The sequence below is a fragment of the Bacillus sp. R86525 genome, assembly GCF_042466195.1.
Taxonomy (GTDB): Bacteria; Bacillota; Bacilli; order Bacillales; family Bacillaceae_G; genus Bacillus_A; species Bacillus_A nitratireducens.
On record NZ_JAXHPX010000006.1, the window covers coordinates 57,672 to 173,014 of the forward strand.

Sequence of the window (115,343 nt, forward strand, 5' to 3'; positions counted from 1 at the left end):
GAGATAAGACTATAAAACTAAATGTTAGAGTACTAGCAGCGACTAATGGAAATCTACAAAAGATGGTTCATGATAGGGAATTTAGAGAAGATCTGTATTATAGACTCAATGTAATCCCCATTCATATTCCGCCACTTAGAGAAAGAAATACAGATATTCAATCATTAATTGAATATTTCAGGGCACACTTCAATACTTTGTTAAATAAAAAAATAAATTCATATACCGATGATTTTTTACATGCCCTGATGAAATATAATTGGCCTGGAAATATTAGAGAATTGCAAAATGTGATTGAACGGGCCATGAACCTAAGTGAGAATGATGCACTTGAAATTGGAGATTTACCAGACAATATTAATTTGAATTCTCAACAAAATGGTATTATAAATAATCAGATTGAGAACACAGAAACAATTTTACCTATTGATAGGCTAAAAGTTCAAAATATCATTGTAATTTCAAGGGGATAAAAATTGGCACAATAATTGCTTAAAAAGTAATGTAAGAAATTTTTAGAGAAAGGAATAGAAGCTTATGAAGAAATTTATTAATAATCCAGAAACAGTAGTTAGGGACATGATTGATGGAATGTTGTTTGCGCATCCGGATAAACTACAAAATTTGCCGGATACAAATATAATCATTCGAGCTACTAGTCCATTTCAAGGTAAAGTAGCCATTGTAAGTGGAGGCGGGAGTGGCCATGAACCAGCGCATATTGGATTTGTTGGTAAAGGGATGCTTGATGCAGCAGTAGTAGGCGAAGTTTTTACTTCTCCAACACCGGACAAAATTTTTGAAGCAATTCAAAAAGTAGATACTGGAAGCGGTGTCTTATTAATTGTAAAAAACTACTCAGGAGACATAATGAATTTTGAAATGGCTGCTGAAATGGCTGAAGCAAAGGGAATACCAATTGCTTCAGTAATTGTTAATGATGATGTTGCTGTTGAGAATAGCTCCCATACTACCGGAAGAAGAGGAATTGCTGGGACAGTATTTGTACACAAAATTGCTGGAGCGCTGGCTGAAAAAGGAGCTTCGCTTAAAGAAGTTGAAGATGTTGCAAATAAAGTGATTGCTAATTTACGTAGTATGGGTATGGCATTAACTACTTGTACTGTACCGTCAGTTGGTACATCCGGTTTTGAAATTGGTGAAAATGAAGTAGAGGTCGGCATGGGCATCCATGGTGAACCTGGAACTCACCGTATTAGTATGACATCAGCTAATGAAATGGCTGAACTTCTTTTAGAACGTATTTTAAGTGATATACAATTAAAAATTGGTGACAAAGTCGCAGTTATGATAAATGGTTTAGGTGGGACGCCGTTAATGGAATTGTATATTTTAAATAAAATGATTAACACAATTTTAAATGAAGCTGGTATCGATATCTGTAAAACATACGTTGGAGAATATATGACAGCAATTGATATGGCCGGATTTTCTATTACTATATTAAAACTAGATGAGCAACTGATTAATTTACTTAATGAGCCGGCAAATACGACTAATTGGCGTGTACAATAGGAGGAACCAACATGAATATTACACCAAGACATATTATCAATTGGATGCAACTCACAGCCAAACAAATAGAGTATCAAAAAGAAAACCTAACGCAACTTGATCAATTAATAGGTGATGGAGACCATGGTATTAATATGGATAGAGGTTTTAAAGAAGTTGAAAAAAAGATATTATATACCGCTTATGATGATATTGGAGATTTATTTCATGATATTGGAATGGTACTCATTTCAAAAGTTGGGGGTGCATCAGGCCCATTATATGGAACGGCATTTTTAAGGGCTGGTAAAGTGTTAAAAGGAAAAAATAAAATTACAATAGATGAACTGGGTCATGCTTTGCAAGAATCTGTAAATGGTATTTGTCTAAGAGGAAAAACTCGGATAGGTGATAAAACAATGCTTGATGTTTGGGATCCTGTTTTGAAATATATACAACGACATGGAGAAAAAATAAAACCTTTTGGTCTTATCATATTTGCAAGAGAACAAATGGAAAAAACTAAGCCATTATTAGCTAAAAAGGGACGCGCTTCCTTTTTAGGAGAACGGTCTATTGGTCATTTGGATCCTGGAGCAGTCTCATCTTTTATTATCTTTGAAACACTATGCTTATCTCTTATAGGTGAAAAGGATATTATTAATGAACTTAGGGAGCAATTATGATGAGTAATGTGGGAATAGTTTTAGTTTCTCATAGTCATCAATTAGTAGCAGGATTAAAGGTTTTACTAGCGGAATTAAGTTCCAATGTTTCCATTGTTTCTGCAGGAGGAACAGATGAAGATGGAATAGGGACAAGTGTTAGTAAAATTAAAGATGCTATTAAGTCTATTTATAACGACCGAGGTGTAATTGTATTTCTGGATTTGGGAAGCGCTCTAATTAATACTGAATTAGCTATAGAGTGGTTAGCAGAAGAAGGACTAAATCAAATAAAAATAGCAGATTCACCATTAGTAGAGGGCTCTTACGTAGCAGTTGTTGAATCAGGATGTGGAAAAACACTAGAAGAAATATATAAAGCTGCATTTGAGGCGAAAAACAGTATAAAAATATAAAGGGAGCTTGTCTTATGAGAATCGAAAAAAATTTAATTGTAACTCGTAAGGGCGGAATTCATGCAAGACCAGCAAGTGAAATAGTAAATGGATTAAAAGATTATAACTGTTCGGTTGAATTTATGTTTAATGGTAAAAAAATAAACGCAAAGAGTATTATTCAATTAATGGGGTTAGCAATAAAAAAGGGAACAGGATTACATGTAATTCTTGATGGGGAAGATGCTGAGGATGCCCTTGTGTTTATACAATGGTTTTTAAAATAACAAAGGAGGTCGTAAAATATGTCTCCTTTTATGGGGGAATTAATTGGAACCTTAATTCTTATTCTATTAGGGAACGGGGTTGTAGCAGGTACTTTGCTGAAAAAATCCAAAGCACAAAATTCCGGATGGGTTGCAATTACTCTTGGCTGGGGATTAGCAGTTACTTTTGCTATATATATAGTAGATAACATAAGTGGTGCACATTTGAATCCTGCAGTTACAATTGCTTTTGCTTGTATAGGGGTATTCCCTTGGAGTGAAGTTCCTTCCTATATTGGTGCTCAGTTGATTGGAGCTTTTTTAGGTTCAATATTTGTCTGGCTCCAGTATTTTCCGCATTGGAGAGAAACTGAAAATCAAGAAATTATATTGTCGGTGTTTTCTACAAGCCCTGCAATAAAAAGCTGGTCGTCCAATTTGTTAAGTGAAATTATTGGCACCGCGGTATTTGTATTTTCAATTTTAGCTATGGGTCATAATAAAGTTACAGATGGGCTCCTTCCAATATTAATAGGAGCGTTAATAGTATCTATAGGTTTATCTCTTGGCGGAACAACTGGATTCGCTTTAAATCCAGCTCGAGATTTTGGGCCAAGACTAGCACATCAAATCTTACCAATATGTAATAAAGGCTCCTCTGATTGGGGTTACGCATGGATCCCCATAATTGGTAGTACCATAGGAGGAATTATAGGAGCTATATGTTTTCAATGGCTTTATTAAGCAATTAATATATTAAACTTCTATTAGAAAGTAATTAGTTAACCATATTTACTATTGATCATATAATGCAAAGGTATATAATAATTTTTCTACTCTATTCGATGGGCAAACAAAAATAAAAACATCTCTTTTAGTTTCAATAATTGATGATCCATACAGTAATAAAAAAATCGCTGTCATTAAAACCGATGGAAATAATATTAGTGCAAATAAATCGATAGAAGGATTAACAGATGAATATGGACATGAGGCTTGATATATGTCATCTGTTATAAAATGGGCTTCATCTTATAACATTGGAATGGAGTTAACAAATGAAAACTCTCAATTTTATAAAATTTCGCCAATAAATACGATAGACACAAAAACTATGACTTCCTCTATTGGTTATAATATAGGGGGAGAAATAAAAGTAAGTGATAAAGCGGATGGTGGGGGTGTGTCTTTAAAATAAAGTTTGATCAAATTGATACTAATAACCTTGATAAAGGATTATTGAAAAGAGCGTGTTTTGAAAAAAAGTTTGATCAAAACACGCTATTAATATTTTCAGTTTGATTATTTCTTATCTATGTTGCTCCACAATCGCACCCTTTAATTGAATAAACCACTAATTATTTTAGCTGTGATTATGGAAAGGAAAATGAAACTAAAGCATCTGATAGTTTAAGTATAATGCTTTACAATATAAAAAAATATGCCTTTTGAGGTGTCATTGTTAATTGATTAATAATACAAATTGTTACAACTTCATTTAAACATTATCGTTTTTAACCTCTTGCATAACTTTATTGGAACTTTTTCTGTGATCGAAATATTTAGAAATGCGAATTTTATATTCGAGGTTATTTTTATAGTCTTCGGAAAAAACACAAGCATAGAGAAGATCTAAAAGAAAACAGATGGATTCATTCGAACTAAAACTTCCTATTTTTGAATACAATTTCTCCCTAGTGGTAATTCGCAAAATACAATCAGCGTATTTTGTTAGGGTATTTTCTCCAATACTTGTTAAAGCAATGACAGGTACTTTCTTTCTCTTGAGAAATGGCAACAAACCGACAATATCCTCACTTTCCCCACTATAAGATATTACAATTGCACAAGTTTCAGTATTAGAATTTACTGCTTCAAAATGAGGATCAACTGTGCATAGACTGACATGTTTTCCAATTCGGTTCATTTTCGATTTAAAATCATGACAAATCAATAAATTATGATACATAGAAAATACTTTAATATGAGCTGCTTGATCCAACATATTAGTTGCCCTTTGCAAATCATCATGATTTAAGAGAGACAAAGTATCGCTAATAGTTGTCTGATTCAATAAAGCCATCTTATTTGCAACGGTCATGATACTATCCCGATCGTCAAAAGGATAATTAGCATCAATAGAAGAGAAATGACTATTTAGATATTCAATTTCGCTAAGAAAACTATTTTTTAATTCCACCCATCCACTATATCCTAGTTTTTTAGCAATTCTAATTAAGGTGGATGGGTGAGTATAAGTTTCTTTAGAAATTTGTTTAGTTGTTTTGTCTTTAATATTTTCTCTCTGTTTAAATAAATATACGATTATTTCACTTTCAGATGAAGAAAAAATATCTTCTTTCATTTTCTCTATCAGTAACATATCTAATCACCTCTATTAATATTTCCGTTTGTAAATTTCATTTACAAAATTGATTTGATTTTGTAAATGAAAATGTAAATGAAGAATGATTTCATCTTTATTATATTGATTATATTTCTCCTTATTTTATACTACAGGTAAGAAAGGAGGAAGTAACAATCTATTTAATATTACTATCCCCATTCTTAAATTTAATTTACAAATTTTTTGTTTTTATGTAAATACAGCAACTAAAGAGAAATTCTCACTTTCTTAATTGGGATTAAAAGATAACAAAAATGAAAAGAGAAAAAGGGGGAAAAATAAAATGACAAAAGGTATAAAAATTGTAACGATTGGTGGGGGCAGCAGCTACACTCCTGAATTAATGGAAGGGTTTATTAAAAGATATGAAGAATTGCCAATTAGAGAAATGTGGCTTGTTGATATTGAAGATGGGAAGGAAAAACTTGAAATTGTTGGTAAGATGGCTCAAAGAATGTGGGACGCTTCTCCATATGATGTCAAAGTCCATTTAACTTTAGATCGTCGTGAAGCATTAAAAGATGCTGACTTTGTTACTACCCAATTTAGAGTTGGCTTACTAAATGCTAGGATTAAAGATGAAAGAATTCCTTTATCATATGGGATGGCAGGTCAAGAAACAAACGGGGCAGGTGGAATTTTCAAAGCCTTCAGAACGATTCCTATTATTTTAAGCATTGTGGAAGATATGAAAGAATTATGTCCGAATGCTTGGTTAATCAACTTCACAAACCCAAGTGGAATGGTTACGGATGCAATTATTCGTTATGGTAAATGGGAAAAGGTTATTGGTTTGTGCAATGTTCCAGTTAATGCCATGATTGCTGAACCAGAATTAATAGGAAAAAACTTGGATGAGCTAATATATACTTTTGCTGGCTTAAATCATTTTCACTGGCATCGAGTTAAAGATTTGACGGGAAATGATGTAACTTCCGAAATCATCGAAAAATTGTATGATGGAGATTCCGGTATACCGTCAAATATTTTTGATGTTCCGTTTTTTAAAGAACAATTGAAACAGATGAACATGATCCCTTGCGGCTATCACCGTTATTATTACCGTTATGACGAGATGTTAGAACATTTGCTTGAAGAATACAATGATTCAAACGTTGGAACAAGAGCCCAACAAGTTAAACAGACAGAAGCAGAACTATTTGAATTGTATAAGGATCCTAACTTAAATTATAAACCTGAACAGTTGGCTAAACGTGGAGGCGCCCACTATTCAGATGCTGCATGTGAAACCATTGCTTCCATCTATGCAAATAAAAATACACACATTGTAGTTTCAACAAAAAATAACGGTGCTGTTCCAGACTTGGCTCCGGACGATGTTGTGGAAGTTTCTGCATATATTGGTGCTGCAGGAGCAAGACCAATTGCTTTCGGTACGCTTCAACCGGCTGAAAGAGGATGGCTGCAAGTAATGAAAAATATGGAACTATGTGTAGAAGAAGCAGCAGTAACCGGTGATTACGGATTAGCATTACAAGCGTTTATAATAAACCCGTTAATCCCTAGCGGCGAAACAGCAAAACGTGTACTAGATGAACTATTAATTGCACATAAAAGATATCTGCCACAATTTGCTGAAAAAATTGCGGAGTTAGAAGCTGTAGGGATCACAGTAAAAGATGAAATAGCTAGAAATTTATACTAATAGTGTCCAAAATCAAAAAGTGGTGGCTTAAAAAGCATTAGATTCGCTCTTATGATGCTTGTACGCATTGCTGATGGCAAATTTATTGAGAAAAATTCTTATGTTGGTATACATGACATTCTCCCCAGCTTGGCGTTAACGCCTTACTCTCTAATAGATAAATGTGTATCAGTTTCAATATAGCTAATTATGAGATCCTTTAAGGGTCTCTTTTTTTGTTCTAAGGCTAATAATCCAACATTTAATATGACTAACATGATATGTGTATAAGTATCCATAACTTTTAGAAAAAGACAATCTCTACTATAGTTGACGTTACATGAGTTAAATTTGATATCGATGTGACGCTATATAAAAATGAAAATATTATTCATAAAATGTTCAATTTATATCTATTGTGAAAATTTTCACAATAGATATAATGTATATATATAAACATAACTGTTTTAGGAATTATTGTGTTTATTCTTTTTAAGAACTGATAAATGAGCTGCTTTCATATTATTATATTTATGCGCCAGAATTCTATAAATATAATCGTGATTTTTTAGATACATACTCTCTCTAAATTTGATAAAATATTCAGTTTAACCAAAATTAAAAATGCTAATGACAAATGTTCCTTTACGACGGGCCAGCTCTTCTATCAACACATATAAGATGTTTTCCAGAAAGCAGCTTCTAGGAAACGCATGATTCGTAAGAGAGTTTTATTGTTTTTTATTTGCTATTTAGCCAAAATGTATAAGGTAAAGGTGATGAGGAGAAGTACATTTCCATTTGTATTAACAACTTCAAGAAGGAGAAAACCATTCTTTTTGCAACTTTGTGTGCAGGCGATATAAACCATCTTATCAGATAGAGCGTCAATGTTTTTAGTGAATGGAATCGATTTCATTTCGCGAATAACAGTGCTTTTCTTTAGTTGGAAAAAGGGGAAATATGTATAGTCTGTCATTTAATCAAATTTTCCGTAAGTAACATATGCGCAATTAAACACATACATGGCATCTTTATCATTCACAGAATTTCAAATTGATTTCTTTCATATTCGATTGCATTTATACTCATGTTTTTTCGAGATAAATACTTCCCTTATCGATGAGGAAAGTCGCAAGTGGAGTTTCACTCTTATTTTGGTTTGTTGGAACTCAGTCTATTTTTAGTTGATTAAGTTTAGAGTAAGCGTATATAAATCAAAAATTTTCAATAGCATGTTCTTTCTATGATTTGAAAGCGTTTTCTTTTAGTGGATTATTTTATAAGATTACGAACCTTTTCCGCAAGAAATTATGTGTTTTAAGTAATGATTTGAAAGATGGTGAATTGAAGACTCGCAAACTCATTATCAGTAGTAAAGAAATTTTATGAAAAAAATGAGCTTTAAATAGCCTAGGGGGTGGTTTTCTCAGGGATAGAAAAAGTTGTTTTTTAATAGTTAAAGATTGATGAAACGAAGAAGAAAAGTTGTGTTGGTTGCGTCTATACGGAAAAAAATTAGGATGAAATATTTAGGAGGTATAGAGATGGTAGGGATTATCCTAGCAAGCCATGGCCAATTTGCTGAAGGCATTTTACAATCTGGCGCAATGATTTTTGGAGAACAAGAAAATGTTAAAGCTGTTACCTTAATGCCTAGCGAAGGTCCAGGCGATTTGAGGGCGAAAATGGAAGCTGCAGTTGCATCTTTTGATAATCAAGATGAAGTATTATTTTTAGTCGATCTATGGGGCGGTACTCCATTCAATCAAGCTAATGGCTTGTATGAAGAACACAAAGACAATTGGGCGATCGTTGCTGGTATGAGCTTACCAATGGTGATTGAAGCTTATGCATCTCGTTTATCAATAACGTCTGCTCAAGAAATCGCAGCACAAATCGTTAAAACAGCAAAAGAAGGGATCAGGATTAAACCTGAAGAGCTGGAACCCAAAGAAAATACTGATACTGCAGTTGCTAAAGATGGAAAAGCAAAAGGCAGACTTGCTCCCGGTACAGTAGTTGGTGATGGGAAAATCAAGTTCGTTTTAGTCCGTGTGGATTCTCGTTTATTGCATGGTCAGGTAGCGACCGCATGGACAAAGTCTACACAACCAAATCGTATTATCGTAGTTTCAGATGCAGTGTCTAAAGACGATCTTCGTAAGAAATTAATCGAACAGGCGGCACCACCAGGGGTTAAGGCCAATGTTATTCCAATCAGCAAAATGATTGAAGTTGAAAAAGATCCCCGTTTTGGTAATACTAATGCACTAGTATTATTTGAAAACCCACTAGATGTCCTAAGAGTTATAGAGGGTGGTGTGGATATTAAAGAAGTTAACGTTGGTTCTATGGCCCATTCAACTGGAAAGGTTGTTGTAAATAAGGTACTTTCTATGGGAAGAGAAGATGTTGAAGCTTTCGAGAAAATGAAAGCAAAAGGCATTCATTTTGATGTACGTAAAGTACCTAATGATTCCCGTGCCAACATGGATGACATTCTAAAAAAAGCGAAGGTTGAATTAGCATAGTGACATAGCAAATTTAAATGAAATGGGGGATCATAGTGTCTACTATAGAAATAATTTTAGTAATACTAATTGCATTTCTAGCCGGTATGGAAGGAATATTAGATGAATTTCAATTCCATCAACCACTTGTGGCATGTACATTAATTGGTTTAGTAACTGGTAACCTGGAGGCAGGTATTGTTCTTGGCGGTACACTTCAAATGATTGCACTTGGATGGGCAAATATTGGGGCAGCCGTAGCGCCAGATGCCGCATTGGCATCTGTTGCATCGGCAATCATTTTAGTATTAGGTGGACAAGGTGTTAGTGGTGTTGCATCAGCAATCGCAGTAGCGGTACCACTAGCAGTAGCAGGACTTTTCTTAACAATGATTGTTCGTACACTTGCTGTTCCTATCGTACACATGATGGATACGGCAGCTGAAGAAGGAAATATTAAAAAAATTGAAGCGTTACACATCGCTGCGGTGTGTTTACAAGGGATCCGAATTGCGATTCCTGCCGGAGCACTTTTATTTATCCCTGCACAAAGCGTTCAAGGATTCTTGGAATCAATGCCTGCATGGTTAACTGATGGAATGGCTATTGGTGGTGGAATGGTTGTTGCTGTTGGTTATGCATTAGTTATTAATATGATGGCAACAAAAGAAGTATGGCCATTCTTCATTATTGGTTTCGTAATAGCCGCAATTTCTCAATTAACACTTATTGCACTTGGTGCATTGGGTGTAGCTTTAGCTCTTATTTATTTGAGTCTTTCTAAAATGGGTGGTTCTTCAAATGGTGGTGGACGTAACTCTGGTGATCCACTTGACGATATCTTAAACGATTATTAATTCAGGAGGAGGAGAAGACAAATGGCAGAAAAAATTCAATTAACAAAAAGAGATCGCTTAGCCGTTGCATGGCGATCTACATTTATTCAGGGTTCTTGGAACTATGAACGTATGCAAAATGGTGGTTGGGCCTTTCTCGATGATTCCAGCAATTAAAAAATTATATAAATCAAAAGAAGATCGAAAAGCGGCGTTAAAACGTCATTTAGAATTCTTCAATACACATCCCTATATTGCTTCACCAATTTTAGGAGTTACATTAGCACTTGAAGAAGAACGCGCTAATGGTGCAGAAGTTGATGATGTGGCAATTCAAGGGGTTAAAGTTGGGATGATGGGTCCTTTAGCCGGTGTTGGTGATCCAGTGTTTTGGTTTACTTTACGTCCGATGTTAGGTGCTTTAGGAGCATCATTAGCAATGGGTGGGAATATCCTTGGGCCAATCCTTTTCTTCTTAGCTTGGAATCTGATTCGTTGGGGATTTATGTGGTATACACAAGAATTTGGTTATAAAGCTGGTTCTAAAATCACTGATGATCTTTCAGGTGGATTATTACAAGATATTACAAAAGGTGCATCAATCCTTGGTATGTTTGTACTTGCAGCCTTAGTGGAACGGTGGGTATCAATTAAATTCAAGCCAGTCGTATCTGAAGTTCAGTTAGATAAAGGAGCGTATATTGAGTGGGACAAACTTCCCGGAAATGGTGAAGGGATTCGTCAATCTTTTGAACAAGTAAACTCAGGAATGGCACTGTCACCTACGAAAGTGACTACCTTGCAAGATAACTTAGATCAATTAATTCCTGGTTTGGCTGCATTGCTTCTGACATTCTTCTGTATGTGGTTGCTTAAGAAAAAAGTCAGCCCAATTGTTATTATTCTTTCATTATTCGTAGTTGGGGTAGTTGGTCACGTAATCGGACTTTTATAATTTAAGTTGCTGAAGTTGTCAATTCTTAAGATTTATTATTTAGGAATTGTTGAGATTGAAGTGTAGTTTAGTAATCTGTGAAACGATAATAGTTCGCATACAAAAAGTGGCTGGATATTATTGTTTCAGCCACTTTTTGTATTGATTTAATAGTTTGAAGTAGCGAATTTTAAATAGGATAAATGAAATGGAGTGGATATGATGGTTCAATCAATTAATACAAAGGTAGATTTAGTAATAGATGCCACCGCGTTCACGGGACTTACAGACTATGGGAAAATTATGATTGGTGATAAAGGATTTGAATTTTATAATTCTCGTGATACGCGTAAATTTATTCAAATCCCGTGGGAGGAAGTAGATTACGTTATAGCCTCCGTGATGTTTAAGGGGAAATGGATTCCACGTTATGCGATTGAAACGAAGAGAAATGGGCTCTTCACCTTTTCCTCTAAGGAACCTAAGAGAGTTCTTCGGGCTATACGAGAATATGTAGATCCAGATCATATGGCACAGTCTCTAAGTTTCTATGATGTTATTAAACGTGGTCTTAAATCGATAGGTAAAAAGAAATAATAAAATGAAAAGAAGGGGTGTATTTTTTATAAAGGAGCTAACATGATTTTAGTGTAAAAATAGTATAAAAGGTAATAAGGCGTATAGATTCCTATCAGGGGTGTATCTTATGCTGCAAGTCCAAACAACAAAAATCTATTTAGAGAAACATAAACAGATATGTTTGTTTGGATTTAAAAATACCATTTAAATATGTAAAAACAACATGATTAAATGGTATTTTATTCACGATAAAAGTGGAGTGATAAAAAGGAAATTTGAATTTAACCTGTAATTAAATGTAATTGAGTAAAAAGTTTTAGTGATAGCTAGTAAATTAGGAGGCACTTGGTTTAGAGGTGCCAGTACGTAATTATATTTGTGTAGGTGAAGAAATTATTAAACACCTAGTTCGAATGGAGGAAGAATAATTATCAGAACAGTATAGTTTATACTAAGTTGAACTACTCCCATTTAGCACTCTAAGGAAGATTTCTGTGAACACAGATGTATCCACTAGTGCTCTGTCCATAGTTCCTATAGAGAGAACTGGAGTATTTTGTATGTTGGCGAACTCCGTTATCTACTTTATCTTGGTTTTCGCAACTTCGACAAGTGTGGAACGATAGAACGTTGAAGATTTTACAATTTTAACGATTATCCTCTGCAATCAGCCTCATATCTTCAACTTTCAACGAGTAATCCGTACAAGTACATGGTAGCAAATATGTTGGTCTAAGCCAGCTGAAATTTACCTTTCAATTATTCGCTGGTACTCTCGTACCCTCCCGCAAATTGAGAGGGCGTCTTCTGTCGGAGAAAGATAAATTGAGTTGAATTATAAATGGTATATAAGGACTGCTAATTAATTAAAAAAGACTTTTATGCAAACACAGGAGTTACTTTTTTTATTTATTTTCTACTGTTAAATTATTGACTAGTGTATAGTATTCTCCAAATTACAGCGTAAAACAGCTTTTGTCACAAATGAAATTCGTAATGATATAAGCCGTTTCCATTGTCTGTAATTGACAAGCATTTGCATGTTATAAATTTAAAACTAGAATCATCATAATAAACCTCTAAAAAAAAATCGTATTGACTATACAGACCATCATAAAATTCTTTCATTTTTGATGTGCTTATAATTTTAATGGCTTTGATTTCTTTTGAATTAAATCCGGAAATTTCAATTTTTTGATGCTCGATCTCTTTTCCTTCATTAGTAATTTTCTTTATAGTAAAATTATTCATCGTATTCATCCACCTTTAATTAACAAGGTTTTGTTTTGAACTACCTCGACTTTTCCTTCATTTAGAAGAGGGGATTCCTAAGTACTGAGTTCTATCAAACTCTAATCTATTAGGATAGCTCCACAGTCCTTGCGGTTAGAAGTCTTATCGTTTCCTTCTGTAGATTAATATTTTGGTTAATATCCCTATCATAGTGTGTACAACAAGAAGGGCAGTCCCATTTACGAAGTTTTTATGTTCTGATTATTAAGGGATTTAATAAGCATGCTGTAATCCTAATTGAATTAAATGGTAGTTAATTCAACATTTAATCGGTTCAGTATAACTTTCATTAACTTGGTTAGTAGCGGAAATTATAAGTTTATACCCCCTGCCTCTATGGTTGACCAAAATATGTGGATTCTTAGGGTTTTTTTCAATTTTCTCCCTTAATTTTTGAATGTAAACATATAATGTGGAAATTCCTGTGATTTCAATATAATCAATTAGTTCATTTACAGTAAAGGTTTCTCCTATATTATTGGCTAATAGATATAATAATTTAAACTCTGTAGTAGATAGCATAATACTTTCATTTCTCTTTTTTATGCAATGCCCTGCGACGTCAAATATTATATCAGGAGATAATAATATAAGATTCTCAAAGGAATTTTTACCTTTTTTATTTCTTTCCGCAGATAATTTTTCCCAAAAAGTTGTTATTGGATCTGTTAGATTAATTAATGCTTTTTGTCTTAAAAGTACTTGTTTAACATCGCTTGCATTAGAGTGTGTGACTAGAATTGGAATAGAAGTCAATTGAAATAATTCACTCCAATAGTAAATGTCTTCAGGTGTTGGATTTGATAGATCTAATACAATTGAAAGAAAGTCCCCGCTTTGCGCAATTTCTATTATAGTTTCACGATCATTGGTACTTAAAATATCTATATTCTTTTGCTTAAGGATGAAGCTCACCAATTCAATGAAATCTTCATTATGGGACAATACTATTATTTTCACCTTTTTACCTCCAACTTTAACTATAATTAAAGAACTTTATTTTCCGAGTGCTCAAGTCATTTAAAATATTGTTAGCGATTTTAATGTTATATTAAATCACCATATACTACATAAATTAATGTAATGCTTAAGTGACTCTAAGTTCGTTTATCTTATTGAATGAGAATTTAAATTCTGCTATGGAAGTTTCGTTTTTGTTAAATTATTGAATTTAAATAAAATATTAACATGAATACCTAAATTTATTTTTTGATAATTTTTTTTCAGAAAATTCAGAAATAAAAAAGAGCTGTTTTATTCTCGGTAAATGCAGTTGAATGAATTGTTTGTATATAATATTTAAATGGTATTCGGATGAAGTTATAGAGCTTATAACCCTGATTTAATTAATTTGGATTTTTAATTAGATAAACTCATATAAAAATGCCATAGTTCTGCAAGAAATATCTAAAAATCTATTACGAATGATATTAAATAGGGTATTTATTGTACTTTGATGAAGTGAATTTTTTCCTTGGATACTTGAACTCGGAAATAGATTATTTAACGGTAAATTCATTATAGAACTTAAAAAAATTTTTATCTAAATAAATTTTTAGTTTAATCTAATGTTTTATATAAAGACAAAACCCCTTAACTATTGTAATTTTAAATACAATGATGTTGAAGTTAACAATACGATTGTTCCACTTATAATCTATTAAACATTGTGAAATATTATTTGTCCGTATACTAAAATATCAATATTTATAGAAATAGCTAGTTAATATCACAAGGTAAAAGTTAGAAAATAAACTTATATTAACAGCGTAGTAATCGCTAGTAAGTAATTACATTCAATTATTTTTAATGGAGTTCAGTTATAACTAATATTTATAAAGAACATTTAGAAAACGTAATTTAAATAGACTATATTTTAGTATAGGTGTAGGAAGTATTGTAATGTGAAGAAATAAAATTTGTAACAAAGCGATACTGATAGTTTTTTATTTTATTATTGAAAGGGGTTTTCTCATGTTGAATGAAAGTCAATATACTGATCTTAATGTTTTTGAAGACTTAGAATCTAGTGTTCGAAGTTACTCAAGATGTTTTCCGACAGTTTTTGATCGTTCTAAAGGTTTTAAAATATGGGGGGAAAACGGAAAGGAATATATAGATTTTTTTGCTGGAGCCGGTGCTCTAAATTATGGACACAATGATCCATATATGAAAAAGCAATTACTTGATTATATTCAAAAAGATGGAATAGCACATAGCTTAGACATGGGGACAATGGCTAAAGCTAACTTTTTAATAAAATTCCAAGATGTAATTTTATCAAAAAGAGGATTGAATTACAAGATTATGTTCCCAGGACCGACTGGAACAAACGCAGTAGAAAGTGCATTGAAAATCGCAAGGAAAATCACTGGAAGAACAGGTGTATTTAGCTTTACAAACTCATTTCATGGAATGTCCATCGGATCACTTTCGGTAAGTAGTAATCGTAAGAAAAGAAAAGGGGCAGGAGTACCTTTGAACAATGGTGTGTCTCTTCCATATGAAAACTATATTAATGGGTTCGATTCGCTAGAATATTTAAGAAAAATTTTAAATGATAATGGAAGTGGTATTGAAATTCCTGCAGCAATTATAGTTGAGACTGTACAAGGTGAGGGTGGCCTACACAAAATGAGTTTTGAGTGGCTTAGGGAATTAAGAAAGATATGTGATGAATTTGATATTTTATTAATTATAGATGACATTCAAACTGGTTGTGGACGTACAGGTACATTTTTTAGCTTCGAGCCAGCAAATATTAGCCCAGATGTAATATGTTTATCTAAATCGATAAGCGGATATGGTCTTCCTATGTCTTTAACACTGATAAAACCGGAATTTGATAATTGGTTTCCAGGAGAGCATAATGGCACTTTTAGGGGAAATAATTTAGCTTTTGTTACTGGAACTGCAGCATTAAAATATTGGGAAAATACAAAATTTGAGGAGTCTATTCAAAAAAAAGCAGATAAATTATCAAAAGATTTACATGGTTTAATTGAAAAATATCCAGAGATAGAGGGAGAGCATCGTGGAAGAGGGCTAATACAGGGGATTTATTGCAAAAAAAATGGACTCGCAGAAAGAGTTTGTGCAACTGCATTTGAAAATGGATTAATTTGTGAAACATCTGGTTCGGATAGCCAGGTAATCAAAATTATTCCACCATTAATAATTGATAGTGACGGGTTGCAGAGAGGATTGGATATTATTGAGTACTCCATTCAACAAAATTTGTCACACAGCTATAAATAGAATTTAAATATAGAGGGGGATGTAAAGAATGAACGATTCGAAATTTTATATGAATAAAAAAAGAGATAAAGATGTAGGGGATGAAAGAAAAGAAAAAATATATGAATTATCATTGAATCAATATGGTCTATGGTTTTTGGATCGATTAATACCTAACAGTCCCCTATATAGTGTTCCATGGATGTGTAAGATTGAAGGGGATATTAATATAATGGCGCTCCAGACTTCACTTCAAAGGGTATGGGAAAGACATGATGTGTTAAGAAGCCGAGTCATAATGGCCAATAATAAGCCATTTATAGTTTGTTCTGGTGTAACTCAAGTCCCTTTTCATATCGTAGATTTAACAGATTTTAATTATGAAAGGCGTCAGAATGAACTAAATAGACTAATTTCTTTAGAATCAACAAAACCTTTTAATATAGAGAATGAAGAACTTATGAGATCTTATTTGTTTAGTTATTCTAAAGACAACCATGTTCTGGTTTTCAATATGCACCATATTATTTTTGATGGCTGGTCTATGGAAATTTTACTTAGAGAAATAGCAATAACTTATAATGCAATAATTGAAGGAAAAGAGCCAAAACTACCGGAATTACATTGTGATTATTTCGAATTTTCAAAAATAAACAAAGAGCGTATTAATAACGAAGATAAAGAAGTATATCTTGCGTACTGGAGAAATAAGTTAAATGCCGTATCTAAAGGAAATTATTTCCCAAGTGACTTTCCGAAGTTACCAGAACAAAAATATAAAGGCAAAATTTTGACAAGGAAGTTGCCAGAGCATCTAACGGAAAAATTATCTTATTTGGCAAGAAATGAGAAATCAACACTTTACATGGTATTATTGTCGGCATTTAAAGTATTGCTACACAAATATACTGGAAGTTTTGATTTATTAATTGGTTCACCTATGGCTGGGCGTTCTAAAACTGAATACGAGTCATTAATTGGTTACTTTGTTAATTTAGTAGCTTTACGCACAACATTTAATGCAGAAACGACTTTTAAAGAACTATTAAAAGAAGTCAAGAGAACAACACTTGAAGCGTACACTTATCAAGACATTCCACTCGATATTCTTGCTAAAGAGTTAATGCCTAAGCAAAATAATACCACTCAAGCATTAATTCAAACTGTCTTTGCGTATGAAGATGACGCTACATTAGGAATTAATATGGAAGGTTTAAAATTATTACCTATTGAGGGATTACCAACTTTTACATCTAAGTTTGATTCAACTTGGACAGTAACAAATAAAGGGGAATTTTTAGAAATAAATGTTGAATTTAATACTGATTTATTTGATGAAAAAACAATACAAAGATATATAGATCATTATGAAGCACTGTTGCAAAATATTTTGGATCATCCTAATTCAAAAATATCTACTTTAGAAATTCTAAGTGAAAATGAAATAGACAGATTTACCTCTGATAAAGTATTAATTTTGGATGAAAATTTGAAGCCGGTTCCTGTAGGAGTATCCGGTCAAATTTTTATTAATAACGTAAACATTGATATGGAATATGCATTACAATATCCTAACTTGAAGGATAAATTAGTAGAAAACCCATTTGAAAAAGGGAAGTATTTATTGAAAATTGGTAGAGGTAAGAAGGATAGGGAATATAGCGTTCATATTCAAGAAGTATTTGAATTAAATTTAGAAACAGTGCCATTAGTTGAGAGTAAATCTAATGTTTATTTAGACAATCTTCAAAGTATAACTGGTAAAGCAATGGCGGTTATTTGGAAAGAAGTACTTGGAGTGCAAAATATAGAATTAAGTGATAATTTTTTTGAATTGGGTGGACATTCCTTATTAGCAATCCAAATCATGGTACGTGTAAGAGAAGCATTTGGAGTTGATGTACCATTAAGAAGTTTATTTGAGACCCAGAACATTGGAGAATTTATCAACGCTGTAGAAGAGGCGGTTACTGCAGACGTAAATGTATCTAGCGGGGTGGAATAGATATGAAATTTGATTCTTTAGAGGGAAAAACAATTCATGAAATCATTGAAAAGCGATTAAATCAAGCCTCTTTACAAAAAAATAATGTTGATAAATTAGAAATTACATCTAGAATTGATCCAATTAGAGCTTCTTTTGCACAGGAACGACTCTGGTATCTTCAGCAGTTACAACCTAATGATACTTCTTATAATACATACTTTGCATTTACTTTAAGTGGGGATTTGGAAGAATTAGCGTTAAAAGAAGCATTAAATATAATTGTTCAACGCCATGAGTCCCTTCGAACAACATTTAGGGAAATAGACGGTAAAGCGTTTCAAATAATTGCGGACTCAGAGGAGATTAAAATTAACTTTGTAGATTTAAGTAATACTAGATTTGAGAGACAATTCTTGTTAAATATAGTAAATACTCCATTTTCATTACAGGAAGGCCCATTATTCCAGGTTCATTTAATTAAATTGGAAGCCAATAAGCATATACTCCTTTTTAACATGCATCACATTATATTTGATGGATGGTCAGCTGGGATATTTATGGATGAATTGACTACTCTTTATGAGGCCAATGTGAAAGGAGATAAATGTGATTTAGTACCAATTAAATACCAGTATGCTGATTTTTCAAACTGGCAACGTAAACATTTAACTGTAGAAAGAATGGGAAGATATTTAAAATATTGGACTGATAAGCTAAAGGGCGCTCCACCATATATTGAACTCCCATACGATAAAATGAGGTCATCAATATTAAATTCTGAAGGAGATTTGTATAAAATTATAATTCCGGAAAATATAGCTAATGAAATTCGGAATTTGAGTAAAAAAGAAGGCGTAACATTATTTATGACTTTGCTATCAGTTTTTTACATTCTTATTTATAAATATACAAAACAAAACGATATTGTAATAGGTTCTCCAATTGCGGCTAGAACTAGTAAAGAAATTGAATCAATAATTGGATTTTTTGTGAATATGGTCTGTTTGAGAGGGGAAATATGTGAGAATCAGGAGTTTAAGAGCTTTCTTAGAGAGGTCATGGATACATGTATAGAAGCGTATTCTAATCAAGATCTCCCTTTCGAGAAACTAATAGAGGAGCTTCAACCAGAAAGAGATTTAAGCAGGACACCAATTTTCCAAGTAATGTTTGAATTGCAACATGGTAGTCACACATTCTCTATCGAAGGCTTGGAAGTCCATAGTATAGAAGATAGCGTAATAACTTCTAAATATGATTTATCTATTATTATTGAAGATTTAGAAGATGGTTCTTTGGTTGTGAATTTTGAGTATTCAACAAATTTATTTAATCGAGATACAATTGTCCGAATGGCTAATAATTTTCAAAATATCATAAAAAATGTAATAGCTAAGCCTGATGCAATGATATCAGAGATTGAAGTTATGACAAAAAGTGAAAAAGATACATTATTGCTGGAATGGACAGATACTAAAAGAAGTTTTGTTAAAGATAAAAGTTTCTTTGAATTGTTCATAGAGCAAGTCACTAAGACACCAAACAATATCGCTGTTATGGATGAGGAAGGGACGTTAACATACAAAGAAATATATTTATTATCAAATGAAATTTCAAAACGACTTATGTTGTCCGGTGCAAGTAATGAGACAGTAGTTGGATTATTAGGCAATCGTGATAGATATTATTTAGCTAGTATACTAGCAATATTCCAAGTTGGAGGGGTTTATCTTCCGCTAGATCCAAATTATCCTATCCAACGAATTAAGCATATTCTTCAACAAAGTAAGTGTAAAACAATTTTACTTTCTTCTACTTCTGGAGAGGAAGTACAAAATCTTGATTTACACGATTTGCTTAATTATTCCGTTCAAACTTTATATTTGGATGAAATAATTAAGAATAAAATTCAAATGGATTTATGCTCTATACCTAAAGTGTTTCCAGAAAATTTGGCTTATATCATTTTCACATCTGGTTCTACCGGACTACCAAAAGGGACAATGATAGAGCATCGTAACATGATGAATCACCTTTTTTCTAAAATTGTTGACTTGAAACTGACTAGTAGAGACACAGTTGCACAAACTGCTTCACAATGCTTTGATATATCAATTTGGCAGTTCTTAACGACTATATTAGTCGGAGGAAGAATTCGAGTTTATAGTGACCAGACTGTGATGGATCCTACCTTACTATTAGAAAAAGTAAAGAATGACAGAGTTACAGTTATGGAAACCACGCCATCTTATTTAAAATTATTTATTGAAGAAGCTACAAAAAGTAATTATTGTAATCAACTGTTGAGATTCATGCTAGTTACAGGTGAGCAATCAGATTCAAGATTACTAAAAAATTGGATAAGGGCATTTAATGAAACAGAAATAATTAATGCTTATGGACCAGCAGAATGTGCAGATGATGTAACCATGTATAGGGTTAATAATATAAATCATCTGCAGCCTGGTATAGCCCCGATAGGTAAAGCGATTAACAATATAAAAATTTATATTCTAGATAATGAATTAAATCTTCTTCCAATAGGATCTAAGGGTGAGATTTTTGTTGGAGGAGCAGGTGTAGGTAGAGGATATATTAATAATCCTAAGGCTACAGCTAATAAGTTTTTACCAGATCCTTATAGTAATAGGCTTGGCGAAAGATTATATCGAACGGGTGACCTTGGAAGGTATAGGATGGATGGGACTATTGAATTTTTAGGAAGAATTGATAATCAAATTAAAATTAGAGGATTTAGGATTGAGATTGAGGAAGTGGAGGTGAATTTATTACAACATGATTCAATCTCTGATGTGGTTGTCACTATTCATATTGATAAAAATATGGAAAAGTATTTAATAGCTTATGTGGTTCTTGAACAGGGGAACAATAACATTACAGATTGGGATTTAAGAGATGAATTAGAGAAAAAAATACCTAAATATATGATTCCATCTCAATATATTTTTATGGATAAACTACCATTATCGCCAAATGGGAAAATTGATAGGAAATTGCTTCCTATTCCAAATGTGAATAACTCTATTAATGAATTTATTCCGATTTCAACTGATACAGAAAAAGCACTTGCATTGATCTGGACAGAAGTTCTAGGTGAAAAAAATATTGGGAAGAGGGACAACTTCTTTAATATTGGTGGCCATTCCTTATTAGCTATACAGGTAATTTCTCGATCAAGAGTTAAATTCAATGTGCCATTACCTGTATCAAGTATATTTGAAGTACCTACTTTGGGGAAGTTGGCTGACTATATTGATACTTTATGCTGGGTAATGAATGTGTCCCAAGCTGAACATTGATAAAATACCGAAATGAGGCTTTTAGATGAAAATGATTGAGCTCTTAAATAAACTTCGAAAAAAAAATATAAAAATTTGGATAGAAGATGATAGTTTACGTTTTAACGGACCAAAAGAAGGGTTAAATCAAGAACTTCTTAAGGGACTTCATCAACATGAGTATGAAATTTTATCTTTATTAAAAGACGCAAAAAAAACTGATTATCCAAAAAAATTACAGGTTGTTACTAAAGCCAAAAAAGAACATATTCCGCTTTCGTTTGCTCAAAATCGTCTGTGGTTTATGGAGCAATTAAAACCTGGAAATTCTTTTTACAATATTCAAGATGTAAGAAAAATCACTGGACCGCTTAATCTAAAAGCATTGGAAAAAAGCATTCAAGAAATTGTCAATAGGCATGCGGGGTTACGTACAACATTCGCCGAGGAGAATGAGCAGCCAGTACAGATTATTACTGATCAAATGAAATTACCGTTTCGTGTCATTAATTTATGTAGTTCTACAAAAGATGAAAGTGAAAAAGAAGCGGAAAAAATTATTTATGACGATGCATCAACCCCATTTGACCTTTCTAAGTGTTTAATACGTGCAACAGTTATCCACCATAGTTCGGAAGAATATATTTTAATTTTATCTATGCATCATATTATATCAGATGGATGGTCAATGGGAATTTTATTTAAGGAGATGGAGGTATTATATGAAGCTTTTTGTAATGATCAACCATCACCACTGCCGGATTTAAATTGTCAATATTCCGATTATTCAATTTGGCAACATGATCAATTTCAAGAAGAAAAATTACAAAACGATCTTTTATATTGGAAAAATCAATTGAAAAATGCTCCAAATTTAATTGAACTTCCTACTGATTTTTCTAGACCAGCAATTCAAAATTATAAAGGAAGCTTATATTCATTTTGGTTATCGGGTGCAGACATCGAAGAACTTGAAATGATTTGTCAAGAAAATGGTTCAACTTTATTTATGGGACTTCTTACTATATATAACATTTTACTTCATCGTTATACAGGTCAAGAAGATATAATTGTCGGAACTGTTACAGCGAATCGTAACTCTATTGAATTAGAGGAAATTATCGGTTTTTTTGTAAATACGCTACCTATTAGAAATGATTTAAGTAATGATCCGACGTTTGAAGAATTACTTATGAAAGTAAGAAACTCATGTCTAGGTGCTTATGCGCATCAAGAAGTACCATTTGAAATGTTAGTTGACCAATTAAAGCCGGAAAGAAACCTAAGTTATACCCCAATAGTACAAACCCTATGTATTTTACAAAGTGCTTCGGATACGTTACAACTTCCTGGCCTTAAAGTATCAAGAGTTGAAGTTGATTATGATACGGCTAAATTTGATTTGACCTTTGCATTTGAAAAAGATGCGGATGGCATGCAGTGTCATATTGAATTTAACAATGAAATTTTTACGGAAAATACAATTGTTAAATTGACGAAGAGTTTCCAAAATATCTTAAAGAGTTCAGTTGCAACTCCAAATAAGAGGATATCAGAATTACAAATAATTTCAAAAAGGGACAGAAAAAAAGTAGTAGAAACATGGAATGAAAAAAATGATATTAATTATAGTAATCTTTGCATTCATGAATGGTTTGAAAAACAGGTTGAGAATAGACCAGATTCAATAGCTATTGTTTCTACAAAAGAATCAATCTCTTATCAACAGCTGAATGAAAGGGCTAATCAACTAGCTCATTTTTTAAGAGAAAATGGTGTTACTACTGAAGTAAAAGTTGGTATTTGCGTTGAAAGAACGATTGAGATGCTAGTTGGGATTATTGGAATATTGAAGGCTGGAGGTACATACGTTCCAATTGATTCAAACTATCCAGAAGAACGAAAACAATATATTTTACAAGATAGTAATGCTCAATTGTTGCTTACAAATGAGCATTTAGTAGACAGTTTTCATGAAGATTTAGAAATTGAAATTTTAACGTTTGAAAAAGATAGAAAAATCATTAAACAAAAAAGTACAAGTAATATTAAAAATATATCGAATCCATCTAATTTAGCTTATATTATCTATACCTCTGGTTCTACTGGTAAACCAAAAGGAGTGATGGTTTCGCACTCTAATGTAACTAGGTTATTTCTTAATACAGAAAAATGTTACCAATTTAATTCTGATGATAAATGGACTCTTTTTCACTCTTTTGCATTTGATTTTTCAGTTTGGGAAATTTGGGGTGCCTTGTTGTATGGTGGACAGTTGGTTATTGTTCCGTATTGGACTGCTCGTTCTATAGATGAATTTTATGAATTAGTCGCCAAACAAAAGATTACAGTTTTAAATCAAACACCTTCTGCTTTCTACCAGTTTATCGAAGCTGATAAAGAGTTGAACATGGAACTAAGTTTACGTACAGTAATTTTTGGTGGAGAATCGCTTGAAACAAATAAATTAAATAATTGGTTTAACAAACATGGAGATTGTAAGCCAGCTTTAGTTAATATGTACGGCATAACAGAAACAACAGTTCATGTTACTCATCAACCAATCAATCATTCACAAACCAATGAGAAGAATATGATTGGTAAAAGAATTTCTGATTTAGAACTCTATATTTTAGATGAAAACATGGAGCCAGTCCCTATTGGAGTAGTTGGAGAGATTCATGTAGGTGGTGCGGGAGTAGCCAGGGGATATAATAATCGTCCTAGATTAACTGCTGAGAAGTTTGTACCAAATATTTTTAGTAAAGAAAAAGGCTCAAGATTATATAAAACTGGGGATTTAGCAAGATTTCTAGATAGTGGAGGTTTAGAGTATTTAGGAAGAATTGATCATCAAGTAAAGATTAGGGGATTTCGTATTGAATTAGAGGAAATCCAAAGAGTAATGGAGGAATATCCTTTAATCCAACAAACAGTAGTGGTTGTTCATACAAATGAGGATAATGATATTAGAATTGTTGCATACTTCACATTAGAAAATGGACAGTCTTTAGATTTAGGGGCCTTGAAGGATTATCTGAAAAATATCATACCAAATTATATGATACCATCTTGGTTTATCGAAATGAAAAAATTTCCGCTTAGTCAAAATGGGAAAATTGATAAAAAAAGGCTACCTAATCCTTCAAATGAAACAAGAATATCAAAACACGAAATGGTTTTACCTCGTACAGAGATAGAGATGATGCTCTCAGATATTTGGAAAGAAACATTAAAAATTAGCAAAGTCAGTGTTAAGGATAATTTCTTCGAGCTTGGAGGGAATTCATTTTCCGCTATTCAATTTATAAGAAAAGTGGAAGCACTTTTAGGGAAAACAGTTTCAACAGCAGCGATTTTTCAATACCCAACTATTGAAGGGATTGCAAAAATGCTGGAGAAAGAATCGAATAATAATGAAAACGATGTAATCGTAGAATTGCATCCAAGTGAAAATAAACAAACGTTGTCTTTAGTTCATCCGGTTGGAGGGAATATTTTTTGCTATACTGGATTGCTTAAACTTTTAGAACCTAATTATCAAGTTTATGGCTTTAAAGCACCAGGTATAGATGGGAATGAAAAGCCGATTACATCGATTAGAGAATTAGCAAAGCGATATGTATCTGAACTGTTACTAACAAATAGAACAGAACACACTATTTTAGGTTGGTCTATGGGCGGAATCGTTGCTTTTGAGATGGGAATACAAATTTATGATCAATTAGGATATGCACCAAAAATTATTATGATAGATAGTTGGAGTAAAGATATATCTTCAATGGAATATTCCGGCGAAATAATCTTTAAAATGTTTATTGAAGATTTACAAAAAAGTAGCGGGGCCGAGATTTATCTGAATCAAATGGATCAAGGAATGAATGAATTAGAAAGACTAAACTATGTACTTACAGTTATAAGGAAAGCAGGAATATTTTCAACAGAATTTAAAGTTGAGCATTTAAAATATATGCTTGATGTGTATTCAGCAAATTTAAATGCACTAAATGGATATGTACCCACTAAAAGGTATCCTGGAGAAATTGTGGTGCTCCGTGCGGAGAATGGTGATAACCAAGATAAAACACTAGGTTGGAAGGATTGGTCTCAACAAGAAGTTTCAGTTAAAACGATTCCGGGTGATCATTACACAATATTTAATAAACCTGGAATTAATATTCTAGCGGATGAAATCAGAAAATCTTTGGGAGATTCTAAGATAATTCAAGTTAAATAAAAAATGGGGGTTATTATGATGGAAAAAGTAACAATTTATACAGTGGTAGTAAATCATGAGATGCAATATTCAATTTGGAGGAAAGAAAAAGAACTACCGTTAGGATGGGAAGAAGTTGGATTTTCGGGGGAAAAGGAAGAATGTTTAGATTTCATTGAAAAAGAATGGACTGACATGCGCCCACTCAGTCTAAGAGACAGAAGTAGGGTAAATAACTAATGCAAGAAACAGATTACTAGTAATAAGTAGCATAAAGGAGGAGAAAGATGATATATAGTCCAGCATTACTAGAAGAATGGATGAGGAAATATTACTATGATGCAAAAATTGATATCGGAAGTAGTGGTGTTTATCCATGGTCATTTGGTGAACTCAGAGAAAAATTACAGATTCACACGGATGAATTGGATGAAATAAAGCTAATGGATAGCACATCATATGGTCACCAACTATTAAGATATGAAATTAGTGAAAGATGGAGTAACGGTAATCCAAACTCTGTAATGGTGACACATGGATCTAGTGAAGGTTTATACTTAGCTTTAAATTCTTTACTTAATGCTGGTGATCATGTAATTATTTTAGATCCTTGTTATCATTCCGTAGAATCTATTTCAACGCAAATTGGATGTCAGCTAACAAGATGGTATCTTCGGGAGGAGAACGGATTTAAAGCAGACATAGATGAATTAAAAAAGCTAATGAAACAAAATACTAAAATGTTGATTCTGAATTTTCCGCATAATCCAACTGGTACTACTATCACAAATAAAGAATTAATGAAAATTATAGAACTTGCTTCTGAGTTTGATGTGTTTCTACTATGGGATGGAGCATTCACTGATCTTGTATATGATACAGAGCCATTAGAAGATCCAACAAAGTACTATAAAAAAGCGATTTCAACCGGAACATTTTCTAAATGCTATGGACTCCCGGGTTTGAGATTTGGTTGGTGTATAGCTGCTCCAGAAATACTGGAAAAATTTATTCCATTACGGGATAGAATGACTTTACATTTATCGCCATTAGTGGAATATGTATCGCTTAAGACAGTTAGAAATATTGATACTTTACTTCATAGTAGATTAAATGAAGTAAAACAAAATTTAGCATATTTATCCAACTGGATGAATGAAAACGAGAAATATATTGAATTTAATCCGCCGGGTGGAGGAGTAACTGTATTTCCGAAAATTAAATCATACATTGATGTAGAACAATTGTGCCATGAATTAGGAAAAAAATATAATGTTTTATTAGTACCAGGAACTTGTTTTGGGAATCCACAAAGGGTAAGGCTTGGATTTGGTTGTACCGCTAGGGAATTACATCTGGGGCTTTCCAGCTTAGAACAATGTCTTAAAAATAATATATAGAGGTGAAATTGTATGCATAGTATAGAGTTAACTAGTGAAGAAATTAAATCAATAATGAAGATTGTGGACGATCTTTCTTCAAAATATCAATCTGTTGAAGATGAAGATTTTTTATTGGAAGCTAGTATTTATGCACAAGAACTTCCTAGAAGATTACGGAGTGAGGTGAATAGATTTAGATTATTAGAGACTGGTAAAGGAATCTTTCTTATAAAAGGATTCCCAATAAACGATATAGAGCTTGGAAAAACACCATCTCATTGGGAGAATAAACCAGATAAATCACCTACAATCCAACAGGATATCTATTTTTATTTATGCTCATGCCTGTTAGCGGATCCTATCGCATGGGCTACTCAACAAGAAGGCTATGTAATGCATGATATCTTGCCTGTAAAAGGATATGAATTAGAGCAACTTGGTGCTGGTAGTGAAGTACTATTAACTTGGCATACAGAGGATGCTTTCCATCCATATCGGACTGATTACCTAGGTTTAATGTGTTTACGAAATCCAGATAATGTTGAAACAACTTATGCATCAATTGACAATTTAGAATTGGATGAAGTAACAAAAGAAAAATTATTTGAGAGAAAATATGTTATTCGACCAGATGAATCTCATCTCGAAAAAAATAGGGGAGAAATACGTAAAGAAATACCTGTATCTGAAGAGGTATTAAGACGTAGTTACGATAGAATAAACAAACTGAATACATCACCGGAAAAGGTTTCAATTCTCTTTGGTGATCCTAAAAATCCATATTTAAGGCTGGATCCATATTTTATGGATGATGTATTGGATGACATAGATGCGAATAATGCTTTTAACGAAATAGTGAAGCAAGTTGATGAAAAAATCGCTGGCTATTCTATTCAACCCGGAGAAATTATATTTTTAGATAATTATAAAGTTGTACATGGTAGAAACCCATTTAAGGCTAAATTTGATGGAACTGATCGCTGGCTTAAAAGATTAAACATTACAAGAGATATTCGAAAATCTAGAGATTTTCGAATAAGTCCAGAGAATAGAGTGATTTTTTAAAAAACTTTTTAAACGTAGGGGGAAGATGATGTTATATAAAAAAAGATTAATGGTCCCAGGTCCGACTCCAATCCCGAATGAAGTCATTCATGCTGGTATGCAACCAATGATTGATGAGCGCACCCCGGAATTTGGTATTTTATTTTCTCGATTGTTAAATAATTTAAAAGAAATTCTTAACACAAATAACGACATCTTAATTTTTTCTTCAAGTATTACCGGAGCTTGTGAAAGTACAATACAAAATTTGTTTTCTTCCGGGGACAGAGTTCTTATTATTAACAATGGTTTTTTTGCAGAAAGATGGATAGAAATATGTAAAGCTTATGGGGTTATAGTGGAAGAAATTAAATGTGGCTTTGGACAAGAAATAGATTTTACAGCGGTGGCGAATAAGTTATCTCTTAATCAAGATATAATTGCTACTATTTGTGTCTTTTGTGAAACTTCGACAGGAATGATGAATGATATTGAGAGGTTATCAGAAATAGCTAAAGGAACCTTAACTATTGTAGATGCTGCATCTGGTGTAGGCGTAAGTGAGATAAAAACAGATCAATGGAACATAGATGTTGTGGTGTCTGGAAGCCAAAAAGCTTTAATGACTCCACCTGGGATCTCATTTGTTAGTGTAAGTGAAAGGGCATGGCAAGCACACCGGTCTGCAACTTTACCAAGGTTTTATTTTGATTGGGGAAAATCAAAAAAATTTAGCCAAGAAAAATATCCGCATACCCCATTTACGCCAGCTATTAGTTTAATATTTCAGTTGGATATGGCCACAACAATGATCCTTAATGAGGGACTTGAAAATGTCTACAATAGACATGCAGTATTGAGTAAAGCTACTAGAGAAGGTATGAAGGCTTTGGGCTTAAAGTTACTTATTGAAACAGAGGAAGTTTGTTCGGCAGTTACAGCTGCATTTTTACCAGGAGGCTTAAGTGCAGAGGATTTTGTTGAAGATTTATCCAGACGTTTTGGTATTCAGATAACAGATGGTGCAGGTGTATACAAGGATAAAATCATAAGAATTGGTCATTGTGGTTATATGGACCCGTTTGAAATTATTGCTACAATTTCGGCGATTGAAGCATTATTGGTAGAATACGATTCTAGTGTAATTCTTGGAGAAGCAATAAAGAAAGTTCAACAAGTATTTGCTAATATATCCACAATTACTATGATGTCAAAAGGGTGAAAAGATGAATAAATATAAAAATGGTATTTCTTTACCAAATCAGACTCACAGAACTATCCATACCCTATTCGATCACATTGCTATGAAATACAGTAATAAAATAGCAATTGTTGATAGTGGTGGTGAAATAAATTATGAAGAATTATATAGTTTAGCAAATCAAATGGCTAAGATTCTTAAAGACAATGGAGTAGTTACCGGATCTCGAGTGTTAATTTATTTGCCACAATCTAGAAATTATGTAATATCAATTATTGGTGTCTTAAAGGCTGGAGGCGTATATATTCCAGTGGATCATCATTATCCACTGGAAAGGGTATCCTATATGCTTAAGGACTCTGGATCAGAAATAATTATTACTACTTCTGACCTTGCCTCACGTTTCCATGGGGGAAAAGTAAAAATTATTGAGATAGACTCAAGTTTGTTTGAAACTAAAGAAAAAGTGAATGTAATTCAAGAAAACTTAAATCAAAATGAGGGTGCTTGTATTATATACACTTCTGGATCTACAGGACAACCAAAAGGAATACTATTATCTCATCAAAGTATATTAAATTTAGCTGAAACAGCATCAAATCATTTCCAGTTATTACCGAGCGATCGCTTTTTACAAGTAGCATCTGTTAGTTTTTCTGCGGCACTAGAGGAATTATATCCAGCTTTATTAACTGGGAGTACCATCATTTTTCAAATCACAAACAGCTCACCCCCTTCCATAAGTGAATTATTAAAAAGTTTAAATAATCAAAAGGTATCTGTTTGTGAATTAGTCACACCTTTATGGCATGAACTCGTTGAATATATAGATGATAACAGTATCTGTTTACCATCCTCACTTAGGTTGTTAATAACTGGAGGAGAACGTCTTTTATACAAAAAGTATCAAAAATGGTGTCAACAAAACATTAAATTGATACATGTATATGGCCCAACAGAATCAGCAGCTACAGCTACGTATTATCATTGTGAGCCTAAGGATGATAGCCTGCTTTCCCTAAATAGTAATAGTGAATGGAGATTGCCAATAGGAAAGCCGATTGCAAACACTAATGTTTATATATTAGACGAACATCTTGAAACAGTTTCTACAGGAGAGATTGGAAATATATATATTAGTGGAGATTCACTAGCATCCTATTATGTGAATAAACCTAGCTTAACAGCTGAAAAGTTCATACCTAATCCTTATTCTGGGGTATATGGAGATAGAATGTATGAAACTGGTGATTTAGGTAGATATCTTCCGGATGGGGATGTTGATTTTATTGGACGTATAGATAATCAATTAAAAATCCGAGGCTATCGCGTTGAACCAGCTGAGATTGAAAAAGTACTAGAAAGTCACACGAGTATTAAAAAATCAGTTGTAATTGGGCTGAACAATAAGCAAGGGGATACAGTATTAACAGCTTATATGGTTTCAAGTAGTAATGAATTTTTATCAATAAGTGAATGGAGAGACTATCTTCTTACTCAAATACCTCCATATATGATTCCATCCTCTTTAATATATATAGAGGAAATACCATTAACATTACATGGAAAAATTGATCGAGCGGTATTAAAAAGAATGAGTGATACAGAAGAAAAACATCTTTCTCAATATGTTGCTCCCAAAAATTTTGATGAAGGAGAGTTACTTTCAATTTGGCAATCAGTATTTGGCATTAAAAATATAGGTTGCACAGATGATTTTTTCGATTTAGGAGGCCACTCTCTTCTTGCACTCCGAATCGTAGCAAGAATAAGGGATAGGTTTAAGATAGATATCCATCCTGATCAAATCCTAAAAAGTAGAACCATTAGTAATTTAGCCGACATCCTTACAAATAGTAAGAGAAGAATGGGAGAAAATAATTTAAATATAGAAGAAATTAAGGAGAGAAGAAAATTAAACCAAACACTATTGGAAAGTCAAACGGGGGGAACAGAAGCGTTCTTAACTTCGATTTCTCAAAATGGAATATGGTTTATGCATCAATTCTTATCTGGTAAAGCATTATATAATGTACCATGGAAGTTTAAAGTTTCAGGGAATTTAAATGTGGGAGTTTTAAAAAAAGCTCTCAATAAAGTGGTAAACAGGCATCCTCCTCTTAGAAGTACATTTGATTTGATTAATGAACAAGTAGTAATGATTGTGAACAAAAGTATGTCCATCCCACTAAACATTATAGATTTGACGAATTTACAGGGACCTGATTTACAAATTGAACTAGAAAAGTATATGGAACTTGAAGCTGGAAGAACATTTGATTTGAAATCTGGACCATTACTGAGGACATATGTAATAAAAACAGCTGAATTTGAACATATTATCATGTTTAATGTCCATCACATTATATTTGATGGCTGGTCACTTGACATATTTATGAAAGAACTGGGTATCTATTATACAGCTATTCTCGAACAACAAAATGTAGTTTTACCAGATTTAGAGTATAACTATTTTGACTATGCCTTATGGCAAAAGGAAAGTTTACAAAACAAAAAGATGAAATCTGGAATTGCATATTGGGATTCTAAACTTCGTGGTTCGGACCACTACTTAAATTTGGGTGATCGAAAAGAGAATAGTAATCAATTAAGTTATACTGGGAAAACTATTAGATATAATTTAGGGTATGACTTGCAGAATGAAATTAAAAAATACTCAAAGGAATCCAAAACAACCATGTATATAATTTTGTTATCTGCCTTTAAAATTTTGTTGTATGGCTACACAAAACAATCAGATTTGTCGGTGGGTGTTCCAACTGCCGGGGGTAGAATTGTGAAACAGTTTGATCAATTAATTGGATATTTTGTTAACACAATAATTCTAAGAAGTGAAATTAAAGAAGAAATGAAGTTTAGTGAATTTCTTAAACAAGTGAATCAAACTGCACTAGATGGATATAAATATCAGGAAGTACCGTTGGATATTATTATTCAAAAAGTGAAGCCGAAGCGTAAAAAAGGGAAAAATCCACTATTTCAAGTTGACTTATTGCTGGAAGAAGACCCACTCGAAAATGTTTCCTTTAAAGGTTTGAATATTTATGAATTTGATGATGTGGATACAGGATTTTCTAAATTCGATTTAACTTGGATGCTAAAACAGAGAAAAGATGGTCTTTATTTAAACGTAAATTATAACTCGGATTTAATATCTAAAGAACGAGTATATCTGATGATAAATCGATTTTCACATATTCTTGAAGTCATTATAAAGAATCCCGAAAGTTATATTAATGAGTTGTTATTGAATTGAAATAATAAAGGGGGAATTAGTTTGGATTATCGGAATATTGAAGATATTGTCAAAGACATGTGGTTAGAGGCGTTTAAAAAAAATGAAATATCAACACAAGAGGATTTTTTTGATCTGGGTGGTCATTCACTAATGGCAGCTCAACTTGTAACTAAGATGAGAGAAACATTTAAAGTAAATATTTCATTACTTACTTTTTTTGACAATTCTAGTATTGAAAGTTTAGCCGAAAGAATTTATCAATTGCGAGCGGAAATAGAGAATGTAGATAGTAATGAAATAAAAAAATGAAAAAAGAATGAGTTAACGGTAAATAAATGTGATAGACAAGTAAGCCTAATAAAAATGCACAATATAATAAAAAGGAGGGTCAATGATGAATAGGACAAATAGAATTTCTGATGAGTCTAACTATAATTTGTTTCTAGATCAAGCGTGGAACGGATTAGTAAATTCCCGTACTCCACAAAAATGTGTACATGAGCTATTTAAGGAACAGGTATTAAAAGCACCAAAGTCAATAGCGTTAACTTGTAATGGAAAAAGCCTTACTTATTATGAATTAGACATAATTACAGATAGTTTTGCACAAGACCTAATTGATAGAGGGAGTGGACCAGAAACGGTAATTGCTGTGCTTACCCACAGATCAATTGAAACAATTGTTTCAATTCTCTCAATTTTAAAAGCTGGAGGATGTTACTTAGCGATAGAACCGGATATTCCAACGATAAGGTTAGATTATATTATTAAAGATGCGAATCCGAGTATTATTATTACTACCGGAAACCACTTGAATAAGTTAGATGGTATAAGAGAAGACATTTCGACTATAAATATTGATGTCGATTTGGAAAGGATTCGTTCGAAAAAGCTAATATCTACAAAACGTTCTATAACTCCGAGCAATCTTGCTTATATTAGTTATACTTCTGGTACTACTGGTAAACCAAAAGGTGTATGTATAACGCATCAATCAATTACAAGACTAGTTAAAGGTGAAGAATCTTTATTACTAGGATCAGATACAGTATTTTTACAATTGGCACCAATTGCTTTTGATGCATCTACTTTAGAAATATGGGGAACGTTGACTAATGGTGGAAAGTTGGTTATTTACTCACATCAAGAAGTCACTTCTGAGGAAATTCAAACAATAATTGAACGTGACTCAATTAATACATTATGGTTAACATCCGGGTTATTTCATTTAATGATAGATACTAATATTAGTATTTTTAAAGATATTAAACATGTTTTAGCAGGTGGGGATGTGATTTCTGCTAGACATGTGAATCAATTACTTGATACCAATTCGGATATTATATTTACGAATGGTTACGGTCCTACGGAGAATACAACCTTTACTACTACTTGGTCAGTAAATAATAAGAAAAGCATTCAGGGTAATATACCAATTGGAAAGCCTATTAATGGTACTACAGTCTATATTCTTAATTCTAATTTATCACCAGTTACAATTGGGGAAATTGGAGACCTATATACTGGAGGAGAAGGACTAGCGAGATGTTATTTGGGAAGATCGAGAGAGACTGCGGGTAAATTTATACCGAATCCTTTCTCTGAAAATTACGGAGAGAGAATGTATTATACCGGCGACCAAGCGAGATGGAATAATGATGGTACTATTGATTTTATAGGCAGAAAAGATCAACAAGTTAAAATAAACGGCTATCGAGTAGAGACTAATGAAATTGAAATGACATTAAAAGAACATGATGAAGTAATGGATGCCGTAGTTGTTGTTCAGAATATTGAAAATGATAAGCGGTTAATAGCATATGTTATTCCAAAAACTAAAAATTGCGATTATATATCTTTAACACGTAACCTTCAGGTATACTTGAAGAAGAAATTACCATTTTATATGGTACCTTGGGTAATCTCAATTATTCAAAATTTACCTCTCACAATGAATGGGAAGGTTGATCGAAATGCACTACCTACAACTTTAAGAAAGCCTAGAAATTTGGAGAATGAATATATTCCCCCAACCAATTCAATTGAGTTATACTTAACAAATTTATGGGGTGAAATGTTAAAAGTTGAGCCAGTTGGAGTAAAAGATGATTTTTTTGAACTTGGTGGACACTCTTTAATTGTTGCTCAATTAATCTCACAAATTAGAGAAGATAAAAAAGTTCCTATTCATTCTAGAAATATATATTTAAATCCAACAATTGAAGGTTTGGCAAAAACCATTGAGTTTGAAAATTTCGTTAAATAAGAGGGGGAATTTTTATGAGATTAACCAGACCTACCGATTCTGTAGGAGTAGTTATTGAGGATTTTAATTTATCGGATCCATATTTACATAGTCATGGTGATGTGCACTTAATATGGCATGCTATGCGTGAGCGTGCTCCGGTACATTGGCAAAATGTTAATGATGGGTTAGGATTTTGGTCTGTTACAAAACATGCAGATGTCGCTATGGTATTAAGTGATCACACATTATTTACATCCGAGAGGGGGACATTATTAAATCTACTGGGTACTGATGATCCAGCAGGAAAGAGACAGATGACTGCTACAGATCCTCCAAGACATACACAAATGAGAAGACCAATCCAGCAGGGTTTTAAACCGCGTACACTAAAAAAATATTCAGATGTTATCCGTAATGAAATCCGTAAATTACTAGAACCTGCTGCTAATGGGGAAGTGATCGACTTTGCTTCAGCTATGATGTCTCTTTCAACTGCAGTTGCCGGTACCATTTTAGGATTACCTGCTAGTGATTGGCCTAAATTAACACATTTGACAGCTATGGCAATAGCCCCCGATGACCCAAAATATCAGCTTCCTGAAGGAACAAAAGCCTCTTTACAAAAAGCACATAGAGAGATATTTGCCTACTTCGAAGATATTATTCATGAAAAGAAGGAATGGGAAGATGATGAAGTACTTGGTATTCTTCTTAAACTAAAAATTGATGGACAGCCAATGGATTTAGGTGCCGTTTTAGCCAACTGCTATAGTCTGTTATTAGGTGCAAATGTTACTACACCTCATGTTCCATCTGGTGCCTTATATACATTAATTGAAACAAACAGTTATGAAGATTGGGCAAATAATCCAGATTTAATTGCAACTGGTGTGGAAGAAGCATTACGGTGGTCATCTCCAGCTAGTCATTTTATGAGATATGCTTTAAAAGATGTTTATATCCGCGGTACAAAGATTAAAAAAGGTGATGCAGTAGTTGCGTGGATAGGGTCAGCAAATCGGGATGAAGCCGTTTTTACAGATCCATTTAAATTTGACATTAGACGAAAATATAATCCACATATAGCGTTTGGAAAAGGTGCTCACTATTGTGTTGGACATCCTGCAGCACGTCAAACGATTAAAATTTTATTTGAAGAATTATTTAACCAATTTGAAGCCTTTGAATTTGCTGGTAGGGAAGAACACTTGGCATCAAATTTTATTGCAGGATTCAAAACTTTACCTATTAAAGGACATTTAAAGACTAGAAATAATATAACTTCAAAACTAGATCTTAAATATATATAATGCTTAATTAAAATGAGGGGTGACCGTAATGAACGGAGTTGACAGATTAAAGAGAATGAACAAGTGGTTTCTTAGGGAGCCATCAGCTACTAGTAAAGCAAGGTTATTTTGTCTTCCTTATTCAGGCTGTGGGGCTAGTATGTATCGCCAATGGCCATATTTTATTGGAGATATAGAAGTATGCCCAGTGCAATTACCTGGTAGAGAGAATCGTTATATAGAGGAATCATACTCTTCATATGAAGAATTAGCGGAACAAGTAATTCCTAATTTATTGCCTTATCTTGATCGACCATTTGCGTTTTTTGGACATTGTGGCTCTGCATTACCTTGTTATGAAATAGCATTGCAATTGATTCGTAATGGGCAGCCAATGCCCTCTCATCTATTTATCTCATCACAAGTGGCCCCGCATGATGGTCCACAGGGGAGATTTTTAACAATGTCAGATGTAGAATTGTACGAGGAGTTAAAGCATCTCATTATTCAAATGGGGGGTGCACCAATTCCTGATTTAATTGAACTTAATCTTGGGGTTTTACGGAAGGATGTTGACGCAAATAAAAAGTACAAGCCAATAGATATAACAAAATTAAATTGCCAAATCACAGCTGTTGGTTGGAATGATGATGCTGAGATAAATCCAAACGATATGAAAGGCTGGAGTGAATGTGGCGATACGGATTTTGTTACTCTTTTAGGAAATCATTATAGTTTTTTAGAGGGACCAGAAGAATTATTTAATTTAATTAAATCAAAATTAGTAATTTGAACCAACTTTCTTAATACCTTGACGAGATTTTTTAAGTGGTGATTCCAGTAAACAATGATGTATCTACTAGTGATTTGAGCAGGATTGCTCCGTAGTTCCTACGCTGAGAACTTAAGTGTCTTGTACATTGACTCATCACGCTTCCTACTTCAACTTGACTTTCACAACTTCGGCAAGCGTGGGATGAGAATGTTGAAGATTATATGATAGTAACGATTTTTATGCAACCAACTTCAAATCTTAAGTTTGCAAAGAGCAATCTGTCTAAGGATATGGTAGCAAACATTTTGACATTCATCTCGAGCCGCACTCCTGGTGCTAGCATACCTTCACACAAATTGTGGAAGGAGTCTTCTGTGGGAAACAGGTAAAAAATAAGTGGAACCCGTAATCTTAAAATTGGGATTCCACTTATCCTTTTATAAATGAAGTTCATTTAATAAAGACTTAGGGTGTGTTTTTTCTATTATGAGATGATTAGCGTTATGGAAATTCTTGAAAATTCGCAATCCGTCTTCAAGAGATCTAAGGAGCATTTTATTAATTTTTATATGATCTTCTAGTTGAAGTAAGCGAATAGATAATGTTTTTTCGTCACGTATATATTTAGGATCAATTCTACCAATTATAGAGTCTCCATATAGAATAGGCATAGCATAATATCCAAATTTACGCTTCGATGCTGGAAAGTAAATTTCCCATTTGTAGCTAAAATCAAAAATATCTTCTAGGCGTGTCCTTCTCCAAAGTAGGTTATCTAATGGGGGTAAAAATTTTATTGAATTTGAACTAGAGATAGCATTTTTTTTGCAATCTAAACTTGTTAAACACTCTTGATCCTGACTTAATATGTAATATTGTCTATTGACTCCTTCTATTTGTAAGGGAAGGATCTCTCTCTTTTTCAGTAGAACGTTACAAATATTTTTACGTTCTTTTGCGGTTGTTTTATACCAACCAAAACGTGGGTCTTCAAAATCAAATACTCTATAGGCCCGCATATATTTCTGAATCAAAGCTTCTTTTGCTTCATCATTGTCAATTTTTTGAGATTTGAAAAGTTGGTTTTGGGGGATGTTTATTTCAGACAAAGCAAAAAATTTTTCGTTTCCAATTCTATTTGCCACTGTTATTTTACCAAGATCAAACAAAATGTTTAACGCTAATGTTGTTTCCTTTGTACTTGCTTTAGTAGTGTCCCAATATCCTTTTACACGTGTAATTGATTGAAATGAACGGGAAGGAAGAGGACCTTCTTTTAGTAATCTGGTCATAATCTTTTCCATTACAGGTTCAAGGTTTTGAGTGGAATTATGTATATGAGAACCATAATACTCTCTTATAGGCTCAAATATCGCAAAATCATCCATAGGTATAATGCATGCTGCATTAGCAACATATTCAAAGACTTCTCTTGTAGAAAGTAGATTTTCTAAATGTTGGTTTTGATAGTGGGTATTTCTTGCATGAAGGACTAAATGATGATTTCTTTCAACTGCTGCAACTGGGTCTAATTGTATACACTCTAGTTTACGAATAATTGATAGTGTGGTGTCTGAATCTGCAGAAGGCTGAATTTCTAATTGATTCCAAAGACCTTGTTTTTGGAGTAAGAATCTTTTAATAGTAGTTTTATCAACAGCTAATTTGTATGTATTCATATTTCCCCCTATTTTCTTGAAAAATAAATAATAAATTCTAACACATACAGTCTATGATGGATAATATTAGAAGTCAACATCGAAATCGAGATTAAAATTTTTATATTTACGAAAGAGGAGTGGAAGTAATGACAACTGCAACAACCCCAAAAAATGATAACGATTTTTCAAAGAGGGGACTAATTCGGAATAAAAAATATATTCAATGGTCCCTTGCAATACAACTCATGAGAGCACCATCTCTTATGACATCACTTGCTTTTGTAATTATTGGATACTATGTGACGGGAGGACACACCATTGGTGGTTTAATGGTTACTGCGTATACTATTTGCTTAACCTTCTTTGCAGTTCCAGGCGGGCGTCTTGTTGATAAAATGGGAGTAACAAAGGGATTGCTTTTTTTGTTAATAGGTAGTAGTGTAACGTTCATTTGTCTAACTATTGCAACTTCTTTGAAGTTGCCATCAGTATATTTAATAGTATTAGCGGGGATTTCTGGTGCTTTTTTAGCTGGGGCACCAGGGGGGTTTCGTACACTTCTAAGTCGAATTATTCATAAAAAATTAATTCCATCAGCGATAGCTATTGATGCAACAGTTATTGAGGTTGTTGTTGTTACAGCACCACTTGTTGTTGCATTTGTAGCGACATTGTGGGAGCCAGGTGCAGCCTTAACCATGGTGGTTGCATCTTTACTATCAGCTATTCTAGCCTATAGTCTTGCTAGTGATTCGGAAGAAAATAAGCTGGAAAACGAATCTAATGTAACAGAATCATTTGCTGCTCCTAAGCGTCTTTGGTTAAATCCACGCTATATATTTTGGGTTTTAGTTAGTATTGCTTTCGGTCATGCTTTAGGAACTGCGGAAACAGGTGCGTTTCCGATCGCTCAATCTTTTGGTTGGAGCGCTAATACTGCTGCTCTTCTTATAGGAATTGTTGCTGTTTTTAGTATTATTAGTGGGCTTATTTATGCAGCGTTTGAAAATAAGTTAAGATTTTCTAAATTTTCGCAAGCATGTATAATGCTCGCAGCACTTGTGTTAGGGTGTGCAGGTTTATATATAAGTGAATCATGGGTAGTGTTAATTCCATCATTAATTGTAATTGGAACTTTTACAGCACCATTAATGATTGTTCGTTCTCAGGCAGTAGAAGATGAGATACCAATTGATAGAAAATCAGAAGGGTTTAGCCTAATCACTGCTGCCCATTCTATTGGATTTGGATTAAGTGGCGTCTTTTTAGCATCTTTTACGTTAAAAGGCATGCTAATTGCGGGGGCTGTAAGTGGAATTGTTGTTCTTGTACTTACTCCTGTTCTACTAAGTAAACGGTTATATGAGAAAGCGAAATTATCAAAAATAAAAGAAGATGGTGTTTTATCTAAAACTGTAGAGTAAAGGTGGTATATATGAATAAAATAGTTTTCGGCACAATGTTAGATGAAAGAAGTCGAAACTTAATTGAATGTACTTTTAAAAATATTAATTTTAAATTTTTTTCAGATATAGAACATGCTTCTATGTCTGAAAAGGAAGCGGAGGTAATTATAGGCTTTGGACATGAGATGACTGAACAAGTATTGAATAATTTTAAAAATATAAAATGGATCCACACCTTAAGTGCTGGTGTTGATTCACTTCCTTTTGATAAATTAAAGCAAAAAAATGTAATAGTTACAAATTCACGTGGGGTACATGCAATACCAATGGCTGAATACGCAATTGGTGTAATGTTACAATTAACAAAACATTTTTATGATTACTATAATTTTAAAAAAGAGAGGAGATGGGATAATTCACTCTTAGCAGAAGAGTTAGAAGGGAAGGTAATTGGCATTGTTGGTACAGGAGCAATTGGATCTACTATTGCTAAAAAGCTGCAACCATTTAATACAATAATTAATGGAATAAATACTACAGGTAAACCTATTCCTTATTTTGATTGGACGGGCTCAATGGATAAATTGGATCAATTGTTGTCAACATCAGATTTTGTAATCGTCACTATTCCATTGACTAAAAAAACTGAAAATTTAATAACTAAAGACCAGTTAGATTTGATGAAATCAACTTCATATCTTATAAATTTATCTAGAGGGGAAATTGTTAATGAAGAGGCGTTGATATTTATACTTAAAGAAAGAAAAATTAGAGGTGCGGTTCTTGATGTATTTATAAATGAACCTTTACCTAAAAACCATCCTTTGTGGGAGTTGGATAATGTAATGATTACACCGCATATATCAGATTCATCTCCATTTTTCTTTAATCGGGTAACTAAAATTCTAGTTCATAATCTACACTGTTTTTCGAGAAATAAAAATAATATGATGATAAATCAAGTTGATTTAGAAAAACATTATTAAATAGCAGGTGTATAGCAATGATAATTGAAAGCTTTGCTGTTAAAATTCCTCAAAAAATGTCTTACGAGGAATCGAGTTTGATATTAAATAATATAACTCCTAAACAAAGAATAAAAATTGAAAAATATAGACTAGGAAATGATAAGTACCGTGGTTTAGTTAGTCAAGCTTTGATTAGGGTTATATTATGTCAAATGTTGAAATGTAATAATTCAGATTTGGTTTTTGGATATAATACTTTTGGAAAGCCGTATGTTTATTCTAATATTCAACTGGAATATAATATTTCTCACTCTGGTAAATGGGTGGTAGGTTCATTTGGTAGAAAGCCAGTGGGAATCGATATTGAATTAATAAAAGAGGAATTGGATTATGAGATGTACACTAAAGACTTTTTTTCATCAAACGAGCATTTATATATAAATAATCTTAAAAAAGCTGAAATCCCGAATTATTTTTTTGAGTTATGGACATTAAAGGAAAGTTATATCAAGTGTATTGGGATGGGATTATCCATTCCACTACATTCATTCTCGATTCTGAAGAATACAGAGTCTATAAGTGTAATTGATTTAAAGGGTCATATACTACCATATAACTTTACTCAATATAACATTGACCAGGATTATAAACTAGCTGTTTGCAGTACAAGTTCTATTTTTGCAAAACAAATTAAATTGATTGAATACCAAAATGTTATGAGACTATTCAAACAAATATGCAATGCTAAAGGGAGCTTTATTTAAAATTATTTTGATAGATAAATGATAATAATGTACCAATAGAAATCTAACGATTATATATCAAATTTATAGAAAAATAATTAGGTTTAATAATACCGTTCGTTAAAAATTGAAAGTTACTGTTGTTTTTATAATATATGTAACTGAAAAATTAATAAGGAAATAAAATCTCTATACAAACTGGAGGATAATATTATGAATATTCTTGGAATCGGTGGATCTGAGCATGATTTTTCTGCGACTGTAATAAAAGATGGTAAACTAATTTGCTCTATTGAAGATGAGAGACTTACACGAGTAAAGTATTCTTTAGAAAGTGATTTGACAGTTACTCCAATGATTAAGGAGAGAAGGGCTATTAACTATTGTCTAACAGAGGCATCGTTAACACCTGAAGATTTAGACCTTATTATAAGTAATGATTTAATAAATTCAGATTATTTACCTGATTTTCGAAAAGAAATTTTAATGGTTAATCACCATTTAACTCACGCAGCAAGCACCTTTTTTACATCACCATTCAATGAAGCGGCTATACTAGTTGTAGATGGAATTGGTACGTTAGTAGATGAGTCGAAAAATATTCATGAAACAATAACTTTATATTATGGAAAGGGAACTGAAATTCAAGAAATCGGAAAAGTTAATGGTAAAGGGATCGAGAATCCAGTGTCAGGTTGGTCACTTTTTGAGAACTCAATCGGTAGGTTTTATTACAGAGTTACAGCAGAGATAGGTTTCGGCTTTTTAGAAGAAGGAAAAACAATGGGGTTAGCCCCGTATGGTAGAGATATTTATGTTACTGAGTTTAATAGATTTTATAGTATAGCTGGTTTTAACTTTAAACAGTCTCATGAGCAAAAATTAGAAATGGTTACATTTATTAGAGGGATAATCCAATCTGCAAATGATAAATTCCAAGCAACCGCAGATATTGCTTTTGCTGCTCAGTTTCATTTGGAAAAAATCATGATAACAATCTGTAATTCTCTTTATGAAATGACAGGATGTAATAATATATGCTTAGCGGGTGGTGTAGCCTTGAACAGTGTAGCAAATAAAAAGATACTAGAGAATACACCTTTCAAGGCTATATATGTTCAGCCTGCAAGTGGAGATGCTGGAACAGCCATTGGTGCAGCTCTTTATGGTCAGCATGTATTAGCTAAAAAACCGCGTGAAACATCATTGCACCCATTTTCTCCATATCTCGGTAAAGAATATTCTGAAAATGAGGTCATAAGAGCTTTAGAAGCGTATGGTAGTCATATTAACATTATAAAGCCTAAAGAGTATATTGAAACAGTAGCGAGTTTAATAACTGAAGGACATATAATAGCATGGTTTAACGGACGGTCTGAAATAGGACCTCGTGCATTAGGAAATAGGAGTATTTTAGTTGATCCAAGAAGAAAGAATATGAAAGACACTTTAAATTCTAGAGTAAAACATCGAGAAGCATTTCGGCCTTTTGCTCCTATAGTATTAGAAGAGAAACAAGGTGAATATTTTGAATTAGCTCATCCTTCTTACTATATGTTACTCGTACCTCAAATATTATCAGAAAAACAAAAAGAAATCCCTGCAGTTACTCATGCAGATGGGACTGGACGAGTTCAAACAGTATCCAAAATATTAAACCCTGAACTACATGGGTTATTGTCGCAATATTATAAATTAACTGGGGTCCCAGTACTTTTAAACACATCCTTTAATGATAATGGTGAACCTATTGTTGAGAGCCCACATGACGCTTTAAAATGTTTTTTAGGTACTGATATAGATTATTTAGCTATTAATGGATATCTGATAAGTAAAAAATAAAAATTTATTTTTTGGCTTTCTAGAAATGTTTTTTTCACAAGTGTCTTCTAATAATTCATGTGATTCATGATTTGTTAGAAGACACTTTCTTTAGTCGGAAGAATCGTATGTTATTTTTGAATTTATGGAATTTTAATTAGTTGTTTATTACTTGATATTGTGGGGTTAGTCGTAGGGGGTGCTACCTTTTTCATTATAATCAAGGATGCGCCGAAGCTTGAGGAAGCCATTGATAATATAAAGTTTTATCCTCTTTTATAACATATATTTTATGGATAAATGTCTCTTACAGTATAATTTTTTTTTGATATGGTGAGACGAAGTATGCAAAATAAAAGCTCTTCATTTGTAAAAGCAAACAAAGAGCAAAGTCATGAGTGACCGTCTGAGAAAGAAATCGGCAGATTTCTTTCCTCAATATTTTAACATATAAAAGTTGTAGAGAAAAGGGGGCATGTAGAATGGGAGAATGTCGTATTTCCTTTCAGCAAAGGTTTAAAGAATTTCTTATTATGATCGTCAGTTTTTGGTTCATTATATTTCTAATGTATGGCGAAAGCCTGTTAAAATAGAGTGGGGTCGAAAGTCTAAATCCCCTTAGGTAGCTCTAATAGGTGTAAGATCTATGGGGGAATTTTAACAAGTTAATATAAAATTTCACGTACCGTATTGATTAATATAAAATCAAAAACTCCAATCATTAGTCTACATTTAATTCTTATACGAAGTCCCGTCACTTCCCTAAAATCCCTTTATTATTAAAAAAAGCAAAATAACATAACAACAGCTATAATATACTGTTGTTATGTCTTCAAACCTATATTAAGACTTACCTGCCTTTTTCTTATCAATAATTACTGAGAGTACAAGTACAATTAGTAACAAGATGATGTTTTGATTTCGGCTGTTTGGGCACATTCACCAGAGACGGGATGTGCATTCTCAAAAATATCTGGTATTTGAAATGGATACTAATTAATTAGGAATAAGAGGAAATGAGCTAAAGATATTTGTTTATTCACAGACTTTTTATTGTAACAGTAACGAAAAGATATGTTGTAAAAATAAAACTACTTTTGTTTTTAAGCATTTATTTAATCAATCAGGGATGAGTAAGGTCCCTGTCGCAACATGAAGAATACTATATAAGCGAACCAATGGACCACTTACAACCTATTGACTCACCCAAATAAAAATAGCAGCCAGAAACCCTTGTTTTTTTCTTCAAATACATAGATGCCTCCAGCTTTGTCCTCATAATTCTTTGTCCATATTTTCCTATGGAACCCTTTTTCTTCATTAAAAATTTTTGCTAAATCTTAAAATTCTTTTTCCATCTCTTCACTAAACGGAAATCAACTTGTAATAAATATGCCCTTTTTACTCATTCCTACTTTTAATGTAAAGTTTAACAAGAATTTCTTAAATGGTATCTACCAGATAAAAAGTTCCTTAGTACAGAAGATTTCACTGTATTTTTTGTACCAAAACCTCATATATTTAAACATAATCTATTGGGAGGTTGGTTATGAGTATATATTTAAAAATACAAGAAAGAGCAAAGCGTATAAATGAATTGACTAAGCATCAAAAAAAACTAGAGCGCGAAAAAAATATATTAAAAAGTGAGTTTTATAGGTTGTTGAAAGAAAAAATAGAATACAAAGATACTCCTAAGACATAAGAGCATTGGATAATTAGTTTCAATTTAAATTCTCATTTGAACTTTTAGTTAAGTTAAGAAATATGGGAATGGTTTAATTTCAGTCCATGGTTAGCTAGAAGTATTTTTAATACTATATTTATTCGTAAATCTGACACATCTTTTGATAATATATACATGTTATACTTAATTGCATAGTAAATAAATTGTATCCCAGTACATTACTTACTATTACTAGTACCCAAATAATTTAATATGATACGGTAAAAAGCCTCTTTTCAACGAGAAAAGAGGCTTTTTTTCATTAATATTAAGTTAAGTATATGCTATAAATTAAAAAGAAATCTTTATATTAATTTTGTGAATTTTAATGTCATAACTGTATTAAATACCTCTAATAATCATAATATTTACGAGAAAGTTAGCACCGGTTTAAAAAAATATATTAATTTATATTTCTTTCATAGGGTTAAGATAAGGATCATATATTATAACAACATGTTACATTGAAAGGGTGAATATATGATTTCATTGTATTCGATAAATTATATTTTAGTCACAGGTAATACTGCTATAAAAAAGGTAGCTAGAGTTCATGCATCCTCAGAAGTTTTTGCTGTTAATAAGATTAAAAGAGAATTAGAACGTAGGTTTTCACATCCAACAAAAATTGAAGTTTTTCCGGTTTAATAAAAGCGGAATCATTCTTTGTTTCCTTATTAATTAATGTGTAATTAGTATATGTTAAAACTAATCTTCTTTAATTAAATTTCCGCTTTAATATCAGACATTGTACAATCGTAAACGACACCTAATATATCAAAGACTTTTTTCTTCTCATATCGATGAGATTTTCGCCCGTTTTGCTGTAGGAGATTAAAAAAGGCGAATTAGAACCTTTGATAACCTTTGGGTGTCTTTCTGTATTGAGTAACTCTTTATACATATATGAGGCTGTTAATTCAGCTAATGAAGGTATGCAACAAATGATTGAAGCGCTTAATGGAACGAACTCAGCTATGAAAGGCATGAATGAAGCAATCAAGTCAGCTAACGAAGGCATGCAACAAATGATTCAAGGGGCTAACCAAGCGAATTCAGCTGTAAATGGTATGAACGATGCAATTGATCAGTCCAATGCTGCAATCCAGCAAATGAATACTGGAATACAGAAAATGTTAAATGCAACAAATAAAATACAACCAGGGTTAGAAAAGGAAATTAGTGGTGTGGATGTATCTGTTAATGAAATTAATAGTATAATTGATGCACCGACAAAAGCACCACAAAGATAGATTTATCTTGGCTAGATAAGTTTGGTGATAAATATGCAGCACATGAAGTAACAGGAACTGTTAAAGTAGCAGGACAAACGAAAGATATTAGTAGACGGGTTTACCGCATGAAAAATATTGACTAGGATTATGTTGCTCCTCCATCCGTAAATAAAAGCGGAAAGTCGAACCTTCAACTTGCTTTAGATGGTGGTGTTCCTTTTACAAAGGATTATCATAAAATAGAGTTACATCATTTAACGCAAAAAGAACCTGGAGCAATGGTTGAAATACCAGCTAATAAACATGATGAATTTACCAAAGCACTGCATGGTTTAGTGGAATTAGGGGAAAGTTTTAGAAACGACAAAGAGCTATATAAACAGTATATTAATTTTAGAAACAACTATTGGAAAACGAGAGCGAAAGAACATTGAGAAGGGAAATAAAAAGATGAATGACAAGATTATTTCAATCATTTCTACATATGAAAAAGATGGAGATTTTATGGGCGGTGTAAATGAAGATACAATCCAAGAAGCAGCGCAAATGCTAAATATTACATTCCCAAGCAGTTATCTTTGGTTTTTAAAACAGTATGGCAGCGGTGGACTGGATGGTATAGATATCCATGGTTTTGAGACAACAGCTGCGGATTCTTCCGTTGTTTACCACACTAAGTTATATAGAGAAACATATAACCTACCTGAACAATACATTGTTTTAAATGATATCGATGGTACTGTGACATGTTTAGATACGAATCAAATGAAAGATGGTGAGTGCCCTGTTGTCTTTTGGAGTCGTTTTTCAAAGGAACTGTATGCCATTACTTATGAAAACTTCAGCGACTATCTATTAGATTCTTTACAAGAATCTGTAGATAATTTGTATGATGAGGATTAATTGATTATAGAATACTAAGAATCATGTTTTTAGTAATAATATATAATTATAAGTTTCATATGATTTTACTGCTTTGATTTACAAAGAAAAAGCCGATTATCTCTAAACGTAGAGGTGAAGTGACCCCATAAAGTTAGACAGATTATTTCATTAGGCAACCTTTTGGGCATGGGTCCGGTATTGTACCGGGCTCATGCCTTTTAGTTTTGCCTTAATTCTTTTATGATTATAGTACTTTATATATTTTGCTAGTTCTTTCTTAAAATGTTCTATACTCCTACATTCTTTTCGATACAGAAATTCTGACTTCATGATGCCAAAGAAGTTTTCAATCACTGCGTTATCGTAACAGTTTCCTTTACGAGACATGCTTTGTGTAATGCCACGTTTAGTAAGGGAATGACGGTATTGTTTCATTTGATAGTGCCAACGAATGGATTAAGAGTGTATCTTTGACGGTTAAGTGTTCAAACGCTTGGTCTAACATCGTTGAAACAAGTGAATAAGTTGGCCTTGAACCAATTGTGTATGTGATAATTTCACCATTAAATAAGTCCAACATTGGTGATAGATATAGCTTTTCTCCAAATAATTTAAACTCCGTAATATCTGTAACCCACTTTTCATTTGGTTTTTCAGCTTGGAAGTTGCGATTTAAAATGTTAGGTGCAATTTTTCCAACTGTTCCTTTATAAGAGCGATATTTTTTCATACGAACGAGACATTTTAATCCCAATTCTTTCATGATACGATACACTTTTTTATGATTTACTTTATGTCCGCGATTCGTAAGTTCATCACGAATACGACGGTAACCATAAAGCCCCTCATGTTCGTCATAAATGGTTCGAATCAAACCTTTTAGTTCTACATCTGAATCAGGACGATCGAATCTTTTAACCCAATAATAATACGTACTACGCGGAATACCTGCGGTCTGAAGTAGCACCTTCACTGAAAATTCATGTCTTAATTCATAGATTACTTGGGCTTTGTCTTGTTTCGTGATTTCTCCTTGTTTTGAACTAAGGCATTCAACTTTTTTAAATACGCATTTTCCATACGTAAACGCTCATTTTCCGCTTGTAGTGCCTCTATCGAGTCTTCAACTATTCCTTGATCTTTAGTTGTATTTGTTTTTTTCTTTTCCATGGATGGATGCCCCTTTTTCTTTGATTGTAGGGCATCCAATCCTCCTGTTTCATAAGCTACTTTCCATTTTCGAAGTGTTTCGTAAGAAGGAATATTGAAAAGCGCCGCTGTTTCCCTGATAGATGTCCCTTGTTCGTTCATATAATTAAGTACATCTAGTTTATACTGGGTAGAGTAGGCTGTATAGCGTTTTTTAAAAGCATTTTCACCTAAGGATTCATATTGTTTAATCCACTGATAGAGCATACTGGGGTGCACTTCACCAGTACGCTAAGGGATAATCGGCTTTTTACTGTTAATTTGTTTGTAGTGGTCGAAGAAATTCCAAAGGTGCAATTTCTTTCTTATTAAATCGGTATTCTCCTAGGAAATTAATATGTTCCCATCCTAATGAAAATTATTTTAAATAAAAAATGCCTATGTATTCAAAATAAGGTCAGCACATTCCATTGGATTTATTTTATCTATATAATATTCTTCTGCTTTCCAATAGCGTCTTTCAAATTTTTCTTTATTTTGTTGAGTTTCTTTGGTTTCGCGCAGTAATCTTCTTTCCCTAGAACAATTTAAAAATATTACTTTATCATAGAAATCTCTCCATTCCTTTCTTTGTAGGAAGACCCCTTCGATAATTATTATGCCTGAACTAGGTAATTTTACTGTCTTTAACTGACTAGAATCAGTATCCTCATCATAATAGGGGAGTGTAATTTCTTGTGATTTAAGAAGGTTTTCAAATAAATGCTTTCTTAACCATTCTACATCCCACTGTATCTCATAATATTCATACCACTCTTCAAACCCAGTATTGTATCTTTTTTTTCTTTCAACTATATGATCATCTAAATGAAAAACCATATAATGAATTCCTCTATTTCCAAACTCCAATTTAAGTTTCTCCACAAAAGTAGTTTTGCCAGAACGACTTAAACCATCAATACCTAAAATAAACCTATTATTACTTTTTATGAATGATTTTATTTCAAAATAATTTATCTCCAACACTTTCACCCTTTACATTTAGATTCTGTTGTAGAGAGAAAATACATAAAGTTGCAATTGTAGAGTATTGCAACTTTATATAAAGATTCTATCAACATACTCATTTAGAGAAAAAATCAGTAGCTATAGGAACTATCTATGCCGAGAAGGCTAGCATGACAACCACTCCATGTCAAGTTGTATCATAAATCTATCTTTGCAAGACTAGCATACTTAATTTGCAAAAGACTTTTAATCCGATTCTTTAAATTTAGAGATTAGAGAACTTATATTTTTTATTACGTTGTACATATCGATTTAATATGTTCATTCAACTCTAAAAAATATGTTTAAATGATAATTTTTTGTAATTTTTTTGTTAAAATTATTAATTTTTTGTAAATTTTTAGTTAAAATTCAGTTGACTTTTCCAATTTTTAGAATTATCATAATTTCATATTCAAAGAATTGGAGATGGAAATATTGAAATCTATTGACATTAATGGAAATGTTACAACAAAAAATAATGATGCAAATGCCGTATATTATCCAGTATCTGACATTAAAATGATTAAAGGTGAGGGTGTTTATCTGTATGATTCTGAAGGGAATTCTTATATAGATTGTGCTTCAGCAACCTTTAACTTAAGTCTAGGATATGGACACCCAGCTATAATTAAAGCTATAAAAGATCAAGCAGAGGATTTAATTCATGTTACTTCCTCTTTTCAAACCGAACCTATAAATAAACTTGCACAAAAATTGGTAGATCTTTCACCCAACAGAATAACTAAAGCACATCTAAAAGTATGTGGGGGTTCAGTAGCGAATGAAGGCGCAATAAAAATGGCACAAAGAGCTACTGGTAAAAGAGATACAATGTCACTTTTTAGAAGTCATTTAGGTCAAACGATGTTCACTGCAAACTTATCTGGAAACGCATTTAGAAAAGAGAATTTTCCTTTAGCGATTCCAGGGGGAATGCAAGTACCAGACCCATACTGTTATAGATGCTTCTATGGACAGGACCCTTCTTCATGTAACTTTATGTGTGTTGATAGATTAGACGATTTCTTAGAATTTGGAAGTAGTGGTAGCGTAGCAGCATTTCTTGTAGAGCCTATATCAGGGAATGGGGGTAACATCATTCCTCCAAAAGGTTATTTTAAACGTTTACGAGATTTCTGTGATAGAAATAATATCAAACTTATTTTTGATGAAATACAAACAGGTATCGGAAGAACAGGATATATGTTTGCAGCTGAGTATTATGATGTTGAACCAGATGCAATTACTGTTGCAAAAGGATTGGGAGGTTCTGGAGCACAAGTTGCAGGTATTTTAGCTAGCGATGAGTTAAGTGGGCTAACAACAAATGAACATTCGTTTACTTATGGTTCAAATGTTCTTGCCGCAGCCGCAGCAGTTACAACACTTGATATTATTTCTCAGCCTCATTTCTTACAAAATGTAAGGAATACCGGAGCATACATTTTAGCTAGATTAAAAGAAATCGAAAAGAAGCATGCGTTTGTAGGTGATATTCGGGGTTTAGGATTAATGATAGGTATTGAAATCAATGATATGAATGGAAAACCTGATTCAATATTAACAAACTGGTTAGCTGAGAAAGCAATGGAATTCGGTCTAATTCTTAGAACATCCCGTTATGGTTTTGGAAATGTACTTAAAATCAGACCACCATTAACACTTACATTAGAAGAAGCTGAAATAATATGCGATAGATTTGAATTACTTTTAAAGGAAGTAACTGTATGAGTAATCCATTAACAGTAGCTAAAAGTAAACAAGACCCTGTGAATACTAAACTTTATGACCTAGTAATAGTTGGTGGTGGTTTCAGAACAACTACATTTTTATCCTCTGCCCCTGAACTGCTTGAAAGAGATATCCTTATAATTGAAAAAGGTAATTCTATAGGTCCTGGCTCTTTTGAAGACTATGATATTACAACCTCTTCAAACGGTGCTAGTATGTTAAAAAACACCAGTTATAAAGGGGCTTTCAATCAAATTAGAAACAATGAAAAAATTAATAGAATAATAAATAGCAATCACCCTGTAGAAGCAAGAGATCTATCTAGTGCACTAATTGAAATTGGCAACATGATAGTCAACAAGTTAAGTAAAGAATCGATTTTATATAACACGAATGTAGTAAAAGTTGAAATTAATTCTTCAACAGGCCCCAATAATATCATCACTTCCGAAGGCAATGTTATTAGAGCGAATCATATACTTTTAGCAACCGGAAGAACTGAGAGATTACACCCGTCTTTGAATAAGTGGAAAGAAAAAGTGATGTTTTCTGGAAACGCAATTAGTCTGAATAAACAAGAATACTTAAAAAACAAACTAATTGAATTAAATGGAAAATCTATAGTTATTCCTGGATGTTCACATAGCACAATGTCTGTACTAAAGGTAATATTGAAGTTAATCAAACAACTTCAACTTAAATCAGATAGTTTTATAGTACCCAAGATATATGTATTACAAAGAAGCTTAGCAAAGTTAATGTATACATCTGAGGAAGAAGCAACTAAAAATCAAGTAGAGGGACGTGAACAACTCTATAATCCGAAATCTGACATTTGCCCTGATACAGGAATCATTTTTAGAGATTCAGGATTACGACATATTTCTAAGGAAATCTATTGTGATTTGTGGAGTAACAAAATTTCTAATGCTGAAATTATTAGAATCCAAGAGATACTTGATGCTTCAAATTTATTTGATGAAGCTGGGCTAATTATTCAAGCATTAGGATACTACGGAAATCCACCTGAAGTGTCAATATATGGTGAGACAATTCACAGTAAAGAATCTGAAAATAGGATTTATTCTGAAGATGATGGAACGATAGAATTTAATGGAATGACTCTCCAAAACCTTTCCGCGCTTAGATTGGAACCAACTCCATTAAATCGAAAAGACAATACAGTTTATGGAAAGAATTTATATAAAGCTCTATATCAAAGAATTGAACATCATATCAGTTCAATTCAAAAAATTAATAAAAGTGAGGATTGAAAGAAATAATGGAGATTTCACAAAATAGAAAGCAAATGATAGATGAATTAACATCAACCATTCTTAATAGTAGAAATAATACCCAACCATATATCGTTGGAATTTCAGGAGTTGATACATCCGGGAAAAGTCGCCTGACTGATGAACTTGAATCTAAATTATTAGAATTAAATTATGACGTACAAGTAATACATATTGATGACTTTCACAATCCAAAAAGAATAAGATATAATACGGCATTTCCTGAACCTGAGCAGTATTATAATTTGAGTATCAACTTCCAAGAATTAATAGATGAAATTTTAATTCCTATTAAAAATAATAATGAACTTTCAATAGTGTTAAGCCATCTTGATTTATCTAAGGACGAATTTACTAAAAGTAAAGAATATAAAGTATGTAAGGATACTATCGTATTATTGGAAGGCGTTTTTTTATATAGAAAAGAACTTAGTCAATTTCTGGACTTCTTTATCTATCTAGAAATTGATGAATCAACAATGTTAGATAGAGCAAAAATGAGGGATGTACCCACTCAAGGAGAAGAAGTCATTAGAAAGTACGATGAAAAATATATCCCTGCTCAAAAGAAATATATACACACTTATCAACCCAAACAAAATGCAAATATTGTAATTGATAATAATTGCATTTCTAACCCAATCATTAAATACAAACCTATTAGCAAAAAGGAGTATTAACATGGAGATAAGTGGAATTAAAGCGATTGTATTTGATTTATGGGAAACTTTAATACCTTTTCCAAAATCATTGAAAACAAAAGCGTTTCTGGAGACAGCAAAAACATTAAACTACGAGCCCAGTCAACTTAAGCCTCATTGGGAAGCTACGAGAAGAATTAGGGAAACAATTCATTTAGAAGATTATTTCTATTACTTAAAAAATGAAATAAATGCTAATTGGTCAGATCACACAATTAAGCAAGCAATGGAAGTTAGAAAAAGTATTCATGGTAGTGCCTTTAAAAATCCAGATGTTTACGCATTATATGTTTTTTATGCTCTTCAGAAAAAAGGTATAAAAACAGCAGTTATATCTAATTGCAGTAGTGATGTAAGAGAGATGTTAATGTCCTCGCAAATAGGCCCTCTTATTGATGAAGTTATTTTGTCTTCTGAAGTAGGAATTATGAAGCCGGATGTCTCTATTTACAAAATCGCATCAGATAGACTGAACGTTCCAGTTAACCAATGTATTTTCCTGGGAGATGGAAATGATAATGAACTTGATGGAGCTAAAAAGGCTGGCATGAATTCAATATTGATGAACAGAGGCTATGATCGAGGGTGGAATGGAAGTGGGATTAATCAATTATCTGACATTTTAACGGAGGTAGAAATCAATTGAATTATATAGTAGATCCAAAAGAAGATATCTCGTTTGAAATAGATTTTGTGTACTCAATAGAAGATATTGATGAAATTCAATTGCTCCAACTCTCAAAAAATAGAACTTATTATGTAAGTAAACCTTGGCTTCTTGCAATAGAGAGATTAAGAAATGGTAGCACAGGTTACATAATAGCTCATAGACATGATGGAAAACTAGCAGGTGTACTACCTATATATTGGGGGAAACCAAGCCAAAGGGGATATTATGAGCCATATAATAGATTTTTATTAAGATCTGGAGGGAATTTTGGAACTTCTGACTGGTCGCCAAGTTTAATTGTAGGTTCTAGAGCAGCATACTCATGTGAATTTTTAATTGATGAAAATTTACAAATAGATGAACAGAATTACCTACTATACCGTCTATTTAGTGAAGCTTATTGCTACTTAGAAAAATTAAATGCTGTCTCAATCTCGGCTCTCTACATAAATCCAACTGGAGTTGATCAACTAGAAAAAATTGTTGGAAAGGACTCCTTCTTTGTTGCAGGTGCTAATACAGTTATAGATATTAAGTGGGAATCATTTGAAGAATACATGAGTAGTGTGAATACAAAAATTAGACGAGAGCGAAAAGTATTCAATTCTAAAGGATATAGCGTTGTAAAAAGCGATTTATTAGAGTCAAAAGAAATTCTTTCCGAATTATTCTCAAGTCATGAAAGAAAATATGGGCATGTGGCCTCTGCTGAGAGCGAATTGAAAGAGTTAACTGTAATGACTAATACATCAAATGAGAATAGTCTAGTGTTATTGCTTAAAACTGAAAATGAAACTGTAGGTGGAGCATTGTTTTATTTATGGGGAGACACTATATTCGCTAGAAGTGTGGGTATACATAAAGATTACTCAGCAAAATCATTTGAATATTTTAACTTAGTATATTATGAAGCTATAAAGTTTGCGATTAAAAATGGCTATAAACATATAGATTATGGAATGGCTACATACCGAGCAAAATTAATAAGAGGGGCTCGAATTGAACCTTTAATGGGATTTATAACATCAAGGAATCAAATGAATCCTCTAAATGAAAGTACATTTTACCAATGGACTAAGGAAAGGGAAGCAGCTATAGAATCAGGAGATGCTTCTCAAATAGAAAGGAGTCAAATACCATGAAATCTGTTTTAGTAGTAAATACAGGAGATAGAGTACATTCAGCTGCTCTCGCTGCACGGCTGGATTTAAAAGTTACTTTTGTTATTGAGGAACGTTTTATTGATATGTATCCAAAAGGATCTGATCTAATTATTGTAAAAAACTTAAACAATCCTTCAGAATCTACTCAAACTGTGGTTGAGTCTAGAAATTGTAATGAGTATTCTGCAGTAATTTCCCTATCTGAAAGAGCCGCACTAACTGCTGCATATATAAGAAGTTTCTTAGGATTAGAGGGGGCTTCAGTTTATACAGTTTTAAACACAACTAATAAATTTGCAATGAAACGTAAATTAGAAACGGCTGGAGTTAAAGTTGCTCAATATAAGATTGCTACTACCCAAGAAGAAGCAATCGAATTAAGTAAAGAGGTAGGCTTTCCTGTAATAATTAAACCAATCATGGGTGCAGGATCAGACGCTACAGAAATTTTTTACTCAGAGGAAGATATAAAAAGTGAAGCTGCAGTTAAATTTTTCAATCAATTAAAAAATCCAATAACCACTTCTGAAAAGGAGTTTCCGGTTATCATAGAACAATTTTTAGATGTTCAGCAAGAATTACATTGTGATGCTTTAGTAATAAATGGAGAAGTAAAATTTATTAAAGTCTCAAAATATATTAAACCTGTCATAGAATATAATAGTGGTATTTTTGGTTCCATAACCTTACCGAACTCTAACGAAATTAGTAAAGAAGTAATAAAAATTCATGAAAAAGCAATCGAAGCTGTCGGTATCAATAATGGAGTAACTCATTTAGAAGTTTTCGTAACATCAAAAGGACTAATAGCAGGTGAAATTGCTTCAAGACCTGGTGGGGGCGGAATTAGAAAAATGTTAAATTATCAGTATGGATTTGATTCATGGGAAGCACATATTGCATTATCATTACAAGAAAAATATATTTATGAACAGTCCACGGATTGGAACATAAATGACGAAATAGGGCAATTTATGCTTCCTGTAAAAAGAGGAAAAATAAAATTGATGAGTACTGAAGAAGATTTCATAGACATACCTGGATACATTAGTTCAGATATAAAAGTTAAATCTGGAGACGTTATAGATGGACTATTAGATTCCTCAGCAGTAAGCGGTATAATTTATGTGAAAATTCCTAATTCGGTATGTTTGGATGAATTAATTTCACTTATAGAAGAAAGGTTCAAATTAGAAATAGAAGAGAGAGTATATAATTAATAATGGGATGTGAAAGTATGAAGAAAAAATATCTTATAGTACCAATGCAGCCAACACCTAATGGAAGAATGCATATAGGACATGGAACGGGTACATATCTGAGGGCTGATATACTTAGTCGTTCTTTACGTCTATTAGGTAACGATGTAAGCGTAATAACTGGAAGTGATGCATATGAGAACTGGATCTTAGCTGCATCAATTTCAACTGGAATGACTCCAGAGGAAACATGCCAACATTTCCATAATGGGATCATAGAAGATTTATCTAACTTAGACATCTGCATCGATGAGTGGATAAGTCCACTCTCTGTGGAACATAAAGATTCATATTCTAAGATTCATGAAACTATTCTTAAAAAGTTAGTAGATAACAACGGAGCAAATCTAGAAGAAGAAAATGTTCCATATTCAAAAGAAACAAAGAACCCTTTAATGGGGACATGGATTTCAGGTTTATGTCCATATTGTCAAACACCTTCTGGTGGAAGTTCTTGTGTGAATTGTGGTGCACACTTTCAACCCGAAGAACTTTTAGAACCTAAATCAAGACTAGATAATAGTACTCTAGAATGGAGAAGAGTTAAAAGCTGGTTTACTAGACCATTAGATAAAAATAATATCGTAACATCTTTAAAAGAATCTGGTGTTAATGAGAAGTGGATGGGAGCGGTAAATAAGTATTTTGACCAAAGTGGAGGTCGTATTCGTTTGAGTGGACCTGGAACTTGGGGGATAAATAGTGAATTAGTGGAAGATGGATTTGTCCTATCCAATCCTTATTACATATACAGCGTATATTGTGGAGAAGTTTATAAAGAGAAGAAAAAAGAAGAATTAAATCCATTTGATCCTAAAAGCTCTGTTATTACAGTTGGGGTCTTCGGAAACGATAATTCTACTCCAGGACTCATTGCACCTCATGTCATAGCACAACAATCTAATGACTATGTGAGTCCATTTGACAACACTATCGTCAATGGGATGTTATTTTTAGAAGGACAAAAATGTTCTACTAGTAAAAAACATGGAATATGGCTAAAGGATATTACAGAAGAAAACACTGGTTTAAGTTCTGATGAACTAAGATATTTTCTATCACAAATTGAGCTGGATGATGGGGTAGCAGATATTACTTTAAGTAAAATGGTAAATGAGATTAACCAATTGAGATCTTGGATTAAAACTAAACTAGAACCAGCGATAGAGAATAATATAAATTCCATAAAAGTAGATATTACTAAAAACATTTCTAAAGCTGTTTCAGAACAATCTAAGTTTCTTCAGCCAAATAATTTTAATTCTCCCTCAGCAGTAAATATACTTAAGGAATGGATGGATAACATTACATTAGATAATGAAGAGTGGCTAATAGGACTTGCTATTTTAGCCTCTCCAATAATGACTAAATTATCAAAAGACATCTGGAATCATTTAGGTTTAGAGGGAGAACCGTCTTTTTCTTATAATGAAACATTTATAAATATTAAAACTAATTCCCGAACTGTAAAGTTTAATTGGAATAAGTCTGATATTACCGTTAACGATTTGAATAAATTTGTCCACTTAGCTGAGTCACTAGTATGAGTAAGATGTCACTAAAAAACAAACTTAATCCTTTGAAATCTAGGCAAATTCGTCACCTCTTTATTGCAAGAAGTATTTCAACTTTAGGGGATATGGTAACTCCAATAGCTTTAGTATTTGCCATTTTAGATTTCTCTGATTCTGCTTCTGCTTTAGGGATTATACTGGCAGCTAGAGCAATACCAAGTGTTGTATTACTGTTATTCGGTGGTGTAATAGGAGACAAATATAACAGAAAAATAATATTAGTTATATCCAGTTTAGTTGGTTTTATATCACAAGGATTAATAGGAATTCTTTTACTGACCGGAGAGGCCACAGTACTAAACATTGCTATGTTGACTGCAGTTAGAGGGGGCATTAGTAGCTTTTTTAATCCCGCCTTTACAGGAGCAGTTTCAGCAGTTGCTCCTAACGAAAAAAAACAAGAAGTATTTTCATTGTTTGCTATAACTAATAATATATCAGAAATTGCTGGACCTGCTTTAGCCGGAGTTTCATTACTGTATATAAATCCAAGCTGGTTGTTGATTGGTGACTCTCTTACTTTTTTAATTAGTGCGATTCTAATATTTACATGTGGTAAAATCGGTACTCCTAAGAATTCAGGCTTCAAAACAAATTTACTATTTAAGGAAATGAATGAAGGACTGAAATATGTGTTAACACAAAAATGGTTAACAGCATTAATAATAAGTGCTAGTGTATTCCAATTATTCCTATTGTCTAGTATGCAAGTTCTCGGACCTGTTGTAGCGGAAAGACATTTGGGAGGTGCACCGGACTGGGCATTAATATCAATTTCACTTGGAATAGGGAGTTTGGTTGGAAGTCTTTTAGCGATGTATTATAAACCAAATAAACCATTATTAGTAGCTTATTCCTTGTTAATACTAGGAGCTGGTCCAACATTACTACTGTTAGCAATACCAGCACCTCTTTATCTATTAGTAATTTCAGAGTTTGTAGCTGGGATAGTAATTTCTTTCTTTTCAACCTTGGAAGCAACTACAATTACTAAAATTGTTCCAAACCACCTTTTATCCCGAGTAGATTCTATTAATAGGTTTGGCTCAATTTCCCTTAAGCCTGTTGGATTAGCATTAATAGGACCGCTATCGTTGATGATTGGAATTAAATTCACACTTATAATTGCAACAATAATAACTTTACTCGCAATTTTATGGCCATTAACGATAGTCAGTGTTAGACAGTTAACTACAAATGAAATTAAAATCGAACATGAAGAGCAAACAGTCTAAACATTTATGTATTATAAAAAATAACCTCTTAAGATAATATATCTGTAAGAGGTTATTTTTATATAGGGGATCCTGACGCATCGCTCTCAAGCTAAGAAAAGCAAATACCCCAAATAGAAGGTCCTTCATACCAAGATTTTAATTAAAACGCCCTGATTAGAATTTAAGATCTTGATGCAATGTACTGACCGTGCACAACCATATTTAATAAAAATTGCCCTTTTTTGGACTAACTTTAGATACTAAGTTATGGCACCTACTTATTGATGATAGAAGTTATATAAATATCTTTGCTGTAATTATCCTTTTTCGGGGAGAGGAGCAAAGATATCCAAAATAAGGATACGCTTGAAAACAGAAGTATATGGAGATGTTGCTTTAAAATAAAGTTTGATCAAAAACCTCTTACCAACTCACATTCTATGGCACACAAAAAGAATCGATTTTGAAAAAGGATTGATTAAAACCGACTCTTTCCTTAGGGTTGCGTGTACAGTTTTTATAAAAAAGTTTGTTCATTTTCTGTCTATGTTCCTATACAACTATGCCCGTTTATGAAGTTGATATTTATTTGATATGCGAACCTTTTAAAGCTTATATGTATGAATCATCCCCCATATTCATTTTTTTCTATTACCTTAAATTCACCTGATTTATCTACGCTAAACAAAACATAACGCTCCTTGCCATCATCTACACCTGAAGAGCTACTTGGCTGCAGTACTATATTATAAATACCTTCTGTTAAAACATTACTTCTGTTAAAATCATTCATAATGCTAAGGATATCTGGTATATTCCCCTTATTTTTTTCTACACTATAATAATAATTAAAGTTCACTACTCCCATATGATAAGAATAAATTTTAGATTCACTCATTTTCAAAGTTTTAATTAATTTTTTCGTGTCTAATTGTTGGCTTTGTTTAAACTTTGTAAGCAATTCTTTTTCCTGTTGTTCATCGATAGTAAAGTTTAAATAGTAATAGAAATTTTGTTTCCCCTTATCAAATGCATTATTTGATACACTTAATAAGTTATATCTTTTAATAATTTCATTTGATTGTTTTATAACATCACTATGTTGTTGAATATAAGCGCCTTTAAATATATCTAAGAAGACATACTTATCATCATCTTCATCTATCTCATAAGAATTTTTGTCAATAGTTAAATATGTAGTGGTATAATACGGTTTTTTTATTTCTATATAAGTTTGAATACCTGTTCCTCCAAGTATGTTGTCAGATGCAGAAAGAATTTTAAAATCTCCATCTTTTATCCCATAATGCTCTTTTAAGTTATCTCCTAATGGTTTACGGATTTGTATTTTTGTAAAAACATCAGTAAGTAAATATAGTAATATTACGCTAAATCCTACTATGAAAATAGTTGCTATTACTTTCTTCACTCTCAGTACACCTGCTTTTTATAACAAATAATACTTTCAACATTGCATATATTATTTAATCACAATTTATATAGAATTATCCTATTTTTTTGTTTTAGAATGGATATTGTTCTAATTTTTGGTTTGGAATAAATTTTGATCAAAGCTTCAGGAGTTTTATCCGATGATGCAAAACGGTGCAACTTTTTTACAAACGGTTAAAGATTATTCAAAACGGTACGACTTTTTTATAAACAGTACAATTTTGTTTTAAATCGACACTACTCCTTTTATATTTTAATAAAATTCAAGACCTTTCTTCATTACCCTACTTACTTAGAGTAGATTCCCTTAAAGATTATTGACCAAATTAATATCAGCTGGTTTAAATTATCTGGATATGTTTTCTACCTACAATACTGTATAACTCTTACCTGTCTAGAAAATCGATTTTTTCTTTATGAAATTTTGCTTAGCGTACGAAATTCGCGTTTTGTTGGTGCTACCCCATCGCTATCAAGCTAATATTTTAATGTACCTTCAAAACGAAAAAACGGTATTCTTTCTATCTAAGATGTAGGAGGAGTATCGTTTATTTTTATAGATGTAAAAAACTTTCGACATTTATAACAGAATTATATAAACTAAGAATGTAAAAAGTTTTTGACAAAATCTTGGGTGATATTCATAAAAATGGAGAACATAATTCGTATTTTACGTAAAGAGAAAAAGCTTTCCCAAGACGATTTAGCTAAATTATGTCATGTTTCAAGACAAACGATTAATGCGATTGAGAATAACAAATATGATCCTACATTGGAACTTGCTTTTAATTTAGCTAAATCCCTTGGTGTAACGGTTGATCAATTATTTATAAAATCTAGATATGGAGTAGTGGCAAATGAAAAATGGAATTAATATCTTATTTACTTGTTTATACATTGTGATTATGGGGTTACTTGCTTTTGAATGGTATGAGAAACAACAGATTTCTATAACCTCGTTATTTGTAGCAACAATCATTTTGCAATCATTATTTATGAAGAGAATTTTGAAAGGTAAAAAAGAGAGCGAGAATTTTATTGATGAAATGTTTTTACATATCAGACAGAAAAGCTTATCAATTTATTGTTTTGTAATGTATGTTTTAACTTTAGGTACTTTATTTTTATCAGAAGGAACATGGAATTTTAGCCAAATGCATAATAAACCGTTAATTTTTCTGGTTTTCTTATATCCTATCGTTTACCAAATAAGTCATAGAGTTGTTTCAAGAAACAACTCTTAATAGACTATTTAAAAGTGGGGAAAAACGCTATTCTTTCGGTATAAGTTCAAAACGAGAGGATGGCGTTTTTGTATGTCTATTTCTGTATCAGATGAACTACAACTATTTGCTCAAGAAATTCAAAATTTCTTATCTCCAAATTTCTTACGAAATCTTGCTAGAGATGTTGGTTTGGTACAACGAACCAGTAAGTATCAAGCACAAGATTTAATAGCTTTATGTGTATGGATTAGTCAAAATGTTGCTTCATCTGTTTATCCAGGTGCAGGAGGATGCAGTCATACAGCAGGGTTGAAGATTCAGCTTGAATACGATCTATTAAGTGGACAGTTCCTACATATCCATACAGGTCCAGGTAAACAACATGATCGAACCTATGGTTCTCTTTGTGTCCCGACTGTGAAAGCGAATGATTTATGTATCCGAGATTTAGGTTATTTTCACTTGAAAGATTTTCAACATATAAAAAATAAAAAGGCTTACTATATCTCTCGTATTAAATCAAATACACGTATTTATCAAAAAAATCCCACACCTGATTATTTTCAAGATGGAAGGATCAAGAAAGGTACAGAGTATATATAGATAGATATGGAGGTCTTAATGAACTCTCTTCAACCAGGACAAACATGTGAAATATCCGACGCTTATGTAGGAATGACTGATAAAGTACCAACTCGTGTAATTATTCATCGGTTAACAAAAGAACAACAACAAAAACGATTACAAGATCAAGCTGTAAGAGAAAAAAAGAAAGGAATGAAGTATTCTCCGCGTAGCAACCGACTTAGTGGCATCAATGTATATATGACAAATATCCCCTACAGATATTGTTCCCATGGGACAAGTACATGATTGGTATTCTTTACGTTGGCAAATCCAGATTTTATTTAAAACATGGAAATCATTCTTTCATATTCATCATTGTAAAAAGGTAAAACCAGAACGATTGGATTGTCATTTATATGGTCAATTGATTGCCATTCTACTCTGTTCTTCTATCATGTTTCAAATGCGCCAATTGCTCCTCTTTCATAGCACTTAATATTATGAATAATATCATCATGATTTAGATTATCCGAAAACTCAACTCAAAAAAATTTGCAACATAGACCTAGATTGTAACTAGGCTTAAGAATCTTTGTGCTAGAATAACCTATTTACACAATGGCTGAGTGAATATATATGAAATTGGCTGGTTTCTAATCTAAATATATACTCTATTATATAGATGAACACAAGTAGATTAGGGAGTTACTAAAAATATGAAAGAAATAGAAATTATAAAATCAATAGAAAAAATAACTATTACATGGCAAAGCGCAGCAATAAGTATTCCATTAGAAGATATAATCGAGGTTAGTAAAAATAATACGATTAAGAACACTACCAAGGTGGTAGAAATTGGTAGTAAATTCAATAATTCAGAAACTATCTTTATTAGAACACAAAAATTGGATTATATATTATTTACAACTAATAAGTTAACACTTCTAAATAAAATTAAGTTTTAACTCACGAAGAGTTCTAGTGCGAATTTTTCTAAGTATTTTACAACTAGCTCTGCCAAGATTCCAAAAATATTACATATCCATAAGGAATCTTGGCAAAGAAATAATGAACAATAATGAGGGGGAATGAAAATAAATAGACAATAAATCTATTTTAATTATGTAAAAAATATATAATTATTGTTAATGATATTAAACCTTTTTAATATTTAATTAGAGGTTAAATTTAAAATTCATCTTCGAAAATTAAATTACCGGCATCATTATCTTTCGTCAATCGCTGATTCAGGTAATTTTCTTTAGTAGTCCGATCATTTTTATGACCTACTGCAGCTGCAATAACATGAGGTGGTAATCCTTTGTAATCATATAAGTACTGCACATAAAAATGTCTAAAGAAGTGGGGAGTAATTCCAATATTCTCTGTAAAGGATAGCTGGGTATCCTTTATGATTTTAGAAATATATTGTGACAAATAATTCTCTCTATAAGCAGTATGGTTTTTAGTTTGAAATACTGTGCCACCATTTCTATTCCCAATGTCTATAGGTAATCTTCGCCGCATTCGAAATGCGGCAATTCGATTAAAAATCTCCTTATTAATAGAAACAATCCGTTCATTATCCCCCTTTGTATCAACCTTTAAATAGTATCGACCTCTTATAGCGTCATACTCAAGATCTTCCCACTTTGCATGTGCTACTTCTGCAACACGTAACCCTGTAGTAGCTAGGACTGACAATAAAGCGTAATTGATTTCATTATCCTTGTAGTAATGAAGTAACTGTTTTACTTCCTCATATGATAACTCACGTTTAGGTTTATGTTGTTTATTTATAGTTGTACTTAGTATCTCAACATGTAGAGGATCCTGAATATATTGGATTTCATATAGCCATTTCAAATATGAACGAATAACACCAAGCTTTCTACTAATTGTAGATGGCTTGTATTTATCTTTTGATTGATAGGAGATTGCCTCTTGAGATAACCATTTTTGATAATTACGGATATGCCGTTTTCTAAGGTTTCTCCATACTTGACCAAATTTATAATCCTTTACATCTTTCTGTAGAAATTCCTCACTTTGTTTAATAAAGAAGTAAAACTGACTTAAATCACGTGCATATAGGGTTCTTGATGCATCCTTGATCCGTTTTTCTTGGTCAAAATGTGTTTGTCGATTCAAGTAGTAGTATAGTATTTCTTCATCTGAAAATCCTTCATATGTATATGAATCTTCTCTTTCATTATTTTCCTTTTTTAATTCCGCTTCATATATATAATCATGGTTCCATAGTGCAATTAGATTTGTAAAATTTTGTTTTTGTTTCTCTATGTTATTTAAAGAAGTCTCACTATGAATAATATCTATTTCAAATTTCAGTGTTATTCAACCCCTTATAAATTTCTTTTATATTAAATATTATAACGTAATCAATTAGAAAAAAAATTACATATTAAGATTAAATTTTACAAAACAATAAATATATAATAACCATAGAAAATCTCCCATTTTCTATGGTTATTATTTAATTTGAAAAATAGTATTTTATTAACACGCTTTATTAATTAATAAAATGAAATTTTAAAAGAAAATTAAATTAGATATTATTATAATTTACAATCTAATTAACATATCAATATATGTTATAATTTATTTAATATATAACATATTATAAATTTTAATTTACATAATATTATTATGTAAAATTCGAAGTGTGAGGAGGAATTAGAATGATTAGCGGATATGAAATGACTATGACTACAAATGAAGTAAAAGGTTATTTAGATATTAGTCACTTTATTTTTAATAATTTAATGAAGCAAGGAAAGCTAACACCAATCAATAAAGATACATGGCGTTTAGATGGTAGTTTTTTATTTAGTAGAGTAGAAGTAGAGAAAGTAAAAGAAGAACGTAAAATCGAGGGTATTACTTTATACCAAGCAAGTAAAGATTACCATATTAGTATGAATCAGCTTGAAAAATGGATAGAAGAAGGAAAGTTAGTTTATTCTTTAATAGATCATCGTAATCGACAGACGAAATTTGTGAAGGAGGAGGATCTTCGTGAACTTGTTCAGCAAGTAGAACAAGCTAATCCTGTATATACATTTTCGCAGAAATATAATGTAGTATTATTTCAAAAGTTTGTAAAGGGCAATACATTGGCACGTGTTATTTCTATTCCAAAACGTGGTGATATTATAGTTATTGATGAATTTGGAACTAATATGACACTTAGTGAGGCATTAAAAGCAGGATATGAGTCTGCTTATATACTGTCGGATAAACCTAGAAGCCATCATCAAAGGTTTGTTAAGTTTCGTTTTCCTAAATCTAAGCAATTACGAAACAGCATTTTTCACCTAATCGATAATATATTACAGTACGTATCTCCAAGAAATATAAAGATTTCAGAAGAAGAGACATTTTGGTATTTTGAAATTCGTCAATCATTAATTACATTACCACCAGAAATTCAAATGGAATGGATTGAAGAGTTAACGCCTTATATAATAGAAGGGAAAATTGTTCCAAGAATGAATCATAGTGTGTATTTGGATAGTAATACAGTAACGAAGTCTGTCATACTTACAAGTAAGGAATACAAATATTTGAAAGAAATTACAAATGAAACAAATAGCTCTATTGAAGAATTTATAGCCGTTGCTATCAGAGACAAAATTAATCAGCACTTACTTAAGTGAAATCGAATTTTTTAATGAATTAAAGTTGAATCTAGGTATTTTCTCTTTTACTTTTATTATAACGTTTTGAGTGATACGGAATAAATGCTATACTTTGCTATTGCTAAAATGTTATTTAGGATATAAAATCTGAATATCTAGTTTTATATCTGTAATACTTCCTATAAAGTCTGCCATCAGACTTTTGGAAGTATAGAGATAGAAAAAATACAAAAATAATTGTATAAAAAATGTAGCGACAAATTACCTCTTTATGTATTAAGTAAATATATCTATTGTGTATGCAAAATAAATTTATATGTATGTTTTAATCATTAGTTCTAGAAAATTACCCTATAATTTTTTGATATTATTTATATCTTCGTTTTAATCCAAACTGCATTCCGGCCTTTAGATATTAGCTCAATTAATTTTTCTTCTTGTAAACAAGCAAATGCTTTATTGATCGTGCTTGGTGAAACATCAGAAAATACCATTCGTATTGCTTCTTTTGTAAAAGGTAGTTCTTGTTTTAATATATACTCTTTAATTTTAAAACTTTTGTTCCCTTTCAGTTGGTAACTTGTAATATGTACATCTAGTTCTTTATATGCTTCTAGAATAATATGTAATAGACATTTTAATATAAAGGATACATTATGTTCTTGAAAATGCCAATTTGCTGAAGATTTATAAAGGGCGTCATAATAATCTTTCTCATATTTTTTAATTATTTTATCTAGTGAAATATATTTCACTAGTGAATGTTTACTTTGTAATAGTAATAAAGATATAAGTAGTCGTACCATTCTTCCATTTCCAGATTCAAAAGGAAAAATACATATAAAATTAAGTACAAAATTACAAATTAAAAGTAGTGGATCAATATCTTTTTGATTTAATAAACAATTGTATTCTTCGCATAATTTTTTTACTGCTTCTGGGATTTCTTTAATTGTTAAAGGACGATAGCAATAAAATGAGAAATTAAGTTGCGCATGTTCTTCAAGTAAGATGTCCTGTTTTCTCCACGTTCCACTATCCGAAGTAGCATATTTAAAAAGTTGAAAATGTATTTCTAAGATTGTGCTTGAATCAATAGTAAGCCTTTCATATTTATTATGAATGAGTGATAGCGCATCAACGTAACAAGATATTTCATCTTCAATCATTGTTTTTGGCGACAGATCATATGTAATTAATTCTTTTAACCTTTTATTTGTTATTTTTAAGTTTTTATACATTGCAACAAAATCTTTGGTATGTTGAAGCTGAGTAGATTTTTGCAACTTTTCTAATGTACATGGAAATTCCTTCTCATAGACCTCCAATCTCCCTTGATATTGCTTTATTTTCCCAATTAGGCTTACTACATCTAAATTTACCAATAAATTTGTGAATTTTTCGCCAAAAAACGACATATTTTTCCCCTCCTATAATATAAAACTATACAATAATTAACTGGATTTAAAGTGTTTTTTTGAATAGTTTTCTAAAAAAATCTAAAAATATATTTTTTTATGTGTGAAAATTACAATAATTAGGGCCTCTTTGCCTTATTTTGTGACAAGATTTAACATCAGATTAAATAGTTACATGTCAAAAGATGGAGTTTTATATTGTGTAATAGTTTTTTATTAATAAGTAAGTCACTGCATATGGGGAAGGGGGAAGTCCTTACTAATGAAGACTATTGCTTTTTACTTACCACAATTTCATGAAATACCTGAAAATGATTTATGGTGGGGGAAGGGTTTTACAGAATGGACCAATGTAAAAAAAGCAAAACCACGTTTTCTGGGACACTATCAGCCTAGGGCTCCATTAGGGGATTATTATTACGACTTGTTAAATTTAGATGTTCATAAGTGGCAGATAAACTTAGCAAAACAGTATGGTTTAGATGGTTTTTGCTATTATCATTATTGGTTCAAAGGGAAAAAACTACTAGAAAAACCAGTAGAACTGAGAAATCAATGTAAGGAAATTGATTTCCCGTATTGCTTATGTTGGGCAAATGAGTCCTGGACAAGATCTTGGGATGGGAAAGACCAGAAAGTATTAATGCGACAAGAATATGGGGATGAGTCTGATTGGAGAGAACACTTTAATTATCTTTTGCCATTCTTTAAAAATGAAAACTATTTAACTATTAAAGATAAACCGATATTTGTAATTTACCGACCAGCTTCTATACCAAACCTTAATACACTGTTGAGTCTATGGAATGAATGGGCGCAATCTGAGGGAATTCTAGGAATACACTTTGTAGAAATGTTAACGATTTTTGAAGATAAATCAGATTTTCCTTTTGATGCTGCTATAGAGTTTGAACCTATGTATACTTTAAAAAAATTAATAGGTAATACCAATTCACTTCAACAAGAAAAAAAAGATTTTCATTTAAGCTATGATTTTGTATGGAAAAGAATATTAAGCCGTCAAATTAAAGAACGTGAGAACATTTATAAAGGGGCTTTTATAGATTGGGATAACTCTCCAAGAAAAAAAGAAAGCGCTTTAATTTTAAAGGGAGCTACTCCCGATAAGTTTAAGAAGTATCTTCTACAACATAGTAAGGATACTGATTTTTTATTTATTAATGCTTGGAATGAGTGGGCAGAAGGCACATACCTAGAACCAGACTCAAAGTATGAATATAAATACCTTGAAGCTTTAATGGATATAAAGAAGAGTCACTTTTAATAAAATGTATTAGCAAGATGAGGAGGAAACAATATGACTGATATAAATAATATGATTTCCATTCGGAACATTAAGAAATCATATGGAGATTATACAGTTATTAATAATTTAAATCTAGATATTCGTAAAGGTGAAATTATAGGATTACTAGGACCAAATGGAGCAGGGAAGACAACACTTATTTCAATTTTATCTACTCTTATTCTGCCAGATGAAGGGTATGGCACAGTATGTAGCTACGATTTGTATACTGAACGGAATAAGATTAAAAAAAATGTGAGCGTAGTACCGCAAGATTTAGCGCTATACCCGACTTTAACCGCATATGATAACTTAGCCTTTTATGCCGATATATACGGATTAAAGGGAAAAAGAAAAAAAAGGCGGATAAGAGAAGCATTGCAGTTTGCACAGCTTGAGGATTGGGCAAATAAAAGAATTGATACATTTTCTGGTGGTATGAAAAGAAGAATTAATTTAGTGGTTGGTTTGCTAAACAGACCAAAAGTTATTTTCCTAGATGAACCAACAGTTGGGATTGATCCACAATCAAGAAACCATATTTTTAATTGCATTCGCCATCTTGTAGAAGAGCTAGGGATAACTGTCATATATACAACTCATCATATGGAAGAGGCAGAGATGTTATGCCATCGTGTAGCAATTTATGATAAGGGTGAAATATTAGATGTTGACACCCCAAAAAATTTAATAAAAAAATATGGGGAAAATTATTTAGAGATTGTAATATCAAATACTCCAGAAGAATTTATACATAAAACAAAAATGATTCCTGATGTGAAATCCTGCACATTGGTAGATAAAAAAATCATCATTCAATGCGTAGATAGCTTTAATGTTACAAGAGAAGTTATGAAATTGATTCAAAAATATAATCTGAAAATCGATTTATTTAATGTTAAAAATTCTAATTTAGAAAATGTATTTTTACATTTAACGGGGAAAAACTTAAGGTCGTAAATGAAAGGAGATGGTAAACATGAAAGCTTGGTATATAGCAAAGAAAGATCTACTTATTCTTTTAAAGGATATTCCTGGTCTAATCTATTTATTTATTACACCCATTATAGTTATTGCCGTTGCGAGTTTCGCATTATCCAATGTATTTGATAGTAAGACAGAAAAATTCAAGATTCCTATAGTAGTAAATGATAATGGAGAACTTTCTAAAAGGGTTATTGAAGAGTTAAAAAAAATACCCGCTCTTGAGATAGAAGAAACTTATGAATTAAATAGTAAAAAGAAAGCATATACAGAAGAACAGGCGAAAAAGGAAGTTCAAACTAAAAAAGCGGCAATCGTTATTCCTAAGGATTTTACACAAAATGTATATTCAGGGACAGAGGCCAAAGTCATCATAATAGAAGATAAAGTTGATCGTATTATTCCAAGTGTTGTTTCAAATGCTGTAACTCAAATTGTTTCAGAAATACAAAAAGATATGACTAAAGAGATTGCAAAACAAGCCTCTGCCCAAATGGAAGTGAATGTGAAAGTAGAGTTTAAAGAATTAGCATCAGATAATGAACATAAACCTACTCCATTTGAATCTAATGTACCAGGATATGCCGTAATGTTTGTACTTCTAGGTACTGCTGCAGCTGCAGGTGCATTAGTTGAAGAGAGAGAGAATGGAACGTTAAGAAAAATTCTTACTTTACCTATTAATACATTATCAATCATTTTTGGAAAGATGCTCTCATGCTTTATAACAGCTATTGTTCAATGTGCAGTCCTTTTTAGCGTAGGACATTTTGTATTTGGAATGTGGCTAGGGAAAAGTGTATTAGGAATTATATTGCTAGTGATATGCACTGCATTTGCAGCTTCAAGCCTGGCAATTTTATTAGCCTCTATATGTCAAACTAGATCACAAGCAAATGGTATTTCTATTTTAATCGTGTTGACTATGTCTGCTTTAGGTGGATCTTGGTGGCCAGCTCTATATAGAGCCGGAATGGATGCAAAACCTAGCACATATTACGATTACAGCCTGGGCAATGGGAGGTTTTAACGACTTATTAGTATATAACAAAGAATTCTCCTCTGTTCTTATTCCATCAGCTGCATTAATTGGTATGGGAATTTTATTTTTAACAATCTCCATACAAAAATTTCGACGTTCTTATGAAAAGTAGGTGAAATAAGTGTATTTAGTAAAAAATGAGGTGAATGTTCGTTTTGGGGAATGCGACCCTATGGGAATTGCTCACCATTCTCATTATTTTCATTGGTTTGAACTGGGTAGGTTTCAAATGCTAGATATGACTGGTATAAACCGGTATTTAAAACAGGAAAAATTGTATTTTCCAATTATTGATATAAGATGCACCTACAAAAAATCAGCTCGTTTTCAAGATAACTTAATTGTAGAAACCTATCTTAAGAATGAAAGTAAAGTTTATATAGAATTTGTTTATAGATTATTCCGCAAGAAATGCCGAGTTTTGTTAGCGGAGGGGTTTTCAAAACACGTTTTAACACGGTCGAATGATCAATTAATCAGTAGATTACCAGAAGAAATTTTAGAAAAGATTCAATTTGAAAATAGCGGGGGTGTCATATGATTACATTTATTTTTCCAGGACAAGGGTCCCAATCAGTAGGGATGTGTAAAGGGTATTTAGATAAATACCCAGACATATTTGCCCCATTATTTGAGGAAGCAAATGATACGCTTGGATTTGATTTAAAGCAACTATGTTTATATGGGCCAAGTGAAAAATTAATTGAAACAAGTGTTACACAACCAGCTATTCTTACGGTAAGCACAGGGATATCACGAATTTTACATTTGTACGGTATAAGGCCATCTAAAGTGGCAGGTCATAGCTTAGGACAATTCTCAGCACTAGTAGAAACAGGCTCTTTACAATTCCAGGATGCACTATCCATTGTACGGAAGCGTGGTCAGCTGATGAGCAATGTAAAGAGAGAGGGATGCATGTTAGGGATTGTGTCGAATACATATCAAACATTATTTGAAGTTATAGAGGAGTCTAAAAAATATAATATTGATATTGCTGCCTATAATTCTCCTTCACAGGTAATCTTTTCTGGTGAGAGTGAGAGCATTCTTAAATTTCAAAAGGTATTAGATCAAAAAAACGGTATAAAAACAAAAATACTCTCAACTAGTCATGCATTTCACTCACGTTTAATGGAAGAAATGGTTCTTGAGTTTAAGGAGTATTTAAATCTATTTTCGTTAAAAAGTACTCAAATACCAATTGTTTTAAACTGTTCAGGAAAACCAACTACAGATAGAATCAATATCTTACAAGATATAGAAAGACAATGTGTAGATCCAGTTATGTGGCAAGACACTATCTATACTTTATTGAATAATGGTACGAAACACTTTATAGAAGTAGGTCCCGGAAATACTTTAACCAAGTTATGTCGCTCCTTTAAACAGAACATATCTGTATCCTCTACAGAAACACCCATGTGTTTAAAAAGAGGTCTTACTATGATAGAGAAAAAATTTAAGGAGGAACGGGTCTATGTTTAATGGAAACGAAGTGGCATTAGTTATCGGAGGATCACGAGGCATTGGTAAAGCAATAACAATGGATCTAGCCAATCAGGGCTTAATTGTTTACTTTACGTTTCAAAGTAATCAAAAATCAGCAAATGAAATAGCCAAAACTATAGGAGCAAAAGGTGGAAAAGCGTTTCCTATGCATGTAGATATTACAAATGAAGATTCTATTCATAAATTGTTTCAACACATACGCTCAAAAGAAAAAAGAATAGATATTTTAGTAAATAATGCAGGAGTTATAAATGATGGATTTGCTGCAATGATGAGCGAGGAAAAGTGGGATCATGTGGTTGATTTAAATTTAAAAGGAACATTTCTTTGTTGTCGACAAGCATTAAGAATCATGATGAGACAGAAAAGAGGTTCTATAGTAAATATCACGTCGACAAGTGGAATAACGGGTGCAAGAGGGCAATGTAATTACTCTGCTTCAAAGGGTGGGGTTATTTCTTTAACCAAGACCTTAGCATTAGAAGGTGGGGAATTCGGCATTAGGGTTAATGCAGTTGCACCTGGTTTCATACAAACAGATATGACAAAAGGAATGGATCAACAAACATTAAAAAGGATGTTAGAACTAGTGCCGCTTGGCAGAATTGGGGATCCTAAAGAGGTAGCATATCTAACAACATTTTTATCCTCTAACTATGCAAGTTATATCACTGGGAAAGTTTTTACAGTGGATGGTGGATTAGTTAATGGCTAAACAATAGATGATTAAATGACGAATTTTGAGTTAAACAAGGAAATGGGGAAAACAGATGTTTACGTATGTAGAAACAAAAATTATTGCTGAAAAAAGAAAACAATTAACTACTAGAATTAAAGAAATTATTACTGAGAGATTAGATTTAGAAATCGAACCGCATTTCATTACTGATGATCAGCCATTATTCGGAAGAGGATTAGGAGTTGACTCCTTGGATGCATTAGAGCTATTTCTGGCAATTGAAGAGGAATTTGGAGTTGCAGTGTATGACGAGAATATGGCAGTACTGGGTTCTATTAATAAAATTGCTGATTTTATTGAAGAAAATAGGGAGGATGATGTGCAGTGAGACCGGTATTAAATGCAGATCAAATCCGAAATATCTTACCGCATAAATGGCCATTCCTTTTCTTAGATAAAGTTATTCAACTTGAGCCAGGAAAGAGTGGAATTGGTATTAAAAATGTAACTGTAAGTGAACCCTTTTTTGAAGGGCACTTTCCAAATGAATCAATTATGCCTGGAGTGTTAATTATTGAAGCTTTAGCACAAATGACGGCTGTTGTTTATGTTACAGGAGAACTAGCAAAAATAGATGCACATGGTGCATGTTCACCTAAAATAGATCCGAGTTCATATGTGGGTTATTTAGTTTCTGTACGTAATATGAAATTTTTAAAACCTGTAGTACCAGGAGATCAGCTAGAATTACATGTCCAAATTGGAAGATCACTTGGGGTAATCTCACAAGTAGAAATCACGGCTTATGTAGATAAAAAGAAAGTTGCTACTGGTAGTATTCAAGTTTCTAAAAGAGTTGAGGAAATATGATCCATGGTATGGATGTTCAAGTTCGTGAGTGTACAGAGGCAGATAGTGAGAGGTTAGCTCACTTTTATAATAAATATCAATATGGCCCTATTAAATATGGGTATCCCTTAAATAAGCAAGACATCAAGCAATTATTTCGAGAGCGGAAGATACAGTTATATTTAATTGCTGAATATGAAAATGAAATTATAGCCACCTTATTATTTTCTAGTTTGTCAGGTCAAAGAGCAGCAGTTCCAGATGGAACCTGGGCAGGATTCTTTTTAATTCATCCAGAATTTCGTTCGGGGAATATACCAGATAAATTATTTTCTTATGCGATTAAAAATCTTATCCAACAAGATATTAAGTATATTGATACAGAAGTGAATCCGGAAGATAAAGTAGCCATGGCACTCTATAAAAGAGTGGGGTTATATCAAACAAGTAGGTCGTATATAGACTATGATGGCTACTTGAATTTAAGGAGCTATTTACCTTATGTTATTACTTATCTTTTAGATGCATTTGAACCAATTATTTCAAAAAGTGACCAAGATATATGGCTATCTAGAGGTTGGAAAACAGTTAGAGGATTGAAATCCTTACGTTCTATTCAGAGTAACGCCATAACAAGAAATGGAATTGAAGTTGTAAAATATGCTATTAATCTTGGAGCAAAAGATGTGAATTGTTGGGTTGATATAAAAAGTGAAAAAATTACTGAGGTAGAAACAGAACAAGTACGATTCACTAGTTATATTTTAGAAGGAAACAATTTAATCGTTGGAGAGAAGATTCGCATCTGTTATGTATATGAACACCATTTTCCAAATCCTCTTGAAGCCAGTATTACATCGAAGATAGGGAAAGATTACTTAATTGATTTAAAGAAAACTTTTTATCCAAATAAAAAGTACGAGTGGGAAGAAGTTATAACAGTAAATAAGGAAATAGAGGGAGAGCTTGTTACTAAGTTAACAGCAAAAGAACTAGAATTATCTGTTCATTTTGGAGTAACCATAGCAAATCCGTTAGAAGTAAATGTTGCTAATTATCCTAAGTTAATTAATGGAAAAGAATCTGCATGTATCGTAAATGTAAAAAATAATTCTTTAGATAAATTAATTTACAAACTACTTATTCAACAAGAAAACTCTAAAATACTAGATATCAAACCGCTAGAAAAACACCAAATCTGTATCATAGAGCCAGGTGAAATAAAGAAGCATCCTATTTTATTGAATCCTAAAAAAGTTGGTGTCACTAATATGACACTCTCGGCGGTTAGTCATCAAAATAAAAGTATTGGGGAATTAAAGACAATAATTCCGATTCATGCGCATGGGAAAAATCATGTTTATGAAACAAAAGAATATTTAGTTCTAGAAAATATGTATATAACTGTACAAGTAAGTAAAAGCACTGGTTGTTTATATATATATGATCTTAGAAATCAGCAATTATTGGCAAAAGAAGCATGGCCAGATCTTGATTATCCATTTTTAAATGCAGTAAAAGAGCCAAAAGTAAATGAGCTCTCGTGGTCCATAAAATCAGACTTATGTTTTGAAATTATTCATAAGGTCACAAATTTAAAGAGAAGCATTCGTTTTTTGTCAGAAAAGATAGTTCAAATAAATGATTTTGCACAGAATGGAAAATTTATAAAGATATACCCTTGGTGCATGTTATATGATGCGAAGATAACGGTACCATTAAAGAGTGGGTTACTTTCTAAACCTATGGTATATGGTGAATATCCATATGCAATACATGACTATGAGTTTGTAAATCAATTTGAACTACCTAGTCATCCAAATATGTATGAGCGAAATTATACATTATTTGAATCGAAAAATAATAATATTGGGTTTATATGGAAAGGGAATGTTGAGCGTATCCTATTTGGATTAAGATGGATGCCAGCGGTAATATTTAAACGGACTGAAAAAGAAAAATGTTTAACAAAAACTCACTATTATACTTTATGTTCTCAAGATAACAAAGATGAAGTAGAAAAAATCTATAACGATATTACAAATCATACATCCAAATTTATATTTAATAAGACTCCGTACTCAATTGAGACTGACCAATTTCATATTATAAATGAAAACGGGGAGTTTCATATTCACGGAAGCCTAAAAAACTTATTTTCTTCCATATTAAAAGGGAAATTAACATTGTTTTTCCCTCAGACATCTTACGAACAACAATTATTTATACAAGAAATAGAATCTATAAGCAATTTTGATTTTAAATTTAGTGGAAAGGCTAATTGGTCAAAAGCACATTATGCCATACTTACGTATCAAGATGAATTCAATAGAAATTCGATAACTAAAAAAATATACCTTTTCCCTAAAGGAAGAAATAAATTAACATATAGCGAAAAAAAGCAAGAATACTTAGTTCAAAATAATGTACTAAATATAAAGATTAACGTAAGCCAAGATAGTAAAATAATAGAATTCATGTATAAAGATAAAGAGATTTTAAAAGAAAAATCAGTATTGAATTCTTATAATTTTTTACCCGGTGTAATGATACCAACAGCTAACTCTTATACTCCAGATTGTAGGAAAGATTTGAGCATTAATTCCATCTATCTCAAGAACAGTGCCCATTCAGTAATGGTCGAGGAAAATACATACAGGGAATTCATTAATCAGATCTTCTGTCAATCTAATGAGTGGGAAGTTGAATATACAACTGTATATAATTTACCTGTCTTACAAATACAGTTGAAAAGTCTACAGAAAGATAAAATGAAAACTAGTGTTTTTCACTTATTCTGGGAGAAAAAAGGGAAAATAAAAATCAAAAAGATTTATTATTGGCAGAATGGAGAGCAAAATACATTAATACCAAATGACAAACAAAGAAAGATTTATTTAGATAATAAGGTAATTCTCGAATTATCTAATGGGTTATATGTATCTATTTTAACATCATCACATAATACAAAATGTTTTATATACGAATGGCCTAAAAAAGGGATACAAATCGGAATATATGGTAATCAGAATGAATTTAATGATGGAGATATCCGCTTTAATATTGCAGTTGGAGAAACTTTACTTGATAGTGAATACTTTTCGCAAATTTTAGTAGAGGGGAATAAGACATGAAAGTATTGTTTATTGCACCTAGTCATTTCAGCATTGGTGAGTTGCATAATGCCTTATGTCTAGCAAAACAAATTCAAAAAGATGGGGAAGTTTATTTTTTAACAAGCGAAAAATTCTCATGGTATGCCAGTAAATCTGTAGCAAATGTTACATCACTAACAAAAGGGCTAAGACAAAAAGGGGTTATTAAACAAATAATTAATTCTTTTCAGCCTGATGCTATTGTTTTAGCTGATTACCATAATTTATTTTTAGAGTCTCCAATTATTGATCTTGATTATTTATTAAACCTACACATACCTTGTTTCTCTATTGATTCTTTAGCTTGGGGTAGTGAGGATCGATTATTAGAAAATAAACTTTTTAAAAATGCAAATTACAATAGCTTAAAGAAAAGGTCATTGATAAAACTACCTAAAATCCCGGCCCAATTTAAGCTAATTAGAACATGTCCAGTAAATAGTTATAAACAAGATAGTGAGAATATTATTTCTGTCAAATTATATAAAGAGGCTTTACAAATAGATGAAGAAAGAAAAATGAAAATAAGAGCACAACTAGGTTGTAGAGAACAAGATAAATTAATTATGATTGCGAAATCATCATGGGCCAACCTATTAGTAAAAATGAGGCTCATGGAAAAGAAACAGTACAATGATGCAAGGTTTAGCTATGAATATATATTACAAGAACTATTAAGTCTATATCTTCAGGACTTTCCGAGCGATACATGTATTAAATTAATTGGGGTTTCAGATGAGACTAAATTTGTTTCTATGAAAAATGGAGGAAAAATAGAATTTGTTTCACTACCATTTCTTCATTTGGAAGAATACGAGCAACTAATATTATCGTGTGATTTATTTATCACCGATAATATTACATCCTGCTCAATGGGAAAAGCGGTATTTGGAAAAATACCTGTGATTAGTCTTGTAAACCATATGGGATATGAAGAGTTAAAGGCTCAAAGAGATAGCCTTAATCCTACCTTAAGAAGCATTATAGAAAAATGGAATTATATAATACCTAATGGACTTTATCCATTTCTTGTATTTCCAAATGGATGGCATAAAGAATTAGCTCCATTGATGGAGCAAAATGATTATTTTAAATGTGTGCATACTTGTGAAATTTTTGATTTAAAAGAAACCAGTCAAACAATATTTAATGCGCTGTATAGCAAAACTGAGATTGAGAAATTAAAGAAAATGCAACAACTGTATATAAATAATGTATGTAATTTACCGACAATAAAAGATGTGATAAAGAGAGAATTGGGGGCACTTAATCATGAGTAATCAAATTAATATACAAAAAGAAAAAAATGAAGCATATGATGCAGTACGTAGTGGGATAGGTGTAATAGATTTATCAGAAACAGGAAGAATTGTTGTAAAAGGGGAGGACCATGTAGAATTCCTAGATCGTTTAGTTACGAAAGATATTATGTTTATGGAAGAAGAAACTACACTCTTTACCTTATTGTTACAAGAAGATGGGACTGTAATCGATATAATTAATCTATTTAAAAATGAGGATTCTATTACAGTTATTACTACAGCGCATAAAAAGGATACTGTACTAGCTTGGTTAGAAAATCAAAAGACAAATGGCATTGAGATTATAGATATAAGTCAAACGCATTCTCTCCTTGGATTTGAAGGCCCTTATGCATGGAGATTAGCTCAAAAATTTTTAGATTTCGAAATATCATCACTACCATTTCAATCGTTTGTGTTAAATCAATTATTTGGAAAGGAAATTCTATTGGCAAGAACAGGTGTAACAGCAGAGTATGGTTATCAATTATTGTTTGAAAAACACTTGGAACCAATAGTAGTTGAAACCATAAATTCTTTTAAAGATGACGATATTAACTTAAAAAAAGTGGATTGGGAAACATTAGAGACGTTAATGTTAGAAATTCGACATCCATATTTTGAATTTAAATATTTAGAAGAACTAAATATTTTCGAAGCAAGTTTAGAATGGTTTATTGATTTTTATAAAGATGAATTTTATGGAAGAGAATCCTTAAAACAGCAATCGGAAGCTGGAGTAAATAAAAGAATTGTGGGATTCACGACAGGAATAGAGAGTCAAATTACAGTTAATGATGAGATTTTTATAGAAAAACAATTAATTGGTAAAGTTATTGAACTTAAAGAAAGTCCTGTATTAAATATGAGACTCGGGGTTGCTTTATTAGAGGAACCATTTGCTGTTTCAGGAATTGAATTTTATATAAAAAACAAAGAAAATGCTTTGTATGAGGCACGTACTCAGTCTTCCCCATACATTCTACCTAAATCATGGTCAATCAAAATACTGTAAAGGTGATGGCATATGAATATGAATAATCAACGAATCGTCGTGACTGGAATGGGAATTATTTGTTCAAACGGAAATAGTGTAAAGGAATTTTGGAACAATATTAGATCAGGGAAATCTGGTATTAAAGTAATTCAACATATCGATATGTCTGAAATGGTAACCGATTATGGCGGAGAAATTGAAAATCCTCAGATAGATGATTATTTCTTTAAGGACGAATTAAAAGATATGGATCGATGTGGAAAATTAGGTATCATTGCGGCAAGGGAAGCGGTAGAAAATGCAAAATTAAAAATAAAAAACTTTAATCCATATCGAATAGGAATCTCTTTAGGTACTTCTTTAGGTGGCATGTTGAGCGGAGAAGCATTTCATGAACAGTGGATCAAAGATGGAATCGAAAAAGCAGATGAAACGCTACTCTTTAAGTATCCTATCCATACTCCCTGTGACAATATTACTCGAGATTTAAAAATAAAAGGCCCTAAAATGATTATTTCAAATGCATGTGCTGCAGGAACAAATTCAATCGGTTTCGCACTAGATACAATTCGAAATAACAAAGCAGATATCATGATAACCGGTGGTGTAGATCCCTTATCTAAATTGTCAATGAGTGGTTTTAATAGTTTACAAGCACTAGCACCAACACCACCAGCTCCCTATAGCAAGAGTAATGGCGTGGTAATCGGAGAAGGTGCAGCATTTCTTGTTTTGGAATCATTAGATCATGCGATTGAAAGGGGTGCAAATATCCTTGCTGAAGTAATGGACTACGACTTATCTTCAGATGCATATCATCAAACGGCACCAGATCCAGGTGGAGAAGGTGCTTTGAGATCTATGCGAGGTGCTTTAAAAAAAGCGAACATAGATGCCAAGGTAGTAAGTTATATCAATGGGCATGGTACAGGTACACCAGCAAATGATGTGTCAGAACCAAAGGCAATTCGCACATTAATCGCTGAGAATAAGACACCAGTTTCTTCAACCAAATCAATGATAGGACATATGTTAGGGGCTGCAGGCGCGGCGGAAGCAGTAACAAGTATTCTTGCTATTCAGCATGGATACTTACCCCCAACTATAAACTTTGATGTTGAAAGTCAAAAGTTTAATCTAGACTTTGTACCTAACATAGGTAGGGTAAGTAATATAAGTTATGTACTATCCAATTCATTTGCTTTTGGTGGAAACAATGCAAGTGTTTTATTCTGTAAGTACAATGAGAACCACGAGTCATCAGCAAATAAAGAAACGATGCGTAAAGCAAAAAAAGTTGTAATTACTGGTGCAGGGGGACTTGCTGGAAATTCTTCAAACCTTAAGGAAATTAAAGATTGTATGTTTAAAGGAAAGAGTGGTATCTCAAAGATTGAGAAGTGGAATGACAACCCAAAATGTATACATGCTGGAAAAATACCAGAACAAAACTATCGAAGGTTAATACATCCTAATTTATTAAGGAAGATGGATTCAATTAGCAAATATGCAGTATTGTCAGTGAAAATGGCGATGGAGAACGGGAAATTGAAGATAGACAAAAATAATAGGGACAAGGTAGGAATTATTTTTGCTACAGGTACAGGACCAGTTGGAACGGTAGAATCATTTAACCGGATTGTTATTCAAGAGGGCGTTAAGGCTGCCAATGCTAAATTATTCCCAAATACAGTAATGAACGCTGCAGCTGGACATATTTCATTAAACTTTAAAATAAAGGGTCCTACGTCAACTATTTCAAGTGGTGGGGTTTCTGGTATTAGTGCACTATACTATGCCTATGCCTTGATTCAATCTAGCGATTATGACACATTCATTGTGGTAACGGCAGATGAAGTAAATAATCCAATATTAGAGGGACACTCAAAAATAAATAGGTACTTAACAACTGAGAATATAAAACCTTTGGATTGTAATAGTAGCGGTACCATACTCGGTGAAGGGAGCGTTGCCTTTATTGTAGAAAGTGAAGAGGCTGCGTTAAAAAGAAATGGTAATATTTTAGCTGAGATTAAAGGTTTTGGATTAACATCTGATGATAGTAAAATTGGGGACTTAAACCATTTAGGAAAGGCATGGGAGAAATCTATGCATTTAGCGATGCAAGAAGCGATGATTTCCCCGGAAGAGATAGAATATATTTGTTCAGCAGCTAATGGTCATACATATTTTGACCGTATTGAAGAAAGGGTTATAGAACGTATATTCGGTAATAGAGTTCCTGTTAGTGCTACAAAATCTATCTTTGGGGAAACCCATGCAACGGCAGGTCTTCTTTCTCTCATTAGTGTAATATGTGCATTTGATGGCGAAATTCCAGCTACGCAAAATGTAAAGAGTCATAGAGGAAGAATCAATCTTGTCACGGAAAACGCTCGTAAGGCACCAGTTAGCAATGCCTTAATTAGTACATATTCTTACGGTGGTAATTATAATTCTGTTGTAATAGGAAAATATTTAAATTAATTATTTATGTAGGAGGCCACTTTTATTAAGTAAGTATTGGCCTCCTGCATAATAAGCTATATAGTTTTTAAAGCTTAAGCTCTTAATTGAGCATATCAGAAATACTATGAAGGAGCGCAATGCCATGAAAGGTATCATTCTTGCAGGTGGAAGCGGTACTAGATTGTACCCTCTCACACAAATTGTATCAAAGCAATTATTACCTATCTATGATAAACCCATGATTTATTATCCTTTATCAGTACTAATGCTGGCGGGTATAAGAGAGATACTAATTATTTCAACACCACACGATATCTATAAATTTGAGCAATTGTTAGGTGATGGCTCAAAATATGGAATTACTCTTTCATATGCTGTTCAGCCTCTTCCAGAAGGTATAGCACAAGCATTTATTATTGCTGAGGAGTTTATTGGAAATGATAATGTAGCTTTAATTCTTGGTGATAATATCTTTTATGGTCATGGACTAACAGAGTTACTAGAAAAGACTGTTAAGAAGACTAGGGGAGCTACAGTTTTTGGTTATTATGTCAATGATCCAGAGCGCTTTGGAGTAGTAGAGTTTGATTCTAATAAGCATGTGATTGATATTAAGGAAAAGCCGAGGGAACCAAAATCAAACTATGCAGTAACTGGCCTGTATTTTTATGATAAACGTGTGATAGAAATAGCCAAAAACATTAAACCGTCTAGTCGTGAGGAATTAGAAATAACAGATATAAACAAGGAATATCTTAAAATGGGAGAATTAGAAGTTGAATTACTAGGAAGAGGCTATGCATGGCTGGATACAGGCACACACGAATCATTATTAGAAGCAGCTCAATTTATAGAAACAATTGAGAAAAGACAGAGTTTAAAGGTAGCTTGTTTAGAAGAAATTGCATTTAAAAAGAGATATATAACCAAACAACAACTATTAAAAATGGCAAATTCGGTAAAGGAAAATCAATACAGCCGATATTTATTAAAGGTTGCCCATCAATAGCATTTAAATGAATGGAGAGAGAAGAATGCGTAAAATTCATACAGCATTAGATGGTGTTTTTATTATAGAGCTTGATAAATGCAGTGACAAACGTGGTTACTTCATAGAAACATGTAATAAGAAAAAATTTAAACTTTTAGATTTACAGGGAGGCTTTGTGCAAGATAATCAATCATTATCTGTTCACACAGGCACGATACGTGGGCTGCATTATCAGTTGAATCCTAAAGCCCAAATGAAGGTAGTGAGCTGCATTTCTGGTTCTATTTACGATGTAGTTGTAGATATCCGAAAGGGATCCCCAACGTATGGGCAATGGTTCGGAACAATTTTAAGTGAGTATAATAACCGTCTACTTACCGTTCCGAAAGGGTATGCACATGGTTTTTGTACTACAGAACCTAATACTATTGTCCAGTATAAAGTAGATGAGTATTATTCACCTAAACATGAAGGGGGAATTCTATGGAATGATGAAACGATAGGGATTTTTTGGCCAACTAATCAACCAATTTTATCAGAGAAAGATAGAAAACTGCCTAGATTAAAAGATACTAATGTCAACTTTGTTTATGGAGATGATTTTAATTGAAATTATTAATAACGGGTGGGGCAGGCTTTATTGGTAGTAATTTTATTCGGTACATGTTGAAGAAATACCCTCAATACCAAATTGTAAATGTAGATTTATTAACATATGCAGGAAATTTATCTAATCTAAAGGAAATATCATCAAATCAGAATTATAAATTTATCAAAGGAGATATTTCAAATGAAATATTCATAGATAAATTATTTAAAAAAGAGAAATTTGATTATGTATTAAATTTTGCAGCAGAATCTCACGTTGATAGAAGTATTAAAAATCCTCATATCTTTGTTCAAACTAACATAATAGGTACACAAGCCTTATTACACTCTGCATATAAAACAAAAGTGAAAAAATTTGTACAAATTTCTACAGATGAAGTATATGGGACATTATCTCAAACGGGTGCGTTTACAGAGCATACAATAATAGCTCCTAATAGTCCTTATAGTGCAAGTAAAGCTAGTGCGGACTTAATGGTACGAGCGTATCATGAGACATTTGGTTTACCTATGAATATAACTCGTTGTTCCAATAATTATGGTCCCTATCAGTTCACGGAAAAATTAATACCCTTAACAATAACTCACGCTTTAAATAATAAAGATATCCCTCTATATGGTGATGGATTACATATAAGAGATTGGCTTCATGTAGAGGATCACTGTGTAGCTATTGATTTAGTTCTTCATGGTGGAGCAGATGGGCACATTTATAATATCGGAGGAGATAATGAATACACAAATCTAGATATTGTACAAAAAATACTTAAATTCCTAAATAAAGATCAATCGCAAATTACATTTATCTCAGATCGCTTAGGACATGATCGACGTTACGCCATGGATGCTACTAAGTTGAAAGAAAAATTAGGTTGGAAACCACACTATCTATTTGATGATGGACTCACTCAAACAATTAAGTGGTATATAGATAACCGTACATGGTGGGAATGAATTTTATTAGCTAAAAATTACATAAGTTAAACGAGGAATTTTAAAATGAAGATACTGATAACGGGAGTAGATGGGCAACTAGGACAAACTTTAATACAAGTACTCAGCAGAACACGTCATGAACTATATGGCGTGAATCGAACCACGTTAGATATTACAAATAAAATAAGGGTTTGCTCTTATATTGACAGAGTAAAGCCAGATGTAATTGTACACTGTGCAGCATTTACAAATGTAGATGGGGCAGAGAAAGATAAAGGTTTGGCATATGAAGTAAATGTATTAGGTACCAAATATATTGCTCAAGCTGCAGGAAGAATAAAATGTAAATTTGTATATATTAGTACGGATTATGTGTTTGATGGCGAAAAACATACACCATACAATCTTGAGGATTGTCCTAATCCATTAAATATATATGGAGAAACGAAATTGGCTGGAGAGCATTTAGTAACAAAATACACGAATAATCATTTTATTATTAGAACTTCGTGGATATTTGGAAAGGGAGACGGTCACTTTATCGCTAAAGTAAGAAAAATAGCAAGTCTATACGGTGAAGTCCGCGTGATATCTGACCAGTTTGGTTCACCTACCTATGCACTAGATTTAGCAAACTTTATAGATGAGTTAGTAGAGACAGATCAATTTGGATTATATCATGTGACAAATGAAGGGGTATGTTCATGGTATGAGTTTGCAGTTGAATTTTTTAAAGACTTCAATAGAGACATCAATATCATTCCTTTAACGACGGAAGAATTCCCGCAAACAGCCAATAGACCTAAATATTCAGTGTTAAGCAAAGATTGTATTATTCTCAATGGGTTAAAACCATTAAGACATTGGAAGGAAGCATTAAAAGAGTATAAGGAACAATTAGATAGTAGATAATCATATATTTTATATAGAGTTAGCAAGTGAATATATATGACTTTATTTAGTTTTATTGTGTTATATCTGTTCGAGTCCCACTATATGCCTGATTACTTTGCCTTCCAGGTTCGATTCTTAAATAAGAAAATTCTCCACTCAACAAGTATACATGGTAATAAAAGACTGCATTATTATGAAGTTTTTTGACGTTTACAAAGTGTTAACTTCAAAACAAAAGCCACTACTTAAAGCAGTGGCTTTTGTTTTACAACTAACACATTAAATTGAAATAAAGGTCATTATACATTTGCTGAAAGATTAACAGTACATTTACTATTTTAGCATAGATGAATTCAATTAAATGTTCCAATCTAGTGAACTTTCAAACTGGGCTAGATAATTTAAACAATTTTAAAAAGTGGGGTAATCGCCATCATGGGCTTTTTTTTCAGGATATGAGCCGCACTATTTAGAGGCAAGATACTTTTATTCCAAATTAAATTGTTAATGCTTGTACTATATAAACATGTGATAAATGACATGGTATATGGTTATTATGGAATAATTCCATTCTTAATAACATTAATTATTATTGTAACAAAAGGTTTTATTTTAATATCCATTTTATTAGCTTTAATAGGATCGCATTTCAAACTCTGAATTAATTAAAACAGTTATGATATTAGAAGGAAGCACTAAAAGAGAATAAGGAGTAATTAAATAATAGATAATTATTTAAATTAGTTCGATTTCAATTTATTTTAACTCTATCTTTTTCAAATTATTAACTTCAAAACAAAAAAGCCGCTTACTTTAGTAATGGCTTTTTTGTGGGTAATGAAGATCAAACACTAAATTGAAACACAATCCGTTACGCATTCACTGAAAGGTTGACCGCTTACATTAACTATTTTAGCATAGTTGGATTCAATAAAATGTTCCAATCTAGTGAACTTTCAAATTTGAGTCAATTTAAAATATAGTATGCGTTTGTATTGTAAAGGCACAGAAGTAGGGAAAAGTATGTCTATCGAAAAACATTGATATAAAGTTCACTTCACATGCTTACTAATTATTAGTTTACATAACCTTTATTATAGGTAGTCGTTAAAAAGCAAATTTATCCGTCTCAAATTCAAAAGTAATGTTATGTTATTGAGACGGAAATAAAGCAGTAATGATAGCAAATAGATATTACATACTATATGAGTTAATACAGTATGTTTAGCCGAATAATGTTTCATTTAACACAGGAGTTATCTATGTATCAGACTAAGCTCTACACTTCTAGTAATCTATAAAAAAAGTCTCATATCTCAAAACAAAAAGTATTCTTGAGATATGAGATGAAATTATGATATTTGTGCAAGTATTTCACATTGTATTTCGTATGTATGCCGAATTAAATTGAAATATCGTGTAGTTTAAGTACCTTCACCTGAGCTTGCACCTTCGTATCTAATACTTTTCGATATTCTTCTGAAGTCATTACCTCAAGATACATGCACTGCCCTTCTGAACACTGATTAGGTAGTATTTTGCCAAGACCTGGTTTATGTTTTCGACTGAGGCTTTAATTTTAGCAGCTCGTTCATACTTCGTTTTTTGTTATAGTTGTCGGAAACGTTCGTGTATAAAGAGTCTAAGGATCTTTGTAAACGTACATGTGCTTGTAAAATATAATAACGCTCATCTTGATAATCTCTTCTTCCTCTTCTTAGCTGATAGCTATATATCTCTCATTTACACAGTAATACAAGATTTTTCTTCGAGTGGAATGTAATCCGCCTCTTTTAATTCATTAAAAGGGCGTAACTTTACACTGTATATCGTATTTCTCACTGCTCTCTTTCCCGAGAAAAAATAAATTTCTCCTTCAATTTCGTAGGCAGGACGTACGATTAGCTTTTTTTGACTTTCATATTGGACATGACCACTTTCAACGATTCCTTCATTTAACAGGGCATCTCGAGCATTTGTATAGTCATTTCGAAAATCGGTATGAATCGTTTTATAAGACATTGTATCCCTCCAGCGGTTTGATAATTTGCTTTTAGCTATGTGCATCCAGGTGTCTGATATCTATTTTGAATGACATGTACATTTAAATTCGATGTAGGAAAACTTAATTCCTAGTTTTTTCTTGTTCTTTTATGGAAAAATAACATTTGTCATGTTGTATTTATAGAATCAAAAAAGAGTAGCAACCTTCTCAGGTACTACTCTATCTTTACGCTATTGTATATATGGTTTAATATCCAAGTATGCCGACAATTTGCGTTGCTTTGTTGTTACGAATGGAATAATAAATTTCTAAGCCTTTACGTTCAGCTTTTAGTACTTTACCCTTCATTTTTGATAAATGTTGTGAAACAGATGATTGGGGTATCTCTAAAATTTTTGTTAGCTGCGAAACATTAAAAGTATTATGTTTGCTTAACTCGTTTACAATACGTAAACGAATTGGATGCGCCATTATTTTTAAAATTTCAACATCTTCTTCTGTAATATTAGTTTTTTCTGATTCCTGTACAGTGATTGTCATAGTTATTCTCCTTTATTATTACTTATGAGAAGTTATTTACCCTAGTATCCTGTATCAAATTTTATATTTTAATAGATAAAAATTAATGTAGCATTAATAAGCTCTATAGTTATTATATAACGCATTTTGTATTCGAGTGTGAAGTTCATTTGGAGTTTGCGTGATTTTTATATATTCTAATGTACAGTTAAATGAATACGTATCTGACATCCAATTTTTCATAATTATAAATAGTAATATAAGGTTTTCATATTTACTAATGGGTGAGGATTGGTCACAATGGAAGTTAGATTATATAATCATGTTTATATGCTCTAAAATTAATTCCTAATTTCACGTCTTTCTATAAATGTGAGTTGTAGCATACATCTGTCACAATTTGAACCATAACTTTACCCTTTTGGAAAAATTATGTGTAAGTTAAAGCATAAATTGTCCGTTTTGGACAGTTTATGCTGTAGAATGACAATAAAGTTGTTTAATTCACAACATAGTCATTTAAAAAATAATAAAGTTATTTAAAAATCTTTCTTTCAAGCGGTCAAAAGGTATTTTCAACTTAGTAGAGAGCTATATCATAGTAGGTTGACATAAAATAGGTTGGATAAAATTGATATGAATAGGGAGAAAAATACCGATGGATTGCTTAGTTGCAAAGGGTAGTATTTATTATGAAATCGTAGGGAATGGCTTTCCAATATTAATAATGCATTCAATGGGTACAGACCATAAATCTATGAAAGCCTGGATAGAGCCAATTTTTGATAAGATTCAGGGTTTTCAGAGGATATATATAGATTTACCTGCTCACGGTCGAAGTTTAATTGACGAAAATTTCAACTCTTCAGATGATATGCTTTTAAATATTTTGAACTTTATTGATATGACAATTCCTAACCAAGCATTTTCTCTTATTGGTTTTTCATTTGGAGGATATTTGGCACAAGGTGTTTTGCACCATAGACATAAAAATGTAAAGAGTATTTGTTTGCTGGCTACTTCACTTCATTTGAAAGATAGGGATCTTCCTAAAAAAATAGTTGTTACAAAAGATGAAGATTTATTAACAGAATTGGATTCTGATATAAGAATGGCTTTTGAAACATTGATGAATTATCAAAATAAAGAGAACCTTAACTACTTTTTAAACGAAATCCAACCTGGACGATTATTAGCTAATAAAAATTTTTTAATGTCAAATTGGAGAGAGAAAGGGTATTTTCTTTCTGAAGAACCGCTTAATGATGTAGGTACACTTACACAACCTGTACTCATTATTCTAGGGAAACAAGATTCAATCTGTGGTTATAAAGATCACCTTTTTCTTCTAGAAAAATTTCCGAATGCTACGTTTTCCATTTTAGATGGTGCTGGTCATATGCTTCAAATAGAAAAACGTAAAATAGTACAAGAACTAATCAAAGACTGGCTAATTAGGAGCAATTCGGTTTGCGAATCAAGCGAGTAAATACAATCGATAACTTTTTTAGCCAAATTTCCATATCTGTTGCTTGTCAGTTCATTTTGTTGTTCTTCAACTAACAGGTGCTTTAGTTCAATAAGGGGTCCCGTCAGGAAAATGCGGATTTACAACGCTAAGCCCATTTTCAAGCCGATTCCCCCATTTTTAACAACGTTAAGAAAGTTTCAATGGTCTTAAAGAATCTAACGAGACCATTTTTTCTGAATTAAAATGGTATTCTCCAAGTAAATTAATATGTTCCCAACCTAGAGGTGACATATGGTGTAATAATTCTTCATTAAAACTATCTGACTGTTTTTGATATTCAACTGCTTTTGTTAGATGTAAGGTATTCCAAATACTGATGGCATTGATAATTATGTTTAAAGCACTGGCTCTTTGCAATTGATGCTGTATGGTTCGTTCCCTAAGCTCTCCTTGTTTTCCAAAGAAAATAGCTCTTGCCAGTCCATTCATGGCTTCTCCTTTATTCAATCCTCTTTGTATTTTTCTTCTTAGAGATTCATCCGAAATGTAATTAAGAATAAAGATTGTTTTTTCTATTCGCCCCATTTCACGTAAGGCTGTAGCTAAGCTGTTTTGTCTTGAATAAGAACCTAATTTCCCCATAATAAGGGATGCTGAGACTGTTCCTTCTCTTATTGAATGGGCTAATCGCAAAACATCTTCATAATTTTCTTCAATGACCTTTGTATTTATTTGTCCACGTAAAATAGCTTCTAGTTTTGGATATTCACTTGCTTTATCTATTGTAAATAATTTTGAGTCCGATAGATCTCTTATCCTTGGAGCAAATTTAAATCCCAATAAATGGGTTAATCCGAAAATTTGGTCTGTGTAACCAGCTGTGTCTGTATAATGTTCTTCGATGTTTAGATCCGTCTCATGGTGTAATAAACCATCCAAAACATGAATTGCATCCCTTGAATTAGTATGAATAATTTTTGTGTAGTAAGAAGAGAATTGATCACTCGTAAATCGATAGATGGTGGCTCCTTTTCCAGTTCCGTAATGTGGGTTTGCATCTGCATGTAGTGATGAAACACCTAGCTGCATTCTCATTTCGTCTGACGAAGAAGTTGTACCATCTCCCCAATAGGAAGACAATTGTAATTTGTGATGAAAATTTACTAATACGGCTTGGGCTTTATTCATTGCGTCTTCATACATGCGCCATTGAGACACATTGGCTAGTTGCTTATATGTAAGCCCTGGTGTGGCTTCAGCCATCTTACTCAATCCAATATTCATTCCCATTCCTAAAAGGGTAGCCATGATAATAATTGTTTCTTCTTTATCTGGTTTTCGATTATTAGAAGCATGAGTGAATTGCTCATGAAATCCTGTTATATATGCAACATCCATAAGTAAATCGGTTAATTTTATTCTTGGTAGCATTTGATAAAGACTTGCACTAAATTTCTTTGCTTCTTCTGGAGCATCCTTTTCTAAGCGTGAAATTGACAGTTTTCCTTTTTCAAGAGAAACCCCATCTAATTTATTAAAATTGGCAGACAACCACTTCAGTCTTTCATTAAGGCTGCTGGTTCTCTCTGTCAAATAGTCTTCGTATGATAAACTAACTGATAACCTCGTATTCTCTTTCGTTTGATTCCATGTATCTTCCGAAAACAAATATTCCTCAAAATCTCTATATTGTCTACTGCCCACAATGGATACATCACCAGCACGAACATGTTCCCTTAGTTCTGTTAAAACAGCCATTTCATAATAATGACGATTAATTGTACCGTCATCCCCATATAAGTGTTTTTTCCAACGCTTCGAGATAAAGTCCACAGGTGATTCATCAGGTACTTTTCGCTTCCCAGATTCATTCATTCTTCGAATAATCTCCACAGCTTGTAAAAGTGGTTCATTTGCCTTTGTAGAATGAAATTCCAATACCCTTAATAGCGTTGGCTTATATTTTCTAAGTGTATAAAATCGTTTTTGTAGTAAGTCTAAATAATCATAGTCGACAGGACGTGCAAGCTCCTGAGCTTCTACCACCGAAGAGACGAAAGAATTCCATTCAATAACGGATTCTAAAACCTCAAAAACGTCTAATTTTTCCTCCTTTGCTTTGATTAAAGCTTGTCCGATGTTCGTAAAGTGTATAACTTTCTCATTCAGCTTTTTACCGTTTTGTTTTTGAATCTCCTCTTGAGCCTTGCGGCCTTTTGATAGGAGACTGAGTATTTGTCTATCATGAATTTCAAAAGCTTTATCCGTTAACTCCTGAGTAAGATGTAATAAATAGATGGTTAATATCGAATAACGTTTATTTTCTTGAAAGTCACGGAATGCATAAGGCTCATATCTTGAACCTAAGCGAGATAGCTGTAACAAGCGATTGCGATGCAAATGACTAATTTGTACCGTTTCTAATTCCATTCCCCGTATATATTCAAGTCGTTCTATTAATTTTAGAAATGTTTCGGGTGAAGGATGACCCGGTGGTTCCTTTAACCACCCCAATATAGTTTTATTAGATTCGGATGGATGAATGATCTCTTCAAGTTTTTCTTTTTGCGTATTTGACAGAGATTGACTAACCGTATTAAATAGCTTCTTTTCAGCCATTGCTCTTGCCTCCCACACCATTCTTTCAAGTGTAGTGATAGCAGGCATTATGATTTTGTTTTTTCTTAGAAAATCTATGCATTCATGTAGTAGATGAATGGCATCACCATTTTCCAAAGCTAATTGATGAAGGTGCTTAAATGTCATTCGATATTCTTTTAGAGTAAAAGTTACATAGTCGTATTCATTACGAATTTCTTTCAAATGATCCCAAAGTGTATTTTCTCTTTGAGGATAAAGACTAAGCGAAGATGGAGTAGAACCGATTTGTTTCGATATATAATGTATGACTGAATCTGGGATGCTTTTGATATGAGTGTACGGCCAACCGGGATACCGAAGAATGGCTAATTGAACGGCGAATCCTAAACGGTTTTCTTCTCTCCTTCGCTTATTTATAATTTCTAAATCTCGTTTGGAAAAAGTGTAGTAGGTTCCTAGCACCCACTCATCTTCAGGAATTTGCATAAAGACTTGTCGCTGTTCCGGTGTAAGCAATTCTCTACCTCTCGCCATTTTCATACAGTATCATCTCATTTCTGTAATTATTCAGTTAATTAGTTTAATTATATATCAATAGAGTGTACTCTATTGATACAAGTGTTGCAGACTGATAAAATCATAGTTAAGAGCGTCTCATAAGACTTGTCTCGAAAACGAGGTGATATTTTGCGGAAAATCGGTTATATACGTGTCAGTTCGACTAGCCAGAATCCTTCAAGGCAATTTCAGCAACTCAACGAAATAGGAATGAATATTATTTTTGAGGAAAAAGTTTCTGGAGCAACGAAGAATCGTGAGCAACTTCAAAAAATGTTAGAAGATTTAGGTGAAGGTGACATTATTTATGTTACAGACTTAACTCGGATCACTCGAAGTACGCAGGATTTATTTGAATTGATTGATTTAATACGAAGTAAAAAGGCAAGCTTAAAATCACTCAAGGATTCATGGCTAGATTTATCAGAAGATAATCCATACAGTCAATTCTTAATTACGGTAATGGCTGGTGTTAATCAATTAGAGCGAGATCTTATCCGTATGCGTCAACGTGAAGGGATTGAGCTGGCTAAGAAAGAAGGCAAGTTTAAAGGCCGGTTAAAGAAATATCATAAAAATCACGCAGGAATGAATTATGCAGTAAAGCTATATAAAGAAGGAGGTATGACTGTAAATCAAATTTGTGAAATTACAAATGTGTCTAGGGCTTCATTATATAGAAAGCTATCAGAAGGGAAACAATAATCATTCCTTATTCCGTTAAGGGGCCAGATTGTGGAATAACATTTTTATTTGTTTCGTGAAGATTGAGAAGAGATGTACTTAACGAACAGTCGTTTAGTTTAATAAGTTGGGAAGTAATGAAGTACCGAAAAAATAACTGTACCACGAAATAGTGCGATAATTGGGCTTAGAAACAAGTCGATAAATTAGAATTTGTAATGGAGATTATTTATATTTTGTGCGGAGCGCAACTTTGATGGCAGAAAGCAAACATTAGGTGATAAAAGTCAAAGCGTCAATCCGTTAAAATTTAATGTATACTTTAAAATGTGAGGTGAAGAAATTATGACAGACAAAAAAATCACAGTACAATTTACGATGCTGACATTTTGCATAGCCTATCTTGTGTCAGGTGCTTTGATTGCTCTTGGGCAATTCGGATATTCGGTTCACAATTGGGTTCACTCGTTACAGCAATTCGGGATGAATATCCCTTTTGCAATCTATATTTTGTCGCCCGCTATTGCTTCATATATCGTTCTAAAGAAAAATAACAAAATAGCAGGTTTCAAGGAATGGTTGAGAACTGTTTTTTATGTCAAAAATAGCATATCTCTCTATTTGTTCGTTGTTGCAGGACTTGCACTGTATTTTTTGATACATATTGCAGTTTCAGGCCGCACGGAAATGGTGCTTCCATTTTATACGTTCTTCCTTTCCCTGCTTGGTAATCTTTTTATCGGTGGCTTGGAGGAAGCTGGCTGGATGTACATATTGCAGCCTGAGCTTGACAAAAAATACGGTTTTGTTTTGTCTTCTGTTTTTGTTGGAATCATTTGGATTTTATGGCATATCCCTCTCTTCTTCATTCCGGGGACGAATCACGGAGAGGGACTCATTAACTTTTGGATGTTTGCAGTTCAACTCATTGCGTTTCGGTTTTTCAACGGGGCAATCTACAAAATATCAGGGAAAGGCCGTGTGTTTATGTGCGTATTATTCCACACCATGTTCAATGCGGCATCCCCCATCTTCGGCACCATGACTATGACTTGGGCGGGAACCATTGCCGCAAATGCTGTGATTGTTCTTGTTTCAATTGTAACCGTTGTGATATACAACAAAAAGAACAGGCGAATAGTATAAGCATAATCCGTGTTCGTCAAATTCCAGTTTGTTGAATAGCCGTTTACATAAACGAAACGTCTTTGCAGGAGTGGCCAAGCCACGACTACATGAATAGCCCCCATTATCTAACAGGGGTGCAAATTAACCTATAATTCCCCTTTCTGAAAGAAATGTGATTAACATCAATGTATAAGATTGTGAAATGTTGTACTTAAAGTAACGGGTAGCTTTTGTGGAAAATCTGGCTGCCATTTCGGCGGCTTTTCTTAAAACGGGTGCTATAGTTGAAAAAGAAGTGATTTTAGGATAGAGATCCTATTTTAGTTATTCCATTAAAGGGCGCTTTAATTGAGTAATGAAAAAAGCTTAATTTCTTCGCATTAAATTGAGAAATTAGGCTTTTTAATATTGAAATTTCCTTAACGTTGTAAATTCGCATTTTCCTGACGCTACCCCAATAAGGATTAAATAAATTTATTATTGATTTTTGAGTGCAAAATGCAATTAAATGGATAGAAATTAAACAACTTTAAAGAGCCTTAGTACAATAAAATGTGCAAGGCTTATATATATTTCATAACAAAATTCAATAACTTTATTATCACTTTACATTTTGGTCATTATACGATTAAATAATTAAGTTTTGAACATTATATGGTTAATAAGAATTAAGATATGTTATGAAATTTATTAAAAACAAGCTGATAGTTGGCCAATTTATGATTTAATAATTGGCCATTATATAGTTTAAGTTACATTATGGCTCAAGTAACAAAGCACAAGAAAATGAATACTAAATGTTGCAGGTAATAAAAAAGATTTTAAAATCAATACTCTTCACACAAATTAACCAGCTCCTCAAAATCAAGAACTGGTTAATTTGTGTTTAAACAATACATTTATTAATAGTTATATAAAAATTATAAAATTTAATATATGCCTGAAACAATACATATAGAGTTACCTACCAAATCGTATCTTCCAAAGTAATTAGGTATTATAAAGTGGTCTCCTTTTTTAAAGGAATAGTGCTCCCCTTCTTTAATTAACTCACCTTCACCCTGTATTACACTAACAAGAAGGAATTCTTTTTGTTGTTCTAAACTAGTTAGTCCATTTAACTCCCATTTTGTCACTGAAAAATATGGACATTTAATAAAGTTAGTTATACTCAAATCATCTACTTTTTCATGTTTAACCGTTAACTGATTCGATATAAATGGAGCTTCTATTACATCAATGCTCCTTTCAAGATGCAGATCACGTAAATTCCCATCAGAATCTCTTCTATCATAATCATACAATCTATAGGTTGTATCAGAGTTTTGTTGTGTTTCTAATACTAAAATCCCTTTACCAATTGCATGGACAGTTCCACTCGGCACATAGAAGAAATCTCCAGGTTTCACCTTCACACGATGTAACAGTTGGTTCCACTCTTTCTGTTCAATCATAGACATTAATTCTTCTTTTGTTTTCGCATGATGCCCATATATAATCTCTGCGTCTTTAGTGGAATCGATTACATACCAGCATTCTGTTTTTCCTAGTTCTCCATTCTCATGCATGCTAGCATATTCATTATTGGGATGAACTTGAACAGAAAGATCTTGATTGGCATCCAAAATTTTTGTAAGAAGAGGGAAACGCTCCCCCTCCATATTTCCAAATAAATCTCGATGATTTTCCCACAATTCACCCAAGGATAGCCCTTTATACTTTCCGTTCTTAACAATACTTTGTCCATGTTGATGTGCAGCAAAAGCCCAACACTCTCCAGTTTGATTTGATGGAATCTCATATCCAAAAGAAGTTAAATGTGTTCCACCCCAAATTCTTTCTTTAAAAACAGGTGCAAAAAATAATGGTTCCGTCATGATTATAATCCTCCGTTCTATATAATTTCACCTAGTAGCTTGTATGCTTCTTCTTTTGTTTGGACGGATAATAACCGCTCTCTATAACTGTCATCCATTAGTTTTCGAGAAAGCATTTGAAGGATTTTTAAATGTTGATTTCCCTCATTTTCTTTTGGTACGGCAATCATAAATATTAATTTCGCTTCAGTTCCATCAAGGCTCTTCCAATCTACCCCTGATTGTTTAATTCCAAATACCACGCTCGGTTTCCTAACAGCATCTGATTTTCCATGCGGAATCGCAATGTTTATACCAATCCCTGTAGTACTTTCTTGTTCACGGTTCATAATAGCTTGTTTAAATTCTGTAACTGAATGCAATGCACCTACATGCTTTAACTTTTGAATCATCTCATCAATGATGTCATCTCGTGTTTCCCCTTTTAAATCCGTTTCAATTAATTCTAAATTTGTAATATCTGTTAGCTTTTTAATTTTCATCTTCTCTACTTGTGCGCGTTTGCTTTGCGCTTCTTGCTCCATTTGTTGCACATCTATTGTTGCTGATACTTCTTTTATTTGTTCAATTTCTTGTTTTTCTATCTTTGAAACGTCTTTTTTCAATACATTCACTAAAACAGCTGTCACAGTAGAACCTACTATTACAGCCACAAAAAACATAAATACATTATCTACTGCCCCTAATACAGCAACAATCGGACCACCATGTGCCACTCTGTCTCCTACATGACCAATCATAGCAATTGCCGCACCTGTCATTGAACCCGCCATTATACTTGGAATAACACGAAGTGGATCTTGTGCTGCAAAAGGAATTGCACCTTCCGTAATACCAAATAGCCCCATTGTAAATGATGCTTTACCCATTTCTCTCTCTGAATCTTGAAATTTCCCCTTACCTATGAAAGTAGCTAGTCCCATTCCAATTGGTGGGATACATATTGCCGCAGCAATTGGACCCATAATTTCATAGTTTCCTTCTCCAATCATTGCTGAACCAAATAAGAATGCTACTTTATTGACTGGACCACCCATATCAAATGAAATCATTGCCCCTAAAATTAATGCTAAGAGAATTGAACTTGACCCTTGCATACCTGCTAACCAAGCTGTTAATGATACGAAAACTTGTGCGACAGGGGCACCAATAATAAATACAAATGATAAACCTACAATAAGGGAAGTAAATACCGGAATAATAATAATCGGCATAATTGGTTGAATCGCTTTTGGAACTTTTAATTTTTTGATTCCTAACGCTATGTAACCAGCTAAGAAACCAGCGATAATTCCACCGAGAAAACCAGCACCACTTTCACTTCCATAAAAGCTTCCTGTTGCTGCAATATATCCACCAATCATACCAGGAACAAGTCCAGGTTTATCCGCTATACTATATGCAATATATCCAGCTAGTATTGGAACCATGAACGTAAATGATGCCCCACCAATTTGTTCAATGGTTTTCCAGAAAGACCCCTCCGGAATCACTAATCCCCCAGGTGTTTTTTCTCCACCAAGTGTTAACGCAATTGCAATTAATAATCCCCCGACTACAATGAATGGGACCATAAAAGATACACCATTCATTAAATGACGATATATCGGATTTTGTTTTCTTTCCTGTTGGTTATTTTCTAATATTTTTGACTGTGAATGATAAATAGGTACATTTCCGCTGATTACTTTCTGAATTAATTCTCCTGGTTTACGAATACCATCTTGCACTCCGACAACCAACAATTTTTTCCCTACAAATCTATCTTTATTTACGACTCTATCTGCAGCTATAATAATGCCGTCTGCTTCGCGAATATCTTGTTCAGTTAACTCATTTTCTACCCCTATTCCACCTTGAGTTTCAATTTTCATTTGGATCCCTAATTTATCCGCTGTTTTTTGCAAATTTTCAGCTGCCATATAAGTATGGGCAATCCCATTCGGACACGATGTAACCGCTAACAATTTCATTCTTAATCCTCCTCACACTTTTTACTAAGCGCCTACATTTACTATAAATCAATATTAAGACGTAAAAAGTTTCATTTTTTACCGTAACTTCCGGAAAAATAAACTTTTTACCCAAGCAAACAACGGTTATTTGATTCTCTACTTTTTGGTTAATTATGTAAAAAGGACAAAAATTTCATTACGTTTGTTTCTTTCGTAAGCTTTTGAATAAAGGATGGTTGCTCACTTATAAAGGATAGTTCCTGAAACAGTTGTTTCGTTACCTCTTGTCCATCACTTTTAACTGCTAGCATAAATACAAGTGATACCTTCTCTGCTCCCCAATCAATTGGTTCCTTTAATGTAGCGATTGCAATTACTGACTCTTGAATAAATTTCGGATTTCCATGAGGAATTGCAATTCCTGCCCCAATTGTTGTTGCTGACATTTTTTCTCTTATGATTGCATTTTCTGCATACTCTTTATCTACATAACCCTTACTATGCAAAGCATACGCTAACTTTTCAATTAGCTCATATGGGTGCTGTATATCCTGCTGTAAAAACACTAAAAATGGAGATGTATAATTGAGCATAACAAAGTCTTTTTGTTCTTTATAACTTGGCTCATCACAATTTTGTATAAATTCCCCTAGCTTCTTTTCTTCCGGCCCCTCTAATAATGGGGATACTACTATATGAGGAATGTTTAATCTTGAAAGAGTAGTAGTTGAAATAACGAGATCCACATCACGATGTTTCATAATATAACCTTGTAAATCAGCTTTTGAAATACAGTCCATCACATGGATATGACGAAATTTACGCTCAATTTTTGTACGTAACAACTGTGACATGCCAATTCCCATATGACAAACAATAATTACATTTTTAGATTTTCCCTGGTAATCTAACCGTTCAACAGATGCTTCAAAGTGTAGAGTAAGATAAGCCGCTTCTTCTTCTGGAATATATATAGTTAGAGATTCATTTATTTCTTCTAATACTTGTATCAATACATTAAACACATAGGGGTACATTCTTTTTATATCGTGTAACATTGGATTTGAGACAGAAAGATCATAGTTTAAACGATTCAATGCGGTATATAGATGAATAGTTAACCCTTCAATTAAAATATCGTCTTTACTGAAATCAATTTCATACAACTGCGACATACGTTTAACTAAATGCTGTATAACCATTGAAAGAATTGGATTACTTTCAGTAAGTGTGCTACCCTGCATTGGTTTATCTTGATAACGGATTTTCCCACCTAAAATATGAGCTGTTAAATACGTAACTTCTTCCTCAGTAAAATGGACAGAAAAAACACACTCCAACTGTTTTAAAAAATCCAATGTCCATATATATTCTTTTGTTTCTTTCAGTATTTTAATTTCCTTTTCAGCATTTAAAATAGGTTGCTTAAGTTTCATTCTCCGTACCATAAGCAACGTATGCACTAATAAACTTTCAAATGTATCATCTGTAAAAAATAATGCATTTCGTTTTTGTAACACTTTCAATTCGTTCGTAACAAATTCAACCTCATGATATTGAAATTGTTCTTTAATAAATTGATTCGTAAGATCTGAATTACGAATCAAATCTGATAATCTAGCCAATGCTCTTCTTTTTTTCTTTTCATTTCCATCAATAATAAGTCCAACTCTCTGTTTTGACACAATGGTTAAATCAAAATGATGCAACCATTTTTCAATTCTATCTAGATCTTTTTTTATAGTAGTCCGACTTACAAAATGTTGGGATGCCATATCCTGTGCAGTAACTGCCTTTACATTCATTAATAAGTTGTAAGCAATTTGTAGAATTCTTTCTTCATCTGATTCATACTTTGTACGATTATTAATACAATAAAGTTTATTAATCAAGTCCACCTTTTCATATTCCTCAATCTCTAAGTACACACCTAATCCCGGTTTCCTAACAAGAATCGCACTTGAATAATTCGCAAGGTGCTCCTCAATTATTTTAAAGTCATTACGAATTGTTTTTTCAGAGCAATTCACCTGATCCGCAAGGTCTTGTACTAAAAAATAGTCGTTAGGTTCAGATAATAGTAGAAATAAAATTTCTTTTTGTCTTGTATTCATAAATTTCACCTATCTCTTATATACTTCTATGTTATATGCATTACTTTACAAGATATTTTTTCTCTCTTTATAACTGACACTTCCAATTATATGTATTCATTTTAAAATTCTAACTTTAACATCTGGAAATGATGTTCCAGATGTATTTGAAATTCACAATACCAAGGCGGGCCAAATTATATGTTACAACTTACGCTTTCCAGAAATTACATGCTATCCATCGTTTCAAGGTGCAAAAATCATCTTATATGTTGCACCGTGGACAACAACAAACTTGAACCATTGGAGAACACTATTAAAAGCAAGAGCCATAGAGAACTGTATCTATGTTATTGCATGTAACAGTGTAGGAGATGTGAATAATGAAAATCATATCGGCAACACATACACGGGATACTCAATGGCCATCGATCCAAATGGAAACATTGTAAAAGAAGCGGACGGCCAAGAGCCAATCATAACAGTAGAAATTGATTTAGCAAAAATAGAGGAACAACAACAAAACATCCCCATATTTAAAAATCTTTGACCGGATGTTTTTAAGTATACGAAGTAGAACCGTAACCCCCCTCTTCACCAAACGAGTGTAGTAGTTGAAGATCGGGCTATCGTAGAGGCGGATTTTTTTATTCGTCTCTTAAGACTAAAAGATATATTCCAGCACAAGTACAATAGAAACAGGAAACCTCTACAATCGTATATACAGCCTCTAATACTCATTTTTGAAAACATGCTTATGCAAAAATCCTAACTTTGTTTACAACAAGAGCAAACACAAATGGCGGTTGTTATTAATGAATATGGAGAAGATTAATTTAATTGAAAAGAAACGACGATGATCTTAACTTGTACAGATGATCTCACTTCTTTTGGTGAAAACAACTATGAAATAATGTAAAAGTAGTTCTACTCAATTTGAATAGAACTACTTTTTATTGGAAATTAAGTATTTTACAACATGTGGCTAGTTCCTAAATTCCTGTCCTTCTAAATGTCTCACATTCTGTAGAAAGACAAGAATTTAGGAACCTTGGTATACAGGAATTGTTTCAATTATTTTAAATACATTAAAGGATAATTAATATTTACATAAGCACACCTTTATCATGTTTAGTAATTACTAAAGAATTTATTTCTTTATAGGTATGTAGAATGATTCTTTTTATTATTGGTAGATTGTAAAAAATAATCTGTTCAAAATTAAATGAAATTCAATCTTCAATTATTATTAATTAAGGATTAACAGTAGACATTTAATAGGATTCATCGTTCTGTTTTTAAGAGCCATCATATTCGTCACGGAACCTATTTTCATATTGAAACTTCTTTAAAATAAGTTGGATCATGTATGATAATTTTTTTTCCTAGAACGGTGATAATGCTTTCATTTTTTAATTGCTTTAACACTCCACTAACTGTTTCGCGACACGTCCCAGATATTTTAGAGATTTCGGTTGTTGTAAGTGGGCATGAAATTATAATTTCTTCTCCCTCTTGTTCTCCTAAAAAATTCATTAAATGATGTAGCGCCTGAATGACACGATCTTGTGCATTTGGAATTGAAATATTTTGTACGCGGCTTTCATTCACTTTCAATATAGAAGATAACTGTTGAACAATATACATAAGCTGTTTTCGACTTGATCGAATCATATTCTCAAAAATTACAGTGGGAATATAGTATACATCTACATCTGTCATTGCAACAGCTGTATAATCGTATGCTTTGCCTGTAAACATATCACCATAAGGAAAAATAGAAAATCGCTTGATATATTCCTCATATAATAAATTCCCACTTTGATTGACTCGTTCTAATTTTACAAATCCATCTAATACAAGGTAAATTCTTTCTCTGGAATCACCTTCTAAAAATAAAAATTGACCTTTTTTATAGGTTCGCCAATAGATAAGTTCTGCTAGGCTCTTCAATTTTTTATCCGTTAAATGAGCAAATAATTCAAACTGCTTCAAGTCTTCAACTACGTTTCTCTTTTTCATAAAACGCCCTCTTTCTGTATACCGGAGTAAAAATTCAAGAAAGCCTCTTCAAAATTTATTTTATCATAATTAGTTTCGAGATCGTTTTACGTTCATGAATACTTTATGAATGTTACTTACTAAAAAGTATACTGTACATAAAAAAAATGAAGCAAATCACTTCATTCTTTTTATTGGTTTAAAAGTCTCTTATATGTAAACACATGCATCATGCTTAGAAATAATAGTGCCAGTATTTTCTTCTAACGCTTCATACACTTTTTCTAGTGAGGTAATAATTGTTTTTCGTTTTGGATCTGTATTAGCAAAGTTAATCGCTGCTTGAATTTTCGGAAGCATACTTCCTACGGCAAATTGATTATCCCGTATATATTGTTCTAATTCATCAACTGTCACTGCCTCTAATTTCTTTTGATTTGTTTTATTAAAGTTTAAATAAACGTGATCAACTGCAGTTAAGATAACAAGCGTATCAGCATCTACCAATTCAGCTAGTTTTTGAGCAGCAAAATCTTTATCAATAACAGCCTCAGTTCCTTTTAATCCCTCTTCAGACTCAATGACCGGGATTCCTCCGCCTCCAACAGCAATCACTATATCTCCATCCTCCACTAAGGAATTAATGATCTTATGTTCATGAATACTTACAGGTTTTGGGGATGGTACAACTCGTCTCCATCCTCTTCCTGCGTCTTCTTTAAATACCGCTTTGGTTTCTTCCATTAACTTTCTTGCTTCCTCTTCAGTATAAAAAGGGCCAATTGGTTTTGTTGGATTTTCGAATGCTTCATCCTTTTCATCTACAATAACGCGTGTTATAACGGTGGCAACATCTTTTTTTATTTTACGTTTTTTCAGAGCCTTCTCAATTGCATTTTCCATCCAATATCCAATCATACCTTGGCTCATTGCACCACAGGTATCTAACGGCATTGCTGGTGTTTTTTCCGTTTCCGCTACTTTTTGTTGTAATAGGATGTTACCAACCTGTGGGCCGTTTCCATGTGCAATGACGATATCTACATCATTTTCCATAATCTTAGTAAGTTGTTCTGCTGTTCTTTCCAACGCTTCTTGTTGCGCTTGTGCAGTAGCGTCCCCAGATTGTATAGCATTTCCACCTAATGCAACTACTATTTTTTTTCTTTTCATCTTTCAACCCTCCAATTGATTTCATATTTACAAGATCTTATACAAGAATGCATCCCGTTTATTTAAAAAGTAATATTACCTGTAATCAGTCCATAAATTGCAAAAAATGCTAAAGCTCCAATGGCCACAGATGAAGCAAGTTCAACACGAGTAAATATTTGTTTTGGACTCGTTTGCTTTTGAACATTGTAAAAAATGAAAATCCCAGGAGCATATAATGTCATTGTCAGTAATAAATAATCTAAGCCCGCTGCATAAATTAACCAAATTCCATACATACTCGCCACTAAACCAATTATAATATTCTTTGTTCGATCATTTTCTTTAGATTGTAGACTAAACTTAAATTGATAAAATGCCGAAAAGGCATACGGAATTAAAATAGCAGAGGAAGCGAGAGAAAACGCAAAATGATAGGCTTGATCGGAAACTATAAATGTTAATAAAAAAATTTGAATTAACCCATTTGTTATCCATAATGAATTTACAGGAGCTTTGTTCTTATTTTCTTTTGCAAACCACTTTGGAAATACGTCATCTTTAGCAGCTAAATACGGAATTTCAGATGCAAGTAAAGTCCATCCAAGCCAAGCACCTAATACAGAAATAACTAATCCTAAGTTAATAAAAATCGCGCCCCATTTTCCGACAACACTTTCAAATAAATAAGCCATGGCTGGATTTTTCAAATTAGCAACATCGGCTTGTTGCATAAGCCCTAGAGATAATAGTGTAAGTAGGATGTAAATAATAAGAGTCCCAATTAATCCGATGACAGTCGCCTTTCCTACATCACTTCGGTTTTTAGCACGACTTGATAGGACAACAGCTCCTTCTACACCAATAAATACCCAGAGGGTTACAAGCATTGTGCTCTTAACCTGACTACCTACATCTCCCCATGAAAAAGAACCCGCTTGTCCCCAAAATCCATCTAAGAAAATATCAATATGAAAGGCGAAGATTCCTACCACAATAAATACAAAAACGGGTACTAATTTTGCAATTGTTGTTACTAAATTTACAAGGGCCGCTGATTGTATACCACGTAAAATCAACATGTGAACACACCATAGTAATACACTCGCGCCAATAATTGATGCTACATTTTGTCCCCCTTCAAAAACGGGGAAAAAATATCCAAGTGAGGAAAATAACAATGTACCGTAAGCTACATTTCCAAGCCAAGCGGACAACCAATATCCCCATGCACTATTAAACCCCATAAAGTTACCAAAGCCCGCTTTTGCATAACTAAAAATGCCCCCATCTAAATCTGCCCTTTTTACGGTTAAATTTTGAAATGATAATCCAAGGGCAATCATTCCTATACCCGTTATAACCCATCCAATAATAATTGCACCGGCACCAGCACCTTTTGCCATATCGCTTGCTAAGTTAAATGCTCCGCCGCCTATCATAGAGCCAACAACAAGAGCTGTTAAAGTAAATAAGCCTAATTTCTTTTCTTCACCCATTACACTCACCTCTCTTTAATCACAATAAAAATAAATAGCAGTAGTGAATGATAGTGTCTAAAGGTAGGGAAAGAAGGAAGTTTAACCTCCTTCTTTACTCCATATTTCCTAAAGTAGCTGCCATAACCGCTTTAATTGTATGCATTCTATTTTCTGCTTGATCAAATACTTTTGAATACTTGCTGCGAAATACTTCGTCACTTACTTCCATTTCTTTTATTCCATATTTTTCATAAATTTCTTCTCCATATAACGTTTCTACATTATGGAATGCAGGTAAACAATGTAAGAACATAACATTTTCATTTCCAGTCGCTTTAATCATGTGCATATTTACTTGATATGGTTTCAATAATGTAATGCGTTCAGCAAATTTATCTTCTTCCCCCATGGATACCCATACATCTGTATAAATTACATCCGCCCCTGCAACAGCCTCTTCAACATTGCTTGTTACCTTTACTTGATTATTATATTTTTGGGCCATATCAATCACTTCTTGTGCTGGCCATAAAGATTCCGGTGTACAAATACGAACTTCCATTCCAACAATTGCTCCACCAACTAGTAAACTATTAGCGACATTATTTCGTCCATCTCCAACATAAACGAGCTTAACGCCTTTTAAATGTCCTATATGTTCTTTTATAGTTAATAAATCTGCAAGTGTTTGTGTTGGATGCCACATGTCTGTTAAACCATTCCATACCGGTACACCTGAATTTTCAGCTAAAATTTCTACTGTTGCATGATCAAAACCACGGAACTCAATTCCATCAAACATTCGCCCTAGAACTTTTGCTGTATCTTCAACAGATTCTTTTTTTCCAAGCTGAATATCACCTTTCCCTAAATATTCAGGGTTGGCGCCTAAATCTGTACAAGCTACTGTAAATGCACATCGCGTACGAGTTGAAGTTTTTTCAAATAAAAGTGCTACATTTTTGCCTTCTAAATAACGATGTGGAATACCATTTTTCTTTTTCTCTTTTAATTCTGCTGCTAAGTCTAGAAAATATAATAAATCTTCTTCTGTAAAATCTTTTTCAGCAAGAAAGCTTTTTCCTTTTAAGTTCGGTCTAGTCATTAACATGATTCATCCCTACTTTCTCCATTATTTATACTAAATATCTTTTCGAACAATCGGCATACTCATGCAACGTGGACCCCCACGACCACGAGATAATTCCGAACTGAGTACCTCAATAACTTCTATACCATGCTCACGTAATAAAGCATTGGATACATAATTACGATCATATGTAACAACTACTCCTGGTGCAATTGCCAATGTATTAGACCCATCATTCCATTGTTCACGAGCAGAAGCGATTACATCACCTCCTCCACAAGGGATAAGTACCAATTCACTTAATCCTAATACTTCTTTTAAAGTATCCATTAAAGAAGTACGATGTGTAATTTTAAGAGTTTCTTCATCCGATCCTTTTTCTAAAATATAAATGTTCATATTTCCTTTGGGTCCTTGGATAGCTGGATGAATTGTAAATTTATCGTAATCGACCATTGTAAATACTGTATCTAAATGCATAAACGCTCGACATTTTGGAAGTTCTATGGCCACTACTTTCTTAATTTTATTTTGACGACTAAATAAATTTTTAGCTAAGCGCTCAATTGCTTTAGCTGAAGTACGAGCAGATACGCCAATTGCAATTGTTTCCGCATTCAAGATTAATTCATCGCCACCTTCAATTGGAAAATTGTAATCACGATCTAACCAAACTGGCACATTATGATTTGCAAAACGTGGATGATGTTTAATGATATATTCCATAAACAATGATTCCCGTCTACGTGCTGGTTCTCTCATTTTATTAATCGTTAAGCCGTCCCCTATAGTAGCTGCTGGATCACGGGTAAAATATAAATTTGGCATTGGATCTAAATAAAATGGGTAATGGTCTTCCATTAACTCATATAAATGTGCTTTCTTACTCGCTTCAATTTCGTTTTTCCGCACACCGCCCATAATTTTTTGAATCAATTCTTCATTTGAAAAGGAAAGTAAATATTCTTTTAAAGTTTGATGTGCAACATTTACATCAGCATGTCCTTCTTTTAAAATACGATCAACAAATTCTTCTCGAAGCTTTTTACCAACTAACGCCTCCGCTGCTAGTTTTTCTAAATAAAGAACTTCAACACCCCGATTGCGTAATGTTTGTGCAAAATAGTCATGTTCTTTTTGAATAATTGGTAAAAATGGAATATCATCAAATAATAACTGCTGTAAATAATCTGGCGTTAAGTTTTCTACTTCTTTACCAGGGCGTTTTAATAAAACCGTTTGTAATTCTCCAATTTCTGAAGTAACATGTATCGGATGTTTCATTTGCTGTACCTCCTTTTAAATTTTTTGATGCCTTTCAAGTACATAATAAACTGTACAAACCTCTCCATTTTTGAAAACGCTAACATTTTCTAGTGAAATATTTCACAAAATATTTTTTAAAATAATTTAATCTTGTATTTTTATGAACTCTTTTATCACAATGATCGCTAAAATTCTATACATTACGTATATATGATGTATAATGACCTCTTAATTAATATTAGATAAAAAAACTGTGTCTAATTCCAATTAGACACAGTTTTTTTATCTACATAATTAATTTCAATCTCTCTTCTAAAACCTTCCTATCAGATTGTGATTTTGAAATTACAAGACATGTATCATTTCCACAAATACATCCTACTTTTTCTTTCCACTCTAAAGAATCTAATAAAACACCTATAACATGAGCATTACCCGGTAAAGTTTTAATAATCGTTAATTGATTTACATAATCAATCTTCACGACAACTTCTCCTAACTTTTTCTTTAACATCATATCAGTTTGTAAACTATTTTCTGTGAAAACCTTGTATATAGTTAATCCATTTGAAGTGATTGTCTTTATTAAATTTAATTCATGAATATCCCGCGAAATAGTAGCTTGTGTTACTACTACCCCTTGTTCTTCTAACAATTCTACTAATTTCTCTTGTGTATCTATTTCATACTCTCTCACCAATTGTTTAATTAGCCTTTTTCTTTTTTCTTTTTTCATAAAAGACGCCCCTTATATCATTATAGCTTTATTATATCTTGCTATAAATTTCATTCGAAAGAGACAAAGGAGAATATTGCGGAAACGTTCATAGTTTTGAGTGCTTTACGTCTCTCTATATAACAACAATTTTAAATTTCTGCATTTTTATCATATTCTAGAATACGGGGTATCACCACATCGCCATCAAGCTAAAATTTTATAGTACCCCCAGAACAAAATTTTGTTCTAACTTGTAAAAAAAAAGCTCATTTTTCGTTTTGGGATAATTCTGAATTCTTAAGTTGATGGGCATGTATAGTGACCCCTAATGGGTAAAATTTTACTTTCGATTTTTGAAAAATTTATAGCTAATTTTGTAATAAATTTCTCAATATAGATATAATTATCAATTATGGTTTTAATATAAAAATTAACAAAAAAATGAAGTATTATAAAAATATGATGGTTATTCCCTTTGTTTACTCCTTGTGCTAAAGATAAGATTGTGTTCCCGATCTTATCTTTTTTCTTTGTAGATTTTTGATACAAAAAAAAGAATCCTTATAACAAGGATTCTGCAACAGGAAAGAACAAATATATAGTAATAAAAAGAATTTCTTGTATCATAGAACAAGTATCTGAAGTTGATATGTAGTGTATCTAGAGTCTATGTAAATTTAGAGATTTTCTAATAAAATGTTTTTTTACATCTAATTAGGATATTAGCATAATTTATCAAATTATAGGTAAATTTGCAAATATTTTTTCGAGTTAATATAAACTGAAACAAAAACCAATTATCTGCATAGGTAATTGGTTTTTGTTTATTGTAAGTTAGTTATTTAATAAAAAACAATACATGGGTATGAAATGAATATTATGACTCATTTTTACAGGTATCTCGTTTAGACACATTTATCCATTTGGTATATTTTGTATTATCTCCCTTTTTCGAGGGATGGGCTAAAACGCCAACATTCAAAAATATTGTAGAATTTATGACAATTAACGATGGATTTATTAATTCGTATATATCTTTTTATTTTAAATATGACATTACTAAAAAAATATATATATTTCAAAGGGTATATATATATAAAAACATAAAAAAACTAGTCACTATTATCTTATAGTGGGTAATTAATCGTAATATTGCGTATTTTCTGACGTTTATATATTCTAATAGGGGGTATCTTTTTCCATCCCTCGAAAAAGGAGAATAAGAAAGAATCTAGTCAATATCTATTGCTATTTCCTTTATAAAAATAGTAATTGTAACAGACTTATTCTAGAATCTCTCTTTAAAAAATAAGAAAAGGAGAAGTTCAAGTGAAAAAAACTTTAGTTACAGGATTATTGGTTACAGCAATATTAGCAAGTCCTTCCAATTATGTAAATGCTTACGCGGAGAAGGTGCAGTCTAACTCAGAGTCAACATATGTACAAAATGTCAAAAATGCGAATACATTATCACATTCGATTAGAACGTTAGGTTCACAATCACCTTTAGCGCAAGCATATGGATTAATTATTTTACAGCAACCAACCATTAAAGGGACTGGTATGAGCAGCTTAACGAATCACCAAGAATTTGTAAAAAATCATGTTCGCGAATGGTTAGATGAATATAATCCTAAGTTAGTTGATTTAAATCAAGATATGCAGCGTTTTAGTACAAGATTCAATGGTTATTATGGTACATTATATGATTTAGCGGAAACGGTAAATACAGATGCGGAAACAAAAGTGAGTTTTGTAAATGCTTTTAATAGACTACAACAGGACGTACAAACTATCCAAGATAATATGAACCAAACCTTATTGCAGCTAAATCGTTTTAATGATTTATTGCTTCAAGATAACAAAGGGTTTTCTGAAAAAGCAAAAATAGAAATTCAATCCTTAGAGGGGTCAGATGGAACTGTTACACAGCTAAGAGCTGATATTAAAAGACTTCAAGAAGAGATACTGGTAGAACTCGCAAAAATTTTAAATAGACCAAATGAAGTTCGTAATGGCGTTATAAATATTGGGAAGCAAGTCTTTACGATTGCGGGCGGAGCAGCTCAGACTCAAACTATAGATTTTATCTCTATTTCATCTCTTGGTGGTGGAATTTTAGATCTTTTCGACAGCCAAACAGCTGCTTCTGCTAGGATCATTGAGCAGAAACAAAAAGAATTACTACCACTAATTCAGCAGTTAGCAGAAACCCAAATTCAAGTGACTGAAATGACTTTTATTGAGGATCAAATGAATGGGTTTACTGAGATGATTAAGAGGCAAATTACTACTTTTGAATATTTGATGAATGATTGGAAAGCGCTAAATGATACAATGATCCAAATCCAACTCAATCTGAGTGCAGGGGCACACATGGATAGTCTTGGATTGCAAAATCAATTAATTCAGCTCAAAGAATTCAGTGATGAACTGTATTTGCAAACAAAAAAGTATGAAAATTTCATTACAAATGTAACAATAAATTAAGTTTAAGCAAAGAGTGGAATATGACTATACTGAAAGTTAAAGGAGAAGACAAAAATGACAAAAAAGCCTTATAAAGTAATGGCTTTATCCGCATTAATAACGGTAATGGCAGCAGGTAGTATCATGCCAACATATGCTTCTGCAGCGGAAAGCACGGCAAAATCAACTCCTATTCACGCTAAAACAGGTACAACGGACGATTACCCGGATTATTCATTAGGACCAGAGGGTCTTAAAGAGGCAATAACAAATACAGGGTCAAATGCTTTAGTAATGGACCTTTATGCTTTAACAATCATTAAACAAGCAAATGCTGATTTCAATGGGCTCAATTCAATTGATACATCTTTACGAACGAAAATAATTAATGATCAAAATATTGCCAGAATAAATGCAGGGCAATGGTTAGATAAACTTAAACCGCAAATGATTTCAACGAATCAAAATATTATTAATTATAATACTAAATTTCAAAATTACTATAATACGTTAACAGCAGCTGTAAACAATAAGGACAAGGAAACATTATCAAATGGACTTACAAGGCTAAATAATGATGTTGTAGCAAATAAGGCGGAAGTTGACGAATTATTAGGAGAACTGCGAGAATTCCGAAATAAAATGGCAACAGATACGCAAAACTTTAAACAAGATGCAAATCAAATAACGTCTATTTTAGCAAGTCAAGATGCTGGAATTCCGCTGTTGCAAAATCAACTCACAACGTATCATGCTACAATTGCTGAATATAATAAACTGCTTATTGCCTCAGCAGTTGCAACAGCTCTAGGCCCACTTGCTATTATAGGCGGAGCAGTTCTAATTGGTACTGGTTTAGGAGCTAAACTAGGAGTGGTGTTCATTGTAGGTGGTTTAGGAGCAACAGCAGGAGGTATAGCGGGAATTGTTATAGCAAAGCAAGAGATGGATAAGGCTCAGGAAGAGATTAAGAATATAACAGGACAAATAACCCAGGCTCAATTAGAAGTAGCTGGTTTAACCAATCTAAAAGAGCAAACTGAATCCTTAACAGAGACTATTGATATAGCAATTACTGCACTACAAAATCTTTCAACCAAATGGGATGTAGTTGGATCAAAATATAAATCTTTACTTAAAAATATTGCAGTTATGGACCCTAACGATCTATTTTTCATACAAGAGGATCTCGATGTGGCTAAAGATAGTTGGAAAGAAGTTAGAGATACTGCTGTAAATCTTTATGAAACTGATATTAAATTAGTAGATACAGAATAATCAATTGATTTTATGTGATAAGGGTTCCCTGTTCAAACTTGAGCAGGGAACTTCCTTAATGCTCACTAAAAGATACGAATTTTTAAAAAGCGTAGGTGGGATAATATGAATAAGAAATTGTACAAGAAATTTTTATTATCAATGATGATTGCTGGAATGGCAACAAGTAATATAGTACCACCTCATACTTTCGCGGCAGAACAAAAAGTCCATACAACTATATCGCAAGAAACCATTCATAATTATTCACTTGGTCCTGAGGGCTTTCAAGATGTACTAGTACCAGCAATGTCTAATGTACTTGTTATGAATTCATATGCCAAAACAATACGTAATCAACAAGAGACAGACCTTAGTGGTATAAGTTCCCTTAATAGTGATTTACGAGCAAACATGTTGAAGCACCAGGACGATGCAAAAAAAAATGCGACCTATTGGTTAGATAATCTTAAACCACGTATTATGAATACGAATCAAAACATTGTAAATTATAATGATACATTTCAAACACACTATAGTATTTTACTAGATGCAATAGATCAAAAAGATACTGAAAAATTGAAAACTGAGCTCGAAAAATTGTATGAAAGTATATTGACTAATAAAAGTGAAGTTAACGAGCTATTGGAACAGCTGAAAACTTTCCGAAATAAAATGACAGCAGATACGCAAAACTTTAAACAAGATACAAATCAATTAACGACTATTTTAGCTAGTACAACTGCAGGTATTCCATATTTAGAAGAGCGAATTAATGGGTATAATGAGTCTATCAAAAAAAGCAATGATCAAATTATTGCAGGTTCAGTACTTTGCGCGACGTTAATAACGTGTATCATTGGTGGACCGCTGATTGCAACAGCAAAAAAAAATATTGCATCTGCTGAGCGAGAAATAGAAATTTTAAAAGCACAAATTTCTGGGGCACAAACAGAAATGGCTATTATAACTGATGCAAAAGATAAGACTACGAATATGGCGGAAACAATTGACACAGCTATTACTTCTATACAGGAAATGTCTAATAGTTGGGATACTGTAGCAGCAAAATATAATAATTTAGTAAAAAATATCACATTTATTACCCCAGAAGAATTTGATTTTATAAAAGCAGATCTTAATACAGCAAAAGATAGCTGGCAAGATCTTAAGAATTATGCTGATAAATTATATGAAGCGGTGGTAATTGCGGAGAAAGAAGAGCAGGATCTTATGGATCGACTTCGTCCGTCAAGTGTTCAATATTTCTACAAACCGATATACAATGCTTATACATTTGAAATAAAAACGGGAGCAAATGCACCAAATGCGTCTTATAAAGTTGTGAATTTAACAAAACGGATTACGCATAATATGTGGAGCGGAGGAGCAAATGCAAGCATGTGGGTTGACCAGCTTCCATTAAACTTAAAAGACCAATATGCGGTAATAGCAACGGTCAATGGAATGGAGTATGTCGTATATAAAGAAGTAGGAGAAAACATTCCTGGAGCTAATTTGAATGGTACCTATCAACTATTTTCTGCGTTAAATAATAGTAGCGTTATAGATATGGATCGATCAACGAATAATGTTACCTTATGGAGCAATAACGGCGGTAATCATCAAAAATGGAAGTTAGTATATGATTCAAATAAAAAGGCCTATCAAATTAAAAGTGGAACAAATGAAAATTTAATATTAGCTTGGAATGACTATCAAGGTTCTAACAATGTTTTTGCTACACCTAACCAATACTATGAAGAGCATTATTGGATAGTTGAAGATGCAGGAAATGGATATTTTTATTTGAAAAATAAGAAAAACTCTAGGTATTTAGATGTAACTGGTTCTGGTACTAAAGATGGAACAAATGTTATAGTATATCCATTTACAGCTAGTAATAATCAAAAATTTAAATTACAGAGACTAAATTAAATTATAAGATTCTGGTAGAAAAAAATTTCATCTTGAATTTCAATTGTTGTAAAATAGGGCATCTCTCCTGCTTCGGAAAGATGCCTCTTTTCTATTCTAACGAATGTTGGGGTACACCCCATATCCATCAACTTAAGAATTTTCTTTACCCCCAAGTGTTAAAAAAACGCCATCCTTTCTTATGATTCTACAGAAAGAATAACGTATTTTTTTCATTTTGAGGATATTTCTTTTTATTAGCTTGATAGCGATGGGGTGGTCCCTCCTTTTACAAAAAAAGAAAAGAGAATTAAGTGAATATAAGGCAATTGGAATAATTCAAGATCATTTATATCTGTTGTATCAAGCTATACAACAAAACACCCAAGAAATAACAAAGATTCTAATTCTTCTGTTCCACCTCCTACAGAAGAATGGACGGAAATCTCATCGATATGAGAAGAAAACAGTCTTTGATATTATGGGTGTTGTTTATGAGTATAGTGGATTAAAAAAACAAAAGAAAGTTGCATAATTTTAAAAAATGATACCTATTTAGGTTTATTTGGTATGCTCATTTTTAAGGACACAAAATATTTTAAGAGTTTTTTAGCTTATATGAACGAAAGTTCATTTTATTTTCGTTCTTAAGTTGATGGGCAGGTAAAGTGACCCCTATGAGGAAATTACTGATAATTTCTGAGAATAGAATTCATATTAACAGAAGGTGCAGTATTCAATCAAGATACTACACCTTTAAAATGTGAGAAATAAAAAACAGATTACCCTTTATTAGAAAATATTCATCCAAACTTAATGATATCTTCTAATGTTGGTAAGGATTGAATAGCTCCGTAATTTGTACACGTAATTGCTCCAACTTTGTTAGCAAATGCAACGAATGTACAAAGTTTTTCAAAGTTAAAGTCAAATAGATTTTCTTCTTTAGAAAGTTGATAAAGCATTGCACCTACGAACGCATCTCCTGCACCAGTTGAATCTACCTGTTTCACAGTAATAGAAGGAATAATAGCAGCCCCTTCACTAGTTGCAAGAAGTGTACCTTGTTTTCCAAGTGTAATCGCAACTACCATTGCGCCTTTTGCAAGTAAAAACTGTGCAGCTTTATTCATATTTGTTTCTTTAGAAAGCATGATCGCTTCCTCTTCACTTACTTTTACGAAATGGGCTTGTGCAATGAAAGTTAAGCAATTCTCACAAAATTGCTGTTTATCTGTAATTAATGCATCACGATAGTTTGGATCAAAAGAAATAAAGTGGTTTTGTTCTTTTGCATATTGTAGCAGCTGAAAATAAGTTTCTTTTAAATGCCCAGGTAACAAAGCTGTCGCTGACCCAAAATGAATGATATCATGCTTGTGCATTTTAGAAAGATCAATTTTATGAAACTGATATTCTCCATCAGCGCCACGCATAAAAGTAAAGTCACGTTCACCATGTTGATCAATAGAGACAAAAGCTAATGTCGTTTGGTTTTCTTTTATAAGCATAGAAGTATCGACACAGTTTTCTTGCAATGTTTTTTCTAGAAATTCTCCAAAAGGGTCGTTTCCGACTTGTCCAATGAATGAAGCCTTTCCGCCTAATTTTGTAATTGCTGCAGCAACATTCGCGGGGGCTCCGCCAGCTTTTTTTTCAAAGTGTACTCCATCTGCTAATGGTACATGTGTATTACAACAAATAAAATCAATTAATAATTCACCGATGCAAAATACTTGTTTCATTCCAATCCTCTCCCAAGTTTGTATTGTGTGATATGAAATTCCATCTTTTCATCTGAGAAAAGAGAGATGTT

At 32.6% G+C, this 115,343-nt stretch carries 88 protein-coding genes and 10 pseudogenes (2 of these 98 cut by a window edge); 71 read left to right on the forward strand and 27 right to left on the reverse strand.

Going from position 1 to position 115,343, the window contains the following annotated elements; translation table 11 throughout:
- From SJY24_RS01405 to SJY24_RS01435, 7 genes are all read left to right on the forward strand, one after another.
- On the forward strand, positions 1-473 hold the 3' portion of the coding sequence (locus tag SJY24_RS01405) for a sigma-54 interaction domain-containing protein (protein WP_377863476.1). 418 nt of this gene lie to the left of the window's left edge; only the last 473 of its 891 coding nucleotides appear in the window; the start codon falls outside the window, past its left edge; it ends in the stop codon at positions 471-473.
- Positions 474-537: 64 nt separating this feature from the next.
- Positions 538-1,536: a dihydroxyacetone kinase subunit DhaK gene (dhaK, locus tag SJY24_RS01410; protein ID WP_377863477.1), complete on the forward strand. Its 999-nt coding sequence runs from the start codon at positions 538-540 to the stop codon at positions 1,534-1,536.
- 11 nt (positions 1,537-1,547) lie between these two features.
- Positions 1,548-2,201 (forward strand): dihydroxyacetone kinase subunit DhaL, encoded by a 654-nt coding sequence (gene dhaL / locus SJY24_RS01415; protein ID WP_377863478.1) that lies wholly within the window; start codon positions 1,548-1,550, stop codon positions 2,199-2,201.
- A complete protein-coding gene (gene dhaM, locus SJY24_RS01420; RefSeq protein WP_377863479.1) occupies positions 2,201-2,596 on the forward strand; it encodes a dihydroxyacetone kinase phosphoryl donor subunit DhaM in 396 nt (131 codons plus the stop codon). Before dhaL ends, dhaM begins: the two co-directional genes overlap by 1 nt.
- 14 nt (positions 2,597-2,610) lie before the next feature.
- A complete protein-coding gene (locus SJY24_RS01425) occupies positions 2,611-2,862 on the forward strand; it encodes an HPr family phosphocarrier protein (protein WP_088040731.1) in 252 nt (83 codons plus the stop codon).
- 18 nt (positions 2,863-2,880) lie between these two features.
- Entirely contained in the window at positions 2,881-3,585 is a 705-nt protein-coding gene (locus tag SJY24_RS01430; RefSeq protein WP_377863480.1) for an MIP/aquaporin family protein, read from the forward strand.
- A 259-nt stretch (positions 3,586-3,844) separates the two neighbouring features.
- Complete coding sequence (locus SJY24_RS01435; protein WP_377863481.1) at positions 3,845-4,039, forward strand: leukocidin family pore-forming toxin; 195 nt, start codon at positions 3,845-3,847, stop codon at positions 4,037-4,039.
- A gap of 300 nt (positions 4,040-4,339) precedes the next feature.
- Here the strand turns inward: SJY24_RS01435 and SJY24_RS01440 are convergent, their stop codons facing one another.
- Positions 4,340-5,224 carry a MurR/RpiR family transcriptional regulator gene (locus tag SJY24_RS01440; protein WP_377863482.1) on the reverse strand — a complete coding sequence of 295 codons (885 nt, stop codon included), beginning with the start codon at positions 5,222-5,224 and terminating at the stop codon, positions 4,340-4,342.
- A gap of 307 nt (positions 5,225-5,531) precedes the next feature.
- Here SJY24_RS01440 and SJY24_RS01445 point away from each other — a divergent pair, with 307 nt between their 5' ends.
- The 5 genes and pseudogenes from SJY24_RS01445 (at position 5,532) to SJY24_RS01465 (ending at position 11,773) form a co-directional block, all read left to right on the forward strand.
- Positions 5,532-6,914, forward strand: coding sequence for a 6-phospho-beta-glucosidase (locus SJY24_RS01445; RefSeq protein ID WP_377863484.1), 1,383 nt, complete (start codon positions 5,532-5,534; stop codon positions 6,912-6,914).
- Between the two features lie 1,526 nt (positions 6,915-8,440).
- A complete protein-coding gene (locus tag SJY24_RS01450) occupies positions 8,441-9,427 on the forward strand; it encodes a mannose/fructose/sorbose PTS transporter subunit IIA (protein ID WP_377863485.1) in 987 nt (328 codons plus the stop codon).
- A 35-nt stretch (positions 9,428-9,462) separates the two neighbouring features.
- Positions 9,463-10,263: a PTS mannose/fructose/sorbose transporter subunit IIC gene (locus SJY24_RS01455; RefSeq protein WP_377863486.1), complete on the forward strand. Its 801-nt coding sequence runs from the start codon at positions 9,463-9,465 to the stop codon at positions 10,261-10,263.
- A 21-nt stretch (positions 10,264-10,284) separates the two neighbouring features.
- Positions 10,285-11,197, forward strand: a pseudogene (locus SJY24_RS01460) (PTS system mannose/fructose/sorbose family transporter subunit IID).
- A 198-nt stretch (positions 11,198-11,395) separates the two neighbouring features.
- The gene (locus SJY24_RS01465; protein ID WP_016119404.1) at positions 11,396-11,773 is read left to right on the forward strand and encodes a DUF956 family protein; all 378 of its coding nucleotides are present in this window, start codon (positions 11,396-11,398) and stop codon (positions 11,771-11,773) included.
- 960 nt (positions 11,774-12,733) lie between these two features.
- Here the strand turns inward: SJY24_RS01465 and SJY24_RS01470 are convergent.
- The 3 genes and pseudogenes from SJY24_RS01470 to SJY24_RS01480 form a co-directional block, all read right to left on the reverse strand.
- Entirely contained in the window at positions 12,734-13,006 is a 273-nt protein-coding gene (locus tag SJY24_RS01470) for a hypothetical protein (RefSeq protein WP_377863487.1), read from the reverse strand.
- A gap of 109 nt (positions 13,007-13,115) precedes the next feature.
- Positions 13,116-13,235, reverse strand: a pseudogene (locus tag SJY24_RS01475) (IS200/IS605 family element RNA-guided endonuclease TnpB); the annotation flags it as partial.
- Positions 13,236-13,306: 71 nt separating this feature from the next.
- Complete coding sequence (locus SJY24_RS01480) at positions 13,307-14,008, reverse strand: winged helix-turn-helix domain-containing protein (protein WP_377863488.1); 702 nt, start codon at positions 14,006-14,008, stop codon at positions 13,307-13,309.
- A gap of 1,014 nt (positions 14,009-15,022) precedes the next feature.
- Here SJY24_RS01480 and ectB point away from each other — a divergent pair.
- The 13 genes from ectB to SJY24_RS01545 all read left to right on the forward strand — a co-directional run bounded on the left by ectB (position 15,023) and on the right by SJY24_RS01545 (position 37,003).
- Positions 15,023-16,306, forward strand: a complete 1,284-nt coding sequence (ectB, locus tag SJY24_RS01485; protein ID WP_377863489.1) for a diaminobutyrate--2-oxoglutarate transaminase — start codon at positions 15,023-15,025, stop codon at positions 16,304-16,306.
- 28 nt (positions 16,307-16,334) lie between these two features.
- Positions 16,335-18,290 (forward strand): condensation domain-containing protein, encoded by a 1,956-nt coding sequence (locus SJY24_RS01490; RefSeq protein WP_377863490.1) that lies wholly within the window; start codon positions 16,335-16,337, stop codon positions 18,288-18,290.
- Between the two features lie 2 nt (positions 18,291-18,292).
- Positions 18,293-21,592: a non-ribosomal peptide synthetase gene (locus SJY24_RS01495; protein WP_377863491.1), complete on the forward strand. Its 3,300-nt coding sequence runs from the start codon at positions 18,293-18,295 to the stop codon at positions 21,590-21,592.
- A 25-nt stretch (positions 21,593-21,617) separates the two neighbouring features.
- Entirely contained in the window at positions 21,618-25,808 is a 4,191-nt protein-coding gene (locus tag SJY24_RS01500) for an amino acid adenylation domain-containing protein (protein WP_377863492.1), read from the forward strand.
- 18 nt (positions 25,809-25,826) lie between these two features.
- Complete coding sequence (locus SJY24_RS01505) at positions 25,827-26,027, forward strand: MbtH family protein (protein ID WP_377863493.1); 201 nt, start codon at positions 25,827-25,829, stop codon at positions 26,025-26,027.
- Positions 26,028-26,074: 47 nt separating this feature from the next.
- Positions 26,075-27,187: a capreomycidine synthase gene (gene vioD / locus SJY24_RS01510; RefSeq protein ID WP_377863494.1), complete on the forward strand. Its 1,113-nt coding sequence runs from the start codon at positions 26,075-26,077 to the stop codon at positions 27,185-27,187.
- A gap of 12 nt (positions 27,188-27,199) precedes the next feature.
- Positions 27,200-28,234 carry a guanitoxin biosynthesis L-enduracididine beta-hydroxylase GntD gene (gene gntD / locus SJY24_RS01515; protein WP_377863495.1) on the forward strand — a complete coding sequence of 345 codons (1,035 nt, stop codon included), beginning with the start codon at positions 27,200-27,202 and terminating at the stop codon, positions 28,232-28,234.
- A 28-nt stretch (positions 28,235-28,262) separates the two neighbouring features.
- Positions 28,263-29,435: a pyridoxal-phosphate-dependent aminotransferase family protein gene (locus tag SJY24_RS01520; protein ID WP_377863496.1), complete on the forward strand. Its 1,173-nt coding sequence runs from the start codon at positions 28,263-28,265 to the stop codon at positions 29,433-29,435.
- A gap of 4 nt (positions 29,436-29,439) precedes the next feature.
- Positions 29,440-32,691, forward strand: a complete 3,252-nt coding sequence (locus tag SJY24_RS01525; protein WP_377863497.1) for an amino acid adenylation domain-containing protein — start codon at positions 29,440-29,442, stop codon at positions 32,689-32,691.
- Positions 32,692-32,712: 21 nt separating this feature from the next.
- Positions 32,713-32,982, forward strand: coding sequence for a phosphopantetheine-binding protein (locus tag SJY24_RS01530; protein WP_061529723.1), 270 nt, complete (start codon positions 32,713-32,715; stop codon positions 32,980-32,982).
- Between the two features lie 85 nt (positions 32,983-33,067).
- Complete coding sequence (locus SJY24_RS01535) at positions 33,068-34,939, forward strand: non-ribosomal peptide synthetase (protein WP_377863498.1); 1,872 nt, start codon at positions 33,068-33,070, stop codon at positions 34,937-34,939.
- Positions 34,940-34,953: 14 nt separating this feature from the next.
- Positions 34,954-36,231, forward strand: coding sequence for a cytochrome P450 (locus tag SJY24_RS01540; protein WP_377863499.1), 1,278 nt, complete (start codon positions 34,954-34,956; stop codon positions 36,229-36,231).
- Between the two features lie 28 nt (positions 36,232-36,259).
- Positions 36,260-37,003, forward strand: coding sequence for a thioesterase II family protein (locus SJY24_RS01545; RefSeq protein WP_061529720.1), 744 nt, complete (start codon positions 36,260-36,262; stop codon positions 37,001-37,003).
- A 419-nt stretch (positions 37,004-37,422) separates the two neighbouring features.
- On the opposite strand, the gene SJY24_RS01550 is transcribed toward SJY24_RS01545, so the two are convergent.
- Entirely contained in the window at positions 37,423-38,664 is a 1,242-nt protein-coding gene (locus tag SJY24_RS01550; protein ID WP_377863500.1) for a DNA glycosylase AlkZ-like family protein, read from the reverse strand.
- Positions 38,665-38,792: 128 nt separating this feature from the next.
- Here SJY24_RS01550 and SJY24_RS01555 point away from each other — a divergent pair, with 128 nt between their 5' ends.
- The 4 genes from SJY24_RS01555 (at position 38,793) to SJY24_RS01570 (ending at position 43,605) form a co-directional block, all read left to right on the forward strand.
- Positions 38,793-40,070 (forward strand): MFS transporter, encoded by a 1,278-nt coding sequence (locus SJY24_RS01555; RefSeq protein WP_377863501.1) that lies wholly within the window; start codon positions 38,793-38,795, stop codon positions 40,068-40,070.
- A gap of 11 nt (positions 40,071-40,081) precedes the next feature.
- Positions 40,082-41,038 carry a D-2-hydroxyacid dehydrogenase gene (locus tag SJY24_RS01560; RefSeq protein WP_377863502.1) on the forward strand — a complete coding sequence of 319 codons (957 nt, stop codon included), beginning with the start codon at positions 40,082-40,084 and terminating at the stop codon, positions 41,036-41,038.
- A gap of 17 nt (positions 41,039-41,055) precedes the next feature.
- On the forward strand, positions 41,056-41,784 hold the full coding sequence (locus SJY24_RS01565; protein WP_377863503.1) for a 4'-phosphopantetheinyl transferase family protein: 729 nt from the start codon (positions 41,056-41,058) through the stop codon (positions 41,782-41,784).
- A gap of 192 nt (positions 41,785-41,976) precedes the next feature.
- Positions 41,977-43,605: a carbamoyltransferase family protein gene (locus SJY24_RS01570; protein ID WP_377863504.1), complete on the forward strand. Its 1,629-nt coding sequence runs from the start codon at positions 41,977-41,979 to the stop codon at positions 43,603-43,605.
- An 893-nt stretch (positions 43,606-44,498) separates the two neighbouring features.
- Here SJY24_RS01570 and SJY24_RS01575 read toward each other — a convergent pair.
- Both SJY24_RS01575 and SJY24_RS01580 read right to left on the reverse strand, forming a co-directional pair.
- Positions 44,499-44,811 (reverse strand): annotated as a pseudogene (locus tag SJY24_RS01575) (IS4 family transposase); the annotation flags it as partial.
- An 11-nt stretch (positions 44,812-44,822) separates the two neighbouring features.
- Positions 44,823-44,957, reverse strand: a pseudogene (locus SJY24_RS01580) (YdhR family protein); the annotation flags it as partial.
- A gap of 176 nt (positions 44,958-45,133) precedes the next feature.
- Between SJY24_RS01580 and SJY24_RS01585 the strand changes: the two are divergent.
- On the forward strand, positions 45,134-45,289 hold the full coding sequence (locus SJY24_RS01585; RefSeq protein WP_165762422.1) for a hypothetical protein: 156 nt from the start codon (positions 45,134-45,136) through the stop codon (positions 45,287-45,289).
- Between the two features lie 743 nt (positions 45,290-46,032).
- Here the strand turns inward: SJY24_RS01585 and SJY24_RS01590 are convergent.
- Positions 46,033-46,198, reverse strand: a pseudogene (locus tag SJY24_RS01590) (IS4 family transposase); the annotation flags it as partial.
- On the opposite strand from SJY24_RS01590, the gene SJY24_RS01595 reads away from it, so the two are divergent.
- The 3 genes from SJY24_RS01595 to SJY24_RS01605 all read left to right on the forward strand — a co-directional run bounded on the left by SJY24_RS01595 (position 46,195) and on the right by SJY24_RS01605 (position 47,448).
- Positions 46,195-46,563: a hypothetical protein gene (locus tag SJY24_RS01595; RefSeq protein WP_377863505.1), complete on the forward strand. Its 369-nt coding sequence runs from the start codon at positions 46,195-46,197 to the stop codon at positions 46,561-46,563. The pseudogene SJY24_RS01590 and the gene SJY24_RS01595 overlap by 4 nt on opposite strands.
- A 221-nt stretch (positions 46,564-46,784) precedes the next feature.
- The gene (locus SJY24_RS01600; RefSeq protein WP_377863629.1) at positions 46,785-46,979 is read left to right on the forward strand and encodes an HNH/ENDO VII family nuclease; all 195 of its coding nucleotides are present in this window, start codon (positions 46,785-46,787) and stop codon (positions 46,977-46,979) included.
- A gap of 16 nt (positions 46,980-46,995) precedes the next feature.
- Positions 46,996-47,448 carry an SMI1/KNR4 family protein gene (locus SJY24_RS01605; RefSeq protein WP_377863506.1) on the forward strand — a complete coding sequence of 151 codons (453 nt, stop codon included), beginning with the start codon at positions 46,996-46,998 and terminating at the stop codon, positions 47,446-47,448.
- A 150-nt stretch (positions 47,449-47,598) separates the two neighbouring features.
- Here the strand turns inward: SJY24_RS01605 and SJY24_RS01610 are convergent.
- A pseudogene (locus tag SJY24_RS01610) lies at positions 47,599-48,858 on the reverse strand (IS3 family transposase); the annotation flags it as partial.
- 159 nt (positions 48,859-49,017) lie between these two features.
- Complete coding sequence (locus tag SJY24_RS01615; RefSeq protein WP_377863630.1) at positions 49,018-49,596, reverse strand: kinase; 579 nt, start codon at positions 49,594-49,596, stop codon at positions 49,018-49,020.
- Between the two features lie 552 nt (positions 49,597-50,148).
- Between SJY24_RS01615 and SJY24_RS01620 the strand changes: the two genes are divergently transcribed.
- Genes SJY24_RS01620 through SJY24_RS01655 form a run of 8 tightly spaced genes read left to right on the forward strand, consistent with a single transcriptional unit; the run spans position 50,149 to position 59,257 of the window.
- Entirely contained in the window at positions 50,149-51,360 is a 1,212-nt protein-coding gene (locus SJY24_RS01620) for an aspartate aminotransferase family protein (RefSeq protein ID WP_377863631.1), read from the forward strand.
- On the forward strand, positions 51,357-52,634 hold the full coding sequence (locus tag SJY24_RS01625) for a hypothetical protein (RefSeq protein ID WP_377863507.1): 1,278 nt from the start codon (positions 51,357-51,359) through the stop codon (positions 52,632-52,634). The genes SJY24_RS01620 and SJY24_RS01625 overlap by 4 nt, the downstream gene beginning before the upstream one ends.
- An 8-nt stretch (positions 52,635-52,642) precedes the next feature.
- Positions 52,643-53,335: a nucleoside/nucleotide kinase family protein gene (locus SJY24_RS01630; RefSeq protein WP_377863508.1), complete on the forward strand. Its 693-nt coding sequence runs from the start codon at positions 52,643-52,645 to the stop codon at positions 53,333-53,335.
- A 1-nt stretch (position 53,336) separates the two neighbouring features.
- Positions 53,337-54,002: an HAD family hydrolase gene (locus SJY24_RS01635; RefSeq protein ID WP_377863509.1), complete on the forward strand. Its 666-nt coding sequence runs from the start codon at positions 53,337-53,339 to the stop codon at positions 54,000-54,002.
- A complete protein-coding gene (locus SJY24_RS01640; RefSeq protein WP_377863511.1) occupies positions 53,999-55,168 on the forward strand; it encodes a GNAT family N-acetyltransferase in 1,170 nt (389 codons plus the stop codon). Before SJY24_RS01635 ends, SJY24_RS01640 begins: the two co-directional genes overlap by 4 nt.
- Positions 55,165-56,409 carry an ATP-grasp domain-containing protein gene (locus tag SJY24_RS01645; protein WP_377863512.1) on the forward strand — a complete coding sequence of 415 codons (1,245 nt, stop codon included), beginning with the start codon at positions 55,165-55,167 and terminating at the stop codon, positions 56,407-56,409. Before SJY24_RS01640 ends, SJY24_RS01645 begins: the two co-directional genes overlap by 4 nt.
- Before the next feature lie 17 nt (positions 56,410-56,426).
- Positions 56,427-57,995: a class I tRNA ligase family protein gene (locus tag SJY24_RS01650; RefSeq protein ID WP_377863513.1), complete on the forward strand. Its 1,569-nt coding sequence runs from the start codon at positions 56,427-56,429 to the stop codon at positions 57,993-57,995.
- On the forward strand, positions 57,992-59,257 hold the full coding sequence (locus SJY24_RS01655) for an MFS transporter (protein WP_377863514.1): 1,266 nt from the start codon (positions 57,992-57,994) through the stop codon (positions 59,255-59,257). Before SJY24_RS01650 ends, SJY24_RS01655 begins: the two co-directional genes overlap by 4 nt.
- Before the next feature lie 607 nt (positions 59,258-59,864).
- Here the strand turns inward: SJY24_RS01655 and SJY24_RS01660 are convergent.
- Positions 59,865-60,668, reverse strand: coding sequence for a hypothetical protein (locus tag SJY24_RS01660; RefSeq protein WP_377863515.1), 804 nt, complete (start codon positions 60,666-60,668; stop codon positions 59,865-59,867).
- A gap of 672 nt (positions 60,669-61,340) precedes the next feature.
- On the opposite strand from SJY24_RS01660, the gene SJY24_RS01665 reads away from it, so the two are divergent.
- The 4 genes and pseudogenes from SJY24_RS01665 to SJY24_RS01680 all read left to right on the forward strand — a co-directional run bounded on the left by SJY24_RS01665 (position 61,341) and on the right by SJY24_RS01680 (position 63,449).
- Positions 61,341-61,565, forward strand: a complete 225-nt coding sequence (locus SJY24_RS01665) for a helix-turn-helix transcriptional regulator (RefSeq protein ID WP_377863516.1) — start codon at positions 61,341-61,343, stop codon at positions 61,563-61,565.
- A complete protein-coding gene (locus tag SJY24_RS01670) occupies positions 61,549-61,935 on the forward strand; it encodes a hypothetical protein (protein ID WP_377863517.1) in 387 nt (128 codons plus the stop codon). Before SJY24_RS01665 ends, SJY24_RS01670 begins: the two co-directional genes overlap by 17 nt.
- A 72-nt stretch (positions 61,936-62,007) precedes the next feature.
- Positions 62,008-62,965: pseudogene (locus tag SJY24_RS01675) on the forward strand (IS4 family transposase); the annotation flags it as partial.
- 235 nt (positions 62,966-63,200) lie between these two features.
- Positions 63,201-63,449, forward strand: a complete 249-nt coding sequence (locus tag SJY24_RS01680) for a SunI/YnzG family protein (RefSeq protein ID WP_377863518.1) — start codon at positions 63,201-63,203, stop codon at positions 63,447-63,449.
- Positions 63,450-63,672: 223 nt separating this feature from the next.
- Here SJY24_RS01680 and SJY24_RS01685 read toward each other — a convergent pair whose 3' ends face one another.
- Positions 63,673-64,833, reverse strand: coding sequence for a tyrosine-type recombinase/integrase (locus SJY24_RS01685; RefSeq protein WP_377863632.1), 1,161 nt, complete (start codon positions 64,831-64,833; stop codon positions 63,673-63,675).
- Positions 64,834-65,183: 350 nt separating this feature from the next.
- Between SJY24_RS01685 and SJY24_RS01690 the strand changes: the two genes are divergently transcribed.
- On the forward strand, positions 65,184-66,161 hold the full coding sequence (locus tag SJY24_RS01690; RefSeq protein ID WP_377863519.1) for a DNA-binding protein: 978 nt from the start codon (positions 65,184-65,186) through the stop codon (positions 66,159-66,161).
- A gap of 353 nt (positions 66,162-66,514) precedes the next feature.
- Here the strand turns inward: SJY24_RS01690 and SJY24_RS01695 are convergent, their stop codons facing one another.
- Positions 66,515-67,561, reverse strand: a complete 1,047-nt coding sequence (locus SJY24_RS01695; RefSeq protein ID WP_377863520.1) for a Fic family protein — start codon at positions 67,559-67,561, stop codon at positions 66,515-66,517.
- Between the two features lie 262 nt (positions 67,562-67,823).
- On the opposite strand from SJY24_RS01695, the gene SJY24_RS01700 reads away from it, so the two are divergent.
- From SJY24_RS01700 to rfbD, 16 genes and pseudogenes are all read left to right on the forward strand, one after another.
- A complete protein-coding gene (locus SJY24_RS01700) occupies positions 67,824-68,846 on the forward strand; it encodes a glycosyltransferase WbsX family protein (protein WP_377863521.1) in 1,023 nt (340 codons plus the stop codon).
- A gap of 33 nt (positions 68,847-68,879) precedes the next feature.
- On the forward strand, positions 68,880-69,827 hold the full coding sequence (locus SJY24_RS01705) for an ABC transporter ATP-binding protein (protein ID WP_377863522.1): 948 nt from the start codon (positions 68,880-68,882) through the stop codon (positions 69,825-69,827).
- 19 nt (positions 69,828-69,846) lie between these two features.
- Positions 69,847-71,005, forward strand: a pseudogene (locus SJY24_RS01710) (ABC transporter permease).
- Positions 71,006-71,014: 9 nt separating this feature from the next.
- On the forward strand, positions 71,015-71,434 hold the full coding sequence (locus SJY24_RS01715) for an acyl-CoA thioesterase (protein ID WP_377863523.1): 420 nt from the start codon (positions 71,015-71,017) through the stop codon (positions 71,432-71,434).
- Entirely contained in the window at positions 71,431-72,381 is a 951-nt protein-coding gene (locus SJY24_RS01720) for an ACP S-malonyltransferase (RefSeq protein ID WP_377863524.1), read from the forward strand. Before SJY24_RS01715 ends, SJY24_RS01720 begins: the two co-directional genes overlap by 4 nt.
- Entirely contained in the window at positions 72,374-73,120 is a 747-nt protein-coding gene (gene fabG, locus SJY24_RS01725; protein WP_377863525.1) for a 3-oxoacyl-ACP reductase FabG, read from the forward strand. The genes SJY24_RS01720 and fabG overlap by 8 nt, the downstream gene beginning before the upstream one ends.
- A gap of 55 nt (positions 73,121-73,175) precedes the next feature.
- Positions 73,176-73,472: an acyl carrier protein gene (locus SJY24_RS01730; RefSeq protein ID WP_000495741.1), complete on the forward strand. Its 297-nt coding sequence runs from the start codon at positions 73,176-73,178 to the stop codon at positions 73,470-73,472.
- Complete coding sequence (gene fabZ, locus SJY24_RS01735; RefSeq protein ID WP_065705800.1) at positions 73,469-73,954, forward strand: 3-hydroxyacyl-ACP dehydratase FabZ; 486 nt, start codon at positions 73,469-73,471, stop codon at positions 73,952-73,954. The genes SJY24_RS01730 and fabZ overlap by 4 nt, the downstream gene beginning before the upstream one ends.
- On the forward strand, positions 73,951-77,067 hold the full coding sequence (locus SJY24_RS01740) for a GNAT family N-acetyltransferase (protein ID WP_377863526.1): 3,117 nt from the start codon (positions 73,951-73,953) through the stop codon (positions 77,065-77,067). The genes fabZ and SJY24_RS01740 overlap by 4 nt, the downstream gene beginning before the upstream one ends.
- Entirely contained in the window at positions 77,064-78,368 is a 1,305-nt protein-coding gene (locus SJY24_RS01745; protein ID WP_377863527.1) for a DUF6365 family protein, read from the forward strand. The genes SJY24_RS01740 and SJY24_RS01745 overlap by 4 nt, the downstream gene beginning before the upstream one ends.
- Positions 78,361-79,404: an aminomethyl transferase family protein gene (locus tag SJY24_RS01750; RefSeq protein WP_377863528.1), complete on the forward strand. Its 1,044-nt coding sequence runs from the start codon at positions 78,361-78,363 to the stop codon at positions 79,402-79,404. The genes SJY24_RS01745 and SJY24_RS01750 overlap by 8 nt, the downstream gene beginning before the upstream one ends.
- A 12-nt stretch (positions 79,405-79,416) precedes the next feature.
- Positions 79,417-81,873, forward strand: coding sequence for a beta-ketoacyl-[acyl-carrier-protein] synthase family protein (locus SJY24_RS01755; protein ID WP_377863529.1), 2,457 nt, complete (start codon positions 79,417-79,419; stop codon positions 81,871-81,873).
- Between the two features lie 124 nt (positions 81,874-81,997).
- Positions 81,998-82,864 (forward strand): glucose-1-phosphate thymidylyltransferase RfbA, encoded by an 867-nt coding sequence (gene rfbA / locus SJY24_RS01760; protein WP_377863530.1) that lies wholly within the window; start codon positions 81,998-82,000, stop codon positions 82,862-82,864.
- A gap of 25 nt (positions 82,865-82,889) precedes the next feature.
- The gene (gene rfbC / locus SJY24_RS01765; RefSeq protein WP_377863531.1) at positions 82,890-83,456 is read left to right on the forward strand and encodes a dTDP-4-dehydrorhamnose 3,5-epimerase; all 567 of its coding nucleotides are present in this window, start codon (positions 82,890-82,892) and stop codon (positions 83,454-83,456) included.
- Entirely contained in the window at positions 83,453-84,409 is a 957-nt protein-coding gene (gene rfbB, locus SJY24_RS01770; protein ID WP_377863532.1) for a dTDP-glucose 4,6-dehydratase, read from the forward strand. The genes rfbC and rfbB overlap by 4 nt, the downstream gene beginning before the upstream one ends.
- Positions 84,410-84,454: 45 nt before the next feature.
- On the forward strand, positions 84,455-85,303 hold the full coding sequence (gene rfbD, locus SJY24_RS01775; protein WP_377863533.1) for a dTDP-4-dehydrorhamnose reductase: 849 nt from the start codon (positions 84,455-84,457) through the stop codon (positions 85,301-85,303).
- 1,725 nt (positions 85,304-87,028) lie between these two features.
- Here the strand turns inward: rfbD and SJY24_RS01780 are convergent.
- Positions 87,029-87,307 carry a hypothetical protein gene (locus tag SJY24_RS01780; protein ID WP_377863535.1) on the reverse strand — a complete coding sequence of 93 codons (279 nt, stop codon included), beginning with the start codon at positions 87,305-87,307 and terminating at the stop codon, positions 87,029-87,031.
- 229 nt (positions 87,308-87,536) lie between these two features.
- Positions 87,537-87,830 carry an ArsR/SmtB family transcription factor gene (locus tag SJY24_RS01785; protein WP_377863536.1) on the reverse strand — a complete coding sequence of 98 codons (294 nt, stop codon included), beginning with the start codon at positions 87,828-87,830 and terminating at the stop codon, positions 87,537-87,539.
- Between the two features lie 637 nt (positions 87,831-88,467).
- Here SJY24_RS01785 and SJY24_RS01790 point away from each other — a divergent pair.
- Positions 88,468-89,298 carry an alpha/beta fold hydrolase gene (locus SJY24_RS01790; protein WP_078173852.1) on the forward strand — a complete coding sequence of 277 codons (831 nt, stop codon included), beginning with the start codon at positions 88,468-88,470 and terminating at the stop codon, positions 89,296-89,298.
- 168 nt (positions 89,299-89,466) lie between these two features.
- Here SJY24_RS01790 and SJY24_RS01795 read toward each other — a convergent pair whose 3' ends face one another.
- A complete protein-coding gene (locus SJY24_RS01795) occupies positions 89,467-92,421 on the reverse strand; it encodes a Tn3 family transposase (RefSeq protein WP_377863537.1) in 2,955 nt (984 codons plus the stop codon).
- A gap of 147 nt (positions 92,422-92,568) precedes the next feature.
- Here SJY24_RS01795 and SJY24_RS01800 point away from each other — a divergent pair, with 147 nt between their 5' ends.
- Complete coding sequence (locus tag SJY24_RS01800; RefSeq protein WP_063219808.1) at positions 92,569-93,144, forward strand: recombinase family protein; 576 nt, start codon at positions 92,569-92,571, stop codon at positions 93,142-93,144.
- A gap of 324 nt (positions 93,145-93,468) precedes the next feature.
- The gene (locus SJY24_RS01805) at positions 93,469-94,269 is read left to right on the forward strand and encodes a CPBP family intramembrane glutamic endopeptidase (protein ID WP_016095252.1); all 801 of its coding nucleotides are present in this window, start codon (positions 93,469-93,471) and stop codon (positions 94,267-94,269) included.
- 911 nt (positions 94,270-95,180) lie between these two features.
- On the opposite strand, the gene manA is transcribed toward SJY24_RS01805, so the two are convergent.
- The 3 genes from manA to SJY24_RS01820 all read right to left on the reverse strand — a co-directional run bounded on the left by manA (position 95,181) and on the right by SJY24_RS01820 (position 100,197).
- Positions 95,181-96,128 (reverse strand): mannose-6-phosphate isomerase, class I, encoded by a 948-nt coding sequence (gene manA / locus SJY24_RS01810; RefSeq protein ID WP_377863538.1) that lies wholly within the window; start codon positions 96,126-96,128, stop codon positions 95,181-95,183.
- 17 nt (positions 96,129-96,145) lie between these two features.
- A complete protein-coding gene (locus SJY24_RS01815; RefSeq protein ID WP_377863539.1) occupies positions 96,146-98,101 on the reverse strand; it encodes a fructose-specific PTS transporter subunit EIIC in 1,956 nt (651 codons plus the stop codon).
- Positions 98,102-98,250: 149 nt separating this feature from the next.
- Positions 98,251-100,197 carry a BglG family transcription antiterminator gene (locus SJY24_RS01820; RefSeq protein WP_377863540.1) on the reverse strand — a complete coding sequence of 649 codons (1,947 nt, stop codon included), beginning with the start codon at positions 100,195-100,197 and terminating at the stop codon, positions 98,251-98,253.
- A gap of 106 nt (positions 100,198-100,303) precedes the next feature.
- Here SJY24_RS01820 and SJY24_RS01825 point away from each other — a divergent pair, with 106 nt between their 5' ends.
- The gene (locus SJY24_RS01825) at positions 100,304-100,726 is read left to right on the forward strand and encodes a nitrilase-related carbon-nitrogen hydrolase (protein ID WP_377863633.1); all 423 of its coding nucleotides are present in this window, start codon (positions 100,304-100,306) and stop codon (positions 100,724-100,726) included.
- A 782-nt stretch (positions 100,727-101,508) separates the two neighbouring features.
- On the opposite strand, the gene SJY24_RS01830 is transcribed toward SJY24_RS01825, so the two are convergent.
- From SJY24_RS01830 to argR, 6 genes are all read right to left on the reverse strand, one after another.
- Complete coding sequence (locus tag SJY24_RS01830; RefSeq protein WP_377863541.1) at positions 101,509-102,198, reverse strand: Crp/Fnr family transcriptional regulator; 690 nt, start codon at positions 102,196-102,198, stop codon at positions 101,509-101,511.
- 189 nt (positions 102,199-102,387) lie between these two features.
- Entirely contained in the window at positions 102,388-103,350 is a 963-nt protein-coding gene (arcC, locus tag SJY24_RS01835; RefSeq protein ID WP_377863542.1) for a carbamate kinase, read from the reverse strand.
- A 62-nt stretch (positions 103,351-103,412) separates the two neighbouring features.
- Positions 103,413-104,828 (reverse strand): arginine-ornithine antiporter, encoded by a 1,416-nt coding sequence (gene arcD / locus SJY24_RS01840; RefSeq protein ID WP_377863543.1) that lies wholly within the window; start codon positions 104,826-104,828, stop codon positions 103,413-103,415.
- A gap of 94 nt (positions 104,829-104,922) precedes the next feature.
- Positions 104,923-105,921, reverse strand: a complete 999-nt coding sequence (gene argF, locus SJY24_RS01845; protein ID WP_377863544.1) for an ornithine carbamoyltransferase — start codon at positions 105,919-105,921, stop codon at positions 104,923-104,925.
- Positions 105,922-105,951: 30 nt separating this feature from the next.
- Positions 105,952-107,184 carry an arginine deiminase gene (gene arcA / locus SJY24_RS01850; RefSeq protein WP_377863546.1) on the reverse strand — a complete coding sequence of 411 codons (1,233 nt, stop codon included), beginning with the start codon at positions 107,182-107,184 and terminating at the stop codon, positions 105,952-105,954.
- 268 nt (positions 107,185-107,452) lie between these two features.
- Entirely contained in the window at positions 107,453-107,902 is a 450-nt protein-coding gene (gene argR, locus SJY24_RS01855) for an arginine repressor (protein WP_377863547.1), read from the reverse strand.
- Positions 107,903-109,213: 1,311 nt separating this feature from the next.
- On the opposite strand from argR, the gene nheA reads away from it, so the two are divergent.
- From nheA to SJY24_RS01880, 5 genes and pseudogenes are all read left to right on the forward strand, one after another.
- Positions 109,214-110,374, forward strand: coding sequence for a non-hemolytic enterotoxin subunit A (gene nheA, locus SJY24_RS01860; protein WP_377863548.1), 1,161 nt, complete (start codon positions 109,214-109,216; stop codon positions 110,372-110,374).
- Between the two features lie 54 nt (positions 110,375-110,428).
- Positions 110,429-111,631 carry a non-hemolytic enterotoxin subunit B gene (gene nheB, locus SJY24_RS01865; protein WP_377863549.1) on the forward strand — a complete coding sequence of 401 codons (1,203 nt, stop codon included), beginning with the start codon at positions 110,429-110,431 and terminating at the stop codon, positions 111,629-111,631.
- A gap of 105 nt (positions 111,632-111,736) precedes the next feature.
- Positions 111,737-112,813: pseudogene (nheC, locus tag SJY24_RS01870) on the forward strand (non-hemolytic enterotoxin subunit C); the annotation flags it as partial.
- Between the two features lie 369 nt (positions 112,814-113,182).
- Complete coding sequence (locus tag SJY24_RS01875) at positions 113,183-113,548, forward strand: RICIN domain-containing protein (RefSeq protein ID WP_232357494.1); 366 nt, start codon at positions 113,183-113,185, stop codon at positions 113,546-113,548.
- Positions 113,549-113,762: 214 nt separating this feature from the next.
- A pseudogene (locus SJY24_RS01880) lies at positions 113,763-114,062 on the forward strand (IS4 family transposase); the annotation flags it as partial.
- Between the two features lie 268 nt (positions 114,063-114,330).
- Here the strand turns inward: SJY24_RS01880 and SJY24_RS01885 are convergent.
- Together SJY24_RS01885 and SJY24_RS01890 are read right to left on the reverse strand one after the other, a co-directional pair.
- Positions 114,331-115,272 carry a carbohydrate kinase family protein gene (locus SJY24_RS01885; protein ID WP_002090121.1) on the reverse strand — a complete coding sequence of 314 codons (942 nt, stop codon included), beginning with the start codon at positions 115,270-115,272 and terminating at the stop codon, positions 114,331-114,333.
- Positions 115,269-115,343 carry the 3' end of a glycoside hydrolase family 32 protein gene (locus tag SJY24_RS01890; RefSeq protein WP_377863550.1) on the reverse strand. Its footprint extends 1,401 nt past the window's final position, so 75 of the gene's 1,476 nt are visible here — the last part of the coding sequence; the start codon falls outside the window, past its right edge; it ends in the stop codon at positions 115,269-115,271. The genes SJY24_RS01885 and SJY24_RS01890 overlap by 4 nt, the downstream gene beginning before the upstream one ends.

Bases quoted from the DNA above. Each gene is read 5' to 3' on its own strand.
- SJY24_RS01555 (WP_377863501.1), top strand. From the start codon at position 38,793: ATGACAACTGCAACAACCCCAAAAAATGATAACGATTTTTCAAAGAGG.
- SJY24_RS01605 (WP_377863506.1), top strand. From the start codon at position 46,996: ATGAATGACAAGATTATTTCAATCATTTCTACATATGAAAAAGATGGA.
- rfbD (WP_377863533.1), top strand. From the start codon at position 84,455: ATGAAGATACTGATAACGGGAGTAGATGGGCAACTAGGACAAACTTTA.
- SJY24_RS01645 (WP_377863512.1), top strand. From the start codon at position 55,165: ATGAAATCTGTTTTAGTAGTAAATACAGGAGATAGAGTACATTCAGCT.
- SJY24_RS01565 (WP_377863503.1), top strand. From the start codon at position 41,056: ATGATAATTGAAAGCTTTGCTGTTAAAATTCCTCAAAAAATGTCTTAC.
- SJY24_RS01700 (WP_377863521.1), top strand. From the start codon at position 67,824: ATGAAGACTATTGCTTTTTACTTACCACAATTTCATGAAATACCTGAA.
- SJY24_RS01550 (WP_377863500.1), bottom strand. From the start codon at position 38,664: ATGAATACATACAAATTAGCTGTTGATAAAACTACTATTAAAAGATTC.
- SJY24_RS01450 (WP_377863485.1), top strand. From the start codon at position 8,441: ATGGTAGGGATTATCCTAGCAAGCCATGGCCAATTTGCTGAAGGCATT.
- SJY24_RS01795 (WP_377863537.1), bottom strand. From the start codon at position 92,421: ATGAAAATGGCGAGAGGTAGAGAATTGCTTACACCGGAACAGCGACAA.
- SJY24_RS01425 (WP_088040731.1), top strand. From the start codon at position 2,611: ATGAGAATCGAAAAAAATTTAATTGTAACTCGTAAGGGCGGAATTCAT.
- SJY24_RS01695 (WP_377863520.1), bottom strand. From the start codon at position 67,561: ATGTCGTTTTTTGGCGAAAAATTCACAAATTTATTGGTAAATTTAGAT.
- ectB (WP_377863489.1), top strand. From the start codon at position 15,023: ATGTTGAATGAAAGTCAATATACTGATCTTAATGTTTTTGAAGACTTA.
- SJY24_RS01745 (WP_377863527.1), top strand. From the start codon at position 77,064: ATGAAAGTATTGTTTATTGCACCTAGTCATTTCAGCATTGGTGAGTTG.
- SJY24_RS01665 (WP_377863516.1), top strand. From the start codon at position 61,341: ATGGAGAACATAATTCGTATTTTACGTAAAGAGAAAAAGCTTTCCCAA.
- SJY24_RS01805 (WP_016095252.1), top strand. From the start codon at position 93,469: ATGACAGACAAAAAAATCACAGTACAATTTACGATGCTGACATTTTGC.
- dhaL (WP_377863478.1), top strand. From the start codon at position 1,548: ATGAATATTACACCAAGACATATTATCAATTGGATGCAACTCACAGCC.
- SJY24_RS01630 (WP_377863508.1), top strand. From the start codon at position 52,643: ATGGAGATTTCACAAAATAGAAAGCAAATGATAGATGAATTAACATCA.
- SJY24_RS01465 (WP_016119404.1), top strand. From the start codon at position 11,396: ATGATGGTTCAATCAATTAATACAAAGGTAGATTTAGTAATAGATGCC.
- argF (WP_377863544.1), bottom strand. From the start codon at position 105,921: ATGTTAATGACTAGACCGAACTTAAAAGGAAAAAGCTTTCTTGCTGAA.
- SJY24_RS01540 (WP_377863499.1), top strand. From the start codon at position 34,954: ATGAGATTAACCAGACCTACCGATTCTGTAGGAGTAGTTATTGAGGAT.
- SJY24_RS01585 (WP_165762422.1), top strand. From the start codon at position 45,134: ATGAGTATATATTTAAAAATACAAGAAAGAGCAAAGCGTATAAATGAA.
- SJY24_RS01445 (WP_377863484.1), top strand. From the start codon at position 5,532: ATGACAAAAGGTATAAAAATTGTAACGATTGGTGGGGGCAGCAGCTAC.
- arcD (WP_377863543.1), bottom strand. From the start codon at position 104,828: ATGGGTGAAGAAAAGAAATTAGGCTTATTTACTTTAACAGCTCTTGTT.
- SJY24_RS01560 (WP_377863502.1), top strand. From the start codon at position 40,082: ATGAATAAAATAGTTTTCGGCACAATGTTAGATGAAAGAAGTCGAAAC.
- SJY24_RS01625 (WP_377863507.1), top strand. From the start codon at position 51,357: ATGAGTAATCCATTAACAGTAGCTAAAAGTAAACAAGACCCTGTGAAT.
- SJY24_RS01500 (WP_377863492.1), top strand. From the start codon at position 21,618: ATGAAAATGATTGAGCTCTTAAATAAACTTCGAAAAAAAAATATAAAA.
- SJY24_RS01525 (WP_377863497.1), top strand. From the start codon at position 29,440: ATGAATAAATATAAAAATGGTATTTCTTTACCAAATCAGACTCACAGA.
- SJY24_RS01885 (WP_002090121.1), bottom strand. From the start codon at position 115,272: ATGAAACAAGTATTTTGCATCGGTGAATTATTAATTGATTTTATTTGT.
- arcC (WP_377863542.1), bottom strand. From the start codon at position 103,350: ATGAAAAGAAAAAAAATAGTAGTTGCATTAGGTGGAAATGCTATACAA.
- SJY24_RS01730 (WP_000495741.1), top strand. From the start codon at position 73,176: ATGTTTACGTATGTAGAAACAAAAATTATTGCTGAAAAAAGAAAACAA.
- SJY24_RS01620 (WP_377863631.1), top strand. From the start codon at position 50,149: ATGATTAAAGGTGAGGGTGTTTATCTGTATGATTCTGAAGGGAATTCT.
- SJY24_RS01535 (WP_377863498.1), top strand. From the start codon at position 33,068: ATGAATAGGACAAATAGAATTTCTGATGAGTCTAACTATAATTTGTTT.
- SJY24_RS01780 (WP_377863535.1), bottom strand. From the start codon at position 87,307: ATGTCTTATAAAACGATTCATACCGATTTTCGAAATGACTATACAAAT.
- SJY24_RS01820 (WP_377863540.1), bottom strand. From the start codon at position 100,197: ATGAATACAAGACAAAAAGAAATTTTATTTCTACTATTATCTGAACCT.
- SJY24_RS01830 (WP_377863541.1), bottom strand. From the start codon at position 102,198: ATGAAAAAGAGAAACGTAGTTGAAGACTTGAAGCAGTTTGAATTATTT.
- SJY24_RS01440 (WP_377863482.1), bottom strand. From the start codon at position 5,224: ATGTTACTGATAGAGAAAATGAAAGAAGATATTTTTTCTTCATCTGAA.
- SJY24_RS01755 (WP_377863529.1), top strand. From the start codon at position 79,417: ATGAATATGAATAATCAACGAATCGTCGTGACTGGAATGGGAATTATT.
- fabG (WP_377863525.1), top strand. From the start codon at position 72,374: ATGTTTAATGGAAACGAAGTGGCATTAGTTATCGGAGGATCACGAGGC.
- SJY24_RS01785 (WP_377863536.1), bottom strand. From the start codon at position 87,830: ATGACAATCACTGTACAGGAATCAGAAAAAACTAATATTACAGAAGAA.
- manA (WP_377863538.1), bottom strand. From the start codon at position 96,128: ATGACGGAACCATTATTTTTTGCACCTGTTTTTAAAGAAAGAATTTGG.
- SJY24_RS01635 (WP_377863509.1), top strand. From the start codon at position 53,337: ATGGAGATAAGTGGAATTAAAGCGATTGTATTTGATTTATGGGAAACT.
- nheB (WP_377863549.1), top strand. From the start codon at position 110,429: ATGACAAAAAAGCCTTATAAAGTAATGGCTTTATCCGCATTAATAACG.
- arcA (WP_377863546.1), bottom strand. From the start codon at position 107,184: ATGAAACATCCGATACATGTTACTTCAGAAATTGGAGAATTACAAACG.
- dhaK (WP_377863477.1), top strand. From the start codon at position 538: ATGAAGAAATTTATTAATAATCCAGAAACAGTAGTTAGGGACATGATT.
- argR (WP_377863547.1), bottom strand. From the start codon at position 107,902: ATGAAAAAAGAAAAAAGAAAAAGGCTAATTAAACAATTGGTGAGAGAG.
- SJY24_RS01680 (WP_377863518.1), top strand. From the start codon at position 63,201: ATGAAAGAAATAGAAATTATAAAATCAATAGAAAAAATAACTATTACA.
- SJY24_RS01490 (WP_377863490.1), top strand. From the start codon at position 16,335: ATGAACGATTCGAAATTTTATATGAATAAAAAAAGAGATAAAGATGTA.
- SJY24_RS01790 (WP_078173852.1), top strand. From the start codon at position 88,468: ATGGATTGCTTAGTTGCAAAGGGTAGTATTTATTATGAAATCGTAGGG.
- SJY24_RS01720 (WP_377863524.1), top strand. From the start codon at position 71,431: ATGATTACATTTATTTTTCCAGGACAAGGGTCCCAATCAGTAGGGATG.
- SJY24_RS01495 (WP_377863491.1), top strand. From the start codon at position 18,293: ATGAAATTTGATTCTTTAGAGGGAAAAACAATTCATGAAATCATTGAA.
- SJY24_RS01670 (WP_377863517.1), top strand. From the start codon at position 61,549: ATGAAAAATGGAATTAATATCTTATTTACTTGTTTATACATTGTGATT.
- SJY24_RS01430 (WP_377863480.1), top strand. From the start codon at position 2,881: ATGTCTCCTTTTATGGGGGAATTAATTGGAACCTTAATTCTTATTCTA.
- SJY24_RS01520 (WP_377863496.1), top strand. From the start codon at position 28,263: ATGTTATATAAAAAAAGATTAATGGTCCCAGGTCCGACTCCAATCCCG.
- SJY24_RS01815 (WP_377863539.1), bottom strand. From the start codon at position 98,101: ATGAAATTGTTAGCGGTTACATCGTGTCCGAATGGGATTGCCCATACT.
- SJY24_RS01470 (WP_377863487.1), bottom strand. From the start codon at position 13,006: ATGAATAATTTTACTATAAAGAAAATTACTAATGAAGGAAAAGAGATC.
- SJY24_RS01545 (WP_061529720.1), top strand. From the start codon at position 36,260: ATGAACGGAGTTGACAGATTAAAGAGAATGAACAAGTGGTTTCTTAGG.
- gntD (WP_377863495.1), top strand. From the start codon at position 27,200: ATGCATAGTATAGAGTTAACTAGTGAAGAAATTAAATCAATAATGAAG.
- vioD (WP_377863494.1), top strand. From the start codon at position 26,075: ATGATATATAGTCCAGCATTACTAGAAGAATGGATGAGGAAATATTAC.
- rfbC (WP_377863531.1), top strand. From the start codon at position 82,890: ATGCGTAAAATTCATACAGCATTAGATGGTGTTTTTATTATAGAGCTT.
- SJY24_RS01740 (WP_377863526.1), top strand. From the start codon at position 73,951: ATGATCCATGGTATGGATGTTCAAGTTCGTGAGTGTACAGAGGCAGAT.
- SJY24_RS01650 (WP_377863513.1), top strand. From the start codon at position 56,427: ATGAAGAAAAAATATCTTATAGTACCAATGCAGCCAACACCTAATGGA.
- SJY24_RS01435 (WP_377863481.1), top strand. From the start codon at position 3,845: ATGTCATCTGTTATAAAATGGGCTTCATCTTATAACATTGGAATGGAG.
- rfbA (WP_377863530.1), top strand. From the start codon at position 81,998: ATGAAAGGTATCATTCTTGCAGGTGGAAGCGGTACTAGATTGTACCCT.
- SJY24_RS01875 (WP_232357494.1), top strand. From the start codon at position 113,183: ATGGATCGATCAACGAATAATGTTACCTTATGGAGCAATAACGGCGGT.
- SJY24_RS01705 (WP_377863522.1), top strand. From the start codon at position 68,880: ATGACTGATATAAATAATATGATTTCCATTCGGAACATTAAGAAATCA.
- dhaM (WP_377863479.1), top strand. From the start codon at position 2,201: ATGAGTAATGTGGGAATAGTTTTAGTTTCTCATAGTCATCAATTAGTA.
- SJY24_RS01690 (WP_377863519.1), top strand. From the start codon at position 65,184: ATGATTAGCGGATATGAAATGACTATGACTACAAATGAAGTAAAAGGT.
- SJY24_RS01570 (WP_377863504.1), top strand. From the start codon at position 41,977: ATGAATATTCTTGGAATCGGTGGATCTGAGCATGATTTTTCTGCGACT.
- SJY24_RS01655 (WP_377863514.1), top strand. From the start codon at position 57,992: ATGAGTAAGATGTCACTAAAAAACAAACTTAATCCTTTGAAATCTAGG.
- SJY24_RS01505 (WP_377863493.1), top strand. From the start codon at position 25,827: ATGGAAAAAGTAACAATTTATACAGTGGTAGTAAATCATGAGATGCAA.
- SJY24_RS01750 (WP_377863528.1), top strand. From the start codon at position 78,361: ATGAGTAATCAAATTAATATACAAAAAGAAAAAAATGAAGCATATGAT.